Genomic DNA, 114,443 nt, shown 5'->3' with positions numbered 1-114,443 from the left:
ACTCTCCTTCTCGCCCATGCGACAGACGATTGCCTGCGCACGTTCGGGTGAATGGATGATCTCCGCCATGGCAACGCGGGCCAGGTCGATGAAATTGGCATCACCCAGCAGTTCCAGCTTCTGCTCCAGCAACGCGAGCAGCTGCGGCTCCAGTGGCTGCTCCGCACGGTAGGGCAGCTCGACGCCGGCCATGCTGCGTTCCCAGAGTTCCTCCAGAATCAGCGAGAACAATTCTTCCTTGCTGGGGAAGTGGTTGTAGACCGTGCGTTTGGATACACCGGCCGCTGCCGCGATCCGGTCCATGCTGGTGGCTTCATAGCCGGCCGTGCGGAATTCCTCCACCGCCGCGCGCACGATGGCCTCGCGTTTGCGGTCGGTCAGGCGCTGCGGCGGACGGGACATGGCGACACCAGATAACTGAACGGATACCCCCATTTTACACCGATGAGTATACTTTTCCGCAGCAGGAAACTACACTGTGCAGTGTACCCTGCGGACGTCACCCATGAAGCGCCTGCTCCTTGTCCTCCTGCTTGGAATCCTCGCCGTGACCGCCTACACCTTCTGCAAGTCCTGGTCCCTCCCCGACTTCCCCGACTCCCCGCAATACCGCGAGGGCAAGTTCCACAACGTACTGCCGCGGCCGGCGATGGGCCTGCGCAACGGGCTGGAGATCTGGTGGACCTTCCTGTTCAACAAGCCGAAGGGGACCGTACCCGCGGGCGCCATACCGGTGCAGGCGCTGGATCGTGCCGCGCTGGAAGCCGCGCCGGATCGCAGCCTGTTCCGGCTGGGGCACTCGACGATCCTGCTGAAGCTGCGCGGCCAGTACTGGTTGACCGACCCGGTCTTCTCCGAACGGGCGTCACCGGTGCAGTGGATGGGCCCTGCGCGCTTCCACGCCCCGCCGATCAGCATCGAACAGCTGCCGCCGATCGCCGGCGTGATCCTCTCGCACAACCATTACGACCACCTGGATCACGCTGCGGTGATGCAGCTGGCGGGCAAGACCACGCGCTTCATCGCGCCGCTGGGTGTGGGTGATCAGTTGATCGCCTGGGGCGTGGACGCGGACAAGGTCGAACAGCTGGACTGGTGGCAATCGACCGAAGCCGATGGCCTGCGCCTGACCGCCACACCCGGCCAGCACTTCTCCGGCCGCGGCCTGGGCGACAGCGACCGCAGCCTGTGGGCCTCGTGGGTCATCCAGGACGGCGACTTCCGCATCTTCTTCAGTGGTGACACCGGCTACTTCGATGGCTTCAAGGCCATCGGCGAGAAGTACGGCCCGTTCGATCTGACCATGATCGAAACCGGCGCATACGATCCGCGCTGGGCATTCGTGCACATGCAGCCGGAGCAGACGCTGCAGGCCCACCTGGACCTGCGCGGCAAGTGGCTGCTGCCGATCCACAACGGCACCTTTGACCTGGCCCTGCATGACTGGCAACAGCCCTTCGAGCGCATCACCGCGCTGGCAGCCGCGCACGATGTGCCGATCGCCACGCCGATGATGGGCGAGGCGCTGGACATGCAGGCGCCGCAGGCAGGCACGCGCTGGTGGGAACAGGTGGCGCTGCGCTGAGCTTGCCTGGGCGCTGCTGTCACGGGGCGCCGGTTCGTGCAGGCAGTGACGTTGCGGACGATGGCTGTCGCGACGCCTTGCAGGGCGTCGCGCCACGCGTCCGCACTCTCCCCTATTGCAGCGCGTCATGTAAACGATTACACCCCCTGCTAGCGTAGCGCCTGCCCGATCCTGGCCGAACCTCCAAGGCTGTCGACATGACGCTGCGTGCTGATCGCTTCCGCCCCTCCTGGGCCTGCCTGCGCTACGTCGCGCGCGCTCTGCTGCCGCTGGCCGTGATGGCCTCCGCCGCGCAGGCGCAGACACTGCCACCGCGCAGCCAGTGGCAGGCCAGCAGCTCATCACAGCAGGTCCCGGCGATGGCCATCGGCCATCTGATCGACAACGACCCGAAGACGGTCACCGGCGGCGCCTTCAGCCCCGGACACTGGTTCCAGATCGATCTGGGCGCACCGGCCCTGCTCGGCGGTGCACGCCTGACCTGGGACGTCTCCAATCCCGAGGGTTACACGCTGCAGACCTCGATGGACGGCCGGCAGTGGCAGACCGCATACACCATGGCCGACTCGCTGGGCGATGTGGAGACGCTGTACTTCGAACCGCGCCAGGCGCGCTATCTGAGGCTGGCCAGTCCCCAGCGCACGTCGGACTGGGGGGTCTCCATCTTCGAGATGGAACCCTTGGACGCCACGCTCAGTGCACGCGTGCACGGACTCGACAGCGCACAGGCAGCCGCGTTGTGGCAAGGCGGTAGCGGCGTCGCCCTCCCTACCGATGGCAAGGGCAGCCATGTGCTTGAAATCACCCTGCCGCGCGCTCAGCCGGGCACCGGCCTGGCGGTGGAGTGGGCGGGCCAGCGTGGCGCCGCACGCCTGCAGGCCCAGGATGCGCAGGGGCGCTGGCAGCCGCTGGCGCAGGACACGCAGGCCGCCAGCCATGCCCAGAGTTGGTTGGCCAGCGATACGGTGCACGATGTGCGTGCCCTGCGGCTCATCGTCGACGGGCCCTCGCCACAGGTCACGCGCCTGCGCCTGCTCGGCCCGAAGGCCGTGATGACGCCGATGAAGCAGTACCAGATCGCCGCCAGCGGCGCGCAGCGTGGCTTGTTCCCGGCGTCGTTGCAGATGCAGCAGACGTACTGGACGGCCGTGGGCGTGCATGCCGGACGGCAGAAGTCGATCTTCGACGAATACGGCAACATCGAGGCATTCAAGGGCGCACCGCTGGTGCAGCCGATCTGGCGCAATGCCGATGGGCGTGCCGCCGGTGCCGCGGAACAGGCCGTGCAGCATGCCCTGCGCGACGGCTGGAAGCCGATGCCCTCGGCCGCCTGGTCGCCGCAACCCGGTCTGGAACTGCGCAGCGAAGCGTTCGCGATCGAGCGCGACGGCCAGCCCGTCACCTTCCTCCGGCATCGACTGCGCAATACCGGTACCACGCCGGTCGAGGGCACGCTGAGCCTGGTGGTGCGGCCGATGCAGATGAACCCGCCGTGGCAGAACGGTGGCCTGTCGCCGATCCGCGACGTGGCCATCGACGGCCAGAGCGTGCGCGTCAATGGTCGTACCCTGCTGTACTCGCTGTCGGCGGTCAGCGCCTCCGGCGCGGCACCGTTCGGCCCGAACGGCGAAACCGAGATCACCTCCGCCATCGCTTCGGGCCGGTTGCCCGGCGCACGCCAGGCCACCGATGCGCGTGGGCTGGCGGCGGCGGCGCTGGCCTACCGGATCACACTGGCGCCCGGCGCCAGCCAATCCGTGGTCGTCGCCTTCCCGCTGGGTACGGCGGCGGCCGACGCCAAGGGTGTACTTCCGGAGCCACCGGCACTGGACCTCGCGCGCCTGCCAGGCGATGCCGATGCCGGCTTCGAGACGCTGGCCGCCGAAGCCTCTGCGGACTGGCAGGCACGATTGGGCCAGGTCGGCCTGCGCCTGCCCGATCCGTCGCTGGTCGACATGCTGCGTGCCCAGGCCGCGTACATGCTGATCAACCAGACCGGCCCGGCCATGCAACCCGGCCCACGCAACTACAACCGCTCCTTCATCCGCGACGGCATGGCCACCTCGGCGGTACTGCTGCGGATGGGCGAAGCCAAGGTCGCGCGCGACTACCTTGCGTGGTACAGCGAACACGGGGTACATGCCAACGGCCTGGTGTCGCCGATCCTCAATGACGATGGCAGCGTCAACACCGGCTTCGGATCGGACATCGAGTACGACAGCCAGGGGCAGTACGTCGCGTTGGTGGCCGATGTCGCGCGCCTCGACGGTGGCCCTGAGTCCGTGCGTGCGTACCTGCCGAAAGTGAAGGCCGCGCTGCGCTTCCTGCAGGAACTGCGTGAGCGCACGCTGGTACCCGGTTACAAGGCCGATCAACCGGCGCCGGAACGCTTTGCCGGCATCCTGGCACCGTCGATCAGCCACGAGGGCTATCCCTCTCCCACCCACAGCTACTGGGACGACTACTGGGGCCTGAAGGGCTGGCATGACGGCGCATGGCTGGCTGAATCACTCGGCGACCACGCCACCGCCACCTGGGCACGCGGGCAGTACAAGGCGCTGTATGACGCACTGCACGCTTCGATCCGCGCGACGATGGCGTGGAAGGGCATCGATTTCATTCCCTCCTCCGCCGATCTTGGCGATGGAGACCCGACCGGCGTCTCCATCGCGCTGGATCCCACCGGCGCGCAGAGCGTGCTGCCGGCTGATGCGCTGCGCACCACCTTTGCCCGCTATCTTGACGACGTCCGCAAGCGCAACCAGCCCGGTGCGCTGTATGCGTACACCCCTTATGAAATCCGCAACGTCCTGAGCTATGTGCATCTGGGCCAGCCCGCAGCGGCCGACGAGCTGCTGCAGGGCCTGCTGCGCGACCGTCGCCCGCTGCAATGGCAGGTGCTGGCCGAAGTCGTGCACTCACGGCTGCGTTTTCCGCGCTACCTGGGCGACATGCCGCACACCTGGATCGGTGCCGAATACGGCCGCACCCTGTTCGGGATGCTGATGCGCGAGGACGACGATGCCCTGTCACTGCTGCCGGGCACGCCGCCCTCCTGGCTGGCCGGCGATGGCCTTGCGGTGGAGCGCCTGCCGACGGCGTACGGCACGCTGCGGATGCAGGCACAGCAACGCGACGGTACGCTGACCGTGACGCTCGGCGAAGGGCTGCGCAGCGCCACGGCCGTCAAGGTCTGGTGGCCCGCGCGCACGGCACCGAAGCAGGTGCGCGTGGACGGCCGTAGCGTTTCCGACTTCGATGCCGAGGGTGTGCGGTTGGCGAAGCCGTTCAGGACGCTGGAGGCGCGTTGGTAGAGCAGCCGAGCATGGTTCGGCTCTACAGAAGCAGCCTTGGTGCCGGGGCATGCCCGGCGTCAGAGATCCGGCAAGCCCGGCGGGTTGGTCTGCGACTGCGGCACGGCTTCCTCGGTCACGTTCCAGCGCGCCAGTGCCTGTGCGTAGGTGCCGCTGCCGATCTGGGTATTGAGCGCCTGGGTCACCGCATCGGCCAGGCCGCTGCCCTTGCGCGTGGTGACCGAGATCGCAGCAGCGTTCGGCCAACCGCCCGGAAACAGGCCAACGCGCCGCACCTTGCCATCGCGCGCGGAGTACGCGCCGGTGGCGTTGGGTTCGAACGACACATCGGCCCGGCCGGTGATCACGGCCAGGCGGCCGACCACCGAATCATCGAAGTACTGGTATTGCACCGGCTCCAGCCCGGCCGCGATGTTCTGTGCATCCCACTGCCGCAGGATCTGGTCCTGGTTGGTGCTGGCACCGACCACCACCTTCAGGCCAGCGACATCGGCCGGCTTCTCGATCTTCTGGATGGGCCCGTCGGTGCGCGTATAGATGCCGAGCAGGTCATAACGGTAGCTGGAGAAGTCGAACTTCTTCTTGCGCTCTTCGGTCACGGTTACGTTGGACAGCACTGCGTCGTACTTGCCCGACTCCAGTCCCAGCGGCCAGTCGGCCCAGGCGACCGGCACCACCACCAACTTCAGGCCCAGCGCATCGGCCACCAGCCGTGCGATATCCGGCTCGATGCCGATCACTTCCTTGCTGTCGGCGCCATAGTCGGCCAGCGGCAACTGACCGGGATGCGTCGCGACCGTCAACGTGCCCGGCGTCACGAAGCGGAAGTCCGCCGGAACCAGCGCCTGCGCTTTCGGATCCACGGTCCCCCGCAGCGCTGGCGCGCCGGCACCGGCCAGGCTGCTGGTCGCTGCGGGCACGGCCTCCGGGGCCTGCCGTGCCCGTGAATAGACGATGCCGGCAATGCCGATGACCAGCACAGCGATGACCAGCAGGGTGCTGCGCGAGGGGCGACGAGACGTTGCAGGGCTCATGGGGGTCACATCCGGATCAGAGGGTCTTGGCGAGAAAATCGGCGGTGCGCTGCTGGCGCGGGTGTTCGAATACGGCCTCGGGCGTGCCCTGCTCGATCACCCGGCCCTGGTCCATCATCACCACGTGGTCGGCAACGCGGCGGGCGAAGCCGAGTTCGTGGGTGACGATCACCAGCGTGGTGCCGGAACGGGCGAGCTCTTCGATCACGCTGAGCACTTCGGCCACCAGTTCCGGGTCCAGCGCCGACGTCGGCTCATCGAACAGCAGCACCTTCGGCTGCAGGGCCAGTGCACGGGCGATGGCGATGCGCTGCTGCTGGCCACCTGACAGCTGGCGCGGGAACGCATCGGCCCTGTCCGCCAGGCCGACGCGCTCCAGCAGCACGCGCGCCTGCTGTTCGGCCTGCGTACGCGGCACACCGCGCACCGCGATCGGCGCCTCGATGATGTTCTCCAGCGCGGTCAGGTGCGGGAACAGGTTGAAGCCCTGGAACACCATGCCCACCTCGGCACGACGGCGGCGGATCTCGCGCTCCGGCAGCTCGTACAGGGTGTCGCCGTCACGGCGATAGCCGATCAGCTGGCCACCGACGCTGACGAAGCCGGTGTCGGCGCGCTCCAGGTGGTTGATCAGCCGCAGCAGCGTCGACTTGCCGGCACCGGACGGGCCGATCAGCACCGTTACGCTGCCGCCGCGCAGTTCCAGGGTGATGTCCTCCAGTACCGGCTGCCCGTCGAACGCCTTGCCGACACCGTGCAGCGATATCGGCGCTCCCTGTCCGGCCTCGGCCGCGCCCGCGATGCGCGGCCGCACCGCAACCGGCGATGCCGCACGCGGCGCGGGCGAGGATACCCGCGACACGCTGCGCTCACGCTGCAGCTGGCCACGCGCGAAGCGCTGCTCCACGCGCCGCTGCAGCAGCGACAGCACGGTCAGGATCACCAGGTACCAGACCGTGGCCACCATCAGCAGTGGCACCACCTCCAGGTTGCGGCGGTAGATCACCTGCACGGTGTAGAACAGCTCCGGCAACGCCAGCACGTAGACCACCGACGTGCTCTTGGCCAGGCCGATCACATCGTTGAAGGCGGCCGGCAGGATCGAGCGCATCGCCTGCGGCAGGATGATGCGCCGCACCTGGCGGCCGCGCGGCAGGCCCAGCGCGGCCGCTGCTTCATACTGGCCGTGATCGACCGAGAGGATGCCACCGCGGATCACCTCGGCCGAGAACGCCGCCTGGTTCAGTGTCAGGCCCAGCACCGCAGCCGTGAACACACCGATCAGCTGGGTGGTGGGATACGAGAACAGGCTGATGCCGGTGAACGGAATGCCCAGTTCGATCGTGCTGTACAGATAGCCCAGATTGTTCAGCAGCAGCAACAGCACCAGCAGTGGAATCGAACGGAACAACCAGACGTAGCCCCACGATACCGCCGACAGCAACGGCGAGCCGGATACCCGTGCCAGCGCCAGCAGCGTGCCCAGCGCGAAGCCCAGGCCGGTGCCGAGCGCGGTCAGCAACAGCGTGCGACCCAGCCCTTCCAGCACCGGGCGGGCGAAGAACCACTCGGCGAAGGTGCCCCAGCCCCAACGTGGATTGCCGAGTACCGACTGCAGTCCGATCAGGATCAACGCCAGCGCCAGGACCGTGCCGAACACCTGCAGCGGATGCCGCGCCGGCACGATCTTCAATGCCGGTGCCGGACGCGCGGCCAGACCCTCGATCGCGGTGGACGGCGTACTCATGCGTGGACTCCCTGCACGGCGGCAGTGCTTGATGCCGGCGGACGCGCCGGTGCCCGCAGCTGCTTCTCGAACGGCAGATGGGCGATCGATTCCGGGTCGGCAGACAGATCGAACAGTGCGGTGTAGCCATGGCTCAGGTACAGGCCGACCGCCTCAGGCTGACGGAAGCCGGTGGTCAGGTACACGCGGCGATAGCCCTGGCGTGCGGCCTGGTCTTCAAGCTCCTGCAGCACCCGCCGGGCGATGCCCTGGCGGCGCAGGCCAGGCAGTGTCCAGATGCGCTTGAACTCGGCCGTATCCGGGTCGCGGTGAGGCATGAACGCGCCGCCGGAAATGGCCACACCCTCACGCAGCAGCAGCACGAATGCTCCCACCGGCGCAGCGAATGCCTGCGCCGGGTAGCGTTGCAACTCCTCGCGCGCACTGCCACCGATGCGTCGCCGCACATCGGCGTAACGACTGTCGTACTCCTGTTCGAGCCCATCGAACAGTGGCCGCGCCAGTGGATCGTCCACCGATGTGTAGAGGAAGCGCTCCTCGAATGGTGCCGTACTCATGCTGCGTCCTCCACCAGATAGTGTTCGGCCAGCCGCGCCCAGAGGCTGGCGGCAGGGGCGATGGCCGCATCGTTGAACACGTAGCGCGGGCTGTGAAGCGGCGCACTGTCACCGTTGCCGACGAACACGAAGCTTCCGGGCCGGGCCTGCAGCAGGAAGGCGAAGTCCTCGCTGGCGGTGCGCGGCGCGAAGGCATCCAGCACCTGCCCTGCGCCGAATCCCTGCAGCGCCACCTCACGGATATAGGCGGTCTGCTGCGGATGGTTGATCACGCTCGGGAAGCCACGCGGGAACTCGATCTCGGCGCGCGCCCCGAACGCGGCGGCGGTCTGCTCGGCAAGCTCGGTCACGCGACGGCGCAGCGTGTCGCGAACGTCGGGCAGATAGGCGCGTACGGTCAGCGTCAGCTCCACCACGTCGGGAATCACGTTGGCCGCCTGCCCACCGTGGATCGAACCGACCGTCACCACGCCCATCTGCCGCGGGTCCACATTGCGCGACACCACACTCTGCAGTGCGGTGACGATGTGCGCGGCGGCGAGGATCGGATCCACGCTTCCCTGTGGCTCCGCACCATGCCCGCCCTTGCCGATCACCCTCAACCGTGCCCAGTCGACCGATGCCATCGCCGGTCCGTCGACAAAGCCGAAGTGCCCCACCGGCACACCCGGCCAGTTGTGCAGTCCGTAGATCGCATCCACCGGAAAGCGCTCGAACAGACCGTCGGCGAGCATCCTTGACGCACCGGAACCGGTTTCTTCCGCCGGCTGGAACACCAGTTGCAGGGTGCCATCGATGCGCCCGTGCCGGGCCAGGTAATGCGCCGCCGACAGCAGGATCGCAGTGTGGCCATCATGGCCGCAGGCGTGCATCCGTCCTTCGTTCCGGCTGGCATAAGGCAGCCCGGACGCCTCCTGAATCGGCAGCGCATCGATGTCGGCGCGCAGCCCGAGCCTTCGGCTGCCCTGCCCTCGCTGCAGCGTACCGACCACACCGGTTCCGCCGACGCCCGTGGTCACCGTATAGCCCCACTGCTGCAGGAGTTCGGCTACGCGTGCGCTGGTGCGATGCTCCTCGAAGGCGAGCTCCGGGTGTCGATGCAGGTCGTGGCGGATGGCGATGGCCTCATCGGCGCGTGCGGCTATTTCAGGCAGCACGCCCGTCGGCCCGGTGGGCGCCACAGTCAACGATGCCCGGCGCAGTACGTTCATCGCCTCACCCCACCTTCCGCGCCGGTTCGGCGGCCGTCGAATGACGGCTGGCCTTGTACGGCAGGCCCAGGTGGTCGCGCAGCGTCTTCCCTTCCAGCTCGCGCTGGTGATACCCGCGCGCTTGGAGGATCGGCAGCACCAGGGTCACGAAATCGTCCAGTCCCTCGCGCTGCGCCGCGAACCCCAGAATGAAGCCATCGCTGGCGCCCGCCTCGAACCAGCGGATCAACTCGTCGGCCACGTGCTCGGGTGTACCGATGAAGTTGGGCCGCGGGCTCACCGCCTGCAACGCGACCTGGCGCAGGCTCAAGCCCTGCTCGCGGGCGTCCTGCTTGATGCGATCGGTGGTGGAGCGGAACGAATTGCTGCCGATCCCGCCCAGCTCGGGGAACGGCGCGTCGGGATCGTACTGGGTGAAATCGTGATGGTCGAAGAAGCGCCCGAGGTAGGCCAGCGCATCGTCCAGGCCCGCGAGTGCGGCAATCGCCTGGTACTTGGCTTCGGCCTCCTCGGCGGTGTGGCCGACAATCGGCCCGATGCCCGGAAAGATCTTCACGTCATTGCCGCTGCGCCCGTGGGCGATGGCCGAATTCTTCACCTTCTGGGTGAAGGCACGGGTTTCTTCCAGCGAGGGCGAGTGGGTGAATACCGCATCGGCATACTTGCCGGCCAGCGCGATGCCGTCGTCGGACGAGCCCGCCTGGAAGATCACCGGCTGGCCCTGCGCCGAGCGCTGGATGTTCAGTGGGCCTTCGACCTGGAAGAAGCGGCCCTTGTGGTCGAGGCGGCGGAACTTGTCGGCGGCGAAGAAGGTGCCCTGTTCGCGGTCGCGGATGAAGGCATCGTCGTCCCATGAATCCCACAGGCCCTGCACCACCTCCAGGTATTCGTCGGCGATCTGGTAGCGCAGCGCATGTTCCGGATGCGGGCGGCCGTAATTGCGGCCCGATCCTTCCAGCGGCGAGGTCACCACGTTCCAGCCGGCGCGCCCACCGCTGATCAGGTCCAGCGAGGCGAACTGCCGGGCCACGGTGAACGGATCGCTGTAGGAGGTGGACAGCGTGCCGGCCAGGCCGATCTTCTTCGTCGCCGTGGCCAGCGCGGACAACAGCGAGATCGGCTCGAAGCGGTTGAGGAAGTGCGGGATCGATTTCTCGTTGATGTACAGCCCATCGGCAACGAAGCCGAAGGCGATGCCGTTGTCTTCGGCCGTGCGCGCGATGTCGATGTAGAAGTCCAGGTTGACGCTGGCATCGGCCGGGTTGGACGGATGCTTCCACGCATGCATGTGGCTGCCCGGTCCCTGCAGCATGATGCCGAACGGGATGGTGCGCGGTGTCTTGCTCATGGGTATCGCTCCTGCAGGTCAGGCCACCGCCGCGCGTGGCGCGGGCGACAGCAGTTCAAGGGATGCCAGGCGTGCGTCGAGGTCGGCCACCGGCGCATCGAGGATGAATTCGCCCACGCCGAAGCGGCGGTGCAGTGCGTCCAGTTCCCCGCGCACCTGCTGCGCGTCGCCCGACAGCACGCTGGGCCGCGTCTCTTCGATACGGAAGTCGGTCACGCCGACCTGGCGGGCATACTCGGCCGCGGCGTCCGGGCTGGGCAGGTTCACCGTCTGCCCCGGGCCGAGGTGCAGCTTGTAGACACGCAATGCGCCGACATGGCGCGCCGCCGCTTCGCTGGTGGGCGCCGCGAAAGCGACGGTGGCCAGCAACGGCGGCTGCGTGGATACGGCGCGATAGGCCTCGAACGCCGCTTCGATGTGCTTCGGGTCGCCGTCGAAATGGGCGGCATAGACGAAGCGCCAGCCCAGCTCCGCCGCCTGCCGTGCGCTCTGCGGGCTGGCGCCCAGCAGGAAACGCTCGGCCGCCACCTGCGGCACCGGCCGCGCCTGCGCATTGGCATGCGCATGATCTTCGGCCAGCGAGCCGGACAGGAATCCTTCCAGATCGCGCAGCTGCTGATCGAAATCGGCGAAGGCCGGTCGCCCCGCGGCCAGCGCTGCGGTGGACGCCGGCAGGCCACCGGGTGCCTTGCCCACGCCCAGGTCGACGCGTCCGGGCGCCAGCGCCGCCAGCAGGTTGAAGTTCTCGGCCACCTTGTACGGCGCATAGTGGCGCAGCATCACGCCACCGCTGCCGATGCGGATGCGCCGGGTCTGTGCCAGCACCCATGCCGCCAGCACCTCCGGCGCCGGACTGGCCAGGGTCGGTGCGGCGTGATGCTCGGCAAACCAGTAGCGGTGGTAGCCCAGCTGTTCGGCACGCTGGGCCAGCTGCAGGCTGTTGCGCAGCGCCTGCTCGGCGCCTGCGCCTTCGGCCACCGGGCTCTTGTCCAGCACGCTGATGAGGTAGCTCATGTCCGCGTCCTCGCTCAGGGGTGGGCCACAGGAATGCCAAGCAGGCCATTGAGTGCGGCCAGGATCGGCTCGGCACCGGTCACGTACTGCCGGTCCTGGTAGGCACCGTTGGCGTGTTCGCTGCGCACGCCCTGCGGCAGCACCAGCTTCGGCAGCGACTGGTCCTGCTCGCCCACCGCCGCGATCACCTCGCGGCGTGGCCGCGCGAAGCCGATGCGGCGCACGTCCAGCTGTGCATCCAGGCCGTCGATGCTGGACAGCGCGCCTTCCAGCAGCAGGCTGTGCCGGCAGAAGAAGCGCTGGCCCGGCAACTGGCCGTCGACGAACTCGCGATCAAGCAGGAACAGGATGGGTTTGGGGGAGGCAGCTGCAGCCACGGATTCGTCCTCGTCTGGGCCGGCAATGAAGTGCCGTTTCGCTATCGATGCTAGAGAAGCTGTGCGCCGCGCCCGTACCTGCTGGCGACAATCGCCGGTCGGATCCGGCCACGCAGATGCAGGTTGGCAATAAGCAGACTGCTGGCCGTTATGGGCAGCTCAGGCGATGCGGCGCAGGGGCGCCGGCCCGCTGGCGGCATGCGGCAGCAGATGCCCGGCAGCGCGCTCGGCAGCCAACTGGATGCGCGCCTGCAACGCCGCGCTGTTGATCTGCTCGCCATCGAAATCGGCTGGTGTGGCGTACACGCCGATGGGCAACGTATGCGCCTGCAGGAAGCTGAACAAAGGTCGCAGCTGATGGTCGATCACCAGCGCATGCCGCTCGCTGCCCCCGGTGGCCGCCAGCAGCACAGGGGTGTCCACCAGCGCCTCGAGGTCGATGAAGTCCACCAGGTGCTTGAACAATCCCGGGTACGAGCCACGATGGACCGGTGCGGCCACCACCAGCAGCTCGGCATCCTCGAGGGTGGCCAGCGCCTGTTCCACCGCGGGCTCGGCCTCGCTGCGCGACAGCGCCTGCCCCAGCGCGCGTGCAATCGGCGCCAGCTCCACCAGTGTCACGCTGGCATGCAGGCGCTGCTGCAGCGCCTCCAGCAGGTGCCGTACCAGCAACAGCGTGCGCGAATTCACCGATGCCGTTGGCGATCCGATCAACGCAACAATCTTCAACCCAGATGACATGCCACTCTCCTCGGTAACGCCGGACGCTGGCCGGCGACGCCATGCCTGAACCTCAGAACCGGTAATTGACCCGCCCGTACCAGAACGCGCCGATCCGGCTGAGCACGTCACCGCTGTCCCAGGTGGTCTCGATGCTGGCCACGTCGGTGGCGCTGCGCGCGTACTCCGGCACCTTGCGGGTGCGCTTGTCGAACACGTTGTTGATGCCCAGCGCCGCACTCCAGCCCGCGCCCAGCTCCACACCGCCGGACAGGTTGGTCACCAGCACCGGTGGCTGCCTGTATTCCACGCCGTTGTTGAGGCGCTTGATCGACCCGTAGTAGGTAACGTCCACATTCGAGCGCCAGCGTCCGTTCTGCCAACCCAGTCCGGCCACCTGGGTGTAGCTGGGCGTACGGAAGCGCAATGCGTACTCGCCGGACTTCGTCAGCAGGTTGATGTTGGGCAGCCCCTGCAGCGCCGCAGGAATGGCGCTGACGCTGCGGATCGTGGTGCGTCCGACGTTGGCGGCATAGCTCCAGCGCAGCTTGCCCCACGATGTGTCCTGGTTCGCCTCCAGCGTCAGCTCCACGCCGCGCGTGCGGGTGTCGCCCACGTTGGTGAAGTAGCTGGCATAGAACGCGTCGCCCGGCAGGATGCTGATGCCGGCCGAACCCAGCAGCGCATCGATCGTGTTCTTCTGCGCGGAGGTCAATACGGTGCCGCTGTTGTCGGTGATGCGCGCCGGATCCTGCGCGTTGTAGCCGATCTGGCTGGACTGGCCGAGCTGGCCGCGGATGTCGATCTGGTAGGCATCCACGGCCAGGTGGAAGGCCGGGCTCGGGTCCCAGGTCACGCCGATGCTGTAGTTGGTGGCCTTCTCCGGTTTCAGCGGGGTGGCACCCAGTGCCACCGCAGCGGGCGAGGACACCTGCGCCACCAGCGTCGTACCGCACGGGCAGCTGCCCGTGGCCTGGTAGAACTGCGCGCCCAGGCTTGGCGCGTGGAAGCCGTTGCTGACCGTCGCACGCACGCCCAGTGCGTCGGTGATGTCGAAGCGGCTGGTCAAGCGTCCGGTCGAGACGCTGCCGAAGTCCGAATGGTCTTCCCAGCGCGCGGCCGCATCCAGGTACCAGCGCGAGGTGACGTTGGTCGCCGCCCCCACGTACACCGCCTTGCTGTTGCGCGTGGCTTTCACCGCGTCGGCGGTGGAGTAGCCGACAAACGCAGCGGCACCGAATCCGGTGTACGACTCCCACTGCCCTGCCCCGCGCTCGTAGCGCTCGTGCTGGTACTCGGCACCGGCACTCACTTCCAGGGGTGAGGCAAAGGCCGCCACCTCAAAGCCCCGGCGCAGGTCCAGGTTGGCAATGCCCTGCTGGTAATCCAGCTTGCCGTCATAGAAGTCGGTGGGCGAGCCCGGGTACGGCAGCGAGTAGTTCACCGAGTTGCGGGTATAGGTGCGCACCGTGCTGCGGTTGCCGGTCAGGCTGGCGTCGTAGTCCCAGCCGGCCAGCTGCCCCTTCACGCCGGCGGTGCCGGTGTACTGCTTCTCCTTGGTCTCCAGCACCGGCAGGAAGCCGTCGGGAAACACGCTCAGCACCCCCGGTGTCCGGTACGTGGTGAAGATCGTGGCCGGCAGGCGGAAGTTCTGGATCGCCTGCGCGGTGCGGTCACTGGCAGTGGCGTTGGCGTAGAACTGCGCGCTCTCACCCAGGCCATGGCCCACGTTCACCGCAAACGCCTTCAGCGCATACGACGGTGAGCTGAGGATGGTGTTGGCTTCGGCATCGCGCGTGGCCTCGGCAGGGTCCGGCGTCGCACCGGCCGGCAGGCGGTTGTTCGGCCGCAGCGCGACCCGGTTGCCATTGGCATCGATCGCCGGATAGCTCAGATAGCCATCGATGTAGCGTCGCGTCCGGATCGCGTGGTGCTGGCGCGTGGTCTCGCCCGAGAGGTTGACGAAGCCGTCCTCGCCCCAGGGCAGGCCGACGTTGGCGCGCACGCTGGTACGCGTACCGTCGCCATCGATGCTCTGCCCGCTCTCCACCGACACCTCACCGCCCTGTGCCTGCGATTTCAGGATGACGTTGACCACACCGGTGATCGCGTCCGAGCCGTAGATGGCGGAGGCACCGTCGCGGAGTACTTCCACGTGGTCGATGGCCGACACCGGAATCAGCGCCAGATCCGCCCAGGCGTGGCCAGGAAAGCCGCCGCCGTTGGCACCGCTCACATAGGCACTGGCGTTGCGGCGCTTGCCGTTGACCAGCACCAGCGTGTAGCCCGGTGAAAGATTGCGCAGCTGATAGCCACGGATCAGGCTCTCCTGGTCGCTCTGGTAGCCACCGATCTGGCTCAGCGACGGCAGGCTGCGCTGCAGCGCTTCGAGCAGGTTGGCCTGCCCGGTCGCAGCAAGATCCTCGGCGGAGATCACGTCGATGGGCGTGGAGCTGTTCTTGACCGTGCGCGTGCTGGTGCGCGAGCCGGTCACCACCACTGCGTCCAGGGTGGATGCAGCGACGTTGGCGGCAGCCGCTGTGGTTGCCGGCTGCGCATCGGCGTCTGCCGCATGCACGGGGGCCGCTGCCAGGGCGGCGGCGATCAACACAGCAAGAGGACTCAGGACGGGGGCGTAGGCGGCAGGCATGGGGGCTCGTGGGGTGGGCCGGAAACACGCTTCCATTCAAGGGCCTGTTCACCCGCCACGACAGGCGTGATCGCGTCACCCAGCCGTAACATCCGGCCACCCACATGACCGCTGGTAATGACGTTAGGCAGCGCGCTTGCATGGGGTCGGATCCCTTTCGAAGGAAACGGATCCGACCCCAGCCGCCATATATCCCGCAGGCATCACCTCATGACCGCATGCCACGCGGCGGCATGCACCATCACCGGTAGCATCAGGCCATGCCCATCCACGCTGCCGATCCCACCGCGCCGACCGTCGCCATCGTGGCCTGCCACGGCCAGGGCCTGTTCGAGTTCGGTTGTGCGGTGGGCCTGTTCGCACCGGTGCGTCCGGAACTGGGCGTGGCGTGGTACCGCACGCAGCTGTGCGCGGGCGAACCCGGCGCGCTGCGCATGCTCGGCAATACGCAGGTGCAGTTGCCGCATGATCTCAACGCGGTGGACGATGCGGACATCATCGTCATTCCCGGTTGGCGCGAACCCAGTGAACGCCCGCCGCAGGCGTTGCTTGATGCGCTCGTCCGCGCCCACGCGCGCGGCGCCCGCATCGCCTCGATCTGCTCCGGCGCCTTCGTGCTGGCCTGGGCCGGCCTGCTCGATGGCCGCCAGGCCACCACGCACTGGCGGCTCACCGAAACGCTTGCGCAGCAGTTCCCCCGCATCGGCGTGCGCGACGACGTGCTCTACGTCGACGCCGGCAGCATCATCACCTCGGCCGGTTCGGCTACCGGCATGGACATGATGCTGCACATGGTGCGCAAGGATTACGGCGCACGCGTGGCCAACCTCGTTGCCGAGCGCCTGGTGCTGGCGCCCTGGCGTGATGCCGGCCGCAGCCAGCGCGTCAGCCGCGCCATTCCCAGCGGCGAGCCGACACGCCTGGCCAAGCTGATGGAATGGATGCGGCGCAACCTGCGCGAACCGCACTCGCTGGGCAGCCTGGCCGAACAGGCCGCGTTGAGCCAACGCACCCTGCAACGGCAGTTCCTCGACGCCACCGGCCTGTCACCCATCGACTGGCTGATCCGCGAGCGGGTGGCTTTCGCCCGCGAGCTGCTGGAAACCACCGACCGCCCCCTGCACTGGGTCGCCGACCAGGCCGGGTTTGGCTCGCAGGAATCGTTCCGCCGCCACTTCCGCGGGCTGGTCGATGCCAGCCCCACCGAGTACCGCAGCCTGCATCGGCAGGGCATCGCAGCCGATCGACTGGTCGGCTGCTGAGGGTAGGCCTGCGGCAACGTCCGCCTTTCCACTCCGCCATCGGACCGGCAAGATATCGCCATGTCCCGCAGGCCGATGGAACGGTGATGACTGACCGCCCTTACAGGAACTACCGCTTCGGGATAGGCGTGTCGCTGGTGCTGGCGGCGTTCATCGCCACCCTTTCGCTCATCGCTGTGGCCACCCCCAATCTGGGTTGGGGCGTTGTGGCGCTGGCCACCCTGGCGATCTGGGTGGGCGTACCGTTGCTGCTGGTGCTTGTGCTGGCGTGGCTGCGCTACACGGTACGGGACCGTGGCCAGGTGCCCGGCCGCGTGCACGCCGTGATGTTCGTGCCCACCGCCGCAGCCATGCTCATCGTTCCGCTGTGGCACTCCCTGCAGAACACCTGGGACAGCTTCGCCGGCGGCTCGCGTGCCGCCATCGCGGAACTGCACGTCAATCTCAGCGGGCAACCGCTGTGGCTGGACACCTCGCCGTATGCATCCACCGGCTCCGGCGCTGGCCCGGACCTGCCCATGCAGGGCGACACGCCCGAACGTTTCATCACCTTCCACCGCTATCCCAACGCGCAGTCCGATGCAGACAGGGCATTCCCGTATGAAGACGGGCGCCTGAAGCGCTCGGTGGACCACTACCGCTACGCCACGCCCTCCGGAGATCGTGCCGTCACCGACGTGCCCCTGCTGCGCCGCCCCTATCCGGACCTTGCGCCCTTCAACGCGTCATGGAGGCGCCCGGGCACGCCGGAATTGGTGCACCTCTATTACCACTACCGCGATCATGTGGAGGTCGCGCCCGCGCTCGCACGCCTCAGCGGCACTACCGGAGAGGATCTGGAGCGCAGCCGCTTCGAAGGCCTGGTGCTGTTCAAGGTCCACAACTACGGCGGCGCGCCCATCGTGCGGATGGAGGTCAATGGCCTCACGCTGGACATCGGTGACGGCGCCATCGCCAACATCCCGACGCCACCCGCGGACTGCACCGCCTATGGCTACCCTGACGGCGCCGCTCTGCTTCCGCTCGATCAGCCCTTGCAGGTCCGCTGGCAGACCAGCAGCGAGCCGATGCGCTGGCACGGCGCCCGCGTGCAGGTACCGGCGTTCCGCACGCCGCAGCCCCTGGAGGGCCAGTCAACCCTGCAGCGCGTGCTGCTGTATGTGCTGCCTGATGACGCGCTGGCCGCAGAACGCTACGCGGAAATATTCGACCGCGATACGCGGCGCGGCATCCGCGCTACCGGCCTGCCCGCGGCGGCCGCTGCGGTGGCCACCTGCGGCAGCGCCTACGCCACCTATGGCGAAGACGCGCCGCCGCCGCTGGCAGACTGAGCAGCCGCAGCGCCTGTTCTCAGCGGCGGCCACGCATCCGCCAGCACTGTGCGATGAAACCGAGCACGAACACCACGAAACACCCCAGCAAGGTCTGCAGCACGACCGGAGCCATCGGCGCGGCCGCAATCGGATGTGCCACCGGGATGCGGGTCAGCGTTTCATTCACGCCCGGCACCAGCGACAGCAGGAAACTGAACGACAACGCGAAGGTGGACAGATACCGCGCCGCCCGCCCCAGGAAGCGCAGGCGCGCGGCTAGCACGCCGCCGAAAGCAACCAGCAGCACGATCACGCCAAAGGCGTGGCCGGGATTGAGTCCGCCCGTGCTGGACACGGTGAACGAGGTTGCCACCGACAACACCAGGCCCAGCAGGTAGAGCTTGCCGGCACGCGTGGCCGGATCGATGGCGCGGTGGCGGACGAAGCCATAGAGACCGGCCACGATGGGAAGCAGGCTGACGGCAGTGTGGATGACGCCGAGGGCGGACAGCGGGTGTGGCATGGGAGTGCTCCGTTGGGATTAAACAAACCTACTAGTAGGTAGGCATGGTGGGCAAAAAGAAGACCCGCGTTGCCGCAGGCCTTCCGCATACAGTTCTCAGGCGGCGCTCACCCGCGCGATCGCCAGCCGCGCCAGGGCCGCGAAGGTCGCCGCATCGCCAAACCCCCGCGCCGCCAGCATCGCACCGTGCACGGACGCCATGAACGCCTTGGCTTCGTCGTCCGCCGGGCCCTGCAGGCGCAGCTGCCCCTGCGCAGCGCCCTTCTGCAGGGTGCGGGTCAGCCACTCGGTCAGGTCCTCGAAGTGGCCGCGCACCTCCTCGGCAATCTCCACCGGGATCATCGGTGCTTCCGCGGCCAGCATCGCGCAGATGCAGAACGACGCCGTTCCGCCGGCAATGCAGCTGGACCAGTAATCGACATAGGCGTTGAGCTCCAGCAGCGGATCACCCAGCTGCCGGTCCAGCAGCGCCAGTCCCTCGCGCGCCTCGGCCCGGTACAGCACCACCACCGTGCGCACCAGATCGGCCTTGCTGGGGAAGTGGTGATGGATGCTGGCCTTGCTGATGTTCACCCGCGCGGACACGTCCGCGTAGCTGAAACCGTTGTAACCACCGGCTTCCAGCAGGGAACGGGCCTGCGCCAGGATCTCCAGCGCCTTCGGGGACAGCGACTCTTTCATGGGCGCAAACCTACTAGTAGGTAGATAGCCTGTCAACGGGCCGACCCGCGCCGTTCAGTGGGAAGACACATACAGCGCACCGGCTGGCGCGGGTGGCACCGCGAAGCTGCGCCGCATCCGCGCCACTTCCGCCGCCGGCGGCAGGCCGAACAGACGCTTGAACTCCCGGTTGAACTGCGACGGGCTGGCATACCCCACCGCCAGCGACGCCGCTTCGGCGGTCATCCCCTGGCGCAGCATCAGCAACCGCGCCTGGTGCAGGCGCGTGGACTTCACGTACTGCATGGGCGAAGTGCCGGTGACGTCACGGAAGTGATCGTGGAAGGTCGCCACGCTCATCCCCGCCTCCGCCGCCAGGTGTGCCACGTCCAGCGCCGTGGCATAGGCCGCATGGATCTGCCGCAATGCCCGGCCGATGCTGCCGAAACGGCCGCGCATGGCCAGCGCCTCGCGCATCGCAGCGCCCTGCGCGCCGGTCAGCACGCGGAAGTACACCTCGCGCACCAGCGCCGTGCCCAGCACCGCCGCTTCCCGCGTGTCGCCCAGCGCATGCAGCAGCCGTATCACCGTGGCCTGCATCGGCGGGTCCATCGGGCTGGCCATCATGCTGCGCGCGTGTGTCTGCCCCGGCGCCTCATGCGCGTCCAGCGCAAGCAACAGCTCCGCCGCCAGTTGCAGGTCCAGGTGCAGGTAGATCGCCAGCAACGGCGCCTCCGCCGACGCGTCGGTTTCCATGGTGAACGGCACCGGCACCGACACCGCCAGGTAGTGCTGCGCGTCGTACTGGTAGACCTGCCCGCCCAGGTAGCCGCGCTTGACGCCCTGGCAGACGATCACGATGCCCGGGTCGTACAGCACCGGCGTGCGCGCCAGCGGCCGGTTCGAGCGCAGCAGGCGTACGCCCGGCACGGCGGTGAGCGTGTAGCCCTCCTCCGGCGCCAACGCCTGCAGCAGCCCCACCATGCGCGCCTGCGCATCCTGCTGCACCGGATCATCGCCAGACCGCACCGCACACCTCAGAGGAATAGGCAAGATCGGCCGAAGCTTAGGCCTGTAGGGCATCCCCCACAAGCACTACTGTGCAAGCCCGCTTTCCATGAGGCCATCACCATGTCCCCCTCCCGTCTGCTGCTCATCACCGGCGTCAGCAGCGGCTTCGGCCGCGCCCTCGCCGAACAGGCCCTGCAGGCCGGCCACCGCGTGGTCGGTACCGTGCGCAACGAACCGGCCCGCCAGGCGTTTGAATCCCTCGCCCCCGGCCGCGCGTTCGGCCGCCTGCTGGACGTCACCGACCACGCCTCCATCGACGCGCTGGTCGATGCCATCGAAAGCGGCATCGGCGCCATCGACGTGCTGGTCAACAACGCCGGCTATGGCCACGAAGGCATCCTCGAGGAATCCACGCTGGACGAACTGCGCCACCAGTTCGAGGTCAACGTGTTCGGCCCCGCCGCGCTCATCAAGGCCGTGCTGCCGCACATGCGCGCGCGCCGCCGTGGTCACATCCTCAACATCACCTCGATGGGCGGCTTCATCACCCTGCCCGGCATCGCCTGGTACTGCGGCAGCAAGTTCGCACTGGAGGGCATCAGCGAGGTGCTGGGCCAGGAAGTGGCCGCGTTCGGCATCCACGTCACGGCCGTTGCGCCGGGATCGTTCCGCACCGACTGGGCCGGCCGTTCGATGGTGCGTGCACCGCGCAGCATTGGGGATTACGACGCCTTGTTCGACCCCATCCGCAGTACGCGCGAGGCCAAGAGCGGTCATCAGCTGGGCGATCCGGAAAAGGCGGCGCAGGCCATGCTGAAGATCATCAACAGCGACGCACCGCCCAGCCACCTGTTGCTGGGCAGCGATGCCGTGCAACGTGTGCGTGACAAGCTGCAGGCCATGTCCAGCCGCATCGACCAGTGGGAGGTCGTGAGCCGATCCACCGACGGCGGTTGACATGCAGGTATTTACCTGCCTATTCTGTCCGCCATGGATGCAGACAAGGTGTTCAAGGCCCTGGCCGACCCCACGCGCAGGACGCTGCTGGACCTGCTCTGCGCAGACAACGGCCAGACGTTGGGCCAGCTGTGCGAACACCTGGACATGGCCCGGCAATCGGTCACCCAGCACCTGGGCCTGCTGGAAGACGCCAACCTCATCAGCACGGTGCGTCGTGGCCGCGAGAAGCTGCACTTCATCAACCCGGTGCCGCTGCATGACGTCTACGAGCGCTGGGTACGCAAGTTCGAGCAGCAGCGCCTGAGCCTGCTGCATGACCTGAAACGAGAACTGGAAGGAGAATGACGATGTCCGCAGCGTCCACCCGCTTCATCCACGTGATCTACATCGCCTCCACGCCACAGAAGGTGTTCGAGGCCATCACCCGGCCCGAGATCGCCCGCCGCTACTGGGGCCACGAGAACGTCTCGGACTGGAAACCCGGCTCGCGCTGGCAGCACGTGCGCGCCAACGACACGCGCTCGGTCGAGCTGGTCGGCGAAGTGGTGGAAAGCACCCCACCCTCGCGACTGGTCATCACCTGGGCCGCGGCCTCGCAGGCCGACAACCCGGACAGCTACAGCCGCGTCACCTTCGAGATCGTGCCCTACCAGGACATGGTGCGGCTGACCGTCACCCACGACGATCTGGAACCCGGCAGCGGCATGGATACCGGCATCCGCCAGGGCTGGCCGATCGTGCTGTCCAGCCTGAAATCGTTGCTGGAGACCGGCAAGGGACTGGACGTGTTTGCCAAGCCAGCGTAGTCGTCGGGATGGCTGCCCGCGCAGGCGGCACCCGGGAGATGCCCCCTGTCGCCGCCTCGGCAAAACTCCCAATCGATCCCAATAATTACATTATATGGAACAATAGGGAGCACATGGTTCTCGAGTTCCGATACGTCCCCCGCGTTGCTAACCGTCGAACAGGCTGCCCAGCAGCTCAGCCTGCATCCCAAAACCGTCCTTCGGCATATCCGTAGCGGCCAACTGCGCGCGACCCGCATCGGCAAGTCCTATCGCATCACCGCTGAAGACCTCGACGTGTTCACCGGCACCGTGCGTGAGCCCTCCGCTGCGCGCCCACAGCTGACCACGGTGGTGGATATTCCCGGATGCGGTGCGGCACGTGCCGCCGACCTGGTCCGTGCCCTGCATGCACGCGTCACCGGCCGCGAGGCCGACGATGAGCCGCTGCGCATGGAGACGATCTATTCGCCCGAGCACGATGTGCTCAAGCTGATCGTGATCGGTGGCCTGGTAGGTTCCGCGGCGCTGCTGGTCAGCCTGCAGCGTCTGCTGCAGGACCACAGCGCATGAAGCGGCGCCGCCCCGGCATTCCCACGCAGCGCGTACTTGCCGCCTACCGCCAGGTGCTTTCGGACTGGCCGGTACCACACGAATCGCACCATCTCGCCACCCGCGCCGGTTCGACATTTGTGGTCAGCTGCGGCCCCGAACACGGCCCTGCCCTGGTGCTGCTGCATGGCACCCTCAGCAATGCCGCCAGCTGGATGTTCGATGCCGCACGTTGGAGCGAGTACTACCGCGTGCATGCCGTCGACATCATTGGCGAACCGGGTCTCAGCGAAGGCACGCAACCTGCGCTGGACAGCGATGCGCATGCGCAATGGCTGGATGATGTCCTCGACGCACTCGGCGTGGAAAGCGCTGCATTCGTGGGCCTGTCGTTCGGCGGATTCCTGGCAATGGATTACGCGTTGCGAAGGCCTGCCCGGGTTAACGCACTGGTTCTGGTCAGCCCCTCGGGTATCGGGCGCCAGCGTGCATTCCTGCTCAAGGCGCTCCCACTGTTGCTGCTTGGCCGATGGGGGCGCGAGCGCCTGCGCCGTGCGGTCATGGGCCCCGATCCACTGCATGCACCTGCACGTGCGCAGCCGCTGCTCGACCTGTTGGCATTGATCCGTGCCGAGGTCCGGCCACGTCCGCTGCGCATTCCCCGCATCAGCGACGAGCGCTTGGCTACGTTGCATCCACCGGCAGCCCTTGTCATGGGCGCGCGTGATGCCCTCATCGACACCCCTGCCGCCGCCGAACGCATGAAACGGCTCGTCCCGACGGCGGACGTCACCCTGCTGGCAGACGCCTACCACTACATCCCCGGCCTGCGCGAAGACATCCTCGCCCGGCTGCGTCGACTGCAGAGCCTCCAGCATGAATGATTCCATTGAGTACATCGGCACCATCCGTCTCCTGCGCATCGCGCCGCAGGGCCCGACACTCGATGCCAACGGCCTGCGCGACCTGGTCGGCGACGCCCTTGGGCATCAGGCCGAGTGGATCGCCATTCCGGTGCAACGCCTCTCTCCGGACTTCTTCGAGCTGCGCTCCGGCATGGCCGGGCAATGGCTGCAGATGCTGGTGAACTACCGCCTGCACTTCGCCGTACTGGGCGATGTCAGCACCTACCGCGCACAGAGCGAATCGCTGGATGCGTGGATCACCGAGTGCAATCGCGGCCGCGAGGGCTGTTTCGTGGCCGACTGGGACGCGCTGCTGGCGCGCCTTTCGGCCCCGGCCAGCGTGGGCTGAACGCCGCCCCCACGCTCACTCTCGCCGAACCCGGTTCCGACTGCACTCCGACGCCGCGCAACACAGCATCACTGGCAGGCTCCCCAGGCGACGTTCGATGCGTGCTTCAGACGCAGATTCCCTGCACAGCAAAGTGGCGGCGGTCACGCTCGGCTTCTGGGTGATGAAGATCGCCGCCACCACCCTCGGCGAGACCGCCGGCGACCTGCTGTCGATGACGCTCAACCTGGGCTACGTGGCCAGCTCGGCCATCCTGCTGACGGTCTTTGCCGGCCTGTTGGCCCTGCAGCTGTCTGCACGGCGCTTTCACCCAGTGCTGTTCTGGTCGGTGGTGCTGGCCACCAGCACCGCAGGAACCACAATGTCCGACCTGCTCGACCGCACCCTGGGGCTGGGCTACGCCACCGGCGCCAGCCTGCTGGCCGGCTGCCTGGCGCTGGTGCTGCTGGCCTGGCGCATGTCAGAGAAGTCGATCTCGGTCAGCAACATCGCATCGCGCCGCGCCGAAGGCTTCTACTGGACCGCCGTGCTGTTCTCCAACACGCTCGGCACCGCGCTGGGCGACTTCCTTGCGGACGATTCCGGGCTGGGCTTCACCGGCGGCGCACTGCTGATCGGCAGCCTCATCGCGCTCACTGCACTGGCCAGCCGCATCAAGGGCATCAACCGGGTCATCCTGTTCTGGATCGCCTTCGTGCTCACCCGCCCGTTCGGCGCCACCTTCGGCGACCTGCTCACCAAGCCGCTGGAAAAGGGTGGGCTGGGCTTCGGAACGGTCGGCTCGTCGCTGGTGCTGTTCACCATCCTCGTTACGCTGGTGGCGCTGCCGATGTTGCAGCGGCGTGCACAGCCGGTCCAGTGACTGGATCGACTGAGTATCCCTGGCCGTTGATTCCCAACTGTCGTCCTCATTGGTGAAATCTGTAAGGGAATCCCCGATTGTGTGCCAAACATAAGACGCACATTGTTGACACTCCATGGAGGAGCGAGAGCAATTGCAGAATGAAGATTGTAGATACGGTACTCAGCTACGCAGGCGACTACCACCCGCAATCCAAAGGCATGTGCCGCCTACGGGTATTCTCCGGGGATGACGGCCCGCGCGTTCTCATCACGGATCTTGGCCCATGCAACAACGGGCGGTCCGTTACCAATGCCATTGAAACGATCGTGGAGCGAATCGAGGACAGCGGGCTGGCCCTCGGTGCGACCGTTTATATCGAACACTATGAGAGACCTGACCCGGAGCAAGACACCTTTGACCAGGTGCGAGTCTCTCCAGGGGTCAACTGGCAGTCGATCTCGAGAGAGGCTGCAATTGCCCTTCTGGGTTGTAGTCCGGAAGAGCTTGAAGACCGTACCGAACACAACAAGCGAATCGTCGGCAGGACCGAAACGCTCAGGCTCTCCACAAGGCGATTTGATGGTTCACCCTGGCCCGAGTCTCCCGAAGTCATCAAGCGCAAGCTGGAGATAGCAGACGGCATGATCTCGCGCTCCTCTGTGCGCGCACTCGTCGAGGCTGGAAGTGGTGAACGCGAGCTCCAACGCTTGCTCAAGAGCGATCTATCGATTGTCGCCGAAGCGTTCACCTCACCAGATGACGAGTACATCTGCTTTTCAGAATTTCCCTTTGGCGACGGCTATGTGGATTTCGCCGTGTTCACCGGTCGCTCGCGCATGGACGTCATCCTGATCGAGGTCAAGGGAGCCGAATTCAACCTCGTCAACAGCAACCACTACCAGGAATTCAACCACAAGGTACTGGAAGCCGCAGGCCAGCTCCGCAACCGCCTCGGATTGTTCTATCGCAACCCGGAGCCCATCCGCTGCGAGCTGCACCGTATCCGCGCGGAAGCCGAGCGCGGAAGTTCGCTCCACAATGCATTTCTCGGCCCCGAAGCCCCTCTTGAGGTCGATCCCGATAAGGACATCAACATCCGCCCGGTGATCATCGGCGGGAGAACCCAGAATGACCTGGAAGAGAGCCGCAAACGCCACGATTACGAACGCGGAACGTCACCCCAAGTGCGGCTTGAATCGTGGGACACGTGGTTGCGCCGAATCCAGCGGGACTGAACCCACCATCCAGCTGGCAGTCCTATCCCATCCCCGCTTTGATCAGGGTTCCCGCTGCTAGCGCGCGGTCCAGCCCCCATCCACCGGCAACGCTGTGCCGGTGATCTGGGCGGCGGCGTCCGAGGAAAGGAACACCACCATTTCTCCCAGCTGCTCGGGGGTGACGAACTGCAACGAGGGCTGCTTTTCGGCCAGCAGCGCACGCGCGGCAGACTCCTGATCGATGCCCTCGCGCTTGGCCAACGCGGTGATCTGCTGCTCCACCAGCGCCGTGCGCACCCACCCCGGGCAGAGGGCATTGGCGGTGATGCCGGTGCCGGCATTCTCCAGCGCGGTCACCTTGGTGAACCCCACCACGCCGTGCTTGGCCGCCACATAGGCCGACTTGTTCACCGAGCCCACCAGCCCATGCGCCGAGGCGATGTTGATGATGCGGCCGGCGCCCTGCTGCTTCATGTGGAGCAAGGCCGCCGCCGTGGCATGGAACACCGCCGAGAGATTCAGCGCCAGGATCGCGTCCCACTTCTCGACGGGAAATTCCTCGATCGGTGCGGTGTGCTGGATGCCCGCGTTGTTCACCAGGATGTCGATACGGCCCATCCTCGCAACGGCGTTGGCGATCATGTTCCGTACAGCCTCGCCCCGGGACAGATCGGCGCCGTCATGCGCCACCCGCACACCGAACTCCGCTTCGAGGTTGGCGCGGAGGCTCTCGATCTGCGCCGCATCGCCGAAGCCATTCAGCACGATGTCGGCGCCCTGTCGCGCCAACGCCGTGGCGATGCCAAGGCCAATACCACTGGTGGAACCGGTGACCACCGCGACCTTTCCGTTCAACATGGGCGAGCTTCCATCACGTGCAGGGGGCCAGTGTAGCTCCGCAACTGCACGCCACGCGTGGATGCGCCCCTCTCGGCAGGAATTCATATTGGCTCTATAGTCGGCGCCATCCACCCAAGGATGGCTCGATGAACCCCAGCAAGGCCCTGCTGCCGGCGGCCCTCGCCGCACTGCTCGCTCCTTCCCTCAGCCAAGCCGCATCGCCCGAGCAGCTGGCAACGCCGCTCACCACTGGCAGTGTGCGCCTGGATATCGCCAGTGGCCGCGTGGAGGGCGATGCATGCCTGTCCAATCGCCCCGCCGACGCACAGGGCCACTTCGTGCTCAATGCCGGTCTGAACGTCGCACGGGTCACCGATGACGAGGGCAAGCCGGTCGGATTCGATGGCTGGTACGACCCGGGCGTGGATGGCGAGGCGCGCGTCTACACTCTGGCCGAGCCCACGGCCACGCTCTGCGTGCAGTACGTGGGCGCGTTCCCGCTGTACCCGAAGCACGATGCCATGGGCGACTTCAAAGGCATGATGGCCTTCAACGGCGACAGCGCCCGTTTTACCGAGCAGTCTGCATGGCTGCCTCAGGCGTTCGACCCCAAGGCCCGCGTGCGCGGCAGCGAAAGCCGCTACGACCTGCAGGTGGACTGCCGCGGCTGCCGCTTCCTGTACCTCAATGGCAGCCCCGCCATCGAAGGCACGCAGGGCCGCTTTCGCAGCGACAACGCGCGGCCCATCCTGCTGTTCGGTGGCAGCGGCCCGATCACCCACACCGCGCAGGTCACCCTCCTCAACGAGAGCCTGCCCACGCCCAAGGTCGACGCGCTGTCCCGCGTCGTGCAGCAGGTGGCCGACGTGCACGCGCGCTACATGGGCGTGCCGCTGGCCGACCGCCCCACCTTCCTGCGCATGGTCACGCTCAACCAGGCCGAGCGCGACCGCGACGGCAGCGAATGGGGCTTTGCCACCTGGCCGACCATCGCCATGAGCGGCAGCATCGGCAACGTGGCCGATTCGCTGCTGGCCGGCGGTGAACAGGCCGAACGGCGCGTGCAGTACATCGCGCACGAAATGGGCCACTACTACTTCGGCACGCTCAACCGGCCGCAGGGGCCGTACTACTGGGTGCTGCTGGAATCCAGCGCCGAATTCCTGTCGATCAAGGCGCTGCGTCAGATCAGTGGTGACGCTGCGGCGGACCACTATGTTGCAAGGTTGCAGGCCACCGTCGATGCGCTCGATACGCCGCTGCCGGCGCTTGATGCCGTCGATGGCCACTCGGACCTGGGCGAGATGTATCGCTACGTCTATGGTCCGTTGCTGCTACTTTCGCTGGAAAAGCAGGTGGGTGAGGCGAAGATGCAGGCCTTCATGCGCGGGCTGCTGGCCGCGCCTTCACCGAAAGACTGGGCGGAGCTGCAGGCCATTGCACTGAAGGCCAGTATCGATGCCGAGGCCTGGCAGCACTGGCAGGCCAGCTGTGTGGCAGGGGGCAGGCCGAGGTGTCGGGGCTGATGCCGGGACGGGCAATCATCGCCTGATCGCATCACCAACAAGGGCGCCCATTGGCGCCCTTGTTGATTGCAGGGGAATCAAGGCCGAAATGTCGCTTACGCCCCACTGGCATGGGTAGAATTGGCCAAACCCTGTCGTATAAGGCCATGCCATGGAAAACCCTCTTGTCGAGGTTCGGGGCGCTGCCCAAGCGCTCAGGGAGTTCGCCGAAGCCCGTGACTGGGCCCAGTTTCACTCCCCCAAGAATCTTGTCATGGCCCTTTCCGGCGAAGTTGGAGAGCTGAACGAGATCTTCCAGTGGATGACAGAGGCCGACTCGTTCAAGGCGGCGACTTCGGAAACCACCGCCAAGGCCGTACGCGATGAAGTTGCCGATGTAGCCCTGTACCTCATCCGGCTGTCGGACGTGCTCGGCATCGATCTGAACGAAGCCGTCAGCAGCAAGCTGGCCACCAATGCCGCCAAGTACCCGGTGGACCTCTCGCGGGGCGTCAGCACCAAGTACAACAAGCTGTCGCAGCCATGATCGTCTACCAGGCAGACAAGGCGTCCTTCCTTCGCCAATGCAACGACGAGGAGATCGAGGAGGTCATCCGCGCCAGCTTCAAGGCGGCGACGAAGGGCGACGTAGGCGAGTCCGAGATCCGTTCCTGGCGCGAGTCGCTTCGGTACGTCGCGCGTGCACTCACCCATCACTCCATTCCCGATGACATCGGTGTGGCCGTGGAGTTCATTCTTCCCCAGTCGAAGAAGCGCATCGACGTCGTCCTGACCGGTCGCTCCGAGGACGGCTCGCCCCACGTCATCATCGTCGAGCTCAAGCAATGGTCCGCCATCAAGCCGACCAAACGCGACGCCATCGTGGAGCTTCGCGAAGGGCAGTCTCTCGTTCACCCCAGCTATCAGGCGTGGTCCTATGCTGCGTTCCTGGAAGGCTTCAACGAAGCGGTCCATGAAGGAAAACTCCAGCTCCACCCCTGCGCCTACCTGCACAACTATGTGCCGGACGGTGTGATCGATTCGCCCCACTATCAGCCCTACATCGAACGTGCCCCGCTCTTCCTGAAGAGCACCTGGGACCTCGAAAAGCTGCGTGGCTTCATCAGTCAGCACACCAGCAAAGGCGATGGCGCGTCCGTGCTTGCCGAGCTGGAGAATGGGCGAATCCGCCCTTCCAAGGCGCTCGCCGACGATGTGCATCGGCTGTTGAGGGGAAATAGTGCCTTTGCGCTGCTTGATGAGCAGAAGCAGGTATTTGAAGCCGCCAAGGCCGCGTGTGCCCAAGCGCACGCCAGCGGAAAGCCCCGTGTCGTCATTGTTGAGGGTGGCCCGGGCACGGGCAAGTCGATTGTCGCGGTGAATCTTCTTGCCGCGCTTCGCGATGGGTTGACCGTCAAGTACATCTCCAAGAATGCGGCACCTCGCGCCGTCTACAGCAACACGCTCATCCAGAAGCCCGAGAACGCCCATCTGGTGCATCTTTTCGGCGGGTCCGGCTCCTTTACCGAGTCGGCACAGAACGCGTATGACGTTTTGGTCGTGGACGAGGCACACCGCCTTACCGAGAAGAGCGGGTTCTATGGAAACCTGGGCACGCACCAGATCCAGGAACTGATAAATGCCGCACTATGCAGTGTGTTCTTCATCGATGAAGACCAGCGCGTCACGCTGAAGGATGTCGGCACCAAAGAGGCCATCCGGGACTTCGCGATTGCCCGTGGAGCGATGGTGGAGGAATACGTACTGTCTTCGCAGTTCCGTTGCGCGGGTTCAGACGGCTATCTGGCGTGGCTGGACGATGTACTGCAGATCCGGCCCACCGCAAACACAACGCTGGACGAGAACAGCTACGACTTCCAGGTATTCGATGATCCGTCCGCGCTGCATGCCGCCATCGAAGCGAGGAACACCGGCAACCGTGCGCGCGTTGTGGCCGGCTACTGCTGGCCTTGGAACAGCAAGAAGAACAGCAAGGAGATGGACATTGTCATCGGCAGCTACCAGCGCCAATGGAACCTCAATGACGACGGAAGCCTCTGGATCATCTCGCCGGACTCGATCGACCAGGTGGGATGCATCCATACCTGCCAGGGTCTGGAAGTGGACTACATCGGGGTGATCATCGGGCCGGACCTCGTCATGCAGGACGGCGCGCTCAAGACCGTGCCGCGCGCGCGGGACCGGCACGACAAAACCATGAAGGGTTTCGTGAAGCTGTCAAAGGCTCATCCCGCCCACGCCGCTGAACTCGCGGACACCATCATCAAGAACACCTACCGCACCTTGATGACCCGAGGGATGAAGGGCTGCTACGTCTACGCGACCGATCCGCAGGTTGCCGCCTACTTCAGGGCCCGACTGCAGTCCGTCGCCAGCGTTGAGCACGCTGTAGAGGTGGAGGCCTGAGCGCCTCCACCTGACAGGCCATCAGCGGTAGATTCACGCGGGGCGAAGATGCTCCCCCTCAACCCATCACTTCCAGTGATCCGGCCCCAGAAACGGCAGGCTCAACACAAACACCGGAACCGCCACAGGAATCAAAGCGGCGCCCAGCACCTTGCCCGCCGCTGACCCCACGCCCGGCCCGTCCTCCCGCTCCGGCAGGATACGCTCGGCGCGCGCGTTGATCGGCTGCGCCAGCGCCGCCTTCTCCGCCAGCGCCGCAGCGTGCGGCAACTGCACGCGCTCGCCATCGCCCTCGAACAAGGCGCTGTAATAGCTGCCGCCCTTCTTTGAAAGGTCGCAGGCGCGATCAAAGGCCAGCGAGTAACGGCTCCGCTCCAGCGGCAGGTAGTAGCGCGCGCGCTCATCGACCACCTTGGCTTCTCGCGGTGTGACGTCAATCCGTTCCAGCCTGAACTGCAACGCCTGTTGCGGCGTCACCTGCTCCGGCCGCAGCAGCAGCGCGTAGCTGCCATGCACCTTGGCCTTGTTGGCTGGGTCGCGCCAATCCTCGTGGAAGTACATCTGCGCGCACACCACCGCCTCGCGCAGCGGGCTGTCCATCAGGGCGCGGTAGTCACGGAACGGCGCGGCATCGAAGCGCATCGGTTCGTCGTAGCGCGGCAGCAGGTACAGCTGGCCATCGTCGGCCACGAAGGCACCGGTGATTTCACGGATCGAGGTGTGCTGCTCCGGGCCACTGGCGCACCCGGACAGCAGGCCCAGGCACAGAGCGGAAAGAATGAAGAAGGACGTTCGCATGTCGTGTCGAGGGCTTCCCTGGCAAAGGGCCTCGCCAGAACCCGCGAGGCCAATCCGCCATGGTGCCACGCCGGCCATCACACACCCAATCAACCGGCTTACTTCAACCGTTCAAGCAGCCGCTGCCCCACTTCCAGCGCCGAGGCCGGGTTCTGCCCGGTAATCAGCTCGCGGTCCCCCACCACATGGCCGGTCCACGGCGTGGTGTTGCTGCTGAACTTTGCGCCGGCCCGCTGCAACGCGGTCTGCGGGTAGAACTTCATCTCGCCGCCGCCCAGCAGCGGCTTGGCCTGTTCTTCTTCCTGGTTGCTGATCACCGTCATCCGGTAGCCGCTGTAGATCCACTTCGGCGTGGCCGGCGTCGCACCCGCGTCCAGCTTTGCCACAAAACCCGCTGCATCCGGCAGTGTGGACAGCAGCGCGATCGGCCCGTGGCAGACCAGCGCGGTGGTTTTGCTGCGCTGGTGGAAGTCGGCCAGCAGCCGGCCCAGCGCCGGGCTCTTCAGCAGGTCCTGCATCGGCGCGTGGCCACCGGGAATGTAGACCGCATCGAAGCGCGCGTAACCCTGCTGCTCGATGCGCGCCAGGCTGACCACCGGTGAGGTGGTCGGCGAGGTCAAGGCCAGCTTGTCCAGCAGATCCTTGTGCAGCTTCAATTGCGCGGCATCGTCGCCGAAGTACGCGGGCGTCACCGAGGACGCATCCACCGTCGGCGCCCGCCCCTGCGGCGTGGCGAAGGTCACCTCGTGGCCGGCGTCCAGCAGCAGCTTGACCGGCTGCATCAGCTCGTTGAGATAGAAGCCGGTGGACAGCACCTTGCCGTCCTTCAGGTCCAGGTGGTTTTCGTCGGACAGCACCACCAGCACGTTGGCGGCCTGCGCGCCGCTGGCGGCCAGGGTCAGGGCCAGCGCTGCGGCCAGCCGGGTCATCAGGTTCATGGGGTAGCTCCTATCGGGGAATGGCGGCCACTTTATTCATCGCCCCAGCGGCGATAAATTGGCCACATCGCAAAACATCTGTTCCCCGGAGAGCCAAATGAGCCGCAAGTTCGACTATCTGGGCGATGTGGAGGTGTTCCTGGCGGTGGTGGAGCACGGCTCGTTCACGGCGGGCGCAGTGGCGCTGTCCACCACGCCGTCGGTATTGAGCCGCGCGGTCACCCGTCTGGAAGCGCGGCTGGGCCGGCAGCTGCTGCAGCGGACCACCCGCCGCGTGGGCCTGACCGACGCCGGGCGGCTCTATCGGGAACAGGTGCGCACGGCCTTTGGCCTGCTGGACGACGCCGAGCGCGACGTACTGGCCCAGGACGGTGCGCTGGCCGGCCGCGTGCGCCTGAGCGTGCCGACCACGTATGGCCACTACCGGCTGCCGCCCGTGCTGGCGCGCTTTGCGCAGCAGTACCCGCAGGTGCAGGTGGAACTGAACATCACCAACCGCAACGTGGACCTGGTGGCCGAAGGCTTCGACCTGGCCATCCGCCTGGGCCAGCTGCCGGACAGCGGGCTGGTGGGGCGGAAGCTGGAAGACGCGCCGCTGCTGCTGGTGGCCGCGCCGGACTACCTGCAACGCCGTGGCACGCCGCAGACGCTGGACGACCTGCAGCAGCACCTGTGCCTGCCCTTCGTTATGCCGCGTACCGGGCGGCTGGCGCCGTGGATCTTCCGTGACGACGGGCGCGACGTGGACTGGCTGCCGCGTTCGTCCATCGAGACCTCCGACGATGTGCTGGGCGTGGTGTCGCTGGCCGAACAGGGCATCGGCATCTGCCAGAGCTATGAGTTCATCGTGCGCGAGCGGTTGCAGCGTGGGCAGCTGGTGGAGGTGCTGCCGCAGCTGCGGGGGCGGTCACGGCCGTTCTCGGTGATCTATGCGCCGCATCGGCGGCAGTCGGCGGCGGCGCGGGCGATGATTGAGTTGCTGGTGGGGAATGCGGCCGAAGCTGAGGACGGCGTTGGTTGAGGGTGCGATGCCTGCTGGCCGTGTCGTGATTGAACCGCTTTTTGAGGTGCGCGGGTGATCGGGCAGCGACGCCAGCCGATTTTGAGCCGAAAGGGATGTTAAGAAGGCTGTCGCGCTATTCGCTTGCGGCATGGGCGATTACGCCAGTTTGATTCGCAATCAGCAGGGTGACTGCGCGAATGCGTCTGGCGATGTCGCGTGCTGCACGAATGGTGCGTGCCACAATAGTTCTTCGCTCTCGATTCGTGCGATTTCTTCGGGAATTTCTATTGGCATTCGGAGCGACGGCGTAAACACCATGGCGCGCCACCGACAACGGGTGGCCGGGCGTCCAAACCCGAGACAGAGAGTTGTTTACGCTTACCCGTCGGCACCGTCTTAAACCGGTGCCGGCGGGTAATCCGTCGGCCTTTATGGCGGGCGGTGCGTGGGGGTCTCCGGACCCGCCGGTCTTCTGACAACTGTCTGTCCCGGTTTGGAACCCGCACCGTCCGCCACCCTCTTCGCGGTGGCGCTGTTAAGCACAGCCAGGGAAGCCGACAGCATGAACGATTCCGAGAACTTCTCCTCGTATACCGCCGTTGAGCCCATCAACGACGACACCCCGCCGCCCGACCTCAACTCCCTCATTGGCATCCTCAAGCGCATCCGTCGCTGCGAAGGCGCGGACGGGCTGCCTTGGCCGGAGAACGATGTATCACCCGGGCGCCGCGTCAGCCTCGCCAGGAGTGAGCGCGCGATGGTGGGGGCGCTGACGGTGCTGGAGGTGCTGCACGCCGCGGATCGATGCCGGGTGGCGGTTGACCCGGAGCGGCATTTGGATGAGGGGGTGGTGGATGGGTTGTTTCTGGCTTGCCGAGGGTTGGTTGAGTGGGCTTGTCGGGAGGTTAGGCCGGAGTAGTTTCCCTTCGCCACTTGGATGCCTGCTGACGAACCCGGTGTCCGTTTTCGGCCAAGAACAGACACTCCCAAACTCAGCCCTTCATAACGCAGGCATAACCTCTCCCTATGCGCCACAGGTTTGACGCTCACCTTTCGCGGGCGGCGGCCAAGAATTATGCTCTTCCCACTTCCGACTCCATGATCAACTGGCAGAATGGTAGCTTAGAGTGACCGTCCTCAGCGAGACGGGCGGAAGACAGATGGAAGTCGGCTTCACTGGAGGAAATCAATGGATGTTGATGTCGATTTTTGCCGCGAGAACGTGGTTTACCAAAGTTGGGCCGAACACACCCTAAATTTCGCGGTAGAAGGGCCAGCCAATGGGTTTACCGGATTTCGGAAGCCTCAACGCGCTGCTGCATTTGCTGTTTTTTCCCATCTGGACTCCGATCCCGAAGTGCCAGGGACCGTTGTTATGCCTACCGGCACCGGAAAAACGGACACGATCTTCGCAATCATCATAGCCGGTCGGTTCCGACGCACACTGCTGATCGTGCCATCTGATGCGCTTCGCACCCAAATAGGTGATCGATTGGCCAGCTTGCAACGTCTACGGACCATCAATGCGATTTCAGACGACGTTCTTTCACCGATCGTCCATCGCATCGATGGTCGCAATGCTGCAGTCGACGTGCAAGCCATCGAAGCCTCCAACGTCACCATCGCGACGCCTGCCGCATTGGCCCAACTAGATGACAACGAACTGAAAGCCTTTTCAGCGCACTTCAGTCACCTCATCTTTGACGAGGCTCATCACGTTGCCGCCATGACGTGGGGGCGCATTCGAAATGCATTCGGCTCCAAACCAGCCATCTACTTCACTGCGACGCCATTCCGCCTCGACCAGCAACGGTTAGAAGGCAAGATCATCTTCAACTATAGCCTGAGCCAAGCGCAGCGAGACAACTACTTTCAGAAGATTGATTTCTTTCCTGTTCGCGAGTATCTAACCAGCGAAATTGATCGAACCATCGCCGCCAAAGCCGTTGATCTGCTAACCAACGACCTGGAAGAAGGTTTCGATCACATTCTCATGGCGCGATGCGCCACGATATCTAAGGCTAATCGGATCATTGAGGTGTATCGGGAACTGGGGCCGGAATTTGATCCAGTTATCATCCACAGCAAGAACAATAGAACCAAGGAGCGGGATCTAGAGCGCATACGAACCCGTCAAAGCCGTATCGTAGTCTGCGTTGACATGTTCGGCGAGGGCTTTGATCTGCCCGAGTTAAAGATCGCCGCAATCCACGATCAGCATCAAAGCCCAGCGGTCACACTGCAATTTATCGGTCGCCTGACCCGAACGGATACACGCCTGGGAACCGCAAAGTTCGTCGCCAATATCGCTAACCAGCGTTCGGACAGCCCCATGAAGCGCCTCTTTGAAGAAAGCGCGGACTGGAGCTTGATCATTCGTGAAGTCAGTACTGAGCGCATCGGACGAGAGCTGCGGCGCCAAGAATTTGAATCAAGGTTCGAAGGAGATTCTGAGGGAGCGAAGATCGCGGCCCTTAATCCAGCACCTAACATCAGTTGCCTCGCTTACCGCCTGACGAGATCGAACTGGCGCCCCCATGCCGCAAAAGGCCTAGGGTCGCCGAGCGAGGCGCTTCAGTTGCACTCAGTGAGTGACGACGGGTCGATTGTAATCGCTGTTTCCCGTGAGAAAGCTCCCATTGCCTGGGCGAAAAGCGAGTCCATCTATGGCTCAACTTGGCACCTATATCTCGCCTACTACCGGCAAAGCGACTCAACCCTTTTCATCTCGTGCACTGGAGACGAGCGGCAAACCTCGCGCTTCCAAGCTCTTGTTGCACCGTCTGCACGACGCATTAGCGGCGACGACGTCTTTCGCATCATGCATGGAATCAACCGACTTAAGCTACAGAACGTTGGCCTTAGCAGATCTGGTCGTGACGTAAGGTTTACCATGCACGTTGGGCAAGACGTTAACCGGGTCATGGACGATCTTGAGAGTGGCCGGTCTATCAAATCCAACATTTTCGGCGTTGGACATGCAGACGGAGAAAGCACTACCGCAGGTTGTTCGGCCAAAGGCAAGCTCTGGAAGATGGATTCCGGCACCATTGACGATTGGGTGCGTTGGTGCGATATCGTCGCCTCGAAGATCAATAATTCCGCAATCGATACAGCCGCCATTCTTCGAAATGTCATGCGGGCGGAGAAGCTTAGCGGCCGTTGGCCGGACGGAATCTTCTTCGCCGACTGGCCGGATGCGCTGGGTGTCGAAACCGAAGGGCGCTGCGCGATCACCGTCAATGGGGAATCCTACCCATTGCTGAACACCAAACTGGGACAACCGGTCAGGGAAAGTGATGACACGCTTGCCATTGCGCTGTCGGCCATCTCGTCCAACGGCGAAGAACGGGCCCTAACAACCATTCGAATCCGCCTTGAGAGTGATGGCTACCGCTATTCGAGCGACCGCGCCACTCTGCTTATTGGCAGTAAAGAGCACGATCTCAATGATTACCTGGATCGCGAGCGTATGCGATTACTACAGGCTGACGGCTCCATCCTCATTGGCGACTATCGCTACTTCACCCACGCTGCGCTTAACGTCCCGCTGCCGTCCACTCTTCTATCGACCTGGGATTGGGGAAGCACCAACATCCATAGGGAGTCGATGGCCCATCCCGCGGACTTCGATTCGGTCCAAGGCTTCACACTTCAGAAGATTTTCGATAGCTACGACATCATCTTCAACGATGACGGCGCCGGTGAGATTGCTGACCTTGTCGCGATCCGGGAAGCACCCGATCACATCGCGGTTGATCTCTATCACTGCAAATACTGCGGCAGCGGCCAACAACCTGGAGCACGTGTAGATGATGCGTATGTGGTAGCTGGGCAGGCAAGCAGGTCTGCGAAATGGCTCCATAAGGGCCCGGCGCTCTTCCAGCGCCTGCTGGAGCGTTACAGCGCTGGCGAAGGAAGCGGCACCCAACGACTGCTGAAAGGCACGCCGCCGCAGATCGACATCTTGAGGCTCAAAGCGCGGGATATTGAAATGCGAATGAGCTTTTTTATCGTGCAGCCCGCTATCTCTGCCGCTAGAGTTACAGATAGTGTGATGACCGTGCTTGGCACTAGTTACATGTACCTGCGTGATATTGCGGACGTTGACCTGCGAGTAATCGCTAGCCCTTGAGGGAACTGGATTTCTCAAGTAAGCATAGACATGCGATGTCCGAATCGGTCAAAAACGGACTCCAGAATTATTGGCCGCGCTGTCTGAAGCCCGCGCCTCTACTTCTGACCAGGAACTGTCGTTTGGAATTCTGCAATTAGTTCGCTCAGCGAAGCAACTTCGGCTTGAATGAATTGCTATGCTTCTCGGCGATACAACAAATGAAATGATCTCTCACCGGTACCGTCGTAAGCATAGATGGCGTTGAATACTTGGGCCGACTTACTTGAGATCAGTTCGGCAACTGCGGAGGCCTCACCGTTAGCCACGGACTCAGCATTAGTGAAAGGGGAAAAGACTCCGACGAGCAAGATGCCTGGACCGAAATCTGCAGCGATTGAGCACATCGACGCCTTGTCGTACTTTGCCCCAATGACAGTGTGCAGAACCTTTGAGAACATTGCATCTGGATCAATAACAAGTCTGCCGTCATCAGGGATGTGATCCACGTCATCAGCGGCGCCAGAAGTCAGCGCGATCGCATGCTTTATGTCAAGGAATGCGTCGGTAATCTCAATCCAAGTCCTTTCGCCGTTCAAATTTACGATTGCTTCTGGTGGATCTGGCCTCTCTAAGACTTCCAGACAGGCATCATACTTCTCAAGATGAGACGCGAATTGGCGAAGAACCGCCTCCTCATGCACTTTCTTTAGATCTCTTCGGCTAATCATAATTTTCGTTGGAAGCGCAGCTACGCGATGGCTGGACCACTACGTCCGGTTACACGAACTATTGACAAAGCACCTATATGGAGCGCTTTTCCTTGTGCAACTCCATGTTATAGGGACCAAGTTCCACTAGCAATTCGACATATAACCGGCCCAAGAAATAGGATCTGAAACGTCGCCTAGCTCCAACCTGATGGCAGACGGAATTCGGCTTGGGGTCGCATGATGTCCTGCGATTGGGATGGCTGCTCGGCGGCGCCAGCAAACTACGAGCGCCTTATGCGAAAAGCAGCGATTTCATATACTTGTTATTCGCATACAGACTTTTTCAGACTTGTCATGCACCACTACCGTTCACGGGAGCCTTTGGAAGCGCCCTCCCAATTCGCTCAACAAAAGCGACAGACTTCTCCAATACCGAGATATCTGGAAGCGAGGTGTCAGCGCGGGTAAATGCATTCGACTCAGATATATTCCAATGTTCGAAGGCCTCTTTAACCTGCGACCATTCTGCTGCCGCCCCATAAGACTCTAGATAAAACTTTCCGAAATTGATGGCATGCCGGCGATCTGCATTCTTCAGAGACTCCTGCATGTAGTAACTACTGAATAGAAAAGCATACTTAGCCAAGCCTGCCACTAATGCCACAGAAATCAGACCCTTGAAAACAGAGAATGCCAGGAATGGCCACGTAATGTCAGCGGAAACCGTCATCGCCGAAGTCAAGCTTATATAAACGAAAAATGCAAGACCACCAATTAGCCCAATCGCTCCAATGCCTCCCCAAAGCTTGGATATGAAATGAAACTGACCCTCCTTTTTTTCAAGCAAATCAAGCGCCTCAGATACATAGCTCCTTGACGTTGCTTCTACACGCTTGAGATTTTCCTCTTTATAGCGACTCTTCTCTTGTTCAAACTCAACTAGCGCCTGTTGAAGCCTTGCCTCTCTGCTCGAAATCTCGAACTGCAGATGATCTCTCAGCGCTTCTAATTCTGCTTCCCTCTTTGAAAAGTTCCGTTCAAAATCTCGCTGCCGATCCACCACCTTCTTTTCGCGATCTGTAAATAGCCTCTCCCGCTCTTCAAACTCACGCTGGAATTGCCGCTCTCGCTGTAGCTGTTCTTCCATGAACTTTGCGCGCTGGGCCTCGAACTCTTGCTCGCGCCTTCCAATGAGGTCGCGAAATTCCTTCAGTTCCCGGTCCCGCATCGACATTCTCGCGATATCTTCCTCAGAATACTTCTGATAGCGAGATTCTTCCATTTTGTCCTGCACTACGACCCCCTATAAGACGAAGCTGCCAATAACCAGGCCTTTTGGGCGCGGTTGCACGATCATACAATAAGCTAGAAGTGCACCCCCTCCTAGATCAAACAGGAAAAGCTCTTCGGAGTTCAGAAGTTCTTTCCAGCCGAGGTTCTATGGGATCCATATTGCGCCATAAGACTCGCAGCGTGGACGCGTGAGCAAGCTCCCCATGCAACAAGGGCGCCTCTCGGCGCCCTCGTTCTTTCAACTCACTCCCACTCAATAGTAGCCGGCGGCTTCCCCGAGATGTCATAAACCACCCGCGACACCCCCCGCAGCTCATTGATGATCCGGTTGCTCACCGTACCCAGGAACTCATACGGCAGATGCGCCCAATGCGCCGTCATGAAGTCGATCGTCTCCACGGCCCGCAGCGCAATCACCCACTCATAAGCGCGCGCATCGCCCACCACGCCCACCGACTTCACCGGCAGGAACACGGCAAACGCCTGGCTGGTCTTGTCGTACAGGTCCGCCTTGCGCAGCTCATCAATGAAAATGGCATCGGCCTTGGCCAGCAGTTCGGCGTATTCCGGCTTCACTTCACCCAGAATGCGCACGCCCAGGCCCGGGCCCGGGAACGGATGGCGGTAGACCATGGTGCGCGGCAGGCCCAGCTCGACGCCCAGGCGGCGCACTTCGTCCTTGAACAGCTCGCGCAGCGGTTCCACCAGGCCCAGCTTCATGTGCTCCGGCAGGCCGCCCACGTTGTGGTGGCTCTTGATCACATGCGCCTTGCCAGTCTTGCTGCCGGCCGACTCGATCACGTCCGGGTAGATGGTGCCCTGCGCCAGCCACTTGGCGTTGCTCAGCTTGTTCGACTCTTCGTCGAAGATCTCAACGAACAGGTTGCCGATGATCTTGCGCTTGGCTTCCGGGTCGCTCACGCCTTCCAGCGCCTTGAAGTAGCGGTCGGCGGCATTCACGCGCACCACCTTCACGCCCATGTGCTCGGCGAACATCGCCATCACCTGGTCGCCTTCCTGCCAGCGCAGCAGGCCGGTATCCACAAACACGCAGGTCAGCTTCTCGCCGATGGCCTTGTGCAGCAGCGCAGCCACCACGGACGAATCGACGCCGCCGGACAGGCCCAGGATCACTTCGTCATCGCCCACCTGTTCGCGCACGCGGGCGATCTGGTCGTCGATGATGTTGGCGGCGGTCCACAGGGTCTGGCAGCCGCACACGTCCACCACGAAGCGGCGCAGCAGCGCCTGGCCCTGCAGGGTGTGGGTCACTTCCGGGTGGAACTGCACGCCGTACCAGCGCTTTTCTTCGTTGGCCATGGCGGCCACCGGAATGCGGTCGGTGGTGGCGGTGATGGTGAAGCCCGGCGGCGCAACGGAGACGTGGTCGCCGTGGCTCATCCAGACATTCAGCTTCGGCTCGCCGCCGTGGTCGCTCAGGCCCTTGAACAGTGCATCCGGGTTGATCACGTTCACTTCGGCGTGGCCGAACTCGCGCTGGTCAGCGGCTTCGGTGGCACCGCCCAGCTGGGCCGCCAGAGTCTGCATGCCGTAGCAGATGCCGAAGATCGGCAGGCCGCTGTCGAACACTTCCTGCGGTGCGGCCGGGGCGCCCGGCAGCGTGGTCGATTCCGGGCCACCGGACAGGATGATGCCCTTGGCGCCGAAGCCGGCGATCTCGGCCGGGTTGTGGTCCCACGCCCAGATTTCGCAGTAGACGCCCAGCTCGCGGATGCGGCGGGCAATCAGCTGCGTGTACTGCGCGCCGAAATCGAGGATGAGGATCTTGTCGTTATGGATGTTGGTCATGGTGCCGTTCCAGTGGTGTTTTTCGCAGCGCCCGGCGCTTCAAGGCTCTGCGTCAGCGTGGCGATGAACGCCTCGCGTTGTTGAATATGTGAGGGGTCTTCCTCGTCCCAGCGCAGCATCAGCAGGCCGTGCGGTGCGGTGGGGTTGGAGCGGTCAGCGCGCGGGAGCTCGGCGATTTCCTGCACTTCGGTGCCGGGCACGATGCGCCGTTGAAAGGCGTGCATCGGGTAACCGGAATCCACGGCGTTGCCCCAGAACGCGGACTGCACGCTCATCCGTTTCGGCTCCAGCGGCCCCAGCTCGGCGGTGACCACAGGATCTTCAAGCCTGTCACCCAGATCGGTAACGCACCGCAGGATGACCTGCAGCGGGCGCTCGCCGGTGCCTTTCAGCAGCCAGCGCTGCTCGCCAGCGGCCTGCACCTGCCAGCCCTTCGGCAGCGAGAACGCGTTCTGGCACGCCTGCACGTGCTGCAATTGCGAAACCGCCGCGCCCGGAGACCCGGAGCGCGGCGGCGGTTCGGACAACGAACAGCCTGCCATCAGCAGGCTGCCCGTAATCGCAAGAGCAGTTCGCAAGCGCATCAGGCGCGGTAGTTCGGCGGCTCTTTGGTGATCGTCACGTCGTGGACGTGGCTCTCACGCTGGCCGGCGCCGCTGATCTTCACGAACTTGGGCTTGCTGCGCATCTCGTCGATGGTGGCGCAGCCCACGTAGCCCATGGTGGCGCGCAGGCCGCCCATCAGCTGGTGGATGATGCCGCCCACCGGGCCGCGGTACGGCACGCGGCCTTCGATGCCTTCCGGCACCAGCTTGTCGGCGGTGGCGGCGTCCTGGAAGTAGCGGTCCTTGGACCCCTTCTCCATGGCAGCCAGCGAACCCATGCCGCGGTAGCTCTTGTACGAACGGCCCTGGTACAGCTCGGTCTCGCCCGGCGATTCCTCGGTACCGGCCAGCAGGCCGCCGACCATGATGGTCGAGGCACCGGCGGCCAGCGCCTTGCCGATGTCGCCCGAGTAGCGGATGCCACCGTCGGCGATCAGCGGGATGCGGTCCTGCAGCGCTTCGGCCACCAGATCGATGGCGGTGACCTGCGGCACGCCGACGCCGGCAACCACGCGGGTGGTGCAGATCGAGCCCGGGCCGATGCCGACCTTGACCGCGTCCGCGCCGCTGTCCAGCAGCGCCAGTGCGGCTTCGCCGGTGCAGATGTTGCCGCCGATGACCTGCACGTTCGGGAAGTTCTTCTTGACCCAGCTGACGCGGTCCAGCACGCCCTGCGAGTGGCCGTGCGCGGTATCGACCACGATCACGTCCACGCCGGCGGCGACCAGCGCTTCCACGCGGTGATCGGTATCGCCCCCCACGCCGACGGCGGCGCCGACCAGCAGGCGGGTCGACAGATCCTTGGCGGCGTTCGGGAAGTCGGTGTTCTTCTGGATGTCCTTGACGGTGATCAGGCCACGCAGTTCGAACGAGTCATTGACCACCAGCACCTTCTCGATGCGGTTGCGGTGCAGCAGCTGCAGCACTTCATCAGACGCGGCGCCTTCCTTGACCGTGATCAGGCGATCCTTCTTGGTCATGATGTGGCGGACCGGATCGTCCAGCTCGGTCTCGAAGCGCATGTCGCGGTGGGTCACGATGCCGGCCAGCAGGCCGTCGCTGCCCACCACCGGCACGCCGGAGATGTTGTGCGCCTGGGTCAGGGCCAGCACGTCACGGATGGTGGTTTCCGGGCCGACGGTGATCGGGTCGCGGATGACACCGGCCTCGAACTTCTTCACCTTGGCCACTTCCGCGGCCTGCTGTTCCAGGCTGAGATTCTTGTGGATGATGCCCATGCCGCCGAGCTGGGCCATGGCGATGGCCAGGCGGGCTTCGGTGACGGTGTCCATCGCGGCGGACAGGATCGGAAGCTTGAGCTTCAGGTCTCGGGTCAACCGCGTTTCAAGGTTGACGTCCTTGGGCAGGATGGTCGAGTGGGCGGGGACGAGCGAGACGTCGTCGTAAGTGAGTGCTTCAGCCTGGATGCGCAGCATCGGCATACCCGAGATGTGGGGAAGCGCGACATTTTACCTTGTTTTCGCGCCGCGTGGCAGGGGGTGGATGCGACGCAGTGTCGCGCGGGCGGCGGTCCATTCAGGGGGCCGGCCACCGCTTTGGTGGGTGCCAACCTTGGTTGGCACGCTTCGTCCGGTGCCTGGACCCCAGATGGGGTGAAGGCCTCTCCCTGTTTGTGCCAACCAAGGTTGGCACCCACACAGGCGACCGACGACGGTTGGCACCCACCACAGGCAGGCCGACGACCGGCTCCTGGTAGGTGCCAACCTTGGTTGGCACAAACAGAGAGGCCTCCACCCCATCTGGGGTCCAGACGCCGGATGAAGCGTGCCAACCAAGGTTGGCACCCACCACAGGCAGGCCGACGACGGTTGGCGCCTACCAACAGCCGCTCGCTGCGATCAGCTCAGCGCTTCCGCCGCTTCCAGGGTGTTCTGCATCAACGTGGCCACGGTCATCGGGCCGACACCACCCGGCACCGGGGTGATCCAGCTCGCCCGCTGCGCCGCCGCATCGAAGCCGACGTCGCCCACCAGGCGGCCGTCATCCAACCGGTTGATGCCGACGTCGATCACCACCGCGCCCGGCTTCACCCACTCGCCCGGCACGATGCCCGGGCGGCCCACCGCCACCACCAGGATGTCGGCGTTGCGCACGGCCTGTTCCAGCACGTCCTTCGGGGTGAACTTGTGGCAGCTGGTGACGGTGCAGCCGGCAATCAGCAGTTCCAGGCCCATCGGGCGGCCGACGTGGTTGCTGACACCGACGATGGTGGCGTTGCGACCGCGCACCGGCTGGTCGGTGTGGCCCAGCAGCGTGGTGATGCCGCGCGGCGTGCACGGGCGCAGGCCGAACTCGCGCAGGGCCAGATGGCCGACGTTCTCCGGGTGGAAGCCATCGACGTCCTTGCGCGGGTCGATGCGCTGGATCAGCCGGCGTGCATCGGGGATGCCCGGCAGCGGCAGCTGGATCAGGATGCCGTTGATCTTCGGATCGGCATTGAGCTGGTCGATCAGGTCCAGCAGTTCGGCCTCGGTGGTGCCGGCCGGCAGGTCGTAATCGTGTGCTTCGATGCCGACCTTCTCGGCGGCACGGCGCTTGTTGCGCACGTATACGGTCGAGGCCGGGTCGCCGCCCACCAGCACCACGGCCAGCCCCGGACGGCTGCCACCGGCCGCGATGCGGGCATCGACACGCACCTTCAGGCTGTCGAGCAGGTCTTCAGCGATGCGGCGGCCATCGAGAATGCGGGCAGGATGCGGGGCGGCGGAATCGTTCATCGAATGCGGGGGCGGCGGCGGTGGGGAGGCTATTGTCCCCGATTCAGGCCCCCTCGCCCACCGCCAATGCGGCCGCTGCGCTCGCCGGGCATGGCCCGGCGCTACCTTGGAACGCTGACCCCGGGTGACGTTACGGGTCGCATCCCTCATTCTTCCTCTTCGGGCACGTCCTGCGGGTTCAAGGTCTTGCTTGCCCGCTTCGGCGCGGTGAACGGGGTCGGCGTCGGTACGCCCTGGCCGGAGTTGCCAAACACCATCTTGGCGCCGGCGTTCAGGCCGCCACCGGCGATTTCCAGCTCGAAACGCTCGGCGTCGCGGCGACGGATCTGCTCGGCGATCTCGATCGCGTCGTCCTCGTCGGCGCCCAGCTCGATCAGGGCGGCCTGACCGAACAGCACGGCCGATTCAAAGGTCTCGCGGATCTGGAAATCGACGCCGGCATGGATCAGCCGCAGTGAATGCTCGCGGTCGAACGAGCGCACCATCAGTTTGGCCTGCGGGAATTCGTGCGCGACCAGCTCGACGATGCGGTCGGCGGCGTCGGCCTTGTCCACGCACACCGCGATCGCGCGCGCGGTCGCGGCGCCGGAAGCATGCAGCACGTCCAGACGGGTGCCATCGCCGTAGTAGATCTTGAAGCCGAACCGCGCCGCGCTCTGGATCATCTCCACATCGTTGTCGATGATGGTCACGTCCACGTCGCGCGCCAGCAGCGACTGGCTGGCCACCTGGCCGAAGCGGCCGAAGCCGATCAGCAGCACGCTGCCGGACAGGCCGTCGGCCTCGTCCACGCCCTCCAGGTTCACCGTCGGCTTCGGTGCCACGCGCTTGTAGACCAGCACCACCAGCGGGGTCAGCGCCATCGACAGCACCACCACGGCGGTGAAGTTGGCATTGATGTCCACGTCGATCACACCGGCGGCCGCCGCTGCGGAGAACAGCACGAAGGCGAACTCACCGCCCTGCGCCATCAGCACGCCACGGTCCAGCGCCTGCGCGTGGTCGCTGCCCATCAGACGCGCAACGACGTAGATGCACAGTGCCTTGGCCGCCATCAGCGCCAGCACCAGGCCGGCGATCAGCTGCCAGTGCGAGGCCACTACGCCCAGGTCCAGCGCCATGCCGACGCTGAGGAAGAACAGGCCGAGCAGGATGCCGCGGAACGGTTCGATGTCGGCTTCAATCTGGTGACGGAAGGTCGATTCGCTCAGCAGCACGCCGGCCAGGAACGCGCCCATCGCCATCGACAGGCCGGACAGCTGCATCAGCAGTGCCGCGCCCAGCACCACCAGCAACGCGGCGGCGGTCATCACCTCGCGTGCCTTCGATTCGGCCAGCAGGCGGAACAGCGGGTTGAGCAGGAAGCGGCCGACCAGCACCAGACCGACGATGGCACCGACACCGATCACCACCGACAGCCAGCGCGAGCCCTCGCCATCGGAGCTGCCCGCGCTGGGCGCCATCCACGCCACCAGGGCCAGCAGCGGCACGATCAGCAGGTCTTCGAACAGCAGGATGGAGACGATCTTCTGCCCCGAAGGCAGCGCGATATCACCGCGCTCGGCCAGCAGCTGCATCACCACGGCGGTGGAGGTCAGCACGAAGCCGGTGGCACCGATGAAGGCCACCTGCCACGGGAAGCCGAACAGCTTGGCGATACTGGTCAGCACCAGCGCGCAGGTGACGATCTGCAGCGTGCCCAGCCCGAAGATTTCCTTGCGCAGGCTCCACAGGTGCGAGGGCCGCATCTCCAGGCCGATCACGAACAGGAACATCACCACGCCGAGTTCGGCGGTATGCAGGATGGCCTGCGGATCGGAGAACCAGCCCAGCCCGAACGGTCCGATTGCCAGGCCGGCGGCGAAGTAGCCCAGTACCGACCCCAGGCCCAGCCGCCGGAACAAGGGCACCATCACCACCGCCGCGCCCAGCAGGGCAACCACCTTGACCAGCTCGCTGGTCGCTGCTTCTACCGCCATGCGGTGCTTTCCCCGGAATCCAGAATCGCTCACCACGATAGAGCAATGTGGATGACGGCAATAGCACGCATGTTGCGCCGGATTGTCTTGAAGGTGGAACGATGCCGGCAGCCACCCCACACATCATTCTGAAACGATCAACGGTGGCGCCGGGCCAGGCTTGGCGGATGTGCCTGCGCGCCCCGCTGCGCTCGCCGGGCGTGGCCCGGCGCTACCGGAATCACCCGCCCCGGCAGAAGGCGGCGTAATCGATATAGCCCGGGAACGGCACGCCCGGCGCGCAGACCGGGCATTGCGGGTCCGGGCCGATGCCGGTTTCGCGGAAGCGCATGCCCAGTGCATCGAAACGCAGCAGACGCCCCACCAGGGGCTCGCCGATGCCCAGCAGCAGTTTCAACACCTCGGTGGCCTGCAGCACGCCGGCCAACCCTGGCAGCACGCCCAGCACGCCGGCCTCGGAACAGTTCGGCGCGAACTCCGGCGGCGGCGGCTCCGGGAACAGGCAGCGGTAGCAGGGCGCGACGCCGCGCTGGCGGCCGGCGTCGAACACGCTCACCTGGCCGTCGAAGCGCTCGATTGCCGCATACACCAGCGGCAGCCGGTGCTTGATGCACGCATCGTTGAGCAGGTAGCGCAGCGGGAAGTTGTCCGAGCCATCCAGCACCACGTCCACCCCGTCCAGCAGCGCGTCGACGTTGTCGGAGGTGACCCGCTGCGGCACGGCTTCAATGTCAATGGCGGGATTCAGCGCCAGCAGGCGCTCGCGTGCGGAGTCGACCTTGAGCTGGCCGACACTGGCTTCGGTATGCACGATCTGGCGGTGCAGGTTGCTGCGTTCGACCCGGTCGTGGTCGGCGAAGCGCAGGTGCCCGACCCCGGCGGCGGCCAGGTAGAAGCCGGCCGGTGCCCCCAGGCCGCCCGCGCCCAGCACCAGCACACGCGACTGCTGCAGGCGACGCTGGCCCGCCTCGCCGATCTGCGGCAGAAGCAGGTGGCGCGAGTAGCGATCGAAGAAATCGCGGTCGGCAGCGCTGGCCACGGGCTGCACCAGCGGCAGCGCCTGCTCGCGCCAGGCCACGGTGCCCCCGGCGACCGACGCCACGTTCGCGTAGCCAGCGTCGAGCAGGGCCTGCGCGGCGTCGGCCGAACGCTTGCCGGTCTGGCAGATCAGCAGGATTTCCTGTTCCGGGCGTGGCAGGTGCGCGGCCGGGTCGGCCCGCAGTTCCGCCCCGGCCACACCACGGGCGCCTTCGGCCATGCCACCGGCGCGCTCGTGCGCCTCCCGCACGTCGATCAGCACGGCGCCATGGGCCAGGCGGTCATGCGCCTGCGCGGGGGAAAGCTCTCGGATGCTCATGGCGCCATTATCGCGCAGGCCCTGCCCGCCGAGCGTCCCAGGGGTCAGATCCCTGTTCCGGAGGAAAAGGGATCTGACCCCATTCCCCGTCAAACGAAAAAGGCGGCCCTGCGGCCGCCTTTCCGGTTACTTGCCCTTGACGTGTTTCATCAAGCGCCGCTTGGCCTTGATCTGCCGTTCGGTCAGCACGTTCTTCTTGCCCTCGTACGGGTTGGCACCTTCGCGGAACAGGAACACCACCGGCGTGCCGATCAGCTTGAAGCGCTTGCGGAAGAAGTTCTCCAGGTAGCGCTTGTACGACTCCTGCAGCTCCTTCAGGCGCGTGCCATGCACGATGAAGGTGGGCGGGTTGGCGCCGGCCGGGTGCACGTAACGCAGCTTGGAGACGTGGCCGCGGATGGTCGGCGGCGGGTTGGTCTCGTAGGCCACTTCCAGCGCCTTGTTCACTTCGCTGGTGGTGAACGTCTTGTTCGCCGATTCGTGGGCGCGGTGCACCGCACGGAACAGCTCACGCAGGCCCGAGCCATGCTTGGCCGAGATGCGTACCGATTCCGCCCACGGCACGAAGCCCAGCTTCAGCGACAGCATGGTTTCGGCCTGCTCGCGCTGGTACTCGGTCAGGCCATCCCACTTGTTGATGGCGATCACCAGGGCGCGGCCGGCGTCGAGCACGGCCCCCAGCACGGTGGCGTCCTGGTCGGTCACGCCTTCGGTGGCGTCCAGCATGAGCACGGCCACCTGGCACTGCTCGATGGACTGCATGGTCTTGACCACCGAGAACTTCTCGACCACCTCGTCCACCCGCGAGCGGCGACGCAGGCCGGCGGTGTCGATCAGGCGGTACTCGCGGCCATCGCGTTCCAGGTCCACCGCGATCGAATCGCGGGTGGTGCCGGGCACGTCGGAGGCGATCATGCGCTCCTCGCCGAGGATGCGGTTGACCAGGGTAGACTTGCCCACGTTGGGGCGGCCGACAAAGGCGATGCGCACACGGTTCGGATCGTTGTCCAGCTCTTCGCCACTGCCCTCTTCCGGCAGGCGCTGGATCACTTCATCGAGCAGATCGTCCAGGCCCTGACGATGCGCGGCCGAAACCGTCAGCATCTCGCTGAAACCGTAGCGCGCGAATTCCGAGCGCACGGCCATCTCGTCGGTGCCGTCGATCTTGTTGATGAGCAGCAGGGTCGGACGCGACAGCTTGCGCAGCCACGACAGGATCTCGTCATCCAGCGCCGACGTGCCCTCGCGGGCATCGACGACGAACAGGATCAGGTCGGCTTCGGCGGCAGCGGCCCGCGCCTGACGCGTGGTAGCGCCCGCCAGGCCCTCGTCTTCCCCGGCGATACCGCCGGTGTCCACGACGAGGAAATGATTGTCCTCGTCGAGGCGGCAGACGCCGTAGTTGCGATCACGGGTGACGCCGGGCTGGTCATGGACCAGGGCGTCACGGGTGCGGGTCAACGCATTGAAAATGGTCGACTTGCCGACATTCGGCCGTCCAACCAGGGCGACCAAAGGCAGCATCGCGATTACTCCGTATTAATTTGCCAACCGGAAGGCGGTCAGCTTGCCATCCACGTTCTGCACCAGCAGCACCCCGTCGACGACGATCGGCTGGGCCAGCAGAGCTTCACCGCCGCTCTTGGCCCGCGCCGCCATCGCGCCATCGGACGTCTGCAGCCAGTGCACGTATCCCTTGTAGTCGCCGACCACCACGTAGTCGCCGTGCAGTGCCGGGCCGGTCAGCAGGCGCCGGGCGAGCCCGGTCTGCGACCACATCGCCGCGCCACTGGCCTTGTCCAGGCCGAACACGCCACCCTTGTTGTCGGTGACGAACACATTGCCCGACGAGACCGCCACGCCACCGGCACCGCCGTGGTCGCGCGCCCACAGCGGGCGACCGGTCGGGCCTTCGATGGCCATCGTCTGGTTCTTGAAGCTGCTCACGAACAGCGTGTTGCCATCGAGCACCGGCGCACCGTCGATGTCGGCCATGCGCTCCAGCTCGGTGCGCCCTTCAGCGCTGCCCACGTTCTGTTCCCACAGGGTGCGGCCATCCTGCATGGCCAGCGCGGCGATGGCGCCGTCATCCCTGCCGATGAACAGCACGCCCGGACCGGTCACCACCGGCGCATTGCCACGCACGGTCAGCGCCGGCAGTTCGCTCGGGTTGAACCAGCGCTGGGTGCCGTTGCCCACGTCGAAGGCGGTGATGCGGCCGTCGTTGCTGCGCACGAACACCATGCCCTGGGCCACCGCCGGCGCGGCGATCACTTCGCCGGGCACGCGGGCGCGCCACTTCTCGCTGCCGTCATTGATGTCCAGCGCGATGACCTGGCCGTCGAGCGTGCCGATCACGACGAGGTTCTCGCCAACACCCGGGCCACCGGACAGGCGCAGCTTGTCCTTCTTCTTTTCCTTCTTCGGCTCCCAGGTCCAGACCTTCTTGCCGGTCTGCAGGTCGATGGCATGCACGCCACCGGTGATCGCCGCAGCGAACACGTGGCCGTTGGCCACCGCCGGGCCCTGGCGCACGCCGATGCGACGCTCACCCTTGCCCAGATTGACCGACCAGGCCTTGTTGACCTTCAGGGTCGGCTCGAACTTGACCAGTTCGGCCGGCTCCTGCGCCTTCTTCGCTTCCGCGTCCTTGCCGGCGAACCAGCCCTTCATGGTGCTGCAGCCGGACAGCGCCACGCCGAGCAGCAGCACGGTGGCGACGCGGGTGATCATGACCTTCTGACTCATCAAACCGACTCCGCAGGGGCGGCGACGGTGCCGCCGGCGTCCATAACCTTGGTTTCCAGCAGGCGCCGCTGCGGCGCCGCCACGTCCAGCGTCTTCAACGCCTTCTCGTACTGTTCGCGGGCGGCATCGCGCTTGCCCTGGGCCATCAGCGCATCGCCGTGGATCTCCAGGCTGCCGCTGTCGGTGGCGCTGCCCAGCAGGGAGATCGCCTCGTCGGCCTTGCCGGTGGCGACCAGCAGGCGGGCCACGCGCTGGTCGACCACGCGCTGCAGGTCTCCTTCGACCTTCACGCTGCGCAGCGTCGCCAGGGCTTCTTCATTCTTGCCGGCGTCGACCTGGGCCTTGGCCAGTTGCAGCGCCGCGAGGTCGCCGTAGATGCTGGAGGGACCGGCTTCGAGCGCCTTCACCGCCTTGGCGGCGTCGTCGAGCTTGTTCTGCTGCAGACCCACCAGTGCCTTCTGGTATTCGACATTGGCCGAGGCCAGCTTGCCGCCCTGCTGCGTCTGCCACCACTGCCAGCCGGCGATGGCGCCGATGGCGATGGCCACGCCACCGATGATGCTGGCGCCATTCTTCCGCAGCCAGCTGCGGACGCGTTCACTTTGTTCGTGCTCGTCGAGCAGATCGTCGATCGCCATGCGTACTCTCGCCCCGCCCATCGGGAGGGACCATTGGGATTATCGAAGGTGGTGAAACCGCGCCTCAGTGCGAAACCGGGACCACGGAGCCTTCAGAGGATACCTGAAAGCGTGCCACGTTGGCTCGCTGGTAGGGCGCCAGATCGACGATAGCGCCGTTCTGCTGAACCTGGACCGCCGAGGCGTTGCCCAGAGTGACCCGGGTCACCTGGCCCGGGGTGAAGCTTCGGCTCTCGCCCGACCGGATCAGCGCCTTCTCGACGGTGCTGCCATCGGGGCCGCCGATGTCGACCCAGCTGTCTCCGTTGAACTGCATCTCCAGCGTGGTGCCGGCACCCGCCGCAGTGGCGGCCGGACGCGGGACCGGCGCCAGCGAGGCGACGTACGGGGTCGCGGCCGGCTTGGCGGTGGACGCCACCGAGGTCTCCGTCGATGCCACCGGCTCGGCGCCGTCGGCGGCGGGGGTGACCGGCACGGTCGCCGGGATCACGTCCAGCGAGGCGGTGTTCGGCGACGGCGTGCCGCCATCGAAATGGCCGCGCGTGGCGAACCACACCGGCACGGCCAGCACCGCGGTGATGCCGACATACAGCACGCGCCGGCCGAGGTTCTCGGCGATCCGGCGCGCACGCGGGGTATGGGTATGGCTGACCAGGGTCGGCGGGACCACCGGGCCCACCTGGGCCTGCTCCAGCAGTTCGCTCACATCCACATTCAGCAGGCGCGCATAGCTGCGCAGCTGGCCGCGGACGAACACCGGCGCACCGAGCTTCTGCCACTGTTCTTCTTCCAGCGACCTGACCACCTGGACCGGCATGCGCAGCCGCTGTCCGACGTCGTCAAGGGTCAGTCCGGCCGCCTCGCGGGCCTGGCGAAGGCGGGTGCCACAGCCGGCCGCAGTCTCGAGAGCGCTCACAGTCTGGTCATCAATCACAATGCATCAACCCTGGAGTTAGGAGCCCGCATCCTGCGGAAATTCCTGTCGAATCCGCTGCAGATAGCGATCGGATGCTGCGTGATCGCCCAGCCGCGCCTCGATTTGAGACGCAAGTTGTAACACGGAACGTGTTGCGGGTGCAGCCGAAATCCTGCGCTCGGCGAAGGCCCGGGCCTCCATGTAGCGGCCCTGGCGGAAGCTCAGCTGGGCCATCGCCTCCAGGGCGACCGGGTTGGCCGGAGCCACCGCGAGTGCGGCACGCAGGTCGCGCTCGGCCCGTTCGGGCTGCCCCGCGTCAAGCGCACAGCCCCCCGCGTTGGCCTGCGCCTCGGCCGGCGTGGCATAGCCCGGCGCCTGCAGCGCACGATCGAACCACACCAGCGACTCGGCGGCCTGCCCCTGCTGGCACAGCCAGGCGCCATAGTTGTTGAGTACGTCACCGCGCTGCGGGGCCAGCTCTGCGGCCCTGCGGAAGCCCTCGCCCGCCTGCCGGGTACGGCCGCGGCGGTCATCGATGCCGGCCAGCAGGACCAGTGCGTCAGGCTCGTCGGGCTGCAGCTTCAGCACCTGGCGGGCCTTGCTCTCGGCACCGTCCAGATTGCCCAGCTGCATGTCCCGCGAGGCCAGCACCAGCAGATCGTTCACGCGCACCTGGCGACGCACGCCGTCCGGGTCGCGCACCGAATAGACCGGCGCTTCGCTGGGACCGAGCCGGCCCTTGGGCGTGGAGGAGCAGGCACCGACCGCCATGGCCAGCACGCCCGCAAGCAGCGCCAGCCGGAAGCGGTCAGGCGGCCGCATCGCTCCCCTTCCCCGCCTGCAGCGTCTTGTTGAACTCCGCCTGGCGGCGGGTGCGGTCCATCACCTGGCCCTTGAGCTGGCCACAGGCGGCGTCGATGTCGTCGCCGCGCGTGCGGCGGACCATCGTCAGCACGTTGCTGTCGAGCAGGATCTTCTGGAACGCGCGGATGTCGGCTTCCTCGGAACGCTCGTAACGGGTGCCCGGGAACGGATTGAACGGGATCAGGTTGACCTTGCCCGAGTCCTTGGCCTGCACCGCGTTGTCGAACTGGCGCATCAGCCGGGCCAGCTGCCGGGCATGCTCGGGCTGGTCGTTGATGCCCTTCATCAGGGTGTATTCGAAGGTCACCGACTCGCGACGCTTGTTGGCGCGCAGGTAGCGCGCGCACGAGGCCATCAGCTCGGCGATCGGGTACTTCTTGTTGAGCGGCACCAGCGTCTCGCGCAGCTCGTCGTTCGGTGCGTGCAGCGACACCGCCAGGGAGACATCACTCTCGCTGGACAGGCGGTCGATCTGCGGCACCAGGCCGGACGTGGACAGCGTCACGCGCTTGTTCGCCAGGCCATAGCCCAGATCGTCGCGCATCACGCTCATGGCACGCACGACGTTGTCGAAATTCATCAGCGGCTCGCCCATGCCCATCATCACCACGTTGGTGAGACGGCGCATCTGGTGCGGCACGTTGCCCAGGTGGCGCGCAGCCACCCACACCTGGCCGATGATCTCGGCGGTGGTCAGGTTGCGGTTGAAGCCCTGGGTGGCGGTGGAGCAGAACGTGCAGTTCAGCCCGCAGCCGACCTGCGAGGACACGCACAGCGTGCCGCGGGTCTTGTCCGGGATGTACACGGTCTCGATGGCGTTCTTGCCATCCACGCCCATCGCCAGCAGCCACTTGTGGGTGCCGTCGGCGGAGGGCTTGTCGAACACGATGTTGGGAACGACGACCTCGGCATGATCCTGCAGCTTGGCGCGCAGGACCTTGCCGAGATCGGTCATCTCATCGAAGTCGGTGACGTAGCGGTGGTGGATCCACTTCATCACCTGGTGGGCACGGAACTTCTTCTCGCCGAGAACCTCGACGAAAAACGTCTCCAGGCCCGCGCGATCGAGGTCGAGCAGGTTCTGCTTGCCGGCCGTGGGTGCCGACTTCGGCAGCGGCTGGATGGCGGGTGTCTGTACGACCTCGTTCACGGCATCACTCTCAGCGCGAGACGACTTCGGTCGCGGCGAAGAAGTAGGCGATTTCGATCGCGGCATTCTCGACCGAGTCCGAGCCGTGGGCGGCATTGGCATCGATGGATTCAGCGAAGTCGGCGCGGATGGTGCCCGGCGCGGCTTCCTTCGGATTGGTGGCGCCCAGCAGGTCGCGGTGGGCCAGCACGGCGTTCTCGCCTTCCAGGGCCTGGATCATCACCGGGCCGGAGATCATGAACTCGACCAGAGCGTTGAAGAACGGACGCTCGCGGTGCACGGCGTAGAAGCCTTCGGCTTCACGGCGCGACAGCTGCTTGTACTTGGCGGCGACGACCTTCAGGCCGGCCTTTTCAAAGCGGGCGTAGATTTCGCCGATGACGTTCTTGGCAACGGCGTCCGGCTTGATGATCGAAAGGGTGCGCTCCAGCGCCATGGGATGTCTCCAATGGAATCGGGCCGCTGATGGCCCGAAGGGTACATGAAAAAAACCCGCGTCGGAACGCGGGCTTAGCCTGATAAACGTAGGCGAATTGTAAAAGATCCCACTAAGTAGTGCCAGCCCATGGCTGGCAGGCCTCATGCCGGCCGGGGTCAGGCCCCCGCAGGGGCCCTGACCCCATCCCCAAGCCCGACAGGGATCGGAGCGCCTTCGGGGATCCGACCCCGCACCCGGGGGTGAATGCCCTCTGACTGGCCCGGCAGTTTTGCTGCACTGCAAAATGCCATACGCTACCGTCTGGTTCTAGTATCAAACAATCGTTTGATTAAGGTCCGCCTGCCCGATGGCCAAGCCCGCCCACTTCTCGACCAAGGACCGGATCCTCGGTGCCGCGGAGGAGCTGTTCGCCCTGCACGGCTTTGCCGGCACGTCGCTGCGCCAGGTCACCAGCCAGGCCGACGTCAACATCGCCGCCGTCAACTACCACTTCGGTTCCAAGGAAAACCTGGTCAACGAGGTGTTCCGCCGTCGCATGGACGAGATGACCGGCGCCCGCATGGCCCAGCTCGAACGCGCCCGCAGCGAACACCCCGGTGAACTGCGCCCGGTGCTGGCCGCCTTCGTGGAGCCGGCGCTGGCGCTGGCCCAGGACCGCCAGAGCGGCGGCGCCTTCGTCCGCGTGATCGCCCGCGCCTACGCCGAAAAAAACGACAACCTGCGCAAGTTCCTGTCCGACCATTACGGCCACGTGCTGCGTGCGTTCGGCAAGGCCATCGCCGAGTGCGTGCCTGACCTGAGCAAGGAAGAGCTGTACTGGCGGCTGGATTTCCTGGCCGGCTCGCTCACCTACGCCATGGCCGATTTCGGGCTGATCAAGCGTCCCGCCGGTGTCACCGAAGCGGCGCATCGTGCCCAGGCAGCCCACGAGCTCATCCATTTCGCCGAAGCCGGGTTCCGCGCCGCCGCACGCAGCGGCAGCGCCCTGCCCGCCTCCGCCTGATTCCACCCAGTAACTGCTGACCAACAAAGGCCCTTACACCATGTCCAATTCCCTGCTAGTCCGCCGCGCCGCCGTGCTGGGTGCCGGCGTCATGGGTGCCCAGATCGCCGCCCACCTCACCAACGCCGGCGTCGACACCGTGCTGTTCGACCTGCCCGCCAAGGAAGGTCCGGCCGATGGCATCGTGCTGAAGGCAATCGCCAACCTGGGCAAGCTCAGCCCGGCGCCGCTGGCCAGCAAGTCGCTGGCCGAAGCGATCACCCCGGCCAACTACGAGTCGGGGCTGGAGCAGCTGAAGGACTGCGACCTGATCATCGAGGCCATTGCCGAGCGCATGGACTGGAAGCAGGACCTTTACAAGAAGATCGCACCGTTCGTGGCCGATCACGCCGTGCTGGCGTCCAACACCTCCGGCCTGGGCATCAACAAGCTGGCCGACGTGCTGCCGGAACAGCTGCGCCACCGCTTCTGCGGCGTGCACTTCTTCAATCCGCCGCGCTACATGCACCTGGCCGAACTGATCCCGGCCTCGACCACCGATGCCGCCGTGCTGGAAGGCCTGGAAGAGTTCCTGGTCACCACCCTGGGCAAGGGTGTGGTCTACGCCAAGGACACCCCGAACTTCATCGGCAACCGCATCGGCGTGTTCTCGATCCTGTCGACCATCCACCACACCCAGCAGTTCGGCCTGGGCTTCGATGAAGTCGATGGCCTGACCGGGCCGCTGGTCGGGCGCCCGAAGTCGGCGACCTACCGCACCTCCGACGTGGTCGGCCTGGACACCATGGCGCACGTGATCAAGACCATGGGCGACACCCTGCCGAACGACCCGTGGCATGAATTCTTCAAGTCGCCCAAGTGGCTGGACGCGCTGATTTCCAAGGGCGCACTGGGCCAGAAGACCGGAGCCGGCATCTTCCGCAAGGTCGGCAAGGACATCGTCGTGCTCGATCTGGAAAAGCAGGACTACCGTCCGGCCGACCGCAGCGCCGCACCGGAGGTGGTCGAGATCCTGAAGATCAGGAACCCGGCCGAGAAGTTCGCCAAGCTGCGCGAGAGCCAGCATCCGCAGGCACAGTTCCTGTGGGCGACCTTCCGCGATCTGTTCCACTACAGCGCCTACCACCTGGCCGACATCGCCGAGACCGCGCGCGACGTCGATCTCGCGATCCGCTGGGGCTACGGCTGGTCGCTGGGCCCGTTCGAGACCTGGCAGGCCGCGGGCTGGAAGCAGGTCGCGCAGTGGATCGCCGATGACATCGTCGCCGGCAAGAGCATGAGCAACGCCCCGCTGCCGGACTGGGTCTTCGATGGCCGCGACGGCGTGCACGCCGCCGAGGGCAGCTACAGCCCGTCGCGCAACGCCAAGCTGCCGCGCTCGTCGCTGCCGGTGTACCAGCGCCAGCGCTTCCCGGATCCGCTGCTGGGCGAAACGTTCGCGCCGGGCGAGACCGTGTTCGAGAACGATGGCCTGCGCATGTGGCACGACGGCGACGGTATCGCCGTGGTCAGCTTCAAGACCAAGATGAACACCGTCTCCGACCAGGTACTCGATGGCCTGCAGGAATGCGTCTCGCGCGCCGAGAAGGACTTCCAGGGCCTGGTGATCTGGCAGCAGAAGGAACCGTTCTCCGCCGGTGCCGATCTGGCCGGCGCCCTGGGCCTGCTGCAGGCCGGCAAGGTCGACCAGTTCGAGCAGATGGTCGCCAACTTCCAGCGCACCAGCCAGCGCATCAAGTACTCGCTGGTGCCGGTGGTGGCTGCCGTGCGCGGCCTGGCCCTGGGCGGTGGCTGCGAGTTCCAGATGCACAGCGCCAAGACCGTGGCCTTCCTGGAAAGCTATATCGGCCTGGTGGAAGCCGGCGTCGGCCTGCTGCCAGCCGGTGGCGGCCTGAAGGAACTGGCCGTGCGCGCCTCGCAGGCGGCCGGCCCGGGCGGCGACGTGTTTGCCGAACTGAAGAAGACCTTCGAGACCGTGGCCATGGCCAAGGTGTCCAACTCGGCGGTCAATGCCAAGGAGCTGGGTCTGCTGCGCAGCACCGACAAGGTGGTGTTCAACAGCTACGAGGCGCTGTACATCGCCAAGGCCGAAGCCCGCGCGTTGGCCGAAGCCGGCTACCGTCCGCCGCTGCCGGCACGCCGCATCCAGGTGGCCGGCGACGTCGGCATCGCCACCTTCAAGATGATGCTGGTCAACATGCTGGAAGGTCGCTTCATCAGCCCGTACGACTACGAGATTGCAGAGCGCATCGCCACCGTGCTGTGCGGCGGCAAGGTCGATCGCGGCACCCTGGTCGATGAAGAGTGGCTGCTGACCCTGGAGCGCAAGCACTTCGTCGAACTGGCCCAGCAGGAAAAGACCCAGGCCCGCATCGCGCACATGCTCAAGACCGGCAAGCCGCTGCGCAACTGATTGATGGCGGATGCCGGCCCCGGGCCGGCATCACCTGCTGTGGCAGTCGAGCATGGCTCGACTCTACAAAACCTATTCGAGAGATCACTGCAATGACCAAGCAAATCCAGGACGCCTACATCGTCGCCGCCACCCGTACCCCGGTGGGCAAGGCGCCCAAGGGCATGTTCCGCAATACCCGCCCCGACGACATGCTTGCCCACGTGCTGCGCAGCGTTGTCGCGCAGGCGCCGGGCGTGGACGTCAACCGCATCGATGATGCGATCATCGGCTGCGCGATGCCGGAAGCCGAGCAGGGCATGAACGTGGCGCGCATCGGCGTGCTGCTGGCCGGCCTGCCGAACACCATCGCGGCGCAGACCGTCAATCGCTTCTGCTCCTCCGGCCTGCAGGCCGTTGCGCAGGCCGCCGATGCGATCCGCCTGGGCAACGCCGACCTGATGCTGGCCGGCGGCACCGAGTCGATGTCGATGGTGCCGATGATGGGCAACAAGATCGCGATGGCACCGAGCGTGTTCGACAACGACCATGTGGCCATCGCCTACGGCATGGGCATCACCGCCGAGAAGGTGGCCGAAGAGTGGAAGGTCTCGCGCGAAGAGCAGGACGCGTTCGCCCTGGCCTCGCACCAGAAGGCGATGGCTGCGATCCAGAAGGGCGAGTTCAAGGACGAGATCAGCCCGTATGAGATCGTCTCGCACCTGCCGGACCTGACCGATGGCCAGCGCATCATCACCCGCAACAAGGTTGCCGATACCGACGAAGGCCCGCGCCCGGATTCCTCGGCCGAAGGCCTGGCCAAGCTGCGCCCGGTATTCCGCAATGGCCAGTTCGGTGGCACCGTCACTGCCGGCAACTCGTCGCAGATGAGCGACGGCGCCGGTGCCGTGCTGCTGGCGTCGGAACAGGCGATCAAGGACTACGGCCTGACCCCGCTGGCGCGCTTCGTCAGCTTCTCGGTGGCCGGCGTGCGCCCGGAAGTGATGGGCATCGGCCCGATCGCCGCGATCCCGAAGGCACTCAAGCAGGCTGGCCTGAACCAGGATCAGCTGGACTGGATCGAGCTCAATGAAGCCTTCGCCGCGCAGTCGCTGGCGGTGATCCGTGACTGCGGCCTGGACCCGGACAAGGTGAACCCGCTGGGTGGTGCGATCGCCCTGGGCCACCCGCTGGGTGCCACCGGTGCGATCCGTACCGCGACCCTGCTGCACGGCCTGCGTCGTCGCCAGCAGAAGTACGGCATGGTGACGATGTGCATCGGCACCGGCATGGGCGCGGCGGGTATTTTCGAGGCGCTGTAAGGTTCAAAGCGTTGCCTCGTTGGGCTTCATGGCGTGGGCCGGGTTGGCAGGGCTGCCTGGGACACGCCGTGAACCCATCCATGGGGGCTCGATGGCGCCATCCATGGCGCCAACGGTCCTGCAAAGGCCCACCCGTACCGCCTGTCAGATTTCCTGCGGGCGCGGACGGGAAGGGCGGAATCAAAGACAAGAGCAAAAGCAAAAAGGCAGCCATCGGCTGCCTTTTTGCTTGTTGGGGTCAGATCCCTTTGCGCAGCAAAGGGATCTGACCCCAGCTCTTGCTCATCCCTCCGCCGCGGGGAGGCTGGAAGGGCCGGGTTGGCAGGGCTGCCTGGGACCGTTGGCGCCATGGATGGCGCCATCGAGCCCCCATGGATGGGTTTACGGCGTGTCCTGCAAAGGCCCACCCGTACCGCCCACCACGTATCAATCAAGGCGCCGCGAACGGAGCGCTTGATAAACCTTATTCCGCCAGCATCGCCGTCAGCTTCTCGCGCGCCGGGCCCGCCAGCTTCGGGTTGTCCAGCGCGAAGCGGATCGTCGCCTCGACCAGCCCCAGGTGCGTGCCGCAGTCGAAACGGGTGCCCTCGAAACGGTAGGCATCGACCTGCTCGGTCTTCAGCAGCTGCGCGATCGCATCGGTCAGCTGGATCTCGCCACCGGCACCACTGCCGGTCTGCTCCAGCAGATCGAAGATCTTCGGGCTCAGCACATAGCGGCCGACCACCGCCAGATCGCTGGGGGCGTCCTCCGGCTTCGGCTTCTCCACGATCTGCGAGATACGGCCCTTGCGGCCATCGAAGGCCTCGGTGGCCACGATGCCGTAACTGGCGGTCTTGTCGTGCGGCACGTCCTCGACGGCGATCACGCTGGCACCGCTGGCCTCATTGAGGTCGGCCATCTGCTTCAACGCACCGTCGCCGCGGTTCCAGATCAGATCGTCCGGCAGCAGCACGGCGAACGGCTCGTCACCGATCACGGCCTTGGCACACAGCACCGCGTGGCCCAGACCCAACGCTTCGGCCTGCGTCACGAAGACCGCACGCACGCCGTTGGGCAGCACGTGGCGGATCATCTCCAGCTGCTCCTGCTTGCCGGCGCGCTCGAGCTTCTGTTCCAGCTCATACGCCTTGTCGAAATAGTCGGCGACCGCGTGCTTGTAGCGGTTGGTGATGAACACCAGCGTGTCACAGCCGGCTTCTATGGCCTCATCAACAGCGTACTGGATAAGCGGACGATCGATGATCGGCAGCATTTCTTTCGGCACCGTCTTGGTCGCCGGCAGGAAGCGCGTCCCGAGCCCTGCCACGGGAAAAACTGCTTTACGAATTCGCTTGCTCATTAGTGCCTGTTGGCCTCGCGTGTCGGAAACGGCACGACTTTAGCGGATGAGATGTAAGCATCCTGTTCGATTGGAGAAAACTCCGGCATCGTCGCGAACAGGATCTCCTGGATGGTGTCGATGTCGTAGCTGCTGATCGCTTCGCGCAGCTTCGGAACGTTGCCGAGCACCATGTCACGCGAGAACGCGCGCACGCCGGCTTCGAGGATCTTGGGGTGCGCGGTCGAACGATAGTCCTCGTCGGAATAGAACAGCGTCTCGTGCAGCTTCTCACCCGGGCGCAGCCCGGTGTAGATGATCGGAATATCCTTGTACGGCTGCTTGCCGGCCAGCCGGATCATCTGCTCGGCCAGCACCCGGATCGGCACCGGCTCACCCATGTCGAGCGTGTAGATGGCGCCATGCGACGCCGAGGCGGCCGCCTGCAGGATGAGCTGGCAGGCCTCGGGGATCGTCATGAAATAGCGGCTGACCTCCGGGTCGGTGACCGTGACCGGCCCGCCCTTGAGGATCTGCTCGCGGAACAACGGCACGACGCTGCCCGCCGACGCCAGCACGTTGCCGAAGCGCACGGTGACGAAGCGGGTATGCGTGGACTTCTGGTCCAGGCTCTGGCAGATCATCTCGGCGTAGCGCTTGCTGGCACCCAGCGCATTGACCGGATCGACCGCCTTGTCGGTGGAGATGAACACGAAGTGCTCGACGTGTGCCTCCAGGCAGGCACGGGCGACGTTCTCCGTGGCCAGGATGTTGTTGCGCACCGCCTCGCGCAGCTGCCGTTCCAGTACCGGCACATGCTTGTAGGCGGCAGCATGGAAGGCCGTATCCACCGGGTGCAGCGACAGCGCATGGCGGATCACTGCGGGGTCACCGCAGTCACCCAGCACGGCTTCGATCTCGATGTCGGGAAAACTGCGGCGCAGTTCGCCTTCGATGGTCAACAGCAGCAGTTCGCTGATCTCCAGCAGGACGATGCGGCCTGCACCGTGGCGCGCGCACTGGCGGCACAGTTCTGAACCGATCGATCCACCGGCGCCGGTCACCATCACGGTGCGCCCGCCCAGCCAGCCACGGATCAGGTTCCAGTCCGGCATGATCGGCTTGCGGCCCAGCAGATCCTCGATCGCCACTTCCTTCAGCTGGCCCGGCAGCGACTGCCCCTGCAGGATGTCACTGAGCTTGGGCACGGTGCGGAACGGAACCCCGGTGCTCTCGCAGATGGCGACCACGCGCTGCATGCCGGCGGCATCCAGCGACGGAATGGCAATGACCAGCAGCTTGGCTGCGGTTTCGCGGGCCACGGCCGGCGCATCGTCCAGCGTGCCCAGGATCGGCAGGCCCTGCAGTTTCGCGCCACGCAGGTGCGGGGCGTCATCAAGCAGGCCGACCGGCTCGAAATTGCCGGAACGGCGCAGATCGCGGACCAGCGTTTCAGCGGCCTGGCCGGCGCCCAGGATCAGCACCCGCCGCGCGCTCGAATCGGACTGCAGCGCCTGGTAGTCCTTCCATGCGCGATACAGCAGGCGCGGGGCACCCAGCAGGGCCGACAGCGCGAAGGGATAGATCACCAGCACCGACATCGGCACGCCGTTGAAGCGCTTCCACATCAGCACCAGGACGATGGCGACCATGCCGATGAAGCTGGCTTTGAAGATGTTCAGCAGGTCGCTGACGCTGGCAAACCGCCACAGGCCGCGATACAGGCCGACGCGCCAGAACACCAGTCCCTGCAGCAGCAGGACCAGGGTGGTATCGACATTCCACAACGGTAGCGCAGGCGCGTCCGGCAGGATCGAGTAACGACCGGCGTGGAGCAGCTGCCAGCATGCCCAGACCATGAACAGGTCGTGGCAGACAATGGCCGTACGCGGCAACAGGCCGAGGATTCTATCCCGCCAGGGTGAAGACATATTTCAAGGAGTTCCTTGTCGGAGGCGCATTCCATTGCGCAGGAGGAGCCACAGCATGCTCAGCGTGATGAACCAAGCAATTGCCACGACAGCCTCCCACCTCGGCTGCAGATTCGAACTGACATTGAACACTGTAATGCTGAATAGGCCCAAAACAAAGTACATCCCTGTCACCAGGGCGTGGCTGGCTCCTGCCTGCACAGCGCGCTGATAGACGTGCTGGGTGTGGGGTTCCATCCAGCGTTGTCCGGAAATGATGCGCGCCAGCAGTGTGAAGCCCGCGTCCACGAGGAACGGTGACAGCGGCACCAGCAGGAGGATCCAGTTGATGTCCGTGCGCAGGCTGGCCACGGCCACAACGGCCGCCACCGCGTAGCCCAGCGCTCCGCTGCCGACATCCCCGAGGAAGATGCGTGCGCGCGGAAAGTTGAAGGGCAGGAAACCCACGCAGGCCAGCCCGAGGGCGATGGCCAGCAATGACCACGGCCAGGGCAGCACCGGAGCGAACCCCAGCGCGACCACGATGGCCTGGCTGCTGGCAATGCCGTTGATGCCATCCATGAAGTTCCAGATGTTGATCAACGAGGCGGTGAAGAACAGCACCAGCAGGGCCAGCAGCCAGCTGCCGCCGTGGATCTTCACCAGCCCGGCCAGCAGGCCGGCAGCAATGAAATGAACAAGCAGCCTGCGCATGGCCGGCAGCGGGCGATGGTCGTCCCACCAGCCGATGCCGGCGACCAGCAGCAGGCCGGCAGCGGCGACCAGCAGGCTCGGCATGGCCTGCGGCCACGCCCACATGGCCACGGCTGCGGTGGCCAGCAGGCTGATGACAATGGCGATGCCGCCGCCGCGTGGCGTGGCGACGCTATGACTGCGGCGTTCCCCGGGGTGGTCCATCAGCTGCCGGCGCAGCGCGTAGCCGCGCGCCGCCCAGGTCAGGGCGGCGCTCAGCAGGGACAACGCCAGCAGCGCGCCCATCACGAGCCAGGGCATGATTCAGAGCACCGCGTAGTTCAGCAGCGGCTTGACCGTACCCCATTCCTTGCAGCTCGGGCACTGCCAGTGGTGGGTGCGCGCGCCGAAGCCGCAGCGTGTGCAGCGGTAGGCCGGATTGCGCACCAGCAGCTGGTCGGTGATGTGCTTGAGATCGTGCAGGGTGGCGGTGGAATCGGCACCTTCGGCGAGGGTCAGGTCGATCAACGCCGATTCGCCGCGCACCGAAGGGCGGTCCTTGAGCTGGCGGCCCAGATAGGCGCGCGCAGGGGCGACACCTTCCTGTTCCTCCATCAGCCGGGTCAGCGCCAGCACCGGCGCGATACCGCGGTAGTGCTCGGTCATTTCCGAAAGGAAGGCGCGGGCGCCGCCCAGGTCGCCGACCTTGCGGTAGTTCTGCATCAGCGCCGGCAGCAGTTCCGGCAGATACTCCGGGTCATTGCGCGCAGCACGCTCGAAGGCTCGCACCGCCGCTTCGGGATTGCCGGCATCGCTCTCCAGGCGTCCTTCGATGATGCCGGCGCGCACCGACATCGCATCGGCCTGGTAGGCACGGGCAATGGCCGCCCTCGCCTCTTCCAGCTTGCCGGCGCCACGGAAGCGTTCGGCCAGCTCGCACTCGAACTGCCCGATCAGCTTGCCCATCGGCTCGCCGGTGACATCCTCGAAGCGGGTGGCGTTGTCGATCGCCTTCTCCCAGTCGCGCTCGGCCTGGTAGATCCCGATCAGGTGCTTGAGCGCCTGCGGCGCACGCTGGTCCAGCTGGGCCAGCTCGGTGAACACGGTTTCGGCGCGGTCCAGCAGGCCGGACTTCATGTAGTCCTCGCCCAGCGCCAGCAGCGCCTGCACGCGCTGCGCATCGCTCAGATCGTTGCGGTTGACCAGGCCCTGGTGCAGGCGGATGGCGCGGTCCACTTCGCCGCGGCGACGGAACAGATGGCCCAGCGCGACCTGGGTCTCGAAGGTTTCCTTGTCGAGCTCGGCGATGTGCAGGAACAGCTCGATGGCCTTGTCCGGCTGCTCGTTGAGCAGGTAGTTCAGGCCACGGAAGTAGGTGCTGGACAGTCGGCTGACCTGGTTGTCACCGTGGCGCTGACCGCCACGCCGTCCGATCACCCAGCCGGCCAGGGCGGCCAGCGGCACGAACAGGAAAAACCAGAACCACTCGGTGACGAAATCCATCTTCGATCAACGTCCGTCAAAAGATTGGGGGGAAGCGGCCGGTGCCGGCGTCGCGGCAGCGGACTTGTTGGCGCGGCGCAGCTGGCTGTAGAGCGGAACGACCACGCTCACCAGCACCAGGCCGGCGCCGACCACCACGCCCACCAGCAGGGCGGCGATCAATGCCACGCCGACGGAGGTATGCAGCTCGGTGAACAGCAGGTTGATCGACATCGCGGTCATGTTGACCGCACCGATGATCAATCCAAGGATCAGCACCGCCAGCAGGACCAGCAGACGAAAGACCTTCATGCGACAGCTCCAGGGGCGGGAGACCGTAGCTTATCCGACTCGCGGCTGGATTCGCACGCGGTGGCGCGACGGGACGCTCAGGCGGGATCGGCGTCCAGCGGCAGCACGCTGCTGACCCGCTCGCGCAGTTCCTTGCCCGGCTTGAAATGGGGAACGTGCTTGCCCGGCAGGGCAACCGATTCACCGGTCTTGGGGTTGCGACCCAGGCGCGGCGGGCGGTAGTGCAGCGAGAAGCTGCCAAAACCGCGGATTTCGATGCGATCCCCGACAGAGAGGGAACCGCCCATCATTTCCAGCAACGACTTCACCGCCAGATCGACATCATCGGCCTTCAGGTGCGCCTGACGGCGCGCAAGGATTTCGATCAGTTCGGATTTGGTCATCACCGGCTCACATCAGGGGCATTTCAGCCTGAAACGGCCCGGGCAGTGCCCGGGCCGTCCAGGAAACAACGAACAACGGGCCCGATTACTCGGACTTGCTACCGTTCAGCTGGGCACGCAGCAGCGCGCCGAGCTGGGTGGTGCCACCCGAAGCGGACTGGTATTCCTCCAGCACTTCGCGCATTTCCGCGTCGTCCTTGGCCTTGATCGACAGCTGCAGGGTACGGCCCTTGCGGTCCATGCCCACGAACTTGGCTTCGACCTTGTCGCCGACCTTCAGGTGCTGGGTGGCGTCGTCAACGCGCTCGTTGGCGATGTCGCGAGCCGAAACGTAGCCTTCGATGCCGTCGGCCAGTTCGATCACGGCGCCCTTGGCGTCGACTTCCTTCACCACGCCTTCGACCTTGGAGCCCTTCGGATTGGCCGCCATGTACTGGCCGAACGGATCCTGCTCCAGCTGCTTCACGCCCAGGGAGATGCGCTCGCGCTCCGGGTCGACGGCCAGGACGACGGCGTCCAGGGTATCGCCCTTCTTGAAGTTGCGAACGACGTCTTCGCCGGTGGTGTTCCAGCTGATGTCGGACAGGTGGACCAGGCCATCGATGCCGCCGTCCAGGCCGATGAAGATGCCGAAGTCGGTGATCGACTTGATCTGGCCGGACACCTTGTCACCCTTCTTGTGGGTGGCAGCGAAGGTTTCCCACGGATTGGCGGCAACCTGCTTCATGCCCAGCGAGATGCGGCGACGCTCTTCATCGACGTCCAGCACCATCACTTCGACTTCGTCACCGACCTGCACGACCTTGGACGGGTTGACGTTCTTGTTGGTCCAATCCATCTCGGAGACGTGCACCAGGCCTTCGACGCCCGGCTCGATCTCGACGAACGCGCCGTAATCGGTGACGTTGGAGACCTTGCCGAAGACGCGGCTGTTGGCCGGGTAACGACGGGCGATGTTGTCCCACGGATCTTCGCCCAGCTGCTTCAGGCCCAGCGAAACGCGGTTGCGCTCGCGGTCGAACTTCAGCACGCGCACGTCCAGCTCGTCGCCGACGTTCACGACTTCGGACGGATGGCGCACGCGCTTCCATGCCATGTCGGTGATGTGCAGCAGGCCGTCGATACCGCCCAGGTCCACGAACGCGCCGTAGTCGGTCAGGTTCTTGACGACACCCTTCAGGATCGCGCCTTCCTGCAGCTTGTCCATCAGCTGCTCGCGCTCTTCCGAGTGCTCGCTTTCGACGACAGCCCGGCGCGAGACCACGACGTTGTTACGCTTGCGGTCCAGCTTGATGAGCTTGAATTCCAGCTCCTTGCCTTCCAGGTAGGCCGGATCGCGCACCGGGCGCACATCGACCAGGGAACCCGGCAGGAAGGCGCGGACATCCTTGATGTCCACGGTGAAACCACCCTTGACCTTGCCACTGATGCGGCCGGTGATGGTTTCGTTCTTTTCCAACGCTTCTTCCAGCTCGTCCCACACCATCGCGCGCTTGGCCTTCTCGCGCGACAGGACGGTTTCGCCGAAGCCGTTCTCGATGGAGTCGAGGGCGACCTTGACGATATCGCCTTCGGCGACATCGATCTCGCCAGCGTCGTTACGGAACTGTTCGATCGGCACGATGCCTTCGGACTTCAGGCCAGCGTTGATCACCACGACGTCGCCGCGGACTTCAACAACGGTACCGCTGACGATGGCGCCCGGCTTCAGCTTGGCCAGATTGGCCTGGCTGGCTTCAAACAGTTCGGCAAATGATTCGGTCATTAGATTTACTCTGTTGGACACATGGGTCGGTGGCGTCCCTTCGGGGATGGGCGACCGCCCGCCTGTTGGTCGACCCCGGAAAAGCAGGTCGTGTGTGAAGTAGGAAAACCGCCACGCATCATTGCGCGACGGAGCTTGTACAGCACTGCTATTGCGCGACCACCACCGATGCGGCTGGCAGTGCTCCCGCGCGAACGGATCAGGCAGCCGGAACCGGAAGCAGATCCATCACTCGGGCAACGACATCTGCGATGCCGATGCCTGTGGTGTCGATGAGGACGGCATCGTCTGCCGGCTTCAGGGGCGCCACGGTACGCTGAGCATCACGGGCGTCGCGGGCCATGATCTCGCGCAGGAGGTCATCAAAGTTAACAGAAACCCCCTTGTCTTTCAACTGCTTATGCCGGCGCTCGGCGCGCTCTTCGGCACTGGCGGTCAGGAACACCTTGTAGGGGGCATCCGGGAAGATCACCGTACCCATGTCGCGACCGTCCGCGACCAGGCCCGGCAGCTCCCTGAATGCGCGCTGCCGCTCCTTCAGGGCCGCCCGGACTTCGGGAATGGCCGCGATGGCCGACGCCAGCGCGCCGGTGGTCTCCAGCCGCAGTTCGTCGGTGGCATCGCTGCCATTGACCAGGACCCGCATCGCATCACCCTGTTCAACAAACTGAACATGGGTATCGAACGTGCACCGCACCAGTGCCGAGGCGTCGGAGGTATCGATGTCGGCCCAGCTGGCGGCCACGCCCACCGCCCGGTACAGGGCGCCTGAATCCAGGTAATGCCAGCCCATCCGGCGCGCCACGATGCGGCTGATGGTACCCTTGCCGGCCCCTGATGGGCCGTCGATGGTCAGGACGGGAGCGAGTGGATTCATGGGGGTCCCAGTACGTGTGAAGGGGGCATTCTAGCCCCTGCCAGACACCCCGCGACGGATCTTTTGTGCAACCACTTGAAACCATGAGGAAAAGCCCGGTAGAATGGCGGGCTTGAACGAGCGTCAACTGCCGATTGTCTTTCGCATATCGCGGCCACGCTCCACCCGAACAACTACTGTTTACGCCGAGGTATGCCATGAAAGTCCTGTCCTCCCTGAAGTCGGCGAAGGCCCGTCACCGTGACTGCAAGGTCGTCCGTCGCCGTGGCAAGATCTTCGTGATCTGCAAGTCGAACCCGCGTTTCAAGGCGCGTCAGCGCTGAGCCCAACAGCCTTCGTGGCTGCGGCTGGTCCCGCGCGGGACCGACCCGATGCAAAAAGCCGCCTTCGGGCGGTTTTTTGTTTATGCGGCTTTTTCCTGCCGATTTTGCTGTAATCGCCTTTCTTGACCACTGGGGAGTAGATCGAGATGAAGCGTTACCTGTCCACCCTGGCCGTGCTGGCCACTCTGGCTGCCGCCACGCCGGCGCTGGCCGACACTCTGCTTGTCGACCGCGCCCGCGAGAAGCCGGCCGGCGCCCTGCCCCTTCGTGGCCAGTCCATGCAGCAGGTGCAGAGCCAGTTCGGTGCGCCCAGCGAGCAGCTGCAGCCGCGCGGCGGGCAGAAGCGGCAATGGCCGACCATCAACCGCTGGGTGTACCCACAGTTCACTGTCTACTTCGAGAAGCAGAAGGTGATCGACGTGGTGGCCAACCAGGCGGACCCGAACGAAATCGGCCCGAAACCGCCGATCCGTTGACCCCTTTACCCGCCCCGGGCGGGCCTGTGTAGCGAGACCATGAACCAGACCCTTCGTTTTCCTGCCGAGTGGGAAGCCCAGAGCGGCGTCCTGATTGCCTGGCCCAGCGCCGATACCGACTGGGCCGACCGCCTGGGACAGGTGGAGGAAACCTATATCGCACTGGTTGCAGCGATCACCCGCTTCCAGCCGGTGCTGATCTGCGTGGCCGATGACGATGTGGAGACCTATGCCGAAATGCGGCTGCGCTCCAACCGCATCGACATGGACAGGGTGCACTTCACCACGGCGGCCTACGACGACACCTGGCTGCGCGACTCGGGCCCGATCACCCTGCGACGTGCCGACGGCGGTTTCCAGCTGCTGGACTTCCGCTTCACCGGCTGGGGCGGCAAGTTCGATGCCACCCTCGACGATCAGCTGGTGGGCGCGCTCGACCAGGCCGGCGTTTTCAACGACGCGCCGGTGCGCAGCATCCCGTTCGCGCTGGAAGGCGGCGCCATCGAAACCGACGGTGAAGGCACCCTGCTGACCACCTGGAAGTGCCTGCACGAACGCCACCCGGATCGTGACCGCGCCAGCCTGAGCACCGACCTCGCCGACTGGCTGCAGCAGGAGCGCGTGCTGTGGCTCGACCACGGCTACCTGGAAGGCGACGATACCGATGCCCACATCGATACCCTCGCCCGCTTCGCCTCGGCGGACAGCATCGTCTACCAGGCCTGCGACGACGAGAACGACTCGCACTACGCCGAGCTGCAGGCGATGGGCAGGGAACTGGCTGCGCTGCGCACCCGTGACGGTCAGCCATACCGCCTGTTCCCGCTGCCGTGGGCACAGCCGGTGATCGACCAAGGCCGCCGCCTGGCGGCCTCGTACGCCAACTACCTGATCGTCAACGGCGCGGTGCTGATGCCGGCGTACGGTGATCCGGCCGACGATCTGGCCCGCGACGTGCTGGCCAAGGCCCATCCGGGCCGCGAGATCGTCCAGGTACCCTGCCGCTCGCTGATCTGGCAGAACGGCAGCCTGCACTGCATCACCATGCAGCTGCCGGAAGGCCTGCTGAAGGCGTAGCACGATGCGGTAGCGCTGGGCCACGCCCGGCGAGCACAGCGGCATTCGGTTCGTACGCCGGGCATGGCCCGGCGATACCGGCTGCGTGCACCTGTTCAGCGGCCGACACGCTGCGGCATCGCATACGCGCTAACATGCGGGTTTTCCCCCGCAGGAACACCCGCATGAACTCGCGCAGCCCGCTTACCGTCGCCCTGATCCAGGAGCGCAACCACGGCGATGCCGCCGCCAATCTGGCGGTGATCGAGGCACGCGTGGCCGAAGCGGCAGCGCAGGGCGCCAAGCTGGTGCTGCTGCAGGAACTGCACAACGGCCCCTACTTCTGCCAGCACGAGTCGGTTGACGAGTTCGATCTGGCCGAACCGATCCCGGGCCCGAGCACCGAGCGCCTGGGTACGCTGGCGAAGAAGCATGGCGTGGTGCTGGTCGGTTCGCTGTTCGAGCGCCGCGCCGCCGGCCTGTACCACAACACCGCGGTGGTGTTCGAGAAGGACGGCACCCTGCTCGGCAAGTACCGCAAGATGCACATCCCGGACGATCCGGGCTTCTACGAGAAGTTCTACTTCACCCCGGGCGACATCGGCTTCACCCCGATCGACACCTCGGTGGGCCGCCTGGGCGTGCTGGTGTGCTGGGACCAGTGGTATCCGGAGGCGGCGCGCCTGATGGCGCTGGCCGGCGCCGAACTGCTGCTGTACCCGACTGCGATCGGCTGGGACCCGGACGACGTGCAGGACGAGAAGACCCGCCAGCGCGATGCCTGGGTACTGAGCCACCGTGGCCATGCCGTCGCCAACGGCCTGCCGGTGCTGAGCTGCAACCGCGTCGGCCATGAGGCCTCGCCGCTGGGCGCGTCGGGCATCCAGTTCTGGGGCAACAGCCACGTGCTCGGCCCGCAGGGCGAGTTCCTGGCCGAAGCCGGCACCGATGCCGCTGTGCTGGTATGCGACGTCGACCTGCAGCGCAGCGAGCACGTGCGCCGCATCTGGCCGTTCCTGCGCGATCGCCGCATCGATGCCTACGGCGATCTGCTCAAGCGCTACATCGACTGAACCGGAGCCGCGCATGGCCGTCCTCATCCGTGATGCCGGCCCGGCCGACATCGCCGCGATCACCGCGATCTACGCGGTCGAAGTGACCGACTTCGTCAACACGTACGAGTACGACATCCCGGACCAGGCCGAGATGCTGCGCCGCATGCGCGACATCATCGACCGCGGTTTTCCCTATCTGGTCGCCGAGATCGACGGCCAGGTCGCCGGCTACGCCTACGCCAACACCTACCGCACGCGCATTGCCTACCAGTGGACCGTGGAGAACTCGGTCTATGTCGATGCACGGTTCCAGGGCCAGGGCGTCGGCACCGGCCTGTTGCAGGCGCTGATCGACGCATGCGTCGCACGTGGCTTCCGGCAGATGGTGGCGGTGATCGGCGAACCGACCAATACCGCTTCGATCAGGCTGCACGAGCGTTTCGGCTTCGAGCTGGTCGGCGTGTTCCGCGGCCTCGGCCGCAAGCACGGCCGCTGGCTGGACACCGTGCAGATGCAACGCGCGCTCGGCGACGGCGCCGACACCGCACCTTCCAATGAATGACTCCATGACCGAAATCCTTCCCGAGACCGGCGACGATCTGTTCGCCGGCCAGCCGGTGCGCGTCGTTGAACGCGACGGCGTGCGCTACACCCTTCTGGGCACCGCCCACGTTTCCCACGCCAGCGTCGAGGCGGTGGAGAAAGCAATCAACAGCGGCCGCTTCGATGCCGTCGCGGTCGAACTGGACCCCCAGCGCCTGCAGGCCCTGAGCGATCCGGACACGTTGGCCAAGCTGGACCTGGTCGAGGTGATCCGCAAGGGTCGCGTTGCCCTGTTCGCCGCCAACCTGGCGCTTTCCGCCTACCAGCGTCGTCTGGCCGAACAGCTCGGCATCGAGCCGGGTGCGGAACTGAAGCGCGCCGTCGAACTGGGGCGTGAGCGCGGCCTGCCCGTCCACCTGATCGACCGCGAGGTGGGCCTGACCTTCCGCCGCGCCTCGCAGCGGCTGGGCTTCTTCGGCAAGCTGAAGCTGGTTGCGGGCCTAGGCGCCGGCCTGTTCTCATCGGAAGAGGTGGGCGAAAACGAAATCGAGAAGCTCAAGCAGGGCGACATGCTGGAGTCGAGCTTCGGCGAGTTCGCGACCGAGAATCCCGCGCTGTACGAAACCATCATCGGCGAACGCGACCGCTACATGGCCACGCGCCTGCGCGAAGAACACGACCCGCGGCAGCGCGAAGTGCTGGCGGTGGTCGGCGCCGGCCATCTGGCGGGCCTGGCGCGATACCTCGAAACGGATACCGATGCACCGGCACCGTTGCGCGCCGAACTCGAAGCCGTGCCGAAGAAGCGCAACATCCCGTGGTTCACGCTGGGCATCCTTGCCATCGTCATCACCGGCATCGCCGTCGGCTTCTACCGCGGAGGCCTGGGCGTGGGCACCGAACTGCTGGCCACGTGGGCGATGTACACCGGCGGCCTGGCCGGCCTCGGCTGTCTGCTGGCCGGCAGTCACCCGCTGAGCATTCTCACGGCGATCGTGGTCGCCCCGTTCAAGCCGTTCCGGCTCAGCATTCCCACCGGCGCGTTCTCGGCGCTGGTCGAGGCACGCCTGCGCAAGCCGGCGTACCAGGATTTCCTGCAGCTGCGCGACGATGCACAGTCGTTGAAGGGCTGGTACCGCAATCGGGTCACCCGCGTGGTGCTGACGTTCATGCTGACCAATCTCGGCAGCATGCTCGGCCTGTGGCTGACCGGCTTCCAGGTGTGGGGCAAGGTCGCAGGTTGATTGCAACGCCCCGCCGGGCATGGCCCGGCGCTACCGCGTGGCGGCGAATTGCGACACCCGGCGATACCGCGAGGCGGTGATGGTAGCGCCGGGCCATGCCCGGCAAAAAAAGGGGGAGGCCGCCCCACTACGACCGGCCTCCCCACACCACAACACGTTGTCGTTCCCCGTAGTCGGGCAAGCTCGACGCTAGGCGGCCGTTGCCGCCACCTTTTCCAGGCCGCGCGCGCGGCGGATCAGCCGCGTCACGGCATTGCGCAGGTCGTCCAGCACCGCGTAGATCGTCGGCAGGAACAGCAGGCTGACCACGGTCGAGAACGCCAGTCCACCGGCGATGGCACGGGCCATCGGCGCGTACTCCGGACCGTCGCCGAACATCTGCGTGTTGGTCAGCGAAATCGGCACCATCGCCAGGATCGCCGTCCCCATGGTCATCATGATCGGGCGCAGCCGCTCGCGTGAGCCCTCCACCAGCGCCTGGGTACGCCCCATGCCGCTGCGCCGGAGGTTGTTGATGTGCTCGATCATCACGATGCCGTTGTTCACCACCACGCCCATCAGCACCAGGATGCCGATGAAGGACATGATTCCGAACGAGGTGCCGGTGATCCAGAACAGCCAGAACACGCCGAAGATCGAGAACAGCACGCCGCTCATGATCGCCGCCGGGAACAGTAGCGATTCGAACACCGCCGCCATCACCACGTAGATCATCACCAGCGCGATGAGCAGGTTGAACACCATCTGCTGCATCGCCTCGTCATCGTTGCCATAGTCGCCGCCATCGAAGGTGTAGCCATAGCCGGCCGGGAAGCTCATCGGCTTGAGTACGGCCTCGATCGCCTTGCGTCCGTCCGGTGCGGTGATCTTCTCGGCCAGGTTGGCCTTGATCGTCAGCGTGGTCTGCCGGTTGGTTCGGCCGATCTGGGTGGCGGACGAACCGACATCGACGCTGACCAGACTCAGCAGCGGCACGCTGCGGCCGTCGCCGGTACGCACGCTGAAGCCGGCCAGGTCCTCCGGACTGCTCTGCTCGGCCCCGGCGAAGCGCACCCAGACCGGAACCTCGTTGTCGCCTCTCCGGAACTCACGCATCGGTGCGCCGCGCAATGCCAGGCCGACAAAGCTGGCCACCTGCTCGGCGTTGAAGCCGAAGGCGGCGGCACGCTCGCGATCGACGCGCACCTTGAGTTCACCGCCCTTCTCGCCATTGTCGATGCGCACGTCGCGCAGCTCCGCACGCTGGGCCAGCAGGGGCAGCACTTCCTGGCCGATTTCCTGCAGCATGCTGCTGGAATCGCCGATCAACTGCACCTGCACGCCCTGGTTGCCGCCACCACCATCACCGCCCTGGTTGCCGACGAAGTAGTCGGTACGCGCGGACTTCGGCAGGCCCTTGCGCAGCTCCTCCTGCAGTGACTTGATGTCCTTGGCGTACTTCTCGTCCAGGGTGACGACCGTCGAGCTGCCTTCCTGCTCGCTGTACCAGGAGTACACCTGCTTGACGTGCAGGCGCTCACGGTTCTCGTCGATCCAGTTCTCCACCCGCGCCACTTCCTCGGACATCTGCCGGTAGGTGTAGGCACCCTTCCACATGTAGCCGATGAAGATGTCCTTGCCACCTTCACCACCGAACATGTCCACCTTGGTCAGTTTCATCGGCACCAGGCTGACGGCCACCACCAGCACGATGCCCAGCAGGCTCCAGCCACGATGGTGCAGCGACCAGTCCAGCACCTGCGCGTAGCGCCGCTGCAGGCGCGCGATCAGGCCGGTCTGCGAGTGCACGAGCTTGGGCGTGGCCATGCGCGCGGACAGCATCGGAATCAGGCTGACCGCCACCAGCCAAGACGCCAGCAGCGATACCGAAATGGTGATCGCGATCTGTGCCATGAAGATGCTGATGTTGTTGGTCTCGCCGAACAGGTTCGGCACGAACACGATGCAATGGCACAGCGTGCCGGCGCTGAGCGCGATGGCGACGTTGCGGGTGCCGATGATCGAGGCCAGCCGTGGCTGTCCCGGCATGCGCTCGCGCTCCTGGTAGATGCTCTCCACCACCACCACGGCGTTGTCCACCAGCATGCCCACCGCCAGCAGCAGGCCCATCATGGTCAGGATGTTCAGCGTCACCCCGACGAAGTACATGAAGCCCAGGGTGATGGTGAAGCAGATCGGGATGGCCAGCGTCACCATCAGCGTGGACGGCCAGTGGCGCAGGAAGAAGAACAGCACCGTCACCGACAGGATCAGGCCCACCGCACCGGCTTCGGCCAGCTCCAGCAGCGAGGAGGTCACCGCCTTGCCCTGGTTGTCGATGACCTTGATCTGCACATCGCGCATCGAGGCCTGTGCGCGGATCGCTTCGACTTCGGCCAGCGCCGCGCGCGAGACGTCGACCAGATTGGCGCTGCGCTCCTTGAAGATGTCCAGGCCCACTGCCGGGTTGCCATCCAGGCGGCGGCCATAATTCATCCGCGCCGGCTTCAGCCGCACATCAGCGATGTCACCCAGCCGCAGGCCCTTGGCGTTGATCACCAGGTCGCGCAGTTCCTGCAGGTCGGTGATCTCGCCGACCGGTTGCACGCGCACACGCTGGCCGTTGTCATCGATCTGCCCGGCCGAGATCGAAAAGTTCAGCGTGCGCAACCGTTCGCTCAGCTCGTTGATGCTCAGCCCGTGCGCGTTGAGCCGGTTGGGATCGATCGCGATCTCGACTTCATTCGGCGGTGCACCGGTGATGTCCACGCGCGCAACGCCCGGAATGCGCTCGATGCGCCGCTTGAACTCGCGGTCGAGCATGTCATAGGCGGTCGTCAGGTCGGTGGTGCTGGCCAGGCGCACCTTCAGCACCGGCTGGTCGCTGCTGGACCACTTGAACACGTTGTAGCGCTGCAGGTCGTCAGGCAGGTCGCTGCGGATCGCATCGATACGTTCGCGCGCGTCCGAAGCGGCGATGGCGATGTCACGGTCCCAGTCGCTGAACTCGATGAAGATCAGCGCCGCTTCGGACGTGGCCGAGGAGCGCATGCGCTTGATCCCGGTCATCGTTGCCAATGACTCTTCCACCGGCCGGATGATGGTCCGCTCCACTTCTTCCGGTGTCGAGCCCGTGTACGGAATCTGCACGAACAGGAACGGCGCGGAGATGTCCGGCAGAGCCTCCAGTGGCAGCCGGAATGAAGCGATCAGGCCGATCACCACCAGCGATACGAAGCACATGATGGTGGTGACCGGACGGCGGATGGAGAACTCGGCGACACTCATGCCGGCTCCTCGCCGCCGACGCGGCCACCTTCTGCGATTCGCAGTCCGTCGCCGGCGTGCTTGCGGCCGCGTTCGCGGTAGTAAGCGTCGCCGCGGCGATCCATCAGGTCGTAGACCACCGGGATCACCAGCAGGGTCAGCAGGGTGGAGACCAGCAGGCCGCCGATGACGGTGATCGCCATCGGCGCACGTACTTCAGCGCCCTCGCCCATCGCCACCGCCAGTGGCAGGAAGCCGAACAGCGTGCACAGGGTGGTCATGATGATCGGACGCAGGCGCGAGCGCGCGCCTTCCACCAGCGCCTCGTGTTTGGCCACGCCGGCCTCGCGCAGCTGGTTGACCTTGTCGATCAGGATGATCGCGTTCTTGGTGACCAGTCCCACCAGCAGGATCAGGCCGATGAACACCACCACCGAGATCGGCTTGCCGGTCAGCATCAGTGCCAGGATCGCGCCGACCAGCGCCAGCGGGATGGTGAACAGGATCACGAACGGATGCAGAAGCGACTCGAACTGCGACGCCATCACCAGATAGACCAGGAAGATCGCCAGCCCGAAGGCGAAGATCAGCGACGTTGCCGCCTGCGCCAGTTCCTCGCCCTGGCCGCCGATATGCAGGCCGACGCCCGCACCAAGCGGCTGTTCGGCGACCATCTGCTGCACTTCGCGCATGGCCGCGCCCAGATCGATGTCACGCAGGTTGGCCGAGACCACCGCGACGCGGGTCTGATCGGCACGGTGGATCTCGCTCGGACCGGTGGTGGCCACCACGTCGGCCACGGCGTCCAGGGTGACCGGACGGGTACTGCCCGGGTTGACGATCAAGCGGCGGATGCTCTCCACGCTGGCCCGGTCGCCTTCCTGTGCCCGTACCAGCACGTCGATCTTGCGGTCGCGGAAGCTGTAGCGGGTGGCCACGTCGCCGCGCACCTTCTTCACCACGACGTCGGCGATCTGGCGGGTGGTCAGGCCCAGCGCACCGGCGCGCTCCTGGTCGAAGCGGATCTGGATCTCCGGGAAGCCCTCCTCCACCGTCGACTTCACGTCGGCGTAGTGCGCATTGCCGCGCAGCAGGGCAGCCAGCCGCTGGCCGGCCTGCTCCAGCGTGGCCATGTCCTGACCACGCAGTTCGATTTCCAGCGGCGTGGAGAAACTGAACAGTGCCGGCCGCGCGAAGTCGACCTGCGCGCCGGGGTGCCCGGCCATGGTGCCACGCAGGCGCTCGGTGATGGCCGCTTCGGTGCGCGCATCCCCACCGCCTTCCATCACCACGGTCAGTTTGCCGATGTTCTCACCGCTCTCGGTCGGGCTTGCGTCCAGCCGGGTACCGCTGCCACTGACGCCGTACAGCGAGGCCACGCCCTCGCCCTTGCCGTGCGCCAGCTGCAGTTCGCGGACCAGTGCATCGGTCTGCTTCAACGGCGTGCCGGCCGGCAGCTTGACGGTCATCTCGAAGCGGTCCTGGGCCAGCTGCGGGATGAGGTCGGCGCCCAGCATCGGCACCAGCGCCATGGTGGCTGCAAACGCCAGCGCGGCCAGGCCCAGCACCTTGCCGGGGTGCGCCAGCGCGCTCGGCAACAGCCGCAGGTAGCCACGTTCGGCCCCCGCATAGGGCTTCATCGCGATATCGCTGGCCTTGCGCATGACCGGACCGATCACGGCGGCAACGCCGCGGCAGGCACGCACCACCAGCCAGGCCAGCGCATAGAAGGTCCAGCGCACCGCAGCGACGAAGCCACGACGGCCGGCTGCAACGGGCTTCTGCCAGCGACGCTCCGGCTGCCACGCCTCGCTGGCGGGCTCTTCGGGGAACGCCAGCGGCGGCCGCCCCTTCAGCGAGCTGAGCATCGGAATCAGTGTCATCGATACCAGCAGCGAAATGGCGATGGCGATCGCCACGGTCAGCGCCTGGTCGCGGAACAGCTGGCCGGCGATACCGTCGACGAACACCAGTGGCAGGAACACCGCGATGGTGGTCAGGGTGGAGGCGACCACCGCCATGCTCACTTCGCGGGTGCCTTCGATCGCGGCCTGCAGGATGCCCAGCCCGCGCTCGCGCGCCTTGGCGATGCTCTCCAGCACCACGATCGAATCGTCCACCACCAGGCCCGTCGCCAGCGCCAGGCCGCCCAGCGACATGACGTTCAGGCTGAGACCCAGCTGGCCCATGAAGAAGAACGTGGCGATGATCGACACCGGCAGCGACAGGCTGATGACGAACGTGCTCCAGCCATCGCGGAGGAACAGGAAGATGATCAGGATCGCCAGCAGGCCGCCGATCACCGCATCCTTCTTGACGTCGCTGATCGCATGCTCGATGAAGCGCGACTGGTCCTCGATGGTGGTCAGTTCGGCATCGCCGGGGAACGTGCCCTTGATCTGCTCCAGGCGTTTGCGCAGCGCTTCGGCGGTGGCGACGGTGTTGGCGTCGCCTTCCTTGTAGATCGCCAGCTCGACCGATTCCTTGCCGCCCAGGCGGATGATCGCTTCACGCTCCTTGTAGCCCTGGCGCACAGTGGCCACGTCCTTCAACCGGACGGGAATGCCATTGGCAACCACGCTGGAGCCACCGCCGGACGATGCGCTCTGTGCGGCCGAGGCTGCGGCGATGGCCGCAGCGGAACCGGTGGAGGCGGCAATGTTGAACATCTGCTGCAGCGCGGAGTCTGCCGCGCTGCCATTGGACGCCTGGGTGGTGACCAGCAGGTTGCGGATCTCCTCCAGGTCGGCGAACTGGTTGACGGTGCGAACCAGGAAGCGCTGCGAGCCCTCTTCCAACCGACCGCCGGAGATGTTGATGTTCTCGTCCTTCAGGCGCTTGATGACGGTATCGATCGGCAGATTCAGCTGCGCGAGCTTCTGCTGGTCGATGTCGACCTGGATCTCGTCCTCCAGGCCGCCGCCGACCTTGACCGCCGCCACGCCGGTGACCGGTTCCAGCTTCTTCTTCAGATCCTCGTCGGCGTAGCGGCGTAGGATGGTCAGCTCGCGGATGGCGTCGGCATCGCTGGACGGGGCCGCCTTGCTGGACAGCACCAGGCGCATGATCGGCTCGGTGGACGGATTGAAGCGCAGCAGCACCGGGGCTTTCGCCTCCAGCGGCAGGTTCAGCGCTTCCATCTTGTCGCGCACTTCCAGGCTGGCCTGGTCCATGTTGGTGCCCCAGGCGAACTCCAGCACCACATCGCTCTGGCCGGTGCGCGAGACCGACTTCAGCTTGCGCAGGTTCTTGACCACGCCCACGGCTTCTTCCACCGGCTGGGTGATCAGGGTTTCGATCTCGGTCGGTGCCGCACCGGTGTATTCGGTGCGTACCGTCAGCGTCGGGTAGCTCAGGTCCGGCAGCAGGTTGACCTTGAGACTGCCCAGCGCAATCAGGCCGAACAGCAGCAGGGTGACCGTGCACATGGCAATGGTGACGCGGCGGCGGGTAGCGAACTCCACCAGGCCGCCGCGCATGCCGGCGGCGGCGCTTTCGCCGTGGGGCGAAGCACCGTGGTCGTGGTCAGGATGGCTCATTGCCGGCTCCCGGCCTTGTCTGCCGGCTTGGCCGAGGCCGTCGCCGTCTTCGCTTTCGGATCAGCGATCACCTGCACGGCGGTGCCGTCGCGCAGCGCGACCTTGCCTGCGGTGACCACCTGGTCTCCGGCCGCCAGGCCATCACGGATCTCCACCCATGGCCCCTCGGCGTAACCCAGCTTGACCGGAACGCGTGCGACCTTGCCGTCGCGCACCCGGAACACCGCCGGCTCACCATCGTCGAGCAGCGCCAGGCGCGGCACGACCAGGGCGTCGGCACGCTGGTCGTAATCGATGCGGATCCGGCCGAACATGCCCGGCTGCAGGGAATGGGCAGTGCCGTCGAAGGCACTGACAACACGGAACGTGCCGCTGCCCGAATCCACCACCGGTGCGATGCGATCAACGATGCCGGTGAAGCTCTGGCCCGGCAGTGCATCCGCCGACAGGGTCACCGGCTGGCCGGCACGCAGCGTTGCCAGCTCGCGTTCGGGAACGTTGAGCGTGGCTTCCAGGCGCGAGTTGTCGACGATGCGGAAGATCGGCGTGTTGATCTGCACGAAATTGCCGGTCTTGATCGAGCGCGAGGCGATCACGCCGGAGATCGGTGCGACCACCGTGGTGTACGACAGCTCCAGCGTGGCCAGGCGATACTGCGCGCGCACGTTTTCCAGATCGAAGCGCAGCTGGTCGACGTCGGCGGCACTGACCATCTGCTGGCCGACCAGCTTCTGTGCGCGCTGGTAGTTGTTCTCGAGCTTGCGCATCTGTGCCTCGCTCTGGGCAACCGCCAGGCGTGCGCGGTCCGGATCGAGCCGTACCAGCGGCTGCCCCGCGCTGACCCGCTGGCCTTCCTCGACCAGCACCGCCAGCGCCACGCCAGAGGTCTTGGCAACCACCTGCGACTCGGCGCGCGGCTCCAGCGCGGCGGTGCCGGTGTAGCTGGCCGCCACCGCGCGGCGGCTGGCCACCGCGACCTCGACCGGCACGGACTCGACTTTTTTCTCATCCTTGGTTTCGGCGGCCTTGGCCTCGCTGTTGGGGCCCGCGGCGCAACCGCCCAGCATCAGCGTGGTGGAGATCAGCAGGGCGGCGGCGCAGAGTCCGCTGCGGCGGCCATGCAGGAAGATTGGGTGCGACATCGTCAGGTCCCTGGAGGATGCGTGGGCAGGTGTGGTAGCAAAGTAATGCACCACTTCACGGCAACACCATATCCCAAAGGTCATGGTGTCTTCACGCCGCTGGTCGGCCCACCCCCATTTCAGCTAGATGAAACCTGAGGCTATACTCGGGTCGTTCCGTACCCCACGCCGGAACGACCAGACCCGAATCCCCGGAAACGACATCATGCGCCCGCAGCCGCTCGCCGCTTGTCTCGCTCTGGCCGTCCTCCTGCCCCTCGGGGCCGCCGCACAGCCCGCTCCAGCTACCACGACCGCAGCACCCGCCCCAGCCCCGGCACCCGCCGCTGCTGCCGCCGCCGCACCTGCCGGCAATTACGACAATGGCCGGGTGCTGGCCTACACCTGCCAGGGGTGCCATGGCATCACCGGTTACAAGAACGCCTACCCGAGTTACCGGGTACCGAAGATCGGTGGCCAGACCCAGCAGTACCTGACCCAGGCCCTGACCGAGTACCGCCAGGGCAAGCGCCGGCATCCGACGATGCAGGCCCAGTCGATGAGTTTCAGCGAACAGGAGATCGCCGATCTCTCTGTTTACCTGTCCACCGTCAAGTAAGGCCCGCCCATGTCGAAAGCCGCGCATCCACTGCGTCATGCCATCGCCCTGTCCGTCGCCCTGCTGCTGGCGGCCTGCTCGCAGTCACAGGTGGAGAACAGCGAGAAATCCGCCGCCGATCCGGGCCATGCCAGCGGCGAGCACGGCTCTTCATCGTCGGCAGGCCTGCCCACCGGCCGTGAGGCTGCCGGTGAAGCCCGGGCCAAGGTGAAGGGCAAGGCCACCAACCAGAGCTGCATCGATTGCCATGGTGCCGACGGCAACGCCCCGATCGATCCGACCTACCCGAAACTGGGTGGGCAGTACGGTGATTACCTCGCGCATGCGCTGCAGGCCTACCGTTCCGGCGACCGCCAGCACGCGTTGATGACGCCGCAGGCGACGGACCTGAGCGATCAGGACATCGCCGACCTGGCGGCGTACTTCGGCAGCCGGCCAAGCCAGCTGCGGGATCTGCACGGGGTCAAATAGGATCAGGGCGCCGTGGCGCCCTTGCATCCCTGGCGCCGGGCCATGCCCGGCGGAACGCCAGAAGCCCGCGCTGTGCGCCCGCGGGGCATGGCCCCGCGCTACCCTTGCACCGCCAGCGTCGGTCAACGATCAGCCTTCCAGCTCTTCCCAGCGCGCGTACGCGGCGTCCAGTTCGGCCTGCACCTTGGCCAGCTGCTGCGTGTGTGCCGTCACCTCGGCGCTGCTGCGGGTGTAGAACGAGGGATCATTCATCGCTGAGGTGAGGCCTTCGACGTCACCTTCCAGCTTCTCGATCGTCTTCGGCAGCTGCTCCAGTTCGCGCGCTTCCTTGTAGCTGAGCTTGCGCTTGACCGCGGCAGGTTCCGCGGCAGCCACAGGCGCAGCCGCTGCCGCCGGCCTGGCTGCGGCGGGCACTGCTGCCGCTGCGGTACTGGCCGCGTAGCGCTGCCAGTCGGTATAGCCTCCAACGTACTCGCCGATCACGCCGTCGCCCTCCATCACCAGCGTGGACGTCACCACGTTGTCGATGAAATCACGATCGTGGCTGACCAGCAGCAGCGTGCCGGTGTACTCGCCAAGCAGCTCTTCCAGCAGCTCAAGCGTTTCCACGTCCAGGTCGTTGGTGGGTTCGTCCATCACCAGCAGGTTGGACGGCTGCGCGAACAGCTTGGCCAGCAGCAGGCGGTTGCGCTCCCCACCGGACAGCCGGGTGATCGGCGCGCGCGCGCGCTCGGGCGTGAACATGAAGTCCTGCAGATAGGCATGCACGTGCTTCCGCTTGCCGTTGAACTCGAGGAAATCACGGCCTTCGGCCACGTTCTCGATGGCGCTCCAGTCCTCGCGCAACACGGCACGATACTGGTCGAAATAGGCCACCTGCAGGTTGGTGCCGGCGTTGACCTCGCCCTTCTGCGGCTGCAGTTCACCCAGCAGCAGCTTCAACAGGGTGGTCTTGCCGCTGCCGTTGGGGCCGATCAGGCCGATCCGGTCGCCGCGCAGGATGGTGGTGGTGAAGTCGCGGACCATGGTGCGGTCGCCGAACGCGAACGAAATGTCCTTGACGTCGATGACCTTCTTGCCGGAGCTCACGCCCTGTGCCCCTTCCATCCGGACATTGCCGCTCAGCTCGCGTCGCTGCGACCGTTCGGTGCGCATCGCTTTCAGCCGGCGCACGCGACCTTCATCGCGGGTGCGGCGCGCCTTGATGCCCTGCCGGATCCACACTTCTTCCTGTGCCAGCAGCTTGTCGAAGCGCGCGTTCTCCTGCGCCTGCGCGTTGAGGCGCTCTTCGCGGCGGCGTTCGTAGTTGGCCCAGTCGCCGGGCCAGCTGGTGACCTGGCCGCGATCGATCTCGACGATGCGGGTGGCCAGCGCACGCAGGAAGCGGCGGTCATGGGTGACGAACACCACGCTGCCGCTCCAGCCCTTCAGGAATGCTTCCAGCCAGTCGATGGCTTCGATGTCCAGGTGGTTGGTCGGCTCGTCCAGCAGCAGCAGGTCCGGGCTGGAGACCAGCGCGCGGCCCAACAGGACGCGGCGCTTCATGCCACCGGACAGGCGCGCGAACTCCGCATCGCCATCCAGGTCGAGCTTGGTCAGTGTCTCGGCCACGCGCTGGTCCAGACCCCAGCCATTGGCCGCGTCGATCTTGGCCTGCACCCGGCCGAGTGCATCGCCGTCGAACTCGTCGGCATGGCTGAGGTGGTGGAACTCGGCCAGCCACTGGCCCAGCTCACCCAGGCCATCGGCCACCACGTCGAACACCGAGCCGGCCGCGCCGTGCGGCACTTCCTGTTCCAGGCGGGTCACACGGACGCCCTGCTGGACGCGTACTTCGCCATCATCGGGCTTGTGGTCGCCGGACAGGAGCTTGAGCAGGGTGGATTTGCCGGCGCCGTTGCGGCCGATCAGGGCGATGCGTTCACCCGGCTCGATCGACAGTTCGGCTTTTTCCAGCAACAACGGGCCGCCGACGCTGAAGTCGACGTTCTGCAGAGTAATCAGAGGCATCCGGATATTGTACGGGTTGGGGGCGCCGGCCGGGCTGCTCCCGGAGATCGATCAGCCCACCTCCCCCAGCAACGCCTGCAGACCCGGCAACCATTGCTTGCCGGGGTGGCGCACCAGCCACAGCGTGCGCTGCAGCGCGGGTAGCGGGGTATCCAGCACACGCAGGCGACCCAGTGCCAGCGGCTCCTCCAATGCGTGACGTGACAGGCAGGCCACGCCGAGGCCGGCGATCGCGGCTTGCTTGATCGCCTCGGTATTGCCCAGCTGCAGGGTCTGCGCGAAGCCGCGCAGATGCGGCAGAAGCGCCTGCTCCACGGCCTCGCGGGTGCCGGACCCGGGTTCGCGCAGCAGCCAGCGCGCCGCGCGCAGATCCTCCAGCGACCAGCGCGCCGCCGCGTCGGCGGCGGCAACGATCACCAGCGGATCCTGCTGCCACGCGGTCACCTGCAAACCCCGCTCGTGGCATGGCCCCTCGATCAGGCCGGCATCCACATCCAGCCGCTGGACGGCGGCGACCACGCCGGCGCTGTTGTCGATGCGCAGATCGACTTCCGCCTGTGGCGCCTGCCGCAACAGGTCGGCGATGCGCGCCGGCAGCAGGTAGTTGCCGATGGTGGTGCTGGCCGCCAGCACCAGCCGCAACGGTGCCCCCTGCGCGGGGTCCCCGCCGGCAGCGAGCTGGCGCTCGAGATCAACGGCATTGACCAGCAGCGCGCGGGCCGGTTCCAGCAGCGCGCGGCCATGGCCGTTCAGCACCAGGCGGCGACCGACACGGTCGAACAGGGGCGTGCCGAAGTGCGCCTCCAGCTCCTGCAGGGCGGCACTGCTGGCCGACTGCGAGAGCGCGATGGCCTGGCCGGCCGCGGAGGTACTTCCATGGTCGGCAATGGCGACGAAGACCTGTAGCTGGCGCAGAGTCAGGCGCATGGCATTTACCTATAAATCAGGTAGATTCTACTTATATTATTCGTTTTACAGGTCATTGGCGCAGGCGCACGCTTTTCATCGTTCCCCCACACCGGTCCCGCGATGAGCACCTCCACCCCCTCCACCTGGTCCCTGCCCGTTCTGCGGCAGCGCTGGCAGCCGCGCCTGCCCGGGCTGCTGCTGGCGGGCCTGCTCGCTGCGGCATCGCTTCATCTGGCGGACCTGCCATGGCTGCAGGCGCATGGCCTGAGCGCGCTGACCGTGGCGATCGTCGCCGGTATCGCGGTCGGCAATACCCTCTACCCGCGGCTGGCGCCGCGCAGCGCGGCAGGCATCGGCTTCGCCAAGCACTGGCTGCTGCGTGCCGGCATTGTGCTGTATGGCCTGCGCCTGACGTTCCAGGACATCGGCCATGTCGGCATCGCCGGCGTGCTGATGGACGTGCTGGTGGTCGCCAGCACATTTGGCCTGGCCTGTTGGCTGGGCACGCGCGTGTTCAGGATGGAGCGTGAGGCGGCGATGCTGATCGGCGCCGGCAGTGCCATCTGTGGCGCGGCGGCAGTGATGGCGGCCGAGCCGGTGGTGCGTGGTCGTGCGGCACAGGTAACGGTGGCGGTATCGACCGTGGTGGTGTTCGGTACGCTTGCCATGTTCCTGTATCCGGCGCTGTATGCGTTGCTGCAGTCGCACGGCTGGCTGGCGATGGGCGCGCAGCAGTACGGCCTGTTCACTGGGGCGACCGTGCACGAAGTGGCGCAGGTGGTGGCTGCCGGCCGTGCCGTGGGTGAGGCGGCTGCCGATACCGCCGTCATCACCAAGATGGTCCGGGTGATGCTGCTTGCGCCCTTCCTGGTCGTGCTGTCGCTCTGGCTGGCACGCGGCAGCAGGGCAACGTCCGAGGGCAGCAAGGCCCGCATCGTTGTGCCGTGGTTCGCGTTCGGTTTCGTCGCCGTGGCCGGCATGAACTCGCTGCAGCTGCTGCCCGCCGGACTTCACGCAGCGCTGGTGCAGCTGGACACGGTGCTGCTGGCGATGGCGATGGCGGCGCTGGGCGTGACCACCCATGTCTCCGCGCTGCGCCAGGCGGGCCTGAAGCCGCTGCTGCTGGCGCTGCTCCTGTTCGCCTGGCTGCTGTTCGGTGGCCTGGCGATCCACCAGGGCGTGCTGGCGATGCTGCACTGAGCGCAGGTCTGCCGATACGGCCGCTGCCCCGGGAGACGGTGACGGCCGCGCGCGCAGGTACAATGCGCCATGACTGATTTCTCGACCCTGCCGCTGAGCCCGGCCCTGCAGCCCGGCCTGGATGCCCTCGGCTACACCACCCTGACCCCTGTGCAGGCCCAGAGCCTGCCCGCCATCCTCGATGGCCGCGACGTGATCGCGCAGGCTCCGACCGGCAGCGGCAAGACCGCTGCGTTTGGCCTGGGGCTGCTGCAGGCGATCGATCCGAGCCTGATCCGCGTGCAGGCGCTGGTGCTGTGCCCGACCCGCGAACTGGCCGACCAGGTCGGCAAGCAGATCCGCAAGCTGGCCACCGGCATCCCCAACCTGAAGCTGCTGCTGCTGGTCGGCGGCGTGCCGCTGGGACCGCAGCTGGCTTCGCTGGAAGGCCACGACCCGCACGTGGTGGTCGGCACCCCTGGCCGCGTGCAGGAGCTGGCACGCAAGCGCGCGCTGAATCTTGGCGCGGTGCGCACGCTGGTGCTGGACGAAGCCGATCGCATGCTCGACATGGGCTTTGAAGAGCCCATCCGCGAAATCGCCGGACGCACCCACAAGGACCGGCAGAGCCTGCTGTTCTCGGCCACCTTCCCCGACAGCATCCGTGCCATTGCACGTGATCTGCTGCGCGATGCCGTTGAAGTCACGGTGGAAGGCGCTGACCAGGCGCCGGCCATCCGCCACCTGTTCTGCGAGGTCGAGCCGGCCCATCGGCAGAAGGCGCTGGCCGGCCTGCTGCTCAAGTACACGCCCGAATCGGCGGTGGTGTTCTGCAATACCCGCAAGGACGTGGATGAGGTCGCCCATTCGCTGCAGCAGTTCGGCTTCTCGGCGCTGGCCCTGCACGGTGACATGGAGCAGCGTGACCGTGAGGAAGTGCTGCTGCTCCTGGCCAACCGCAGTTGCAACGTGCTGGTCGCCAGCGACGTCGCCGCGCGCGGTCTGGACGTGGAAGAGCTGGCGGCGGTGATCAACTACGAGCTGCCGACCGATGTCGAAAGCTACCAGCACCGCGTTGGACGTACCGGCCGTGCCGGCGCCAGCGGCCTGGCCATCAGCCTGGTGGCGGGCCGCGAAAAGACCCGCGCCGAAGCGATCGAAGCACAGATGGGGCGCTCGCTGGACTGGCAGAAAACGCCGCTGGCGACGTCACGCCCCGCCGAGTTGCCGCAGGCAGCGATGCGCACCCTGCGCATCGACGGTGGCAAGACAGACAAGCTGCGCCCGGGCGACATCCTCGGCGCCTTGACCGGCGACGCCGGCCTGTCGGGCAAGTTCATCGGCAAGATCGCGATCTTCCCGACCCGCTCCTACGTGGCGATTGCGCGCGAGCAGGCCAGCAAGGCCGTGGCGAAACTGGAGGCCGGCAAGATCAAGGGCCGCCGCTTCCGCGTACGGATGATGTAAGGCCCAGCGACAGGTAGCGCCGGGCCATGCCCGGCGGCAGTTCCAGATCCGGTAGCGCCGGGCCATGCCCGGCGACAGTCTCAGAACACCAGCTCGGTGTGCAGCGGCAGGTCCGCCTGCCAACGGGCGCGGCCACCCAGGCCATCCAGCTCGACCAGGACGCCAGCACCGACCACGTCCACGCCCAGCCGGCGCACCAGCGACAATGCGGCCACCAGCGTGCCGCCGGTCGCCAGCACGTCATCGATGATCGCCACGCGCGCGCCGGCCGCCAGCGCATCGGCATGCACTTCGATGCAGTCGCTGCGGTACTCCAGTGTGTATTCCTCGCGCAGCACCTGGCCGGGCAGCTTGCCCGGCTTGCGCACCGGCACGAAGCCGACGCCCAGTTCCAGTGCCATCGCGGCGCCCAGGATGAAACCACGCGATTCGATACCCACCACCGCGTCCAGCTTCTGGTCGCGCCAGCGGTCGGCCATCGCGCGGATGGCATCACGGAAGTCCTCGCCGTGCGCGAGCAGCGGCATGATGTCCTTGAACAGGATGCCGGGCTTGGGGAAATCGGCGATGTCGCGCAGGCGCGAGGCCCACGCGGGGACGGCCACGGTGGCGTCGGTCATTGCAGCTACCAGCTTGTATGGCGGCATAGGGTAACCGGTTCGTCCGTACGCTGCCCGTTCCCGGCATCTTCGCGCCGCTGCGTTCCATCAATGGCGCCACAGCATCACGCAAAAATCGCACACGCGTGCGATAATCGCCGTGATCGGTCATTCACCCGCCTTGCGTCATAAGCAGATCGACGCCTGCACGCCGTCACGGCCCGCAGCCGCCCTGGATGCCGTCGGCCCCCGCCACGCCTGGCGCGCGCGGGGCTTCCCCGCCTTCGCGCGGGTTCCTGCAATGAGGTTCATGCAACGTGGACGAGACGACGAAGGTTCCGGCCGTGTGCCGTGTGCTGGTGATCCTGCTCGGCATCCTGGTGACGCTGTTCGGCCTGGCTCTGCTGGTCGGCGGCGTACGCCTGGTGCAGCTGGGGGGCAGCTGGTACTTCCTGCTGATGGGTGTAGCGTCTGCCGTGGCCGGCGTGCTGCTGGTGATGCGCCGGCCGAACGGTGCGCTGCTGTACGGCCTGGCGTTCGTGGCCACGCTGCTGTGGGCGCTGGTGGATGCCGGCTGGAATTTCTGGCCGCTGGTTTCGCGCCTGGTGATGCCCGCCGTGCTCGCCCTGCTGGTCGCCTTGGCCTGGCCGGTGCTGCGCCGCAGCCGCGGCCAGGTGTCCGGTCGCGGCGCCTATGGCGTGGCTGCAGTGCTGCTGGTGGGTCTGCTGGGTACTGCATTCGCAGCGTTCCAGCCGCGTCCCGTGCAGGCGGCGCAGGGCACCACACCCCCCGTAGTGCCCGTGGCCAAGGGCGCTGAACAGCGCGACTGGATGCACTGGGGCAATACCACCGCCGGTACCCGCTTTGCCGCACTGGACCAGATCACCCCGGCCAATGTGAAAGAGCTACAGGTGGCCTGGACCGCGCGTACCGGCGATGTACCGGAAAGCAACGGCTTCGGCGCCGAAGACCAGAACACCCCGCTGCAGATCGGCGACACCCTGTACCTGTGCACCCCGCACAACCAGGTGATCGCCGTTGATGCCGATTCGGGCAAGCAGCGCTGGGCCTTCGATCCCAAGGCCACCGCACCGAACTGGCAGCGTTGCCGGGGCCTGGGCTATTTCGATGCGACTACCGCACCGGCCGCCGCGACGACGGCTGCACCGGCACCAGTGCCGGCCACTGACGTGGCGAGCACCGGCCCGGCGCTGTGCGGGAAGCGCATCCTGATGACCTCCATCGACGCCCGCCTGTTCGCGCTGGATGCGAACACCGGTGCCCTTTGCCCGGACTTTGGCAGCAACGGGGTGGTCGACCTGAAGGTCGGCATGGGCGAGATCAAGCCCGGTTTCTACACCCTCACCGCCGCGCCGCTGGTGGCGGGCGAGCTGATCGTGGTCGGCGGCCGGGTGGCCGACAACATCGAAGTGGGTGAACCGTCCGGCGTGGTGCGTGCGTACAACGTGCGCACCGGTGAGCTGGTCTGGATCTGGGATCTTTCAAAGGAGACCCCGGACGTGCCGCTGGATCCGTCGATCCACTACACCCGTGCGACGCCGAATGTGTGGACGTCGATGGCCTACGACCCGCAACTGGGCCTGGTCTACCTGCCCACCGGCAACACCACGCCGGACCAGTGGGCCGGCGAACGCACGCCGCAGGACGACAAGTACAGCTCTGCCGTGGTCGCGCTCGACGTCGCCACCGGCAAGGAACGCTGGGTGTACCAGACCGTACACCACGATCTGTGGGACTACGATCTGCCCGCGCAGCCGACCCTGATCGATGTACCCGACGGCAAGGGCGGCACATTGCCGGCGCTGCTGCAGGTCACCAAGGCCGGGCAGATCTTCATGCTCAACCGGCAGACCGGCGTGCCGATCAGCGAAGTGCGCGACATTCCGGCGCCGCAGGGCAACGCCGAGGGCGAGCGCTACGCCGCCACCCAGCCGCTGTCGGTGGGCCTGCCGCAGATCGGCGCGGAAACGCTGACCGAGTCGGACATGTGGGGAGCCACCCCGATCGACCAGATGCTGTGCCGCATCCAGTTCAAGCAGTTCCGCTACGACGGCATGTACACGCCGCCGGGCGAAGACCTGGCGCTGCAATGGCCGGGTTCGCTGGGCGGCATGAACTGGGGCAGCGCCTCGGTCGACCCGACCACGGGCTATCTGTTCGTCAATGACATGCGCCTGGGCCTGTGGACCAAGCTGATTCCGCGCGCGCAGATGAGCAGCGGCGACGGCGGCGTGGAAATGGGCGCGGCCTCGCAGACCGGCACGCCCTATGGTTCGCTGCGCGACCGCTTCCTGTCCAAGCTTGGCATTCCCTGCCAGAAGCCCCCGTTCGGCACGATGTCGGCGATCAACCTGGCGACCCGCAAACTGGTCTGGCAGGTACCGGTGGGCACGGTGAAGGACACCGGTCCGATGGGCATCAAGATGGGCCTGTCGATCCCGATCGGCATGCCGACCCTGGGCGGTTCGCTGGCCACCCAGTCAGGCCTGCTGTTCTTCGCGGGCACGCAGGATTACTACCTGCGTGCCTACGACAGCCGTACCGGCGATGAGCTGTGGAAGGCACGCATGCCGGTGGGTAGCCAGGGCACGCCGATGACCTATGTCTCGCCAAAGACCGGCCGTCAGTACGTGGTGATCTCCGCCGGTGGCGCCCGCCAGTCGCCGGACCGCGGCGATTACGTGATTGCCTACGCGCTGCCCGAGCACAGGTGAACCCTGCCCCGTAGCGTCGCCTGCCAGGCGGCGCTACCCGGGTACCGGTTGCTGGTGCGAGCGCTTACCATGCAAGGTCGAACCCGATGAAAGCTGCTGCCATGCCTGCCGCCGTTCCTCCCAGCCGTCGCCCCAAGCGCGCTCCTGCCCCGCCGCAGGACCGTGGCCTGGCCCATGAGCTGATGCAGCAGATCCAGGACAACCAGGGCGATCCGGACTTCATGACATCGCTCGGTCGCGGCCTGGCCGTGCTGAGCGTGTTCTCGCAGCACCCGCGCGAAGTGACCATGTCACAGATCAGCACCGATACCGGCATCTCGCGTGCCGCGGTGCGGCGCGTGCTGTATACGCTGGAAAAGCTGGGCTATGTCGGCGAACAGGGCCGTGGCTACGTGCTGCTGCCGCGCGTGCTGGGCATGGGCGGTGCCTATGTGGCGTCGTCGTCGATGACCGCCGCAGCGCAGCCGGTGCTCGACGCCCTGCGCGACGACGTGCATGAATCCTGCTCGCTGGGCGTGCTGGACGGCGACGACATCCTGTACGTGGCACGTGCGGAAACCGTGCGCATCATGTCGATTGGACTGCGCGCGGGCAGCCGTCTGCCTGCCTACTGCACATCGATGGGCCGCGTGTTGCTCGCGGCGTTGCCGCGCGACACGCTGGAAGGCTATCTGGAACGCAATCCGCTGCGGCCGCGCACCGAGCGCACCATCACCCGCATGGATGATTTCCTGGACACGCTGGAGAAGGTGCGCCGCGAAGGTGTGTCCCTGGTCGACCAGGAACTGGAGATCGGCCTGCGCTCGATCGCAGTGCCTGTGCGTTCGCGCAGCGGTGACGTGATTGGTGCGTTGAACATCGGCACCCAGGCGGGCCGTATCGGTCTGGGCGTGATGCAGACCCAGCTGCTGCCGCGCCTGCGCGAAGCGGCGCAGCGATTGGGCACGTTGTTGAATTGAGGCACGCCGCCGGGCATGGCCCGGCGTCATCGTGGGCCGCTGCGCTCGCCCGGCGGAAGTGGGCCGCGTTGTGGTAGCGCCGGGCCATGCCCGGCGGGCCCGGTGGATCAGGCCTTGTCGCCGCCGCGGTCGACGCAGCCCCAGTTGAGGATGCGGGTGCCCGCCGGCAGTACGCTGCGGAAGAACGCCACCTTGCCCGGCTTCGGGTTGACCACCACCGGCGCCTTCGCCGCCAGCAGCAGCGGCAGATCCGCAGTGCTGTCGGAGTAGGCAATGTCGATGTCGCCATAGCCACGTTCACGCAGCATGCGCATCTTCTCTTCGTTGTGGCAGTGACGGGTCGGCCCCACCCCTCCCAGGCGCGGCCCGACCTCCGTGCCGATGACCGGCACGTCCTGGTGCGCAACGAAGGCCAGGATCGCGCGGGCCAGTTCGGGCGGGGCGCCCGTGGCCACCACCACGCGATCCCCCTTTGCACGGTGCGCGGCGAACACCTCCAGCGCCTGCGGCAGCAGCTTGGCGCGCATCTGCGCCTCGTTCCTGATCACGTAGGCGTCGATCACCCGGTTGAACTCGCGCGCACGATGCAGGCCGAAGCTGCCGATCCACACGTAGATCGAAATGCCGGCACGGCGGGTCGGCAGCATCGCCACCATAGGCCCGGCAATCGGGGTGACCAGCAGCGCCGCGAGCATGCGCAACGGGTTGCGCTTGATCAGCGAGGCGAACAGGTGCGTGCCCGAATCACCGTCGTACAGGGTGTGATCGAAGTCGAAGACCACCAGCGGCGCATCCGCGCGTGGCGTCGGGTAATGCGTTTTCATGCCGCGAAGAATAGCTGACGCAGGCCCTCGCCCGGCTCTTCCACGCGCATGAAGGCCTCGCCGACCAGGAACGCGTGGATGCCGGCATCACGCATCAGCGCCACGTCCTGGGGCCCGAGGATGCCGCTCTCGGTCACCAGCAGGCGGTCGCGCGGCACGGCCAGGCGCATGTCCAGGGTGGTCTGCAGCGAGACCTCGAAGGTGCGCAGGTTGCGGTTGTTGATGCCGATCATCGGCGCCGGCACCTGCAGCGCACGCTCCAGCTCGTCGATGTCGTGCACTTCCACCAGCACGTCCATGCCCAGCGACAGTGCCAGTTCCGACAGCGTGGCCAGCTGGGTATCGTCCAGCGCCGCCACGATCAGCAGGATGCAGTCAGCGCCCAGCACGCGCGCCTCGTACACCTGGTAGGCATCGATCACGAAGTCCTTGCGCAGCACCGGCAGCGTGCAGGCCTCGCGGGCCTGCTGCAGGTAGGCGTCGGCGCCCTGGAAGAAATCCACGTCGGTCAGCACCGACAGGCAGCTGGCACCACCGAACTCGTAGCTGACCGCGATGTCGGCCGGGCGGAAATCCGGGCGGATCACGCCCTTGGAGGGGCTGGCCTTCTTCACTTCGGCGATCACCGCGGGGTCGCCGTTGGCCACCGCCGCCTGCAACGCGCGCACGAAGCCACGTACCGGCGGGGCGCTGGCCACGGCGGCCTGAAGCTCCTCGAGCGGGCGCTGGGCGCGACGCTGGGCTACTTCTTCGGCCTTGCGGGCCAGGATCGTCTGCAGGATGTCGCTCATCGTCTTCGGTTCGGTGCGGGGGCGGTGAGGACGGCCATTATCGGCCATCGACGGGGTCAGGCTGAACCACGCGCTCAGGCAACCAGTGCGCGGGTGGTCTCGATGTACTGGTGCAGGCGCTGGCGGGCGCTGCCATTGGCGATCGCGGCGCGGGCGCGGGCCAGGCCATCGCCGATGTCGTCGGCCACGCCGGCCACGTACAGGGCGGCGCCGGCATTGAGCGCGACGATGTCCAGCGCGGGGCCGGGCGTGTTGTCCAGCACCGCGCGCAGCAGGGCGATGGACTGCTCCGGGCCATCCACGCGCAGGTTGCGGCTGGCCGACATGGCGATGCCGAAGTCCTCCGGGTGGATCTCGTACTCGCGCACCTTGCCGGCGCGCAATTCGCCGACCAGGGTGCCGGCGCCCAGCGAGATCTCGTCCATGTTGTCGCGGCCCCAGACCACCATGGCGCGCTCGGTACCCAGTTCGCGCAGCACGCGCGCCTGGATGCCCACCAGATCGGGGTGGAACACGCCCATCAGCACCGACGGTGCGCTGGCCGGATTGGTGAGCGGACCGAGGATGTTGAAGATGGTGCGCACGCCCATCTCGCGGCGCACCGGCGCCACCACCTTCATCGACGGGTGGTGGATCGGCGCGAACATGAAACCGATCCCGGTCCGCTCGATGGCCGCGGCCACCTGCTCCGGCTGCAGCTCGATCACCGCGCCCAGCGCCTCCAGCGCGTCGGCGCTGCCGGACTTGGACGACACGCTGCGGTTGCCATGCTTGGCCACGCGCGCGCCGGCAGCCGCCGCGACGAACATCGCGCAGGTGGAGATGTTGAAGGTATGCGAACCATCGCCCCCCGTGCCGACGATATCGACCAGGTTGGAGGTATCGGCCACCGGCACCGGCCGGGCGAATTCACGCATCACGGTGGCCGCCGCGGCGATTTCGTCCACGGTCTCCTTCTTCACGCGCAGGCCGGTGAGGATGGCTGCCGTCATCATCGGCGAAACATCGCCGCGCATGATCTGCCGCATCAGGTCGACCATCTCGTCGAAGAAGATCTCGCGGTGCTCGATGGTGCGGTGCAAGGCTTCCTGGGGGGAGAAGCTCATCGGGATTGCTCCTTGGACTCAGGCGGCCGGTCGCTGCAGGAAATTGCGCAGCAGGGCGTGGCCGTGTTCGGTGAGGATGGATTCGGGGTGGAACTGCACGCCTTCCACCGGGAAGTGGCGATGGCGCAGGCCCATGATCTCTTCGATCGAGCCGTCGTCGTTCTCCGTCCAAGCGGTCACTTCCAGCACATCGGGCAGGCTGTTCTTGTCCACCACCAGCGAGTGGTAACGGGTAGCCTGGTAGCGGTCCGGCAGGCCGGCGAAGACGCCCTTGCCTTCATGGCGGATCGGCGAAGTCTTGCCGTGCATGATGTTGCCCGCGCGGATCACCGTGCCGCCGTAGACCTGGCCGATGCCCTGGTGGCCCAGGCACACGCCAAGGATCGGCGTGGTCGGACCGAGGCGCTGGATCAGTTCCAGCGACACACCCGCCTCGTTGGGCGTGCACGGGCCGGGCGAAATGACGATGCGTTCGGGCTTCTGCGCGGCGATCTCATCCACGCTCATTGCATCGTTGCGCACCACCTTCACCTCGGCACCCAGCGTCTGCAGGTACTGCACGAGGTTGTAGGTGAAGCTGTCGTAGTTGTCGATCATCCACAACATGGTCGGGTTCCGTCGCTTATCGGGAGTGGGCGTACACGTGGGTGCCGCACAGGGAGAGGGCCAGGTACAGCGGAGGGTGCCGCAGCGCAGGCCACGGCACGGAGTGCCTTACAGGCCCTTGGCAGCCTGGGCGACGGCGCGGAACAGCGCGCGGCCCTTGTTCATCGTCTCGTCCCATTCCTTGTCCGGGTCCGAGTCGTAGACGATGCCGGCGCCGGCCTGCACGTACAGGCGGCCGTCCTTGATCACCGCGGTGCGGATCGCGATCGCGGTATCGGCATCGCCGTGCCAACCGATGTAGCCGATGCTGCCGGCGTACACATTGCGCTTGATCGGCTCCAGTTCGCGGATCACTTCCAGCGCGCGGATCTTCGGTGCGCCGCTGACGGTGCCGGCCGGGAAGGTGGCGCGCAGCACGTCGGCATAGCTCAAGCCCGGCTGCAGCTGCCCGGTCACCTCGCTGACGATGTGCATGACGTGGCTGTAGCGTTCAATCACGAACTGCTCGCCCACTTCCACCGTGCCGGCCTTTGATACGCGACCGGCATCGTTGCGGCCGAGATCGATCAGCATCAGGTGCTCGGCACGTTCTTTCGGATCGGCCAGCAGCTCGGCTTCCAGTGCCAGGTCCTGCTCGACGGTGGCGCCGCGCGGACGCGTGCCGGCGATCGGGCGTACGGTGACTTCGCCGTCCTGCAGGCGCACCAGGATTTCCGGCGAGGAGCCAACCACCTGCAGGTCGCCGACATCCAGGAAATACATGTACGGCGACGGGTTCAATGCGCGCAGCGCGCGGTACACGTCCACCGGGCGTGCGTTGAACGGCACGCTCAGGCGCTGGCTGAGCACCACCTGGAAGATGTCGCCGGCGCGGATGTATTCCTTGCTGCGCTGGACCGCATCGACGAAGCCATCGCGGGTGAAACCGGAGACGAAATCGGATTCATCCAGCACATCGCTGTTGAGCGGTGCGGGATAACCGGCACCCGGTGCACGCAGCTTTGCGGTGAGCGCATCCAGGCGCGCCTGCGCCTGCTCGAACGCGCCGTGGACGCGCGGGTCCGCGTGCACGATCAGGTACAGGCGGCCCTTGAGATTGTCGAATACCGCCAGCTCGTTGGAGTGCAGCAGCAGGATGTCCGGCGTGCCCAGTTCATCGCGGCCGGCCGGCGGTGCCAGGCGCGGCTCGATATAGCCGATGCACTCGAAACCGAACCAGCCGACCAGGCCACCGGTGAAGCCCGGCAGGCCCTCCAGCTTCGGCACCGAGTGGGCGCTGCGCAGCGCCTCGACTTCGGCAAACGGGTCGGCCACCTCGCGGGTTTCCACCACCTGGCCGTCTTCGCGCACGGTCAGCGTATGGCCATGGAAGGCATACACGCGGCGCGCCGGCAGGCCAATGATCGAGTAACGACCAAAGCGTTCGCCGCCTTCGACGGATTCAAACAGGTAGGTATTGGGGCCGTCGGCGAGCTTCAGATAGACCGAAAGCGGCGTGTCCAGGTCGGACAGCACTTCGCGGACAACGGGAATGTGGGTGTGGCCTTCAGCGGCCTGCAGCTGAAACTGAGCGTGCGAGTTCAAGACGACTTTCCTTCCGGGACACAGCGTTATGGGGGCGGACGACGGCAACGGGCCACCATCGCCACCAACGGCGTGCGGAAGAAAGGGTATGCGGGGTCGTCAGGCTGGACACCCCTTGACTGTATCGCAGCTTGGACGGGAGTGGAACCCCGCAGCGCCAGGCGTGGCAGCCACCTTACGTGGCCAGCAGCGGGCAATCGGCCGGCAGATGCATACGCACCCGGCCAGCCACGCAGTCGATGCGGAACCGCCGCGCCTGCACGGGCTCACCGTCCAGGTTCAGGGTCAGTGGCTGCGCCGACTCGAGCTGCAGCCAGGGCAGCCGGACGCGGGTGGCCACCCGTTCCAGCGCCGCTTCCTTGCCACCTGTCAGCATCTGCCCCAGCGTCGACGCCACCTCCCCCTCCAGTTCGGGTACGACGGTGACATCCAGCAGGCCGTCATCGATCAGTGCCTGTGGGCACAGCTGCTGGCCACCACCGGCCTGCCGGCCGTTGCCGATCCCCAGCGCGATGAAGCCGCCTTCCCAGGCGAAGTCCGGACCGTGCAGACGCGCGGTAATCGGCTCGATCCGCCCCAGCTTGGCGATGCCGGTGATCACGTAGGCCAGGCCACCGAGCATCTTCTTCAGGCCGGCATCGGTTTCCACGGTGACCTGCGTGCCGAAACCGCCACTGGCCAGGTTGGCGCACCACCAGGACGTGCCATCGGCATCCACGCGCAGCAGATCGATGGCATGTGCCGTGGTCTGCCCGATCAGCGCGAGCGCGGCCTCCGGCTCGGTCGGAATGTTCGCCGAGGTGGCGAAGTCATTGGCGGTGCCCATCGGGACCAACGCCAGCGAAGGCAGGGCATCGGCGGATTCATCGCGGTGGGCCAGCGTTTCGGCCACCGCACTGAGCGTGCCGTCGCCGCCTGCCGCCACGATCACGTCTACCCCGTGGTCGATGGCCTCGGCCACGTAACGCTCGGCGTCACCTTCCTCCCAGGTCACCCGTACCTCCAGCTGCACGCCCCGCTCCCGCCAATGGCGCACCGCGTCGCGCAGCTCGTCATTGCCTGCGGACTTGCCGTTGAGGATCAGGCGCCAGCGCGGTGCGGTCATGCGGGGATTCCGGTGTGGGGTGGCACAGGCTAGCAACGCACCGTTTGCCGGCAGTGAATGTCACATGCGTGTCATTCAGCTCCCGGAGAATGGAAGGCCATAGCAGGGACGACGGATGGAGGCAGGATCAGCCTCCCACGCATGCAGCAAGGCCACGCCAACGATGGGCGTGGCCTTTTTTTTGAAGTCGCACCCGGGCGCGATCGTCAGCCGTTGGCGAAATCGTGCAGCGCCTGGCCCTGCAGCCGGTATACGGTCCACTCATCCTGCGGTTTCGCGCCCGCTGCGGTGTAGAACTCGATGGCCGGCGTGTTCCAGTCCAGCACCGACCATTCGAAGCGACCGCAGCCTTCGGCGACCGCCTGCCGCGCGATGTATTTCAGCAGCGCCTTGCCAGCGCCCGCGCCCCGCTGCTGCGGGCTGACATACAGGTCTTCCAGGTAGATGCCCTTGCGGCCCAGCCAGGTGGAGTAGTTGTAGAAATACACCGCATAGCCGATGGCCTCGCCATCGGCTTCACAGATCAGCGCGCGGGCAGTTGCGTCGGGACCGAACAGGCTTTCGGCGATGCCGATCTCGTCGGTCTGCACCGAATGCTCGGCCCGCTCATAGATGGCCAGCTCACGGATGAAGCGCAGGATCAGGCCCGCGTCGGCGGCAGTGGCCGGGCGGATGTTCAACACGGCCACCGTGCTCATGCCTCAGCCCCGCGCCGCAGCGACGTTGGCGCGCATCTGCGCGATCACGTCCTGGTAGGGGGTCTTGGCATTGAAGATGGCCGAGCCGGCGACGAAGGTGTCGGCGCCCGCAGCCGCGATCTCGCCGATGTTGTCGGCCTTCACGCCACCGTCGATTTCCAGGCGGATGTCCTTGCCGCTGGCATCGATCTTCTGGCGGACCACGCGCAGCTTGTCCAGCGCCGAAGGAATGAAGGCCTGGCCGCCGAATCCCGGGTTGACCGACATCAGCAGCACCAGGTCCAGGTCATCCAGCACCCAGTCGAGGATGTCCACCGGCGTGGCCGGGTTCAGCACGATGCCCGGCTTGCAGCCCAGCGAACGGATCAGCTGGATCGTGCGGTGCACGTGGCGGCTGGCCTCCGGATGGAAGCTGATGTAGGTGGCACCGGCTTCGGCGAAGTCCGGGATGATGCGGTCGACCGGCTCGACCATCAGGTGCACGTCGATCGGCGCGGTCACGCCGTGCTTGCGCAGTGCCTGGCAGACCATCGGGCCGATGGTCAGGTTGGGTACGTAATGGTTGTCCATCACGTCGAAGTGGACCCAGTCCGCACCGGCGGCCAGGACGTTGTCGACTTCCTCGCCGAGGCGGGCGAAATCGGCGGACAGGATGGAGGGGGCGATGAGGCAGTGGGACATGGCCGGGCCTTGCAACGAGGGGAAAGGGGTCAGCGCTTGCGCAGGGTCTTGATACGGTCGTAGGCGGCGTTGATGCGCCGCGACTTCTGCTCGGCCTGCTGCTGCAGCTCGGGGGCGGCGCCGCCAAGCTTGTCCGGGTGGTACTGCGAGATCAGCTTGCGGTAGGCGCGCTCGACCTCGGCATCGGTGGCCTCGGAGGTCAGCCCCAGCTCCCGGTACGGGTTCTCCTTGTTCAGGCGGAACCAATCCGAATCAAAGGCATGGCCGATCAGCAGGCCGACCACCGCGCCGAACAGCGGATTGGGCCGGAACAGCAGGGCGCCGGCGATGAATCCGAGCAGTTTTCCGTACCAGCGCATGGCGCTCCGGGGTCGACCGACGAAATGGACGCTCATTTTACGTCACAGCGGGCCCGGACGGCTTTACACTAGGCCGCCCGCTGGTCAGCGGGCCCGCCGGGTCCGTTGGGCAGCCGTATCGACAACGCCCCAGGAGTGCCCGTGCCAACCACGCTGTTGCAATCCGATCTCCCCGGCCTGCCCTTGCGCCACCGCGGCAAGGTGCGTGATGTGTTCGATATCCCGCGCGAGCGGCTGCCTGCAGGGACCCCGCCGGGCGACTACCTGCTGATGGTCGCCACCGATCGCCTGTCGGCGTTCGACGTGGTGCTGCCCGACCCGATCCCGGGCAAGGGCGAAATGCTCTGCCAGGTCTCCAATTTCTGGTTCGCCAAGACCGCGCACCTGATGCCCAATCACCTGACCGGCATCGACGTGGCCAGCGTGCTGCCTGAAGGCGTGGACCCGGCGCTGTACGCCCGGCGCGCCGTGGTCACCCGCAAGCTGAAGCCGGTGCCGGTGGAAGCGATCGCCCGCGGCTACCTGATCGGCAGCGGCTGGAAGGACTACCAGCGCACCGGCAAGGTCAGCGGCATCGACCTGCCCGATGGGCTGCGCCAGGCCGAGCAGCTGCCCGAACCGATCTTCACCCCCTCGACCAAGGCCGCGGTGGGCGACCATGACGAGAACATCGATTTCGATGCGATGGTGCGGCAGGTCGGCGCCGAACTGGCCGAGCGCGTGCGCGATGCCACCCTGCGCATCTACAAGTTCGCCGCCGATTACGCCCGCGAGCGCGGCATCATCCTGGCCGACACCAAGTTCGAGTTCGGCACCGATGCCGACGGCCGCCTGTACATCATGGACGAGATGCTGACGCCGGATTCATCGCGTTACTGGCCGGCCGACGAGTACGAAGTGGGCACCAGCCCGCCCAGCTACGACAAGCAGTTCGTGCGCGATTACCTGGAGACGCTGGACTGGGGCAAGACCGCCCCGGGCCCGAACATCCCGGCGGAGATCATCGAGCGCACCCGCGCCAAGTACGCCGAGGCGCTGCAGCGTTTGGCCGGGATCAGCGTCGACTGATCCCCTGCGCCCCCGGTCGCAGCGACCGGGGGCGTCCTGCCCGGCAGCGCCCAGGGTGGCGCTGTGCGAAGGCGCCCGGGAGTATGCTGTCGGCCTCACCGGAGGAAGCGAAGAAGCATGCAGACCACCACCGAGCTCGCGCGGCCGATCGACCGCTACTTCGCCAGCTACTCCGACGATCACCGCAATACGATCAACCAGCGCATCCACGTGGTCGCGGTACCGGCCATCCTGTGGTCGGCCGTGGCCCTGCTGTGGTGCCTGCCCCCCCTGATCACCTGGTTCCAGTACGGCATCTGGTCGGCGTTCGCGATGTTCAGTGCCTGGTGCTTCTACAACAAGCTGTCGCGTCCGCTGGGCATCGGCATGCTCATCCAGTTCTTCGTGTTCGGCTGCCTGTGCCGCCTGCTGGAAGCCGAGATCGGCCTGCACAACCTGTTCTGGCTGGCGGTGACGGTGTTCGTCGTGGCCTGGATCGCGCAGTTCATCGGGCACAAGTTCGAGGGCCGCAAGCCCAGCTTCCTGACCGACCTGACTTACCTGCTGATCGGCCCGGCCTGGGTGATGGCCAAGCTCTATCGCAGGCTCGACTGGCGCTACTGACACGCCTCCGGGCGAGCGTCACCCTCGCTTCCTGAACGGGCGGGTTTCCTCACCTGCGGTCCACTGCCGGCCTGCCAGCCTGCACGCTCAGCCCTTTGCCTGAGCGCCTGTCGCAGCGGCAGCCCCTGTGCGACAGGGCCTGCGGTCGCCGTGCGCGGGCGTAGGGTGCAGCCCCTGCCGGCACCGCGGAGCAGATGCTGCACTGCAAAAAAATGAATCAGCGAACGTTACAGGCAATTGATCGCCGTTCGATGGCTTTCGGCGACATTTCGCAGCCTGTTATCCTCACTGACCTGCTCGTGAATCATGGATTCCCTGCATGCTCCCCAGCCTGCCTCTGCTGCTGGCCCTGCCGTTCCTGATGGCAGCGGCTGTTGCGGCCTTCCCCCGTAGTTCGCGCTCGACTGCTGCCTGGCTGGCGGCGCTGGCGCCGTTGGGCGGCTTGGCCATTCTCGGCTGGCTGACCCCGGCGGTGCTCGACGGCCAGATCGTCCGCACCCTGCTGCCCTGGCTGCCGCAGATCGGCCTGGACTTCCATCTGCGGCTGGACGGCCTGGCCTGGATGTTTGCCGGCCTGGTGCTGGGCATCGGCGCACTGGTGGTGCTGTACGCGCGCTATTACCTCAGTGCGCAGGACAACGCCCACCGCTTCTACTGCTACCTGCTGCTGTTCATGGGCGCCATGCTCGGCATGGTGCTGTCGGGCAACCTGCTGTTGCTGATGATCTTCTGGGAAATGACCAGCATCAGCTCGTTCCTGCTGATCGGCTTCTGGTCGCATCGCCAGGACGCGCGCGAGGGCGCACGCATGGCGCTGGTGATCACCGGCGGCGGCGGGCTGGCCCTGCTCGGTGGCGTGCTGCTGATCGGGCGCATCGTCGGCAGCTTCGACCTGGATGTGGTGCTGGCGGCCGGTGAACAGATCCGCGCCAGCGCGCTGTATCCCTATGCCCTGTTCCTGGTGCTGGCCGGCATCTTCACCAAGAGCGCCCAGTTCCCGTTCCATTTCTGGTTGCCGCATGCGATGGCGGCACCGACACCGGTCTCGGCCTACCTGCACTCGGCCACCATGGTCAAAGCAGGCGTGTTCCTGCTGGCGCGCCTGCATCCGGTACTGGCCGGCAGTGACCTGTTCTTCTATACGGTGAGCGGCATCGGCGCGCTGACCCTGCTGATCGGCGCCTGGAACGCGATCTTCCAGCACGACCTGAAAGGGCTGCTGGCGTATTCAACGATCTCCCACCTGGGCCTGATCACCCTGCTGTTCGGCCTGTCCACGCCGATGGCGGTGGTCGCCGGCGTGTTCCACATCCTCAACCACGCCACCTTCAAGGCCTCGCTGTTCATGGCCGCCGGCATCATCGACCATGAGACCGGCACCCGCGACATGCGCAAGCTGGGCGGACTGCGGAAACTGATGCCCTTCACCAGCGCACTGGCGATCATCGCCTCGCTGGCCATGGCCGGCATTCCGCTGCTCAACGGCTTCCTGTCCAAGGAAATGCTGTTCGCCGAGGCGATCAGCGCCGGCGGCACCGAGACCATGCGCATGGCGGTGTCGATCGCGGCGTTGCTGGCCGGCGTGTTCGGCGTGGCCTACAGCCTGCGCTTCGTGCACGACACCTTCTTCGGCCCCGGCCCGCACGGGCTGGACCGCGTTCCCCATGAACCGCCGCGCTGGATGAAGGTACCGGTGGAACTGCTGGTGGTGGTCTGCGTGGCAGTCGGCATCGCGCCCGCGCTGACGGTGGCGCCGGTCCTGCATGCCGCTGCCGCCTCCATCCTCGGCAGCGCCATGCCCGAGTACAGCCTGTCGGTATGGCATGGCTTCAACCTGCCGCTGGCGATGAGCGCGATCGGCGTGGTGGGCGGTATCGCCCTGTACTTTGGCCTGCGCAAGCTGATCAACCTGCACGCCGTGACCAATACCACCACCGGCCGCAACGTGTTCCATGCGCAGCTGGATGCGGTTTCCGCACTGGCCATGCGCCTGACCAACGGCATTGCCAACGGCAGCCTGCAGCGGATGCTGCTGGGCCTGGTGCTGGTCGCGATCGTGGTGGCCGCCGCGCCGTTCGTGGCGAACCCGGCGTCCCCGAACTGGACCGCGCCGCAGCCGATTCCACTGCTGGGCTGGGCGTTGTGGCCGGTGATGATGGGCTGCGCGATCGCCACGCTGCGTGTGTACAAGCAGCGCCTGCTGGCGGTGCTGCTGGTGGGCGGCGTCGGCCTGATGGTGGCGCTGACCTTCGTGTTCCTGTCGGCACCGGATCTGGCACTGACCCAGCTGCTGGTGGAGATGGTGACCCTGGTCCTGATGCTGCTGGGGATGAACTATCTGCCCGCGCAGTCCGGACCGGAGCGGCCGCGCTGGCGCAAGCGCCGCGACGCGCTGATCGCGGTCATCGCCGGTTCCGGTCTCGGCGCGCTGGCCTATACCGCGATGACCCTGCCGCCGAACACCATGGCCGGTGAGCTGGTGGCGCGTGCCCTGCCCGAAGCGTATGGCCAGAACGTGGTCAACGTGATCCTGGTCGACTTCCGCGGCTTTGATACCTTCGGCGAGATCACCGTGTTCGGCATCGCCGCGCTGGTGGTGCACGCGCTGCTGCGCCGCACGCGGATGGCCCCGGAGCAGATCATGCCCGGGCCGCCGATCAAGCTGCCGGTACCGGCCGACCTGGCGCAGATCATGTTCCCGCTGACGCTGACGGTCTCCATCTTCCTGTTCCTGCGCGGTCACAACGCCCCGGGCGGCGGGTTCATCGCCGGCCTGGTACTGGCGGTGCCGCTGCTGATCCAGTACGTGATCCAGGGTACGGCATCGGTGGAGTCGCGCTTCGGCTTCGACTACATCCGGTGCATCGGTACCGGCCTGCTGATCGCCCTGCTCAGTGGCAGTGCTTCGATGCTGTTCGGCGTGCCGTTCCTGACCAGCGGGCACCTCGACCTGCACCTGCCGCTGATCGGCGACGTGCCGCTGGCCAGCGCGATCGGCTTCGACATCGGCGTGTACCTGGTGGTGTTCGGTGGCGCCATGCTGATGCTGTCGATGATGGGCACGGTCAAGCCCTCTCGAACCCGCACCGCCCGCAAGGGCGAGATCGATCTGCAACGCCGTTCGGCCCGCACCGGGGAGATGCACTGATGGAACTGGCCCTGGCCACCGCGATCGGCGTGCTGACCGCCATCGGCGTGTACCTGCTGCTGCGGGCGCGCAGCTTCGACGTGATCCTTGGCATGACCTTCCTGTCCTACGCCACCAACCTGCTGATCTTTGCCGGTGGGCGCCTGGTGCAGGGCAAGGCACCGGTGCTGCAGGAAGGCGTCGAAAGCCACCTGGGCAACTACACCGACCCGTTGCCACAGGCGCTGGTACTGACGGCCATCGTGATCGCCTTCGCGATGACCGCAGTGAGCATCGTGCTGGCCATGCGCAGCCGCAGCGACAACCACAGCGACCACGTGGACGCGCACGAGCCCGATGACGATGCGCCGCCGCGCCAGGGCGAGGACCGCGCATGAACCATCTGGTGATCCTGCCGATCCTGGTTCCCCTGCTCGGCGCCGCACTGTCACTGTTCGTCGAGCATCGCCGCTATGGTCCGAAGGTACAGCGGACCGTGGCCTGGACGGCACTGGCGGCCCTGGCCGTGGTGGTCGGGCTGCTGTTCGCCGATACGGCAGGCGGTGACATCCGCGTCTACCTGCTGGGTGACTGGCCCTCGCGCCTGGGCATCGCGCTGGTGGCCGACCGGCTGTCGGCGTGGATGCTGCTGACCACCCTGCTGCTGGCCATCCCCTGCCTGCTGCATGCCTGCTCGGGCTGGGACCGGCGCGCGCCGCACTTCCATGCGCTGTTCCAGTTCCAGCTGGTCGGCCTCAACGGTGCGTTCCTCACCGGCGACATCTTCAACCTGTTCGTGTTCTTCGAGGTGATGCTGATCGCTTCCTACGGCCTGCTGCTGAGCGGCGGCCGTGGCCTGCGCATGCGCATCGGCCTGCACTACGTGGTGTTCAATGTCACCGCATCGACGCTGTTCCTGATCGCACTCGGCCTGCTGTACGCCTCGCTCGGCTCGTTGAACATGGCGGAGCTGTCGCAGCGCATCGCCGAGGTTCCGCCGGCACAGCTGACCCTGGTGAAGGCCACGATGGGCCTGCTGCTGCTGGTGTTCTGCGCCAAGGCCGCGCTGATGCCGCTGTACCTTTGGCTGCCCGAATCGTACGCGCGCGCACCTGCTGCGGTCGCTGCGCTGTTTGCGATCATGACCAAGGTCGGCCTGTACGCCGTGCTGCGCGTGCAGATGCTGTGGTTCGGCGAGGACGCCGGCGCGATGGCCGGATACGGACGCGACTGGCTGCTGTGGGCCGGCGTGGCCACGCTGGTACTGGGCGGCCTGGGCGCGCTGGCCGCCGCGCGCCTGCGCGTGCTGATCTCCTACCTGGTGATCGTCTCGGCCGCGACCCTGTTCATTGCCTTCTCGGTGGGCACGCCGAAGGTGCTCTCCGCCGGTCTGTACTATCTGCCACACAGCAGTTTCGTCGCTGCCGCGCTGTTCCTGGTGGCCGACCTGATCCGGCGCCGACGCGGCGGTGCCAGCGACCGCAAGGAAGTGATCGCACCGATGCCGGGCAAGGAAACGCCGGCGGTACTGTTCCTGATCGGCGCCGTGTCGGTCGCCGGACTTCCGCCGCTGTCGGGCTTCCTGGCCAAGGCCGCCCTGCTGGCCGGGATGCCGGCGCAGTACACCGGCGCGGTATGGACGGCCGTGCTGGTCAGCAGCCTGCTGGTCATCATGGGCCTGACCCGAGGGGGCATCCGCCTGTTCTGGCGCGTGCCGCTGCCCGAGCCGGACGCGCCGCCGCCCCGCAAGGCCAAGCTGCGCAGGGTCGAGCTGTTCGCTGCCTGCATCCTGCTGGCCTACGGCATCGGCATGACCCTGGCCGCCGCCCCGCTGATGCGCCATACCGACGCCACCGCCGCCCAGCTGCTGCAGCCGGGCGAGTACGTGCAGCAGTTGCGCGCGACCACACCGGAGATCCGCCAGCCATGACCGCGCAACGCCCCCTTTTCCGCCGCCTGGTACCGTCGCCCGCACTGAGCATGATGGTGGTGGCGTTCTGGCTGCTGATGTCCGACAGCTTCAACCTTGGCCAGATCGTGCTGGGCCTTGTGCTGGGCGTGGTCGTGCCGCTGTTCGCCGCGCGCCTGGACCGCGAGTTCGCCCGCATCGGCACGTTGCGCCCGGTACCGAAGCTGCTGTGCGTCACCCTGTGGGACATCCTGATGTCCAACATCCGGGTGGCCCTGCAGGTGCTCGGCCCGGAGAAGAACATCCATCCGGGCTTCATCTGGCTGCCGCTGGACATCGCCAACATCCACGGCATCGCCGCGCTGACCAGCATGATCACCCTGACCCCGGGTACGGTGTCGGCGGCACTCAGCGACGACCGCAGGTTCCTGCTGGTGCACGTGCTGCACCTGGAGGATCCACAGGCGCTGATCGACACGATCAAGCAACGTTACGAAGCCCCGTTGATGGAGATCTTCCCATGACCGGTTTTGAAGTCATCCAGACCACCCTGGTGGTATGCATGCACGTGGTCGGACTGGCCATGCTGCTGGCGACCTGGCGCCTGCTGCGCGGCCCGAGCGTGCCTGACCGCATCCTCGCCCTGGACACACTTTCAGTGACTGCCATCGCCGAACTGATGCTGTTCGGCATGTACCTCAACTCGCCGATCTACTTCGAGGCCGCACTGGTGATCGCCATGCTCGGCTTCGGCAGCACCGTGGTGCTGAGCAAGTTCGTGCTGCGCCGGGACATCGTCGAATGATCACCGCGATCCAGATCGGCCTGTCGGTCCTGCTGCTGTTCGGCTGCTTCTTCATCCTGGTCGGTGCGCTGGGCCTGGTGAAGCTGTCGACCTTCTTCAAGCGGCTGCATGCGCCGACCAAGGCCAGCACGCTGGGCGTGGGCTGCGTGCTGGTGTGTTCGGTCTGCTACCACATCTTCCTCGGCCAGGATCCGCAGCCGCGCGAGCTGCTGATCACCGTCTTCCTGTTCATCACCGCGCCGATCAGCGCGCACATGATGGCCAAGGCCGCGTTGTCGCTGCTGATGGAAACCCGTCCTACCCTGCCAGGCAACGAACGGGCTGCCGAAGAGCAGCTGCCGCCGCCGGAGCCGGCGCGGAAAGAAGAGCAGAGCCCGACACGCTGATCACACGACTCCCCGCATTCACTCAGGGCGGGGATCTGCTGCCGAGCCGTGCATGGGCTCGGCGCTACAGTGCCGGTGCACCCACCAGCAGCAGTTCCAATACGAACCAGCCGACGAACGCCACCAGCAGGATCACGCCTTCGCCACGGCTGATCTTCAGGTCGCCACGCAGCATCGGATACAGCACCAGGGCAAAAGCCAGCAGCGCGGGCAGTTCCAGGCGCACGAACGATGCCGGCAGGGCCAGCGGCTGCAGCGCCGCCATCGCGCCGATCACCAGCAGCAGATTGACCGCGCTGGAGCCGAGCACGTGGCCCAGCACCATGTCGCCATGGCCACGCCGCGCGGCGGCGATGGCGGTGGCCACCTCCGGCAAGGCCGTGCCGATCGCAAGCGGCAGCAGGCCGACCAGCAGCGGCGTCCATCCAAGTGCGACGCCGAAGTCGGCCGCCGCGCCAACGACCAGCCGCGCCCCCCAGTAAAGGGCCACCACAGCCACCAGCACACGCAGCATATTCAACGGCAGGCTGGTGCGGCTCAGCGCCGATCGTGCGATGGCCGCCTGCACATCGGCGGTCTCACTGCGGCCACGGCGCATCAGCACGGCCTGCATGACGACGAAGCCGGCCAGCAGCACGACACCTTCCCAGCGCGCGAGGCGGCCATCCAGCCCGAACAGGATCAACAGAACGCCGGCCCCCAGCAGCGACCACCAGAGCACGGCCTGCAGGCGCGCGCGCAGCAGCAACGGGGCCGCGATCGCCGCGATCGCCAGGGTCAGGCCCAGGTTGGCGATGCTGCTGCCCACCGCGTTGCCCAGCGCCAGTTCCGGCTGGCCCACGGCCAGCGCGCGGGCGTTGACCACCAGCTCCGGCATCGACGTCGCCACGCCGAGCAGCAGCAGACCCGCCGTGAACGGGCGGGCACCGAAGCGCTGGGCCAGGCCGGAAACGGCCTTGACGATGGAGTCTCCGCCGAGCCCCAGCAGCAGCAGGCCAAGCAGAAACCAGGCGATGGCAATGGCGATCATCGAGCACTCCCCCAGCGGTCGTCGCGCGATTCTACGCTTGGCCCGGCCGCGAGGCTGGGCGCTGCATCAAGGATCAGCCACAACCTTCGGTGTAATCGACCTGCGGGGTCTGGCCGACCCGCCACGCGCTGACCCGGCCGTCGGGCCCCAGGGCGAAATCGATCACCGCCGCACCTTCCTGCGCCGGACGCACGCGCAGGTGCTGGGCCTTGTCGTCGTACTTGTCGGGACCGACATCGGCACGCTCCGGATACAGCACCTGCAACTCGCCCAGGGTCATGCCGACCCTGCCGCCGCCCGGCGCGGTGATGGCGGCGCTGCGCACGTCATAGCGGACCAGCTTGCGGCCTTCGATCATCAGGCGTGGGTCATCGGCCTGCTGCGGACGCAGGAAATAGCAGTCCTCGTTGCCGTCGTCGGCCGGCAATGGCCTGCCTGCCGCATCGCTGCCCAGCCCCTGCAGCGGCGCGCCGAAGCCGCTGCGCACCTCGGCGATGCCCGCACCCAGCGCCACCCCGCCGAAACCGTCCAAGCGCGCGGGGCTGTCGGCGCGGGCATCGTTGGCCGGCCGTGACGCCAGGTCCGGATCGGCCGATTGCGCCGGGCCGGTGGCACTGGCGGTCTCGGCCGGCGAGTCGCTGCCGCTGCCGGCCGCTCCCTGTTTGTCCGAACCACCGCCACAGGCGGTCAGGGACAGCAGCATCAGGCCAGCCAATGGCAGCAGCTTCATCGGTGTCGCTCCAGGAGGGATGGGCGGACGCTACCGCAGGCCGCGTGCAGGCGCTGCATTGTCATCGCTGTTTCATCGCCTTCGTTCAGGCTCGGCGTGCACCGTCCTGGCTGTCCCATCCATGCAACCGCGCAAGACCGATCTCGCCCGAACCGCGCTGCAGGCGCACCGCGCGCCGCTGGACATGCGCCAGCGGCGGTTGCTGATCCTGTGCGATGGCCAGCGCAGCGTCACCGAGCTGAGCGGGCTGATGGGCCAGGAGACGCCGGCCATGTTGATCCAGCTGATCCATGCCGGCTATCTGGAAGCCGACGCCCCTCCTCCCGCAGTGGCGGCATCCGGGCCCACCCCTGCACGGCCGCAGGCACCCGCGACCGCGGCCACGCCGATCGAACGGCGTCGCTCGCTGGTCGCCTCACGGATCTATGTGCTGGGTATCCTGGAGCTGCAGCGGCATCCACAGGCAGCGGCGCTGTTCCGCGACCTGCAGCAGGCACGTGCGCAGACCGATGTGCTGCAGGTGCTGCACTCGGCGTTGCAGGTACTGCCCACGCTGACCTCCGAAGGCTACTGCGAACGCGTACGGCAGCGGCTGCTGGAAGTCCTGCCGCTGGAGCACTGCGACGCCTTCACCGATGCCGCATGAGGCTCATCGGAAGTTGTTGCGCAACCCTGCCCAGCACTGCTGGTAATCGGCCTGCCGGTGCCCGGCATCAAGCGCTTGGGCGGTCGGGCGGATCACCGCGCGGGTCTCGAACATGAAGGCCATGGTGTCCTTGACCACGTCAGGCTTGGACAGATCGGCACTGGAGGCCCTGTCGAAGGTCGGTGCATCCGGTCCGTGGCCGCTCATGCAGTTGTGCAGGGAGGCGCCGCCCGGCACGAAGCCTTCGGCCTTGGCATCGTAGGCACCGTGCACCAGGCCCATGAACTCGCTGGCGATGTTGCGGTGGAACCACGGTGGTCGGAAGGTGTTCTGCGCCACCAGCCAGCGCGGCGGGAAGATGGCGAAATCCATGTTGCTGGTCCCTGCTGTGTCGCTGGGCGAATGCAGTACCAGGAAGATCGACGGGTCCGGGTGGTCGTAGCTGATCGAACCGAGGGTGTTGAAGCGGCGCAGATCGTAGCGGTACGGCGCGTAATTGCCGTGCCAGGCGACCACGTCCAGCGGCGAATGGTCGATCGGCGCGCGCCACAGGCGTCCTTCGAACTTGGCGATCAGTTCGAACTCACCGTCGAGGTCCTCGAAGGCCGCATGCGGGGTTTCAAAGTCGCGCGGATTGGCCAGGCCGTTGGCGCCGATCGGCCCCAGATCGGGCAGCTTCAGCAGGGCGCCGTAGTTCTCGCAGATGTAGCCCCGGCTCGGGCCATCAGGCAGCTCGACGCGGAAGCGCACGCCACGCGGAATCACCGCGATCTGCTGCGGTTCGATCTCGATCACGCCCAGCTCGGTCAGCAGGCGCAGGCCACCCAGCTGGGGCACGATCAGCAGTTCGCCGTCGGCATCGTAGAAGTAGCGGCCAACCATGTCCCGGTTCGCGGCATACAGATGAATGCCGACGCCGGCGTGGGCATCCGGCGAACCATTGCCTCCCATGGTGTACAGCCCTTCGACGAAGTCGGTGGGCAGTTCCGGCAGCGGCAGCGGGCTCCAGCGCAGCTGGTTCGGCGAGGCCGGCTGCGAGCCGAAATCGCACTGCAGGCGCGATTGCGCGAACGGGGTGAACTCACCATGGGTCACCGCCGGGCGGATCCGGTACAGCCAGCTGCGCCGGTTGCTGCCGCGCGGCGCGGTGAAGGCGGTGCCGGACAGCTGCTCGGCATACAGGCCATGGGCCACCTTCTGCGGCGAGTTCTGCCCGACCGGCAGCGCGCCGGCCACGGCTTCGGTGGCGAATTCGTTGCCGAAACCGGACTGGTAGCCACGGGCGGTGATGGAGGTGGACATGGGGGCTCCTGGAACGGCAAGGCCGGAACGGAAAGCCGCCGGGCATGGCCCGGCGCTACCGCTGAGGGTGCAGGTCTGAAACGTTACAGCACGCCGCGGCGGATCTGGTCGCGCTCGATGCTCTCGAACAGCGCAGTGAAGTTGCCTTCGCCGAAACCTTCATTGCCCTTGCGCTGGATGATCTCGAAGAAGATCGGGCCGATACAGTTCTGGGTGAAGATCTGCAGCAGCTTGCGCTGGTGGGTTTCCGGATCGGCGTCGATCAGGATCTTGTTCTTCGCCAGGCGCGGCACGTCCTCGCCATGGTTCGGCACGCGCTGGTCGATCACGTCGAAGTAGGTGTCCGGCGTGTCGAGGAAATCCACACCCTGCGCACGCATCGCCTCGACGGTCTCGTAGATGTTCTCGGTGAAGCAGGCGATGTGCTGGATGCCCTCGCCCTTGTAGGCGTCCAGGTATTCGTTGATCTGGCTCTTCGGATCGGACGATTCGTTGAGCGGAATGCGCACGATGCCGTCCGGCGCGGTCATGGCCTTGGACACCAGGCCGGTCTTCAGGCCCTTGATGTCGAAGTAGCGGATCTCGCGGAAGTTGAACAGCCGCTCGTAGTAGTCCGACCACTGCTGCATGTTGCCGAAGTACAGGTTGTGGGTCAGGTGGTCGATGAAGGTCAGGCCGAAGCCCACCGGATGCTGATCGACGCCGGCGATCGGCTCGTAGTCGCCGTCGTAGATGCTGCCGGCGCTGCCATAGCGGTCGACCAGGTACAGCATGCAGTCACCGATGCCCTTGATGACCGGCGCGCCGACCGCCTTGCTGTCCGGCTTGAAGCCGATGGCCTCGGCACCGTTGCCCAGCGCGGTCTGGTAGACCTCCTGGCCCGGCTTCTTGAAGCGGATGGCGAAGCCGCAGGCGCACGGACCATGCTTTTCGGCGAAGTCGGCAGCGAACGAATCCGGGTCTTCATTGACCAGGAAGTTGACGTCGCCCTGGCGATAGACGGTAATCGGACGCTGCTTGTGCCTGAGCACCGCCGTGAAGCCCATCCTGCGGAAGTAGTCGTGCAGCTCCTGGCCGCGGCCGGCCGGGGCAGCAAACTCGACGAACTCGAAACCATCGATGCCCATCGGGTTCTCGAAGGTGGTGACTTGCATGCCCGGATTGGGATGCGAGGAGGGCTGGACTGCGGTATTCATGGCGGGGCTCCGAATCGGTACCGCATCGGTACAAACCAGGTGCGGGCAGGTAACGACCCGGCGAGAATGCAGGGTCTGGACCCAACCCTTATAGTTACACTTGAAACCACCAGCAAGGTGCACCGCAACATGAGCCCCGCCGATCCCGCTTCGACACGCCTGCGTGCATCGCACGTCCTGCTCGACCTGGAACAGTTCCTGCCCTACCGGCTGAGCGTGCTGTCCAACCGGGTCAGCGGCAACATCGCCAAGCTGTACGGTGATCGCTACGGTCTGGCCATTCCGGAATGGCGGGTCATCACCATCCTGGCGCTGTATCCCGGGTCGTCGGCCAGCGAGGTCTCCGACCGCACGGCGATGGACAAGGTGGCGGTCAGCCGCGCGGTGGCGCGCCTGCTCGAGCGTGGCTTCATCAAGCGCGAGACCCATGGCGACGACCGTCGCCGCTCGGTCCTGGCCCTGTCGGCAGCGGGCTTCGAGGTGTACGAGACCATCGCGCCGCTGGTGATCGAGATTACCCGCAAGCTGATGTCGGTGCTGAGCGAGGAGGAGGAACAGCTGCTGGAGACGCTGATCCTGCGCCTGGCGGGCGATGGCCTGGAACGGATGGGCGAAGGCGTCTGAGGCGTGCCGCCGGGGCTCGGCCCCGGTCTCAGGACAGCACGGTTCAGCTCAGGTGCTTGCGCCGCGCATGGATCCACGGCACTGCGAGTGCACCGATCGCGCCACCGGCAAAGCCCAGCGACGCGGCAACCGTGGCCGCTTCGACCGCCCCCGGCAGAGCCAGCGCGGCAGCCACCAGCAGCAGCGACGGCACGCCGAGGAAGGTGCCGAGGAAGAAATGCCAGCGCGGCGACCACGTGTTGAGCTGCAGCAGGCTGACCGGTTGCCATGCTTCGCCGGCTGCGTCTTCGGCCATCTTCGCCACCACCTTGCCCAGATCCACCTCGGGCAGCGCGCGTCCCTGGCGCGCGGTCGCGAGCGCCTCGGCAACGGCGTCCACGGGCGGGAACGCGGACGGCCATGGCACCGGTGCGGGCACCCCGTACGCCGTCAACAGCGGCACGCTCAGCCATGGCGCGACCAGTGGACGCATGCGACGGCGAGCGTGCACGCACCAGACCTGCGACTGGCCATGCGCGACCACGCTGTACAGCGCCAGCTCGGTGGCCGCCGGATAGCCCAGCATGGTCACCCGCGCGGCCAGGCTGTCCTGCCCCACGGCACGCAGGAAGCCCGCGCGGCTGCGCCCCTCCTGCATCCACGCCACGCCCAGCGCCCCGACCAGAAAGGCTTCGGCCACGTCCCTGCCGCCCGCAGTGGCGCGTTCGTCACTGGCCAGGTACCACGCCAGCGACTTCGGTTCGGCCACATCCGGCAGGCCCCAACGGCTGTCGTCGCCCAGCACATGACGCACCGGCAGGCGTGCGGCCGCGGTCTCGCCACGTTCTCCCGGCTGCAGGAACGGCAGCACGCCCTGGATGAAGTTGGACAGCTCGATGGCGCGTACGCCGTTGCCCTGCCATTCCGGCGGCAGCAGGCCGGCCAGCTGGCCCTGCGACGCCAGCGCATCGAGTCGCGATTTCTGTTCCACCAGCGTCTGCACCGCGCCCTTCAGCACGACGTTGTCAGGCAGTGCGATCTGCGGCAGGCGATGGTGCGGCGGGGCCGCTTCGGGGGCACTGTCGCCGATGCCGACGTCATCCAGCAGTGCGTCCTGTGCCGGCAGGGTCACGCCCTCGCCAGCACCACCCTCGCCCAGGCTGCTGGCAGGATCGGGCAATCGTTCGGCGTGGTCGCTGTGCATGGGCGTTCCGGTAGGGTGCGTCGACGTCGGGTCGACCGGGAGCCTTGCCGGTAACGGCGTGCGTGCGATGAAATTGAGGCGGCGATGCTGGGAATGTGACGGCGCGCGCATCCGCCGGGCATGGCCCGGCGCTACCGATCAGGCGCCCACTGCTTGAGGAAGGCCATCACCTGCGCCGGCAGGTAGGTCTCGCCCCTGCGCATTGCCGCCGTTGCCTGCGGTGCCAGCAGGGTGCCGTCGGCATCGAGCACCAGCAG

103 protein-coding genes (2 of these 103 only partly in view) are annotated in these 114,443 nt (G+C 66.1%); 43 read left to right on the top strand and 60 right to left on the bottom strand.

Annotation, left to right across the window (positions count from 1 at the left end; all coding sequences use genetic code 11):
- Nucleotides 1–402, bottom strand: the 5' portion of a protein-coding gene (locus N5J29_RS03690) for a TetR/AcrR family transcriptional regulator (RefSeq protein WP_065175563.1). It extends 210 nt beyond the left edge of the window; 402 of the gene's 612 nt are visible here — the first part of the coding sequence; the start codon lies at nt 400–402; its stop codon lies off the left edge, out of view.
- Nucleotides 403–505: 103 nt separating this feature from the next.
- On the opposite strand from N5J29_RS03690, the gene N5J29_RS03685 reads away from it, so the two are divergent.
- Together N5J29_RS03685 and N5J29_RS03680 are read left to right on the top strand one after the other, a co-directional pair.
- Nucleotides 506–1,585: an MBL fold metallo-hydrolase gene (locus N5J29_RS03685; RefSeq protein ID WP_065181371.1), complete on the top strand. Its 1,080-nt coding sequence runs from the start codon at nt 506–508 to the stop codon at nt 1,583–1,585.
- A gap of 197 nt (nt 1,586–1,782) precedes the next feature.
- On the top strand, nt 1,783–4,899 hold the full coding sequence (locus N5J29_RS03680; protein ID WP_164153055.1) for a discoidin domain-containing protein: 3,117 nt from the start codon (nt 1,783–1,785) through the stop codon (nt 4,897–4,899).
- A gap of 59 nt (nt 4,900–4,958) precedes the next feature.
- Here the strand turns inward: N5J29_RS03680 and N5J29_RS03675 are convergent, their stop codons facing one another.
- The 9 genes from N5J29_RS03675 to N5J29_RS03635 form a co-directional block, all read right to left on the bottom strand.
- Nucleotides 4,959–5,933: an ABC transporter substrate-binding protein gene (locus N5J29_RS03675; protein WP_065175560.1), complete on the bottom strand. Its 975-nt coding sequence runs from the start codon at nt 5,931–5,933 to the stop codon at nt 4,959–4,961.
- Between the two features lie 16 nt (nt 5,934–5,949).
- Complete coding sequence (locus tag N5J29_RS03670; protein ID WP_164153056.1) at nt 5,950–7,680, bottom strand: amino acid ABC transporter permease/ATP-binding protein; 1,731 nt, start codon at nt 7,678–7,680, stop codon at nt 5,950–5,952.
- Nucleotides 7,677–8,237, bottom strand: a complete 561-nt coding sequence (locus N5J29_RS03665) for a GNAT family N-acetyltransferase (RefSeq protein WP_065181368.1) — start codon at nt 8,235–8,237, stop codon at nt 7,677–7,679. Before N5J29_RS03665 ends, N5J29_RS03670 begins: the two co-directional genes overlap by 4 nt.
- Nucleotides 8,234–9,448, bottom strand: a complete 1,215-nt coding sequence (locus N5J29_RS03660) for a M20 aminoacylase family protein (RefSeq protein WP_164153057.1) — start codon at nt 9,446–9,448, stop codon at nt 8,234–8,236. Before N5J29_RS03660 ends, N5J29_RS03665 begins: the two co-directional genes overlap by 4 nt.
- A gap of 4 nt (nt 9,449–9,452) precedes the next feature.
- On the bottom strand, nt 9,453–10,796 hold the full coding sequence (locus N5J29_RS03655; protein ID WP_164153058.1) for an LLM class flavin-dependent oxidoreductase: 1,344 nt from the start codon (nt 10,794–10,796) through the stop codon (nt 9,453–9,455).
- A gap of 18 nt (nt 10,797–10,814) precedes the next feature.
- The gene (locus tag N5J29_RS03650) at nt 10,815–11,810 is read right to left on the bottom strand and encodes an LLM class flavin-dependent oxidoreductase (RefSeq protein WP_053517564.1); all 996 of its coding nucleotides are present in this window, start codon (nt 11,808–11,810) and stop codon (nt 10,815–10,817) included.
- Nucleotides 11,811–11,824: 14 nt separating this feature from the next.
- On the bottom strand, nt 11,825–12,187 hold the full coding sequence (locus N5J29_RS03645) for a DUF3088 family protein (protein WP_053517565.1): 363 nt from the start codon (nt 12,185–12,187) through the stop codon (nt 11,825–11,827).
- Nucleotides 12,188–12,346: 159 nt separating this feature from the next.
- Nucleotides 12,347–12,928, bottom strand: a complete 582-nt coding sequence (gene msuE / locus N5J29_RS03640) for an FMN reductase (RefSeq protein WP_164153059.1) — start codon at nt 12,926–12,928, stop codon at nt 12,347–12,349.
- A gap of 52 nt (nt 12,929–12,980) precedes the next feature.
- Nucleotides 12,981–15,557, bottom strand: a complete 2,577-nt coding sequence (locus N5J29_RS03635) for a TonB-dependent receptor (protein ID WP_164153060.1) — start codon at nt 15,555–15,557, stop codon at nt 12,981–12,983.
- 260 nt (nt 15,558–15,817) lie between these two features.
- On the opposite strand from N5J29_RS03635, the gene N5J29_RS03630 reads away from it, so the two are divergent.
- Together N5J29_RS03630 and N5J29_RS03625 are read left to right on the top strand one after the other, a co-directional pair.
- Complete coding sequence (locus N5J29_RS03630; RefSeq protein ID WP_065181364.1) at nt 15,818–16,819, top strand: helix-turn-helix domain-containing protein; 1,002 nt, start codon at nt 15,818–15,820, stop codon at nt 16,817–16,819.
- A gap of 86 nt (nt 16,820–16,905) precedes the next feature.
- Nucleotides 16,906–18,150: a hypothetical protein gene (locus N5J29_RS03625; protein ID WP_164152997.1), complete on the top strand. Its 1,245-nt coding sequence runs from the start codon at nt 16,906–16,908 to the stop codon at nt 18,148–18,150.
- A 19-nt stretch (nt 18,151–18,169) separates the two neighbouring features.
- Here the strand turns inward: N5J29_RS03625 and N5J29_RS03620 are convergent, their stop codons facing one another.
- The 3 genes from N5J29_RS03620 to N5J29_RS03610 all read right to left on the bottom strand — a co-directional run bounded on the left by N5J29_RS03620 (nt 18,170) and on the right by N5J29_RS03610 (nt 20,344).
- Nucleotides 18,170–18,655 (bottom strand): hypothetical protein, encoded by a 486-nt coding sequence (locus N5J29_RS03620; protein WP_053517571.1) that lies wholly within the window; start codon nt 18,653–18,655, stop codon nt 18,170–18,172.
- 96 nt (nt 18,656–18,751) lie between these two features.
- Complete coding sequence (locus N5J29_RS03615; protein ID WP_111186666.1) at nt 18,752–19,336, bottom strand: TetR/AcrR family transcriptional regulator; 585 nt, start codon at nt 19,334–19,336, stop codon at nt 18,752–18,754.
- A 54-nt stretch (nt 19,337–19,390) separates the two neighbouring features.
- Entirely contained in the window at nt 19,391–20,344 is a 954-nt protein-coding gene (locus N5J29_RS03610) for an AraC family transcriptional regulator (protein WP_239519827.1), read from the bottom strand.
- Nucleotides 20,345–20,446: 102 nt separating this feature from the next.
- On the opposite strand from N5J29_RS03610, the gene N5J29_RS03605 reads away from it, so the two are divergent.
- The 8 genes from N5J29_RS03605 to N5J29_RS03570 all read left to right on the top strand — a co-directional run bounded on the left by N5J29_RS03605 (nt 20,447) and on the right by N5J29_RS03570 (nt 25,956).
- Nucleotides 20,447–21,283: an oxidoreductase gene (locus N5J29_RS03605; RefSeq protein WP_164152998.1), complete on the top strand. Its 837-nt coding sequence runs from the start codon at nt 20,447–20,449 to the stop codon at nt 21,281–21,283.
- Between the two features lie 33 nt (nt 21,284–21,316).
- Nucleotides 21,317–21,631 (top strand): metalloregulator ArsR/SmtB family transcription factor, encoded by a 315-nt coding sequence (locus N5J29_RS03600; protein WP_053517574.1) that lies wholly within the window; start codon nt 21,317–21,319, stop codon nt 21,629–21,631.
- A gap of 2 nt (nt 21,632–21,633) precedes the next feature.
- On the top strand, nt 21,634–22,092 hold the full coding sequence (locus N5J29_RS03595; protein WP_111186664.1) for an SRPBCC family protein: 459 nt from the start codon (nt 21,634–21,636) through the stop codon (nt 22,090–22,092).
- 144 nt (nt 22,093–22,236) lie between these two features.
- Nucleotides 22,237–22,644 carry a helix-turn-helix domain-containing protein gene (locus N5J29_RS03590; protein ID WP_239519828.1) on the top strand — a complete coding sequence of 136 codons (408 nt, stop codon included), beginning with the start codon at nt 22,237–22,239 and terminating at the stop codon, nt 22,642–22,644.
- Entirely contained in the window at nt 22,641–23,507 is an 867-nt protein-coding gene (locus N5J29_RS03585; RefSeq protein ID WP_164152999.1) for an alpha/beta hydrolase, read from the top strand. Before N5J29_RS03590 ends, N5J29_RS03585 begins: the two co-directional genes overlap by 4 nt.
- Nucleotides 23,500–23,877, top strand: coding sequence for a DUF4180 domain-containing protein (locus N5J29_RS03580; protein ID WP_164153000.1), 378 nt, complete (start codon nt 23,500–23,502; stop codon nt 23,875–23,877). The genes N5J29_RS03585 and N5J29_RS03580 overlap by 8 nt, the downstream gene beginning before the upstream one ends.
- A gap of 97 nt (nt 23,878–23,974) precedes the next feature.
- Complete coding sequence (locus N5J29_RS03575; protein ID WP_164153001.1) at nt 23,975–24,739, top strand: hypothetical protein; 765 nt, start codon at nt 23,975–23,977, stop codon at nt 24,737–24,739.
- A 140-nt stretch (nt 24,740–24,879) separates the two neighbouring features.
- Nucleotides 24,880–25,956, top strand: coding sequence for a Shedu immune nuclease family protein (locus N5J29_RS03570; RefSeq protein WP_164153002.1), 1,077 nt, complete (start codon nt 24,880–24,882; stop codon nt 25,954–25,956).
- A 57-nt stretch (nt 25,957–26,013) separates the two neighbouring features.
- Here N5J29_RS03570 and N5J29_RS03565 read toward each other — a convergent pair whose 3' ends face one another.
- Nucleotides 26,014–26,796, bottom strand: coding sequence for a 3-hydroxybutyrate dehydrogenase (locus N5J29_RS03565; protein WP_164153003.1), 783 nt, complete (start codon nt 26,794–26,796; stop codon nt 26,014–26,016).
- A 128-nt stretch (nt 26,797–26,924) separates the two neighbouring features.
- Between N5J29_RS03565 and N5J29_RS03560 the strand changes: the two genes are divergently transcribed.
- From N5J29_RS03560 to N5J29_RS03550, 3 genes are all read left to right on the top strand, one after another.
- Complete coding sequence (locus tag N5J29_RS03560) at nt 26,925–28,304, top strand: M1 family metallopeptidase (protein WP_164153004.1); 1,380 nt, start codon at nt 26,925–26,927, stop codon at nt 28,302–28,304.
- 253 nt (nt 28,305–28,557) lie between these two features.
- Nucleotides 28,558–28,830 (top strand): nucleotide pyrophosphohydrolase, encoded by a 273-nt coding sequence (locus N5J29_RS03555; protein WP_227255387.1) that lies wholly within the window; start codon nt 28,558–28,560, stop codon nt 28,828–28,830.
- Nucleotides 28,827–30,710, top strand: coding sequence for a DUF2075 domain-containing protein (locus tag N5J29_RS03550; RefSeq protein WP_164153006.1), 1,884 nt, complete (start codon nt 28,827–28,829; stop codon nt 30,708–30,710). The genes N5J29_RS03555 and N5J29_RS03550 overlap by 4 nt, the downstream gene beginning before the upstream one ends.
- Before the next feature lie 66 nt (nt 30,711–30,776).
- Here N5J29_RS03550 and N5J29_RS03545 read toward each other — a convergent pair whose 3' ends face one another.
- Nucleotides 30,777–31,508: a hypothetical protein gene (locus N5J29_RS03545; protein ID WP_164153007.1), complete on the bottom strand. Its 732-nt coding sequence runs from the start codon at nt 31,506–31,508 to the stop codon at nt 30,777–30,779.
- Nucleotides 31,509–31,606: 98 nt separating this feature from the next.
- Nucleotides 31,607–32,446: a type 1 glutamine amidotransferase domain-containing protein gene (locus N5J29_RS03540; RefSeq protein ID WP_164153008.1), complete on the bottom strand. Its 840-nt coding sequence runs from the start codon at nt 32,444–32,446 to the stop codon at nt 31,607–31,609.
- Nucleotides 32,447–32,543: 97 nt separating this feature from the next.
- Here N5J29_RS03540 and N5J29_RS03535 point away from each other — a divergent pair, with 97 nt between their 5' ends.
- The 3 genes from N5J29_RS03535 to N5J29_RS03525 all read left to right on the top strand — a co-directional run bounded on the left by N5J29_RS03535 (nt 32,544) and on the right by N5J29_RS03525 (nt 37,584).
- Nucleotides 32,544–33,467 carry a LysR family transcriptional regulator gene (locus N5J29_RS03535; protein WP_164153009.1) on the top strand — a complete coding sequence of 308 codons (924 nt, stop codon included), beginning with the start codon at nt 32,544–32,546 and terminating at the stop codon, nt 33,465–33,467.
- 544 nt (nt 33,468–34,011) lie between these two features.
- The gene (locus tag N5J29_RS03530) at nt 34,012–34,368 is read left to right on the top strand and encodes a hypothetical protein (protein WP_164153010.1); all 357 of its coding nucleotides are present in this window, start codon (nt 34,012–34,014) and stop codon (nt 34,366–34,368) included.
- Between the two features lie 270 nt (nt 34,369–34,638).
- Nucleotides 34,639–37,584: a DEAD/DEAH box helicase family protein gene (locus tag N5J29_RS03525; protein ID WP_164153011.1), complete on the top strand. Its 2,946-nt coding sequence runs from the start codon at nt 34,639–34,641 to the stop codon at nt 37,582–37,584.
- Nucleotides 37,585–37,760: 176 nt separating this feature from the next.
- Here N5J29_RS03525 and N5J29_RS03520 read toward each other — a convergent pair whose 3' ends face one another.
- The 15 genes from N5J29_RS03520 to ndk form a co-directional block, all read right to left on the bottom strand.
- Nucleotides 37,761–38,267, bottom strand: coding sequence for a hypothetical protein (locus N5J29_RS03520; protein ID WP_164153012.1), 507 nt, complete (start codon nt 38,265–38,267; stop codon nt 37,761–37,763).
- 361 nt (nt 38,268–38,628) lie between these two features.
- Entirely contained in the window at nt 38,629–39,558 is a 930-nt protein-coding gene (locus tag N5J29_RS03515; RefSeq protein ID WP_197622955.1) for a hypothetical protein, read from the bottom strand.
- 254 nt (nt 39,559–39,812) lie between these two features.
- On the bottom strand, nt 39,813–41,378 hold the full coding sequence (guaA, locus tag N5J29_RS03510) for a glutamine-hydrolyzing GMP synthase (RefSeq protein ID WP_164153014.1): 1,566 nt from the start codon (nt 41,376–41,378) through the stop codon (nt 39,813–39,815).
- Nucleotides 41,375–41,854 (bottom strand): hypothetical protein, encoded by a 480-nt coding sequence (locus N5J29_RS03505; protein WP_164153017.1) that lies wholly within the window; start codon nt 41,852–41,854, stop codon nt 41,375–41,377. Before N5J29_RS03505 ends, guaA begins: the two co-directional genes overlap by 4 nt.
- Nucleotides 41,855–41,961: 107 nt before the next feature.
- A complete protein-coding gene (gene guaB / locus N5J29_RS03500) occupies nt 41,962–43,419 on the bottom strand; it encodes an IMP dehydrogenase (protein ID WP_164153018.1) in 1,458 nt (485 codons plus the stop codon).
- A gap of 423 nt (nt 43,420–43,842) precedes the next feature.
- On the bottom strand, nt 43,843–44,721 hold the full coding sequence (gene folD / locus N5J29_RS03495) for a bifunctional methylenetetrahydrofolate dehydrogenase/methenyltetrahydrofolate cyclohydrolase FolD (protein ID WP_065181342.1): 879 nt from the start codon (nt 44,719–44,721) through the stop codon (nt 43,843–43,845).
- 146 nt (nt 44,722–44,867) lie between these two features.
- Nucleotides 44,868–46,700 (bottom strand): monovalent cation:proton antiporter-2 (CPA2) family protein, encoded by a 1,833-nt coding sequence (locus N5J29_RS03490; protein WP_164153128.1) that lies wholly within the window; start codon nt 46,698–46,700, stop codon nt 44,868–44,870.
- Between the two features lie 220 nt (nt 46,701–46,920).
- A complete protein-coding gene (moeB, locus tag N5J29_RS03485; protein WP_164153127.1) occupies nt 46,921–48,057 on the bottom strand; it encodes a molybdopterin-synthase adenylyltransferase MoeB in 1,137 nt (378 codons plus the stop codon).
- A gap of 126 nt (nt 48,058–48,183) precedes the next feature.
- Nucleotides 48,184–49,581: a ribosome biogenesis GTPase Der gene (gene der, locus N5J29_RS03480; RefSeq protein ID WP_053520183.1), complete on the bottom strand. Its 1,398-nt coding sequence runs from the start codon at nt 49,579–49,581 to the stop codon at nt 48,184–48,186.
- 15 nt (nt 49,582–49,596) lie between these two features.
- Entirely contained in the window at nt 49,597–50,805 is a 1,209-nt protein-coding gene (gene bamB, locus N5J29_RS03475) for an outer membrane protein assembly factor BamB (protein ID WP_053520184.1), read from the bottom strand.
- Nucleotides 50,805–51,443 (bottom strand): tetratricopeptide repeat protein, encoded by a 639-nt coding sequence (locus N5J29_RS03470; RefSeq protein WP_053520185.1) that lies wholly within the window; start codon nt 51,441–51,443, stop codon nt 50,805–50,807. Before N5J29_RS03470 ends, bamB begins: the two co-directional genes overlap by 1 nt.
- 64 nt (nt 51,444–51,507) lie before the next feature.
- Nucleotides 51,508–52,377, bottom strand: coding sequence for a RodZ domain-containing protein (locus N5J29_RS03465; RefSeq protein WP_065175051.1), 870 nt, complete (start codon nt 52,375–52,377; stop codon nt 51,508–51,510).
- An 18-nt stretch (nt 52,378–52,395) separates the two neighbouring features.
- Entirely contained in the window at nt 52,396–53,181 is a 786-nt protein-coding gene (gene pilW / locus N5J29_RS03460) for a type IV pilus biogenesis/stability protein PilW (protein ID WP_065181337.1), read from the bottom strand.
- Complete coding sequence (gene rlmN, locus N5J29_RS03455) at nt 53,168–54,373, bottom strand: 23S rRNA (adenine(2503)-C(2))-methyltransferase RlmN (protein ID WP_053520188.1); 1,206 nt, start codon at nt 54,371–54,373, stop codon at nt 53,168–53,170. The genes pilW and rlmN overlap by 14 nt, the downstream gene beginning before the upstream one ends.
- A gap of 10 nt (nt 54,374–54,383) precedes the next feature.
- The gene (gene ndk, locus N5J29_RS03450; protein ID WP_005409295.1) at nt 54,384–54,809 is read right to left on the bottom strand and encodes a nucleoside-diphosphate kinase; all 426 of its coding nucleotides are present in this window, start codon (nt 54,807–54,809) and stop codon (nt 54,384–54,386) included.
- A 349-nt stretch (nt 54,810–55,158) separates the two neighbouring features.
- Here ndk and N5J29_RS03445 point away from each other — a divergent pair, with 349 nt between their 5' ends.
- From N5J29_RS03445 to N5J29_RS03435, 3 genes are all read left to right on the top strand, one after another.
- Entirely contained in the window at nt 55,159–55,815 is a 657-nt protein-coding gene (locus N5J29_RS03445) for a TetR family transcriptional regulator (protein ID WP_065175050.1), read from the top strand.
- A gap of 40 nt (nt 55,816–55,855) precedes the next feature.
- A complete protein-coding gene (locus N5J29_RS03440; protein ID WP_128989545.1) occupies nt 55,856–58,228 on the top strand; it encodes a 3-hydroxyacyl-CoA dehydrogenase/enoyl-CoA hydratase family protein in 2,373 nt (790 codons plus the stop codon).
- A gap of 92 nt (nt 58,229–58,320) precedes the next feature.
- Entirely contained in the window at nt 58,321–59,529 is a 1,209-nt protein-coding gene (locus N5J29_RS03435; protein ID WP_279924096.1) for an acetyl-CoA C-acyltransferase, read from the top strand.
- Between the two features lie 463 nt (nt 59,530–59,992).
- Here N5J29_RS03435 and galU read toward each other — a convergent pair whose 3' ends face one another.
- The 8 genes from galU to cmk form a co-directional block, all read right to left on the bottom strand.
- Nucleotides 59,993–60,871 (bottom strand): UTP--glucose-1-phosphate uridylyltransferase GalU, encoded by an 879-nt coding sequence (gene galU, locus N5J29_RS03430; protein ID WP_164152923.1) that lies wholly within the window; start codon nt 60,869–60,871, stop codon nt 59,993–59,995.
- Nucleotides 60,871–62,781 carry a nucleoside-diphosphate sugar epimerase/dehydratase gene (locus N5J29_RS03425; protein WP_053517731.1) on the bottom strand — a complete coding sequence of 637 codons (1,911 nt, stop codon included), beginning with the start codon at nt 62,779–62,781 and terminating at the stop codon, nt 60,871–60,873. Before N5J29_RS03425 ends, galU begins: the two co-directional genes overlap by 1 nt.
- 3 nt (nt 62,782–62,784) lie before the next feature.
- Nucleotides 62,785–63,774, bottom strand: coding sequence for a glycosyltransferase family 4 protein (locus N5J29_RS03420; protein WP_164152924.1), 990 nt, complete (start codon nt 63,772–63,774; stop codon nt 62,785–62,787).
- Between the two features lie 3 nt (nt 63,775–63,777).
- Complete coding sequence (lapB, locus tag N5J29_RS03415) at nt 63,778–64,956, bottom strand: lipopolysaccharide assembly protein LapB (RefSeq protein WP_053517734.1); 1,179 nt, start codon at nt 64,954–64,956, stop codon at nt 63,778–63,780.
- Between the two features lie 6 nt (nt 64,957–64,962).
- Nucleotides 64,963–65,247, bottom strand: coding sequence for a lipopolysaccharide assembly protein LapA domain-containing protein (locus N5J29_RS03410; RefSeq protein WP_053517736.1), 285 nt, complete (start codon nt 65,245–65,247; stop codon nt 64,963–64,965).
- 77 nt (nt 65,248–65,324) lie between these two features.
- Entirely contained in the window at nt 65,325–65,630 is a 306-nt protein-coding gene (locus N5J29_RS03405) for an integration host factor subunit beta (protein ID WP_053517737.1), read from the bottom strand.
- Nucleotides 65,631–65,715: 85 nt separating this feature from the next.
- Entirely contained in the window at nt 65,716–67,395 is a 1,680-nt protein-coding gene (rpsA, locus tag N5J29_RS03400; protein WP_053517739.1) for a 30S ribosomal protein S1, read from the bottom strand.
- A 199-nt stretch (nt 67,396–67,594) separates the two neighbouring features.
- Nucleotides 67,595–68,272: a (d)CMP kinase gene (gene cmk / locus N5J29_RS03395; RefSeq protein WP_053517740.1), complete on the bottom strand. Its 678-nt coding sequence runs from the start codon at nt 68,270–68,272 to the stop codon at nt 67,595–67,597.
- Between the two features lie 197 nt (nt 68,273–68,469).
- Between cmk and ykgO the strand changes: the two genes are divergently transcribed.
- The 6 genes from ykgO to N5J29_RS03365 all read left to right on the top strand — a co-directional run bounded on the left by ykgO (nt 68,470) and on the right by N5J29_RS03365 (nt 72,969).
- Nucleotides 68,470–68,595: a type B 50S ribosomal protein L36 gene (gene ykgO / locus N5J29_RS03390; protein ID WP_005409283.1), complete on the top strand. Its 126-nt coding sequence runs from the start codon at nt 68,470–68,472 to the stop codon at nt 68,593–68,595.
- Nucleotides 68,596–68,741: 146 nt separating this feature from the next.
- Complete coding sequence (locus tag N5J29_RS03385) at nt 68,742–69,071, top strand: hypothetical protein (protein ID WP_053517741.1); 330 nt, start codon at nt 68,742–68,744, stop codon at nt 69,069–69,071.
- Between the two features lie 39 nt (nt 69,072–69,110).
- On the top strand, nt 69,111–70,148 hold the full coding sequence (locus tag N5J29_RS03380; RefSeq protein WP_164152925.1) for an agmatine deiminase family protein: 1,038 nt from the start codon (nt 69,111–69,113) through the stop codon (nt 70,146–70,148).
- A gap of 164 nt (nt 70,149–70,312) precedes the next feature.
- Nucleotides 70,313–71,200 carry a carbon-nitrogen hydrolase gene (locus N5J29_RS03375; protein ID WP_164152926.1) on the top strand — a complete coding sequence of 296 codons (888 nt, stop codon included), beginning with the start codon at nt 70,313–70,315 and terminating at the stop codon, nt 71,198–71,200.
- Between the two features lie 13 nt (nt 71,201–71,213).
- Nucleotides 71,214–71,744 carry a GNAT family N-acetyltransferase gene (locus N5J29_RS03370; RefSeq protein ID WP_065175046.1) on the top strand — a complete coding sequence of 177 codons (531 nt, stop codon included), beginning with the start codon at nt 71,214–71,216 and terminating at the stop codon, nt 71,742–71,744.
- 4 nt (nt 71,745–71,748) lie between these two features.
- A complete protein-coding gene (locus N5J29_RS03365; RefSeq protein ID WP_053517747.1) occupies nt 71,749–72,969 on the top strand; it encodes a TraB/GumN family protein in 1,221 nt (406 codons plus the stop codon).
- A gap of 189 nt (nt 72,970–73,158) precedes the next feature.
- Here the strand turns inward: N5J29_RS03365 and N5J29_RS03360 are convergent, their stop codons facing one another.
- Genes N5J29_RS03360 through N5J29_RS03350 form a run of 3 tightly spaced genes read right to left on the bottom strand, consistent with a single transcriptional unit; the run spans nt 73,159 to nt 80,896 of the window.
- Complete coding sequence (locus tag N5J29_RS03360) at nt 73,159–76,236, bottom strand: efflux RND transporter permease subunit (RefSeq protein WP_065181330.1); 3,078 nt, start codon at nt 76,234–76,236, stop codon at nt 73,159–73,161.
- Nucleotides 76,233–79,754, bottom strand: a complete 3,522-nt coding sequence (locus tag N5J29_RS03355; protein WP_164152927.1) for an efflux RND transporter permease subunit — start codon at nt 79,752–79,754, stop codon at nt 76,233–76,235. The genes N5J29_RS03360 and N5J29_RS03355 overlap by 4 nt, the downstream gene beginning before the upstream one ends.
- On the bottom strand, nt 79,751–80,896 hold the full coding sequence (locus N5J29_RS03350; RefSeq protein WP_053517749.1) for an efflux RND transporter periplasmic adaptor subunit: 1,146 nt from the start codon (nt 80,894–80,896) through the stop codon (nt 79,751–79,753). The genes N5J29_RS03355 and N5J29_RS03350 overlap by 4 nt, the downstream gene beginning before the upstream one ends.
- 205 nt (nt 80,897–81,101) lie before the next feature.
- Here N5J29_RS03350 and N5J29_RS03345 point away from each other — a divergent pair, with 205 nt between their 5' ends.
- Both N5J29_RS03345 and N5J29_RS03340 read left to right on the top strand, forming a co-directional pair.
- On the top strand, nt 81,102–81,494 hold the full coding sequence (locus N5J29_RS03345) for a c-type cytochrome (protein WP_053517750.1): 393 nt from the start codon (nt 81,102–81,104) through the stop codon (nt 81,492–81,494).
- Between the two features lie 9 nt (nt 81,495–81,503).
- Nucleotides 81,504–81,965, top strand: a complete 462-nt coding sequence (locus N5J29_RS03340) for a cytochrome c (RefSeq protein WP_053517751.1) — start codon at nt 81,504–81,506, stop codon at nt 81,963–81,965.
- A gap of 129 nt (nt 81,966–82,094) precedes the next feature.
- Here the strand turns inward: N5J29_RS03340 and N5J29_RS03335 are convergent, their stop codons facing one another.
- Entirely contained in the window at nt 82,095–83,975 is a 1,881-nt protein-coding gene (locus tag N5J29_RS03335) for an ATP-binding cassette domain-containing protein (RefSeq protein WP_279924095.1), read from the bottom strand.
- A gap of 51 nt (nt 83,976–84,026) precedes the next feature.
- The gene (locus N5J29_RS03330; RefSeq protein ID WP_065181327.1) at nt 84,027–84,902 is read right to left on the bottom strand and encodes a LysR family transcriptional regulator; all 876 of its coding nucleotides are present in this window, start codon (nt 84,900–84,902) and stop codon (nt 84,027–84,029) included.
- A gap of 102 nt (nt 84,903–85,004) precedes the next feature.
- Between N5J29_RS03330 and N5J29_RS03325 the strand changes: the two genes are divergently transcribed.
- Nucleotides 85,005–86,084: a YeiH family protein gene (locus tag N5J29_RS03325; protein WP_164152928.1), complete on the top strand. Its 1,080-nt coding sequence runs from the start codon at nt 85,005–85,007 to the stop codon at nt 86,082–86,084.
- A gap of 69 nt (nt 86,085–86,153) precedes the next feature.
- Nucleotides 86,154–87,530, top strand: a complete 1,377-nt coding sequence (gene dbpA / locus N5J29_RS03320; RefSeq protein WP_111185644.1) for an ATP-dependent RNA helicase DbpA — start codon at nt 86,154–86,156, stop codon at nt 87,528–87,530.
- Nucleotides 87,531–87,610: 80 nt separating this feature from the next.
- On the opposite strand, the gene N5J29_RS03315 is transcribed toward dbpA, so the two are convergent.
- Entirely contained in the window at nt 87,611–88,150 is a 540-nt protein-coding gene (locus N5J29_RS03315; RefSeq protein WP_053517758.1) for an adenine phosphoribosyltransferase, read from the bottom strand.
- A gap of 296 nt (nt 88,151–88,446) precedes the next feature.
- On the opposite strand from N5J29_RS03315, the gene N5J29_RS03310 reads away from it, so the two are divergent.
- Nucleotides 88,447–90,864, top strand: coding sequence for a membrane-bound PQQ-dependent dehydrogenase, glucose/quinate/shikimate family (locus N5J29_RS03310; RefSeq protein WP_164152929.1), 2,418 nt, complete (start codon nt 88,447–88,449; stop codon nt 90,862–90,864).
- A 101-nt stretch (nt 90,865–90,965) separates the two neighbouring features.
- Nucleotides 90,966–91,823, top strand: a complete 858-nt coding sequence (locus N5J29_RS03305) for an IclR family transcriptional regulator C-terminal domain-containing protein (protein ID WP_164152939.1) — start codon at nt 90,966–90,968, stop codon at nt 91,821–91,823.
- A 107-nt stretch (nt 91,824–91,930) separates the two neighbouring features.
- Here N5J29_RS03305 and N5J29_RS03300 read toward each other — a convergent pair whose 3' ends face one another.
- From N5J29_RS03300 to N5J29_RS03260, 9 genes are all read right to left on the bottom strand, one after another.
- The gene (locus N5J29_RS03300) at nt 91,931–92,647 is read right to left on the bottom strand and encodes a haloacid dehalogenase-like hydrolase (RefSeq protein WP_053515578.1); all 717 of its coding nucleotides are present in this window, start codon (nt 92,645–92,647) and stop codon (nt 91,931–91,933) included.
- Nucleotides 92,644–93,438, bottom strand: coding sequence for an indole-3-glycerol phosphate synthase TrpC (gene trpC, locus N5J29_RS03295; RefSeq protein WP_164151962.1), 795 nt, complete (start codon nt 93,436–93,438; stop codon nt 92,644–92,646). The genes N5J29_RS03300 and trpC overlap by 4 nt, the downstream gene beginning before the upstream one ends.
- Before the next feature lie 74 nt (nt 93,439–93,512).
- On the bottom strand, nt 93,513–94,544 hold the full coding sequence (gene trpD / locus N5J29_RS03290) for an anthranilate phosphoribosyltransferase (RefSeq protein ID WP_164151959.1): 1,032 nt from the start codon (nt 94,542–94,544) through the stop codon (nt 93,513–93,515).
- A gap of 18 nt (nt 94,545–94,562) precedes the next feature.
- Nucleotides 94,563–95,150, bottom strand: a complete 588-nt coding sequence (locus N5J29_RS03285; RefSeq protein WP_074900025.1) for an aminodeoxychorismate/anthranilate synthase component II — start codon at nt 95,148–95,150, stop codon at nt 94,563–94,565.
- A 108-nt stretch (nt 95,151–95,258) separates the two neighbouring features.
- Nucleotides 95,259–96,734, bottom strand: a complete 1,476-nt coding sequence (gene trpE, locus N5J29_RS03280) for an anthranilate synthase component I (RefSeq protein WP_111186826.1) — start codon at nt 96,732–96,734, stop codon at nt 95,259–95,261.
- Nucleotides 96,735–96,909: 175 nt separating this feature from the next.
- Complete coding sequence (gene yegS, locus N5J29_RS03275; RefSeq protein ID WP_164151958.1) at nt 96,910–97,839, bottom strand: lipid kinase YegS; 930 nt, start codon at nt 97,837–97,839, stop codon at nt 96,910–96,912.
- A gap of 206 nt (nt 97,840–98,045) precedes the next feature.
- On the bottom strand, nt 98,046–98,528 hold the full coding sequence (locus tag N5J29_RS03270; protein WP_065174518.1) for a GNAT family N-acetyltransferase: 483 nt from the start codon (nt 98,526–98,528) through the stop codon (nt 98,046–98,048).
- A 12-nt stretch (nt 98,529–98,540) separates the two neighbouring features.
- Entirely contained in the window at nt 98,541–99,218 is a 678-nt protein-coding gene (gene rpe / locus N5J29_RS03265; protein WP_065174373.1) for a ribulose-phosphate 3-epimerase, read from the bottom strand.
- A 29-nt stretch (nt 99,219–99,247) separates the two neighbouring features.
- Nucleotides 99,248–99,577 (bottom strand): DnaJ domain-containing protein, encoded by a 330-nt coding sequence (locus N5J29_RS03260; RefSeq protein ID WP_005411327.1) that lies wholly within the window; start codon nt 99,575–99,577, stop codon nt 99,248–99,250.
- Nucleotides 99,578–99,718: 141 nt separating this feature from the next.
- Here N5J29_RS03260 and N5J29_RS03255 point away from each other — a divergent pair, with 141 nt between their 5' ends.
- The 8 genes from N5J29_RS03255 (at nt 99,719) to N5J29_RS03220 (ending at nt 107,475) form a co-directional block, all read left to right on the top strand.
- Nucleotides 99,719–100,645, top strand: a complete 927-nt coding sequence (locus N5J29_RS03255; RefSeq protein ID WP_053515559.1) for a phosphoribosylaminoimidazolesuccinocarboxamide synthase — start codon at nt 99,719–99,721, stop codon at nt 100,643–100,645.
- Nucleotides 100,646–100,762: 117 nt separating this feature from the next.
- Nucleotides 100,763–101,248 (top strand): Mpo1-like protein, encoded by a 486-nt coding sequence (locus tag N5J29_RS03250; protein WP_053515557.1) that lies wholly within the window; start codon nt 100,763–100,765, stop codon nt 101,246–101,248.
- A gap of 319 nt (nt 101,249–101,567) precedes the next feature.
- Nucleotides 101,568–104,396 (top strand): monovalent cation/H+ antiporter subunit A, encoded by a 2,829-nt coding sequence (locus N5J29_RS03245; RefSeq protein ID WP_164151956.1) that lies wholly within the window; start codon nt 101,568–101,570, stop codon nt 104,394–104,396.
- Nucleotides 104,396–104,773, top strand: a complete 378-nt coding sequence (locus N5J29_RS03240) for a Na+/H+ antiporter subunit C (RefSeq protein ID WP_053515553.1) — start codon at nt 104,396–104,398, stop codon at nt 104,771–104,773. Before N5J29_RS03245 ends, N5J29_RS03240 begins: the two co-directional genes overlap by 1 nt.
- A complete protein-coding gene (locus tag N5J29_RS03235; RefSeq protein WP_053515551.1) occupies nt 104,770–106,305 on the top strand; it encodes a monovalent cation/H+ antiporter subunit D in 1,536 nt (511 codons plus the stop codon). Before N5J29_RS03240 ends, N5J29_RS03235 begins: the two co-directional genes overlap by 4 nt.
- A complete protein-coding gene (locus tag N5J29_RS03230) occupies nt 106,302–106,808 on the top strand; it encodes a Na+/H+ antiporter subunit E (protein WP_164151955.1) in 507 nt (168 codons plus the stop codon). Before N5J29_RS03235 ends, N5J29_RS03230 begins: the two co-directional genes overlap by 4 nt.
- The gene (locus N5J29_RS03225) at nt 106,805–107,089 is read left to right on the top strand and encodes a K+/H+ antiporter subunit F (RefSeq protein ID WP_053515548.1); all 285 of its coding nucleotides are present in this window, start codon (nt 106,805–106,807) and stop codon (nt 107,087–107,089) included. Before N5J29_RS03230 ends, N5J29_RS03225 begins: the two co-directional genes overlap by 4 nt.
- Nucleotides 107,086–107,475 carry a Na+/H+ antiporter subunit G gene (locus N5J29_RS03220; RefSeq protein ID WP_053515546.1) on the top strand — a complete coding sequence of 130 codons (390 nt, stop codon included), beginning with the start codon at nt 107,086–107,088 and terminating at the stop codon, nt 107,473–107,475. The genes N5J29_RS03225 and N5J29_RS03220 overlap by 4 nt, the downstream gene beginning before the upstream one ends.
- Before the next feature lie 64 nt (nt 107,476–107,539).
- Here N5J29_RS03220 and N5J29_RS03215 read toward each other — a convergent pair whose 3' ends face one another.
- Both N5J29_RS03215 and N5J29_RS03210 read right to left on the bottom strand, forming a co-directional pair.
- On the bottom strand, nt 107,540–108,505 hold the full coding sequence (locus N5J29_RS03215) for a sodium:calcium antiporter (RefSeq protein ID WP_164151953.1): 966 nt from the start codon (nt 108,503–108,505) through the stop codon (nt 107,540–107,542).
- 73 nt (nt 108,506–108,578) lie between these two features.
- Nucleotides 108,579–109,235: a hypothetical protein gene (locus N5J29_RS03210; protein ID WP_053515542.1), complete on the bottom strand. Its 657-nt coding sequence runs from the start codon at nt 109,233–109,235 to the stop codon at nt 108,579–108,581.
- A gap of 121 nt (nt 109,236–109,356) precedes the next feature.
- On the opposite strand from N5J29_RS03210, the gene N5J29_RS03205 reads away from it, so the two are divergent.
- The gene (locus N5J29_RS03205) at nt 109,357–109,881 is read left to right on the top strand and encodes a hypothetical protein (RefSeq protein WP_164151951.1); all 525 of its coding nucleotides are present in this window, start codon (nt 109,357–109,359) and stop codon (nt 109,879–109,881) included.
- A gap of 3 nt (nt 109,882–109,884) precedes the next feature.
- Here the strand turns inward: N5J29_RS03205 and hmgA are convergent, their stop codons facing one another.
- Nucleotides 109,885–111,183 (bottom strand): homogentisate 1,2-dioxygenase, encoded by a 1,299-nt coding sequence (hmgA, locus tag N5J29_RS03200; RefSeq protein WP_053515539.1) that lies wholly within the window; start codon nt 111,181–111,183, stop codon nt 109,885–109,887.
- 83 nt (nt 111,184–111,266) lie between these two features.
- The gene (gene hppD / locus N5J29_RS03195; RefSeq protein ID WP_227255313.1) at nt 111,267–112,379 is read right to left on the bottom strand and encodes a 4-hydroxyphenylpyruvate dioxygenase; all 1,113 of its coding nucleotides are present in this window, start codon (nt 112,377–112,379) and stop codon (nt 111,267–111,269) included.
- A gap of 129 nt (nt 112,380–112,508) precedes the next feature.
- Here hppD and N5J29_RS03190 point away from each other — a divergent pair, with 129 nt between their 5' ends.
- On the top strand, nt 112,509–113,003 hold the full coding sequence (locus N5J29_RS03190; protein ID WP_065174367.1) for a MarR family transcriptional regulator: 495 nt from the start codon (nt 112,509–112,511) through the stop codon (nt 113,001–113,003).
- 43 nt (nt 113,004–113,046) lie between these two features.
- Here N5J29_RS03190 and N5J29_RS03185 read toward each other — a convergent pair whose 3' ends face one another.
- Both N5J29_RS03185 and N5J29_RS03180 read right to left on the bottom strand, forming a co-directional pair.
- Nucleotides 113,047–114,186: a hypothetical protein gene (locus N5J29_RS03185; RefSeq protein ID WP_279924094.1), complete on the bottom strand. Its 1,140-nt coding sequence runs from the start codon at nt 114,184–114,186 to the stop codon at nt 113,047–113,049.
- 131 nt (nt 114,187–114,317) lie between these two features.
- On the bottom strand, nt 114,318–114,443 hold the 3' portion of the coding sequence (locus N5J29_RS03180; RefSeq protein ID WP_065174365.1) for a thioredoxin family protein. The gene runs 474 nt beyond the window's last position; only the last 126 of its 600 coding nucleotides appear in the window; the start codon falls outside the window, past its right edge — the gene reads right to left on this strand; it ends in the stop codon at nt 114,318–114,320.

The sequence above is a fragment of the Stenotrophomonas sp. GD03680 genome (genome assembly GCF_029844625.1).
In the GTDB taxonomy this organism is placed as follows: Bacteria; Pseudomonadota; Gammaproteobacteria; order Xanthomonadales; family Xanthomonadaceae; genus Stenotrophomonas; species Stenotrophomonas maltophilia_P.
The sequence above is the reverse complement of the archived record's forward strand: the minus strand, read 5'-3'. Positions and strand labels throughout refer to the sequence as shown.

Bases quoted from the DNA above. Each gene is read 5' to 3' on its own strand.
- N5J29_RS03685 (WP_065181371.1), top strand. From the start codon at position 506: ATGAAGCGCCTGCTCCTTGTCCTCCTGCTTGGAATCCTCGCCGTGACC.
- N5J29_RS03680 (WP_164153055.1), top strand. From the start codon at position 1,783: ATGACGCTGCGTGCTGATCGCTTCCGCCCCTCCTGGGCCTGCCTGCGC.
- N5J29_RS03675 (WP_065175560.1), bottom strand. From the start codon at position 5,933: ATGAGCCCTGCAACGTCTCGTCGCCCCTCGCGCAGCACCCTGCTGGTC.
- N5J29_RS03670 (WP_164153056.1), bottom strand. From the start codon at position 7,680: ATGAGTACGCCGTCCACCGCGATCGAGGGTCTGGCCGCGCGTCCGGCA.
- N5J29_RS03665 (WP_065181368.1), bottom strand. From the start codon at position 8,237: ATGAGTACGGCACCATTCGAGGAGCGCTTCCTCTACACATCGGTGGAC.
- N5J29_RS03660 (WP_164153057.1), bottom strand. From the start codon at position 9,448: ATGAACGTACTGCGCCGGGCATCGTTGACTGTGGCGCCCACCGGGCCG.
- N5J29_RS03655 (WP_164153058.1), bottom strand. From the start codon at position 10,796: ATGAGCAAGACACCGCGCACCATCCCGTTCGGCATCATGCTGCAGGGA.
- N5J29_RS03650 (WP_053517564.1), bottom strand. From the start codon at position 11,810: ATGAGCTACCTCATCAGCGTGCTGGACAAGAGCCCGGTGGCCGAAGGC.
- msuE (WP_164153059.1), bottom strand. From the start codon at position 12,928: ATGTCATCTGGGTTGAAGATTGTTGCGTTGATCGGATCGCCAACGGCA.
- N5J29_RS03635 (WP_164153060.1), bottom strand. From the start codon at position 15,557: ATGCCTGCCGCCTACGCCCCCGTCCTGAGTCCTCTTGCTGTGTTGATC.
- N5J29_RS03630 (WP_065181364.1), top strand. From the start codon at position 15,818: ATGCCCATCCACGCTGCCGATCCCACCGCGCCGACCGTCGCCATCGTG.
- N5J29_RS03625 (WP_164152997.1), top strand. From the start codon at position 16,906: ATGACTGACCGCCCTTACAGGAACTACCGCTTCGGGATAGGCGTGTCG.
- N5J29_RS03620 (WP_053517571.1), bottom strand. From the start codon at position 18,655: ATGCCACACCCGCTGTCCGCCCTCGGCGTCATCCACACTGCCGTCAGC.
- N5J29_RS03615 (WP_111186666.1), bottom strand. From the start codon at position 19,336: ATGAAAGAGTCGCTGTCCCCGAAGGCGCTGGAGATCCTGGCGCAGGCC.
- N5J29_RS03605 (WP_164152998.1), top strand. From the start codon at position 20,447: ATGTCCCCCTCCCGTCTGCTGCTCATCACCGGCGTCAGCAGCGGCTTC.
- N5J29_RS03600 (WP_053517574.1), top strand. From the start codon at position 21,317: ATGGATGCAGACAAGGTGTTCAAGGCCCTGGCCGACCCCACGCGCAGG.
- N5J29_RS03595 (WP_111186664.1), top strand. From the start codon at position 21,634: ATGTCCGCAGCGTCCACCCGCTTCATCCACGTGATCTACATCGCCTCC.
- N5J29_RS03585 (WP_164152999.1), top strand. From the start codon at position 22,641: ATGAAGCGGCGCCGCCCCGGCATTCCCACGCAGCGCGTACTTGCCGCC.
- N5J29_RS03580 (WP_164153000.1), top strand. From the start codon at position 23,500: ATGAATGATTCCATTGAGTACATCGGCACCATCCGTCTCCTGCGCATC.
- N5J29_RS03575 (WP_164153001.1), top strand. From the start codon at position 23,975: ATGCGTGCTTCAGACGCAGATTCCCTGCACAGCAAAGTGGCGGCGGTC.
- N5J29_RS03570 (WP_164153002.1), top strand. From the start codon at position 24,880: ATGAAGATTGTAGATACGGTACTCAGCTACGCAGGCGACTACCACCCG.
- N5J29_RS03565 (WP_164153003.1), bottom strand. From the start codon at position 26,796: ATGTTGAACGGAAAGGTCGCGGTGGTCACCGGTTCCACCAGTGGTATT.
- N5J29_RS03560 (WP_164153004.1), top strand. From the start codon at position 26,925: ATGAACCCCAGCAAGGCCCTGCTGCCGGCGGCCCTCGCCGCACTGCTC.
- N5J29_RS03555 (WP_227255387.1), top strand. From the start codon at position 28,558: ATGGCCCTTTCCGGCGAAGTTGGAGAGCTGAACGAGATCTTCCAGTGG.
- N5J29_RS03550 (WP_164153006.1), top strand. From the start codon at position 28,827: ATGATCGTCTACCAGGCAGACAAGGCGTCCTTCCTTCGCCAATGCAAC.
- N5J29_RS03545 (WP_164153007.1), bottom strand. From the start codon at position 31,508: ATGCGAACGTCCTTCTTCATTCTTTCCGCTCTGTGCCTGGGCCTGCTG.
- N5J29_RS03540 (WP_164153008.1), bottom strand. From the start codon at position 32,446: ATGAACCTGATGACCCGGCTGGCCGCAGCGCTGGCCCTGACCCTGGCC.
- N5J29_RS03535 (WP_164153009.1), top strand. From the start codon at position 32,544: ATGAGCCGCAAGTTCGACTATCTGGGCGATGTGGAGGTGTTCCTGGCG.
- N5J29_RS03530 (WP_164153010.1), top strand. From the start codon at position 34,012: ATGAACGATTCCGAGAACTTCTCCTCGTATACCGCCGTTGAGCCCATC.
- N5J29_RS03525 (WP_164153011.1), top strand. From the start codon at position 34,639: ATGGATGTTGATGTCGATTTTTGCCGCGAGAACGTGGTTTACCAAAGT.
- N5J29_RS03515 (WP_197622955.1), bottom strand. From the start codon at position 39,558: ATGGAAGAATCTCGCTATCAGAAGTATTCTGAGGAAGATATCGCGAGA.
- guaA (WP_164153014.1), bottom strand. From the start codon at position 41,378: ATGACCAACATCCATAACGACAAGATCCTCATCCTCGATTTCGGCGCG.
- guaB (WP_164153018.1), bottom strand. From the start codon at position 43,419: ATGCTGCGCATCCAGGCTGAAGCACTCACTTACGACGACGTCTCGCTC.
- folD (WP_065181342.1), bottom strand. From the start codon at position 44,721: ATGAACGATTCCGCCGCCCCGCATCCTGCCCGCATTCTCGATGGCCGC.
- N5J29_RS03490 (WP_164153128.1), bottom strand. From the start codon at position 46,700: ATGGCGGTAGAAGCAGCGACCAGCGAGCTGGTCAAGGTGGTTGCCCTG.
- moeB (WP_164153127.1), bottom strand. From the start codon at position 48,057: ATGAGCATCCGAGAGCTTTCCCCCGCGCAGGCGCATGACCGCCTGGCC.
- der (WP_053520183.1), bottom strand. From the start codon at position 49,581: ATGCTGCCTTTGGTCGCCCTGGTTGGACGGCCGAATGTCGGCAAGTCG.
- bamB (WP_053520184.1), bottom strand. From the start codon at position 50,805: ATGAGTCAGAAGGTCATGATCACCCGCGTCGCCACCGTGCTGCTGCTC.
- N5J29_RS03470 (WP_053520185.1), bottom strand. From the start codon at position 51,443: ATGGCGATCGACGATCTGCTCGACGAGCACGAACAAAGTGAACGCGTC.
- pilW (WP_065181337.1), bottom strand. From the start codon at position 53,181: ATGCGGCCGCCTGACCGCTTCCGGCTGGCGCTGCTTGCGGGCGTGCTG.
- ndk (WP_005409295.1), bottom strand. From the start codon at position 54,809: ATGGCGCTGGAGCGCACCCTTTCGATCATCAAGCCGGACGCCGTTGCC.
- N5J29_RS03445 (WP_065175050.1), top strand. From the start codon at position 55,159: ATGGCCAAGCCCGCCCACTTCTCGACCAAGGACCGGATCCTCGGTGCC.
- N5J29_RS03440 (WP_128989545.1), top strand. From the start codon at position 55,856: ATGTCCAATTCCCTGCTAGTCCGCCGCGCCGCCGTGCTGGGTGCCGGC.
- N5J29_RS03435 (WP_279924096.1), top strand. From the start codon at position 58,321: ATGACCAAGCAAATCCAGGACGCCTACATCGTCGCCGCCACCCGTACC.
- galU (WP_164152923.1), bottom strand. From the start codon at position 60,871: ATGAGCAAGCGAATTCGTAAAGCAGTTTTTCCCGTGGCAGGGCTCGGG.
- N5J29_RS03425 (WP_053517731.1), bottom strand. From the start codon at position 62,781: ATGTCTTCACCCTGGCGGGATAGAATCCTCGGCCTGTTGCCGCGTACG.
- N5J29_RS03420 (WP_164152924.1), bottom strand. From the start codon at position 63,774: ATGCCCTGGCTCGTGATGGGCGCGCTGCTGGCGTTGTCCCTGCTGAGC.
- lapB (WP_053517734.1), bottom strand. From the start codon at position 64,956: ATGGATTTCGTCACCGAGTGGTTCTGGTTTTTCCTGTTCGTGCCGCTG.
- N5J29_RS03410 (WP_053517736.1), bottom strand. From the start codon at position 65,247: ATGAAGGTCTTTCGTCTGCTGGTCCTGCTGGCGGTGCTGATCCTTGGA.
- N5J29_RS03405 (WP_053517737.1), bottom strand. From the start codon at position 65,630: ATGACCAAATCCGAACTGATCGAAATCCTTGCGCGCCGTCAGGCGCAC.
- rpsA (WP_053517739.1), bottom strand. From the start codon at position 67,395: ATGACCGAATCATTTGCCGAACTGTTTGAAGCCAGCCAGGCCAATCTG.
- cmk (WP_053517740.1), bottom strand. From the start codon at position 68,272: ATGAATCCACTCGCTCCCGTCCTGACCATCGACGGCCCATCAGGGGCC.
- ykgO (WP_005409283.1), top strand. From the start codon at position 68,470: ATGAAAGTCCTGTCCTCCCTGAAGTCGGCGAAGGCCCGTCACCGTGAC.
- N5J29_RS03385 (WP_053517741.1), top strand. From the start codon at position 68,742: ATGAAGCGTTACCTGTCCACCCTGGCCGTGCTGGCCACTCTGGCTGCC.
- N5J29_RS03380 (WP_164152925.1), top strand. From the start codon at position 69,111: ATGAACCAGACCCTTCGTTTTCCTGCCGAGTGGGAAGCCCAGAGCGGC.
- N5J29_RS03375 (WP_164152926.1), top strand. From the start codon at position 70,313: ATGAACTCGCGCAGCCCGCTTACCGTCGCCCTGATCCAGGAGCGCAAC.
- N5J29_RS03370 (WP_065175046.1), top strand. From the start codon at position 71,214: ATGGCCGTCCTCATCCGTGATGCCGGCCCGGCCGACATCGCCGCGATC.
- N5J29_RS03365 (WP_053517747.1), top strand. From the start codon at position 71,749: ATGACCGAAATCCTTCCCGAGACCGGCGACGATCTGTTCGCCGGCCAG.
- N5J29_RS03360 (WP_065181330.1), bottom strand. From the start codon at position 76,236: ATGAGTGTCGCCGAGTTCTCCATCCGCCGTCCGGTCACCACCATCATG.
- N5J29_RS03355 (WP_164152927.1), bottom strand. From the start codon at position 79,754: ATGAGCCATCCTGACCACGACCACGGTGCTTCGCCCCACGGCGAAAGC.
- N5J29_RS03350 (WP_053517749.1), bottom strand. From the start codon at position 80,896: ATGTCGCACCCAATCTTCCTGCATGGCCGCCGCAGCGGACTCTGCGCC.
- N5J29_RS03345 (WP_053517750.1), top strand. From the start codon at position 81,102: ATGCGCCCGCAGCCGCTCGCCGCTTGTCTCGCTCTGGCCGTCCTCCTG.
- N5J29_RS03340 (WP_053517751.1), top strand. From the start codon at position 81,504: ATGTCGAAAGCCGCGCATCCACTGCGTCATGCCATCGCCCTGTCCGTC.
- N5J29_RS03335 (WP_279924095.1), bottom strand. From the start codon at position 83,975: ATGCCTCTGATTACTCTGCAGAACGTCGACTTCAGCGTCGGCGGCCCG.
- N5J29_RS03330 (WP_065181327.1), bottom strand. From the start codon at position 84,902: ATGCGCCTGACTCTGCGCCAGCTACAGGTCTTCGTCGCCATTGCCGAC.
- N5J29_RS03325 (WP_164152928.1), top strand. From the start codon at position 85,005: ATGAGCACCTCCACCCCCTCCACCTGGTCCCTGCCCGTTCTGCGGCAG.
- dbpA (WP_111185644.1), top strand. From the start codon at position 86,154: ATGACTGATTTCTCGACCCTGCCGCTGAGCCCGGCCCTGCAGCCCGGC.
- N5J29_RS03315 (WP_053517758.1), bottom strand. From the start codon at position 88,150: ATGACCGACGCCACCGTGGCCGTCCCCGCGTGGGCCTCGCGCCTGCGC.
- N5J29_RS03305 (WP_164152939.1), top strand. From the start codon at position 90,966: ATGCCTGCCGCCGTTCCTCCCAGCCGTCGCCCCAAGCGCGCTCCTGCC.
- N5J29_RS03300 (WP_053515578.1), bottom strand. From the start codon at position 92,647: ATGAAAACGCATTACCCGACGCCACGCGCGGATGCGCCGCTGGTGGTC.
- trpC (WP_164151962.1), bottom strand. From the start codon at position 93,438: ATGAGCGACATCCTGCAGACGATCCTGGCCCGCAAGGCCGAAGAAGTA.
- trpD (WP_164151959.1), bottom strand. From the start codon at position 94,544: ATGAGCTTCTCCCCCCAGGAAGCCTTGCACCGCACCATCGAGCACCGC.
- N5J29_RS03285 (WP_074900025.1), bottom strand. From the start codon at position 95,150: ATGTTGTGGATGATCGACAACTACGACAGCTTCACCTACAACCTCGTG.
- yegS (WP_164151958.1), bottom strand. From the start codon at position 97,839: ATGACCGCACCGCGCTGGCGCCTGATCCTCAACGGCAAGTCCGCAGGC.
- rpe (WP_065174373.1), bottom strand. From the start codon at position 99,218: ATGTCCCACTGCCTCATCGCCCCCTCCATCCTGTCCGCCGATTTCGCC.
- N5J29_RS03260 (WP_005411327.1), bottom strand. From the start codon at position 99,577: ATGCGCTGGTACGGAAAACTGCTCGGATTCATCGCCGGCGCCCTGCTG.
- N5J29_RS03250 (WP_053515557.1), top strand. From the start codon at position 100,763: ATGCAGACCACCACCGAGCTCGCGCGGCCGATCGACCGCTACTTCGCC.
- N5J29_RS03245 (WP_164151956.1), top strand. From the start codon at position 101,568: ATGCTCCCCAGCCTGCCTCTGCTGCTGGCCCTGCCGTTCCTGATGGCA.
- N5J29_RS03240 (WP_053515553.1), top strand. From the start codon at position 104,396: ATGGAACTGGCCCTGGCCACCGCGATCGGCGTGCTGACCGCCATCGGC.
- N5J29_RS03235 (WP_053515551.1), top strand. From the start codon at position 104,770: ATGAACCATCTGGTGATCCTGCCGATCCTGGTTCCCCTGCTCGGCGCC.
- N5J29_RS03230 (WP_164151955.1), top strand. From the start codon at position 106,302: ATGACCGCGCAACGCCCCCTTTTCCGCCGCCTGGTACCGTCGCCCGCA.
- N5J29_RS03225 (WP_053515548.1), top strand. From the start codon at position 106,805: ATGACCGGTTTTGAAGTCATCCAGACCACCCTGGTGGTATGCATGCAC.
- N5J29_RS03220 (WP_053515546.1), top strand. From the start codon at position 107,086: ATGATCACCGCGATCCAGATCGGCCTGTCGGTCCTGCTGCTGTTCGGC.
- N5J29_RS03215 (WP_164151953.1), bottom strand. From the start codon at position 108,505: ATGATCGCCATTGCCATCGCCTGGTTTCTGCTTGGCCTGCTGCTGCTG.
- N5J29_RS03210 (WP_053515542.1), bottom strand. From the start codon at position 109,235: ATGAAGCTGCTGCCATTGGCTGGCCTGATGCTGCTGTCCCTGACCGCC.
- N5J29_RS03205 (WP_164151951.1), top strand. From the start codon at position 109,357: ATGCAACCGCGCAAGACCGATCTCGCCCGAACCGCGCTGCAGGCGCAC.
- hmgA (WP_053515539.1), bottom strand. From the start codon at position 111,183: ATGTCCACCTCCATCACCGCCCGTGGCTACCAGTCCGGTTTCGGCAAC.
- hppD (WP_227255313.1), bottom strand. From the start codon at position 112,379: ATGAATACCGCAGTCCAGCCCTCCTCGCATCCCAATCCGGGCATGCAA.
- N5J29_RS03190 (WP_065174367.1), top strand. From the start codon at position 112,509: ATGAGCCCCGCCGATCCCGCTTCGACACGCCTGCGTGCATCGCACGTC.
- N5J29_RS03185 (WP_279924094.1), bottom strand. From the start codon at position 114,186: ATGCACAGCGACCACGCCGAACGATTGCCCGATCCTGCCAGCAGCCTG.